This window comes from Vogesella amnigena, from assembly GCF_042648905.1.
Taxonomy (GTDB): domain Bacteria; phylum Pseudomonadota; class Gammaproteobacteria; order Burkholderiales; family Chromobacteriaceae; genus Vogesella; species Vogesella amnigena.
In genome coordinates this window covers 112029-208089 of sequence record NZ_JBHRYH010000018.1, presented here as the reverse complement: position 1 = coordinate 208089, position 96061 = coordinate 112029, and the positions used below count along the sequence as shown (strand labels likewise).

The following is a 96061-nucleotide window of genomic DNA, read 5'->3' as shown; positions in this document are numbered from 1 at the left end:
GGTGGTCCCACGCCTTCCCATTCCGAACAGGACCGTGAAACGCCTCAGCGCCGATGATAGTGCGGATACCCGTGTGAAAGTAGGACACCGCCAGACTCCCCCACAGTAAAGCCCAGCTCAGACGAGCTGGGCTTTGTGCTTTGGGGCGAATCAGCCACTCATGCACGCTCCCGGCCCTGCCTCCTATCCCTGCGGCCAACGTTGGCCGCATGACAGTCCAAGCAAAAGCCCGCTCGCGCGGGCTTGGTTGTTTGTGGCATTGCCCGTGGGGCGTTAGCGGATGGCTATGTCGCAGCCGATAGGGGCGCGGATCTTGGACAGCAGGCTATGCAGTTGCTGGTCGTCTTTCCAGTAGCCCAGCCGGGCCATGCAGTCGATGGCAACCAGGGCTGCATCGCTCATGAACTGGCCGTTGATAATATGTTGTTCGACTTCTGCCAGAGGCATCAGCAGATGTGCCTCGACTTCGCCGTCCTGGTTCTGTGGAATTTCCTGCGCGTTTAACCAGACATCGAACACGTGCAGCCATTCGCGATGCAGACCACGGGCGACCGGGCGCTCCGCCAGTAGCAGGGCTGCCTGCGGTAGTAGTTCCAATTTGCCGGCAGGGATGCCTGCCTCTTCCCAGCCTTCGCGTTCCAGCGCGATCTGCAGGGTTTCTCCTGCAGCGATGCCGCCCCCCATCAGGTTATCCAGGCGATCGGGGGCAACGTCCTTGAACGGGCTGCGCTTGCCGATCCACATGCGGATTTCGCCATCCGGCATGCGGCTGAGACCGTTGAGATGGACAGCGCGGCTGGTAAGGCCCAATGGGCGGAATGCGGCGCGCTCCATTTCAAAACAGGGGGTGCCATCCTGGAAATAGGCCATGAATTTTTCATTGCGCCAGCCGTTTAGCCAGCCGGCATCGCGCCAGGCCAGCGCAGCTGCAGCCAGTAACTGACTGCGGCTATTGAAGTCCGTCGCCGTTTCCAGGGCGACGAGTTGGCCGTGTTGCAACTGGAACAGATTGCCATGCTCGGATAGCAAGCGTTGCAGCCATTGCTGGTTTACACAGCCCAGGCATTCGCCTGCGATCAGCACTGGTACAAAGCCGCTGTTGTCGTACTCGATCATTTGCTGCAAAGCATTGGCGACTGCTCGCACTTGCATGTTGTTTCCACTCACGATTTGGCGAAGGCGACATCTTACGGATAAAAACAGCAGCCGTGGTGGGGATAAGGTGGGATGACAGGGTATTTATGTGATCAGGCGCTTGCAGGTGTTGCATCCCTGCCAGTACGACAGTGTGGTGTGCTTGCCGCAGCGGGATATGGCAGGGGAATGGGAATGACGGCTGTCTGGCGTGATATTGGTAAATTGTCGGACAGCGTGCTAGAAAACCTGAAGCCTTCTATCGAATCTGTCATCAAATGCCGGTATCGTTTATCAGAAAGTGTGAACTAACAACACGGCAGGTAAATGATGTTTCGCTTGAGGCTGGTTTCCAGTGCATTTGGTGTGGATGACGGTGGGCCGTTGCATCCAACGCTTGAGCATGCAATTCAGGCGGCGCGGGTGATGTTGCTGATTCACCGTCACCCGCTGCGTGCCGAAATACGGCAGTATCTGGATACCCAGATGCGGCGTAGCAGGGTGGTGGAAGTGCTTGAATCTACGGGATAAAAAATAAACGCCTTGCTCTGGGGAGACAAGGCGTGCGATGGTGGCGTACCCGACTGGAATCGAACCAGCGACCTTCAGCTTCGGAGGCTGACACTCTATCCAACTGAGCTACGGGTACAAGCCGAGGCGGCAATATAGCTTAAGCCCACCAATGCGTCCAGTGTCGATTGCGTTGGCGCAAACTTGTTTCAGCGGCGTTTTGCCTCGCAAATTGCCTTTGCGTATAATTTCCCCATTTGTAATGTCAATATTCATCAGGTGAGGCTGGAATGAGCAACGAAACCAAAGCTCCGGGGCAAATCGTCGGTATTCTGCTGGGGGTTGTCGTACTGGTAGTGGTGGCGATTTATCTGCTGGCCAAGTTGGCGACCAGCGGTTTTGACGTCAATGCGGAAGTGATGACCAAGGAGGCTGTTGCAGCCCGCCTGAAGCCGGCTGGCGAATCTGTTGCCAGCGATGCCCCGCCGGGGATGAAAACCGGCGAGCAGGTTTACAAGGCGATCTGTATCACCTGTCACGGCGCCGGTCTGGCTGGTTCGCCGAAGTTTGGTGATGCCGGTGCCTGGGGTGCTCGCGTGGCAAAAGGCTGGGATACGCTGGTGCTGCATGCGCTGCAGGGCTTCAATGCCATGCCGGCCAAGGGTGGCGCGGCTGATCTGACCGACGACGAAGTGAAGCGTGCAGTTGCGTTCATGGGTAACGCCGGTGGTGGCAAGTTCACCGAGCCGCCGGTAGGTGGTGCCGCTGCTGGTGCCGCACTGGATCCGGCTGTAGCGGGCAAGAAAGTGTACGAGAGCGTGTGTGTGGCCTGTCACGGCTCCGGTGCTGCCGGTGCGCCGAAGTTCGGCGACAAGACTGCCTGGGCGCCGCGCCTGAGCAAAGGGCTGGATGGTCTGCTGGCTTCGGCTACCAAGGGCCTGAATGCGATGCCGCCGAAGGGTGGTTTCTCTGGCTCCGATGCAGAGTTCAAGGCAGCTGTGGAGTACCTGACCAGCGCCGCCAAGTAATATTGGCCGTAATGCTAAACGCCGCGATTTATCGCGGCGTTTTCGTTTGTGCTTGGGTGGAGCTTGGCCGCGGCCGGCAGGACTAGCTGTCGCTGTTCTTCTGCACCTTGTTGTCCAGCGAGGCCATCAGCCCCGCTAGCCGGCTCTTGCCCTCGTTCTTGCTGACAATGGGTTCGGCGCCTTTCTTGCCGAAGTGGCGCAGGTCGTCGCCGCTGATTTCGGCGATGAAGCGCGACGGCTCCACGAACAGCCACTCGCCGCCGCGACGGCGCTTCACGCAGTAGGTCAGGGTGAGGCTGCGCTGGGCGCGGGTGATGCCGACGTACATCAGCCGCCGTTCTTCTTCCACCATGCCGTTATCGACCGATTCGCTGTGTGGCAGGATGCCTTCCTCGCAGCCCACCAGGAATACGTGCGGGTACTCCAGCCCCTTGGAGGCGTGCAGGGTGGACATGTGCACCGCGTCCACCTCACCTTCATCGCGGCCTTCCAGCATGGTGATCAGCGCGATGGTCTGGGTGAGCTCCAGCAGGTTCTTGCCGTCCTGCTCGCCCTTGCGTTGCAGCCAGGCCACCAGTTCGAACACGTTCTTCCACTTGCTCTCTGCTGCCTTGGGGCTGTCCTCGCTGTCGTACAGCCAGGCTTCGAAGCCGATGGACTTGAGCATCTCCATCGCCAGCTCACCCGGCGGCTCGCGCAGTGCGCGGTAGGTCAGCGCATTGATGAAGCGGCAGAAGTCGGCCAGCGGTGCCAGCTGGGCGGCATTGACCTGCAGCTGGAAGCCTTCCTCGTGCGCGGCGGCGAACAGGCTGCAGTTGCGCTGCCGGGCCCAGTTGCCCAGCTTCTCCAGCGTGCCGGCGCCGACGCCGCGCTTGGGAGTGGTAAGCGCGCGGATGAAGGCGGGATCGTCGTCCGGGTTGGCCAGCAGCCGCAGGTAGGACAGCACGTCCTTGATTTCCGGCTTGTCGTAGAAGCTCTGCCCGCCGGCCATCTGGTAGGGGATGCGCTGGTTGCGCAGCGCCTGCTCGAACACGCGGGACTGATAGTTGCCGCGGTAGAGGATGGCGTAGTCCTTGAATTCGGTGCGGTGCTCGAACTTGTGCGCCAGCAGGCGCTGCACCACCACCTCGGCCTCGTGTTCCTCGTCCTTGCACATCACGGCGTGGATCTGTTCGCCGAGCCCCAGTTCGCTCCACAGCTGCTTTTCGAACAGCTTGGGGTTATTCGAGATGACCGAGTTGGCCGCACGCAGGATGCGCGCGGTGGAGCGGTAGTTCTGCTCCAGCTTGATCACTTTCAGTCGCGGGAAGTCATGCTGCAGTAGGCGCAGGTTCTCCATATTGGCGCCGCGCCAGGCATAGATGGACTGGTCGTCATCGCCCACCGCGGTGAACATGCCTCGCTCGCCGGTGAGCAGCTTCACCAGCTGGTACTGGCAGGTATTGGTGTCCTGGTATTCGTCGATCAGCAGGTAGCGCAGCTTGTGCTGCCATTTCTGCAGCACCTCGGCATTGCTGCGCAGCAGCTCCACCGGCAGGCGGATCAGGTCGTCGAAGTCCAGCGCCTGGTAGGCGGTGAGTGTGTCCTGGTAGGCCACATAGGTGGTAGCGGCCACGCGGTCGAATTCATCCGCCGCCGCCAGCAGCGCGGCATCCGGGCCGAGCAGGTCGTTCTTCCACAGCGAGATGCGGCTTTGCACCTTGCGTACTTCATCCTTGTGGGTGGATTTCAGGATGTCGGCGATGATCTTGGCGGCGTCATAGCTGTCCAGAATGGAGAACTGCGTCTTGTAGCCCAAGTGTGGCGCTTCCTGGCGCAGAAAGTGCATGCCCAGCGAGTGGAAGGTGGAGACAGTGATGCCCTTCAGCTCGCGGCTGTCCATCAGCTTGCCGACGCGCTCCAGCATCTCGCGCGCCGCCTTGTTGGTGAAGGTGATGGCGGCGATGTTGCGGGCGTCGAAATTCGCCTCGCGGATCATGTAGGCGATCTTCTGGGTAATCACCCGCGTCTTGCCGGAGCCGGCACCGGCGAGCACCAGCAGCGGGCCGTCCAGCGACTGGATGGCGGCGCGCTGCTGCGGGTTGAGTAGGGCAAGGGACATGGGCTGTCGTCAATCTTTCATGGTTAGCGCGCATTGTAGTGCCTGCCGCCGGGGCCGGCCATGCGCGACGGCGGGACGGGCATCCATTATCATTCGCGATGCGGCTCGGCTCAGGCCAAGGTTGGCCGCAACGACTGACAGGAAAACAAAATGGCCACCTATGCGATTGGTGATTTGCAGGGCTGCTTCACCCCCTTCATGGCGCTGTTGCGCCAGATCGAATTCAACCCCGGCCGCGATACGTTGTGGCTGACCGGGGATCTCGTCAACCGTGGTCCGGAGTCGCTGCAGACGCTGCGCTGGGTGTTCGAGCACCAGGACTGCGTGCAAACGGTGCTGGGCAACCATGACCTGCATCTGCTGGCAGTGTCCGAGGGCTATGGCAAGGTGCATGCCGATGACACCATCCAGGCGGTGCTGAATGCCGGCGATGCCAAAGTGCTGCTGGAATGGCTGCGCTGCCAGCCGCTGATGATCTACGAGCAGGGTTTTGCCATGGTGCATGCCGGCCTGCTGCCGGAGTGGAGCATCAAGAAGGCGCTGCGTCTGGCGGAGGAGGTAGAGGACGAACTATCGGGCACGCATCACCGGACGTTCTTTTCCAAGCTGTACGGCAACAAGCCCACCCGCTGGCAGGATGATCTCAAGGGCATGGACCGGCTGCGCATGATCGTCAACGTGATGACGCGCATGCGCTTCATCACCCGCGACGGCGAACTGGATCTGGCCTACAAGGGCGAGCTGGAAGGGGCGCCGGACTACCTGGTACCGTGGTTCGAGGCCGCCGGGCGGCGCAGCGTGGATACCCCCATCGTATGCGGACACTGGTCGGCGCTGGGGCTGATGCTGAGCGAGGAGGTGCTGGCCATCGACAGCGGCTGCCTGTGGGGTGGCAGCCTCACCGCGGTGCGACTGGAGGATCGCGAGGTGTTCTCGCTGCCGTGCCAGGCGTATCGCGAAATCAGGAAATAAGCTTGGCCGCAAGGGTGTCGGAACAGCAAAAGCCCCTGTCGCAGGACAGGGGCTTTGTGTTGTCAGCTGCTGCTGCCTAGCGCAGCTCTTCTGCGACTTCCGGCACCAGGTGCGGGGTGCTTGCCGCTGCGCCGTGGGCGATCGGTGTCGGGTTGGCCAGTTCGCGCTGCATCTGCTCGCTGTCCAGCGAGTTCTCCCACTTGGCTACCACTACGGTAGCCACTGCGTTGCCGATCAGGTTGGTGATAGCGCGGGCTTCCGACATGAAGCGGTCGATACCCAGGATCAGCGCCAGGCCGGCTACCGGGATTTCCGGTACCACCGCCAGCGTGGCGGCCAGGGTGATGAAACCGGAGCCGGTCACGCCGGCGGCACCCTTGGAGGTGAGCAGCAGCACACCGAGAATGGTCAGCTCCTGGGTCAGGGTCAGGTCGATATTGCAGGCCTGGGCAATGAAGATCGCTGCCATGGTCAGGTAGATCGAGGTGCCATCCAGGTTGAAGGAGTAACCGGTGGGCACTACCAGGCCGACTACCGGTTTGGCACAGCCCAGCTGCTCCAGCTTGGTCATCAGGCGCGGCAGCGCGGATTCCGACGACGAGGTGCCCAGCACGATCAGCAGCTCTTCCTTGATGTACTTGATCAGCTTCCACACGCTGAAACCGTAGGCGCGGGCGATGGTGCCCAGTACCAGGCCGACGAACAGTACGCAGGTCAGGTAGAAGGTGGCCATCAGCGAGGCCAGCTGTACCAGGCTGCCCACCCCGTACTTGCCGATGGTGAACGCCATGGCGCCGAAGGCGCCGATTGGTGCCAGCTTCATGATGAAGCCGATCATGGCGAACAGCACCTGCGATACTTTTTCAAAGAAACCCAGTACCGGCTTGCCGGAGTCGCCCATCAGCGACAGGCCGGCGCCAAACAGCACCGAGAACAGCAGCACCTGCAGGATCTCGCCATCGGCAAAGGCGCCGATGGCGCTTTGCGGAATGATGTGCAGCAGGAAATCCACCGTGCTCTGGCCGGCGGCCTTTTCTGTGTACTTGGCGATGGCGCCGGTATCCAGCGTGCTCGGGTCGATGTTCATGCCGCTGCCAGGCTGCACGAAGTTCACCACCAGCAGGCCGATGGCCAGTGCCAGCGTGGTAACCACTTCAAAGTACAGCAGCGCCTTGCCGCCGACGCGGCCAACCTTCTTCATGTCTTCCATGCCGGCAATGCCGACCACGATGGTGCAGAAGATGATGGGCGCGATCATCATCTTCACCAGCTTGATGAAGCCATCGCCCAAGGGCTTGAGCTTGGCGCCGAGTTCCGGCATGAAGTGTCCCAGGGCAACGCCCAGGATGATGGCCACGATCACCTGGAAATACAGGCTGTGGTGCAGTTTCTTGGCTGACATTGTGCTCTCCGTGTGTCTGGCAGTGTGCTTGCCTTGTCCAGTACTTTCGCCGCGATCATGCGCGGCGACGGAGATGCGAAAAATTGGGTATTTCCCGATCAGGGAAAGCCGCATTGCGGAAAACCCGCATCCGGCGGCAGGCTCAGTCCGCCGGATCGATACCCAGCGCGGTGGCAATGGCAGAGCGGGAGGCTTCCGACAGCGCGAAGCGGGTGGTGTCGCTGGCCGGCAGTGCGGCGGTGTAATCCAGCTCCACCACCATGGCGCGGGTTGAGAGAATGGCCCACAGGCTCTGGCCGAAGCTGGTGTCGCCGGCATAGGCAGCGGAAGCGCAGTAGTGGCCGCCAGGCGAGACATAGCGGATCGCCACCGGCTGTACCGTAGCGCCGGCCAGCCGTGCGGCCTCGAACAGCGAGGACTTGAACGGCAGCAGGCCGATGCCGTCGGAGGTAGTGGCTTCCGGGAATACCGCCATGCAGTCGCCATTGTGCAGCGCTGCGGCCAGCTGTTTATTTACCAGGCTGGTGTCGCGGCGGTTGCTGCGGTCGATGAACAGCGTGCCGGCGCTCTTGACCAGAAAGCCGGCCAGCGGCCAGTCGCGCAGCTCTTTCTTGGCCACGAAGCGCGACACGGTGACGCTGTTGAGCGCAAAGATATCCAGCCACGACACATGGTTGGCCACCACCAAGGTGTGTGGCGGGTAGATGCCGGGGGTGGCACCGTTCACCTTCACCTTGATGGCCAGAATGTGCAGCAGCTGCTGCGACCAGCGCTGGGTGATGACGGCCTTCTCCGGTTGCGATAGTCGCGGATACAGCGTGGCAATGGTGATGATGCCGCGTAGCAGGTGCATGCCCAGGCGGGCAAGGCGGAGCAGGCGGACAGGCAGGGAAGTGGTCTGGTGCACGGTATGACGGTTCGCTGACGGTTAATGGCAGGGTAGTGCGCTTACGTGGCAACGGTTTTACAAGGGCTGGCAGTGCGGGCAGAAACAGGTGCTGCGCTGGCCCTGGCGGATTTCACTGATCAGCGTGCCGCAATCATGGCACGGCAGCTCGCGGCGGCCGTACACCTTGTAGCTTTGCTGGAAGTAACCCGGCTTGCCCTTGGCGTCGATGAAATCGCGCAGCGTGCTGCCACCGGCCTCGATGGCGCGCGCCAGTACCGACTTGATCTCGGCGGCCAGGCGTTCGCACTCCTCGCGGCGCAGCGAGTTGGCCGCACGCGCCGGGTGGATGCCAGCGTAGAACAGCGACTCGTTGGCGTAGATATTGCCCACGCCCACCACCACGTGGTTGTCCATGATCAGCAGCTTGATGGCGCTGCCCTTGCGGCGGCTGGCTTCGAACAGGCGCTGCCCGTCGAAGGCATCCGACAGCGGCTCCGGCCCCAGCTTAGCCAGCAACGGATGTGCCGCCACCGGCCCCTGCTGCCACAGCATGGCGCCAAAGCGGCGTGGATCGCGATAACGCAGAACCGTCTGCCCCAGCACGATGTCTACATGGTCATGCTTTTCCGGCGTGCTGCCTGGCGGCACAAAGCGCAGGCTGCCGGACATGCCCAGGTGCACGATCAGCGTGCCATGTTCGAAATCCACCAGCAGGTATTTGGCGCGGCGGCTGACGCTGCGCACCGTGCGCCCGGCCAGCAGCGCAGGCAGCTCTGGCGGAATCGGCCAGCGCAGACGGGCCTCGCGCACGATCACCGTCTGCACGGTGGCGCCTTCCAGCTGCGGGGCAATGCCACGGCGCGTGGTTTCGACTTCTGGCAATTCTGGCATGGTCGTGAGTCATGAATAATGTGAATGGCGTGGTATTCTACCCGCCTGTGATGAATACAGGTTCTGTGCATGAACGCCCTGCTCCGTCTGTTTGCCGTAATCGCCCCACTGGCACTGTCCGCCTGCGCCAGCCTGCAGCCTGCCGCGCCTGCGGCCAACGCCCAGGTTGGCAAGAGCGTTGTAGCGGAGGATGAAGACGAAGCTCCGGCGCCGCGCGAAGAAGACAACCCGGCCATTCCGCATCAGCAGCTGCGTGCCGAATGGCTGTATGGCCTGCTGGCTGGCGAGATGGCAGCGCGTGGCGGCGCCGCGGCACAGGCCGCCGAAACCTATATTGCGCTGGCGCGGGAAACCCGTGATCCGCGCATCGCCCGCCGTGGTGCCGAATTCGCCATGTTTGCCGGTCAGCTCAAGTCGGCCACTGCCGCGCTGACGCTGTGGCTGGAGCTGGACCCGGAAGCCGATGCCGCGCGCGAGCAACTGATCATCGCGCTGTTGCGTGGCGGCAAGCTGGCGGAAAGCCGGCCGCTGATCGAAACCACCTTGCAGCGCCAGCCACAACGTGCCGCCGGTGTGTTCGTGCAGCTGGCGCGCCTGGCTGCCCTGCAAAGCGACAAGCAGGGTGCCGAAGCGCTGATCAGCGAGTTGGCCGCACGCTATCCCGAGCTGCCGGAAGCACGTTTTGCGCTGATTGCGGTAGCTGCCGAGGCCGGCGATCAGCAAACCGTGGACGATGAGTTTGCCCGCCTGGCGCGCATTGCGCCGCAATGGGACTTGCCGGTGCTATGGCAGGTAGACCGCCTGCGCCGGCAATCGAGTACGCAGGCCACCGCCTTCCTGCAGCAGCAACTGCTAAGCCGGCCGCAGTCCAGCATCGAGCTGAATACCACCTATATCCGTCTGCTGGCTGGCGACAAGCGCTTCACGGAAGCCGAGGCACATGCCCGCAGCATCGGTAGCCGTTTTGCCGCGAATGGCGAACTGTTGTACCTGCACGGCCTGCTTGCCTACCAGACCGGCGACTTCACTCTCGCACGACAGCAGCTGCTGGCCGCCATGCGTGCCGGTTTCAACGATGTCAACACCCTGCGTTACACCCTGGGGCAGCTGGCCGATGAGCAGAAGCAATCGGCCGAGGCGCGGCGCTGGTATCTGGAAGTGAATGGTGGCGAGAACCTGTTGCCGGCGCGGGTGCGCGCGGCGCAGATCCAGGCTGCCGGCGGTCAGTGGCGCGAAGCCATCGATAGCCTCAATACGCTGCCACAGCAGGTGGATGAACCCGTGCGCATCACCTTGTCCCAGGCCATGTTGGCGCGCGAAGCGCGGCAATACGACGTGGCGCTGGAGATTCTGGGTGCTGCGCTGAAGCAGACCCCGGAGCAGGCCGAGCTGTTGTACGAACGCGGCTTGCTGCTGGACCAGATCGGTCGCTCTGCCGAGGCCGAGCAGGACCTGCGCGTGGTGGTGCGGCTGAAGCCGGATGATGTGCAGGCACTGAATGCGCTGGGCTATGTGATGACCAATCGCGGCGCATCGCTGCCGGAGGCGCAGGGCTATATCGAGCGTGCGCTGAAAGCCGACCCGGATAACGCCATGATTCTCGACAGCCTGGGCTGGGTGCTGTTCAAGCAGGGGCAGTCCGAGCAGGCGCTGCAACACCTGCAGGCATCCTATGCCAAGCTGCGCGATGCCGAAGTGGCCGCCCACCTGGGCGAAGTGCTGTGGTCGCTGGGGCGCAAGGATGAAGCGCGCCAGGTCTGGAACGATGCCGCCAAGAGCGCGCCGGAGCACCCGGTACTCAAGGAAACGCTGGACCGCCTCAAACCATGAAGTTCACTCACTGGCTGGTGTCGGCCGGCCTGGCACTGTTGCTGGCAGGCTGTGCTACCCCGGAAATCCGGCAGCCTCTGCAGCAGCCTGCGGCCAACGTGCCCGACATCGCCTTCAATACCTATGGCCGGCTGGCGGTGAATTACCAGGGCAAGGGCCACGTGGCGAGTTTCGACTGGCAGCACACCGCCGCCAGTGATCAGCTCAACGTCAAAACCCCGATCGGCACCACGGTTGCCAGCCTCAGTCGCGATGCCAACGGCGTGCGACTGCTGGCCGATGGCCAGGAGCGGCAGGCTGGCGATGTGGAAACCCTGACCGAGGAAACCCTTGGCTGGCCGCTGCCGTTGTCGAATCTGGCCTGGTGGGCGCGTGGCCTGGCGGCACCCGGTACCGGCGCGCAAACCGCTGCCGATGGCAGCCTGCAGCAGCAGGGCTGGCTGATCCGCCACAGCAAGGATGCCGAAACCCATCTGCCGCGCCGCCTGGAACTGGAGCGTGACGGCCTGAGCATCCGGCTGGTGTTCTCCGGCTGGAATACCCCCGATACCCCCGCAACTACCGCACCATGACCCTGCACTACCAACGATTCGCCGCTCCGGCCAAGCTCAACCTCACGCTGCTGATCACCGGCAAGCGCGAGGACGGTTACCACCTGCTGGATACGGACTTCCGCTTTATCGATTACTGCGACGATATCGATATCGCCGTGCGCGACGATGGTCGCATCGAACTGGAAACACCTACTCCGGGCGTGCCGCCGGATGCCGACCTTACCGTACGCGCGGCGCGCCTACTGCAGCAGGCCGCCGGCTGTACGCTGGGCGCCAGCCTGCGGGTGACCAAGCGCATCCCGATGGGCGGTGGTCTGGGTGGTGGCTCTTCCGATGCCGCCACCGTGCTGCTGGCGCTAAACAAGCTGTGGGGTTGTGGCCTGTCGCGGCAGCAGCTGATGACGCTGGGCGTGCAACTGGGTGCCGATGTGCCGGTATTCATTTTTGGCCGTAATGCGCGTGCACGCGGTATTGGCGAAGAGCTGGAAGCCATTGCACTGCCGGAAGCGTGGTATGTGGTATGCAAGCCACCGGTATCGGTGCCGACCGGCCCGGTATTCCAGCAATATTCACAAAAGCTGTTGACAGGGGAAATACGCTTCTCCATAATGCGAAGCCTGTTCGGCGCAGCGCAAAAACAAAACGATTTGCAGCGCGTTGTAAAAGCAATGTATCCAGCGGTAAATGAGGCATTGAACCGGCTAAGTGAATACGGTTCGCCGCTGATGACAGGTTCGGGAGCATGTGTGTTTCTGGAGCTGGCAACTGAAGTTCAAGCAAAAACAGTATTCCAGTCCTTGTCGAAAGATATGGTCGGATTTGTTGCCAAGGGGTTAGCGACGCATCCACTGTACGACGGGGAAGTGTAAAGAATACTGGGGAGTCGCCAAGTTGGTTAAGGCACCGGATTTTGATTCCGGCATTCGAAGGTTCGAATCCTTCCTCCTCAGCCAAATCTCTGCATGATTGAACGGATACTGGGGAGTCGCCAAGTTGGTTAAGGCACCGGATTTTGATTCCGGCATTCGAAGGTTCGAATCCTTCCTCCTCAGCCAAAACACAGCAGTGAACTAAGAAAAAAAGCGTGTAAGTTTCCCTTACACGCTTTTTCTTTATCTCCCGATCCAAGGCATTGAGTTATGGCGGCTTACGACAGTTTGATGGTTTTCACCGGTACCGCAAATCCGGAACTTGCACAGAACGTGGTCAAGCACCTCGATATTTCCCTCGGCCGTGCCGATGTGGGCAAGTTCAGCGATGGTGAAGTGGCGGTGGAATTGCTGGAAAACGTGCGCGGTCGCGACGTGTTCATCCTGCAGCCGACCTGTGCACCGACCAACGACAACCTGATGGAAATCCTGACCATGGCCGACGCACTCAAGCGCGCTTCCGCCGGCCGGATTACCGCGGCGATTCCGTACTTCGGTTACGCCCGTCAGGATCGTCGTCCGCGTTCCGCCCGTGTACCGATCACCGCCAAGCTGGTAGCCAATATGCTGACCAGCGCCGGCATCGATCGCGTGCTGACCGTCGACCTGCACGCCGACCAGATCCAGGGCTTCTTCGACATGCCGGTGGACAACGTGTACGCCACCCCGGTGCTGCTGAAGGACATCCGCTCGCAGCGTATCGAAGACCTGATCGTGGTAAGCCCGGACGTGGGCGGCGTGGTACGTGCCCGTGCAGTGGCCAAGGCGCTGAATACCGACCTCGCCATCATCGACAAGCGTCGCCCGAAGGCCAACGTGGCCGAGGTGATGAACATCATCGGTGATATCGAAGGCCGTACCTGTCTGATCATCGACGACATGATCGACACCGCCAACACCCTGTGCAAGGCGGCTTCCGCGCTGAAAGAGCGCGGCGCCCAGCGCGTGCTGGCCTATGCATCGCATGCCGTGTTCTCCGGCCAGGCCGTGGACCGCATCAATAATTCGGACATCGACCAGGTAGTGATTACCGATACCATCCCGCTGGTAGCCGCCGCCAAGCAGAGCAGCCGCATCCGCGTGGTATCCATCGCCGGCCTGATCGCAGAGACCCTGCGTCGCATCAACAACGAAGAGTCGGTGTCCTACCTCTTCAACGAAGAGCTGGTTTCGGCGGGCGCTGTCCTGCCGTAAACGTCGGCCCCACTGGTCGCGGTGGGGCGGGCGACTTTCAATGAAACTGGAGTAATACTCAATGGCAATCGAACTGATCGCTGCCAAGCGCGAACTGGAAGGTACTGGTGCGAGCCGCCGCCTGCGTCGCGCTGGCCAAACCCCGGCTGTTGTTTACGGTGCAGGCAAAGAAGCCGTATCCATCACCCTGGACCACAACACCATTTACTACGCACTGAAGAACGAAGCTTTCCACAAGGAAACCATCGAGCTGGTGATCGACGGTCAGAAGGAGCTGGTAAAAGTTGCCGACTTCCAACTGCACCCGTACAAGCAGCTGGTTCTGCACCTGGACTTCGCTCGCGCGTAATGCATGCGTGCCGCCCGGCTAGCCGGGCGCAGACAGCCCGCTGACCGGTTATCTGGCAGCGGGCTTTTCATTGGAATCAAACATGGCGATCCGACTGGTAGTCGGGCTGGGGAACCCCGGCCCCGAATACGAAAAGACCCGTCACAATGCCGGCTTCTGGCTGGTGGACGAACTGGCCTGGCAGCATAAGGCTGGCCTGCGTGCCGAAAGCAAATTCTTTGGCGAGGCGGCACGTGCCGCCGTGCCATCCGGCGAGCTGTGGCTGCTCAAGCCGATGACCTACATGAACCTGTCCGGCCAGGCGGTGGCAGCGCTGGCGCGCTTCTACAAGATCGCACCGGAAGACATCCTGGTGGTGCATGACGAGCTGGACCTGCAGCCGGGCACCGCGCGGCTGAAGCAGGGCGGCGGCCACGGTGGCCATAACGGCCTGAAAGACATCATCGCCCGGCTGGGCAGCCCCAACTTCTGGCGCCTGCGCCTGGGCATCGGCCACCCGGGCGATCGCAACGAAGTGGCCAACTTCGTGCTGAAAAAGGCCCGTGCCGAAGAGCAGCAGGCCATCGATGACGCCGTGGCCAAGTCGTTGCAGGTGATGCCGGAAGTGCTGGCCGGCAATATGGCGGGTGCCATGAAAACCCTGCACACGGCTGCCAAGTAAGCCTTGCGGCCAACCTTGGCCGCAACATTGCCCAAAATACAGGCAGCCGAAGTGTTAAAATCGCTGCCTTTGTTGCCCCGCCGCGCAGGCGGGCCGAACACAACGAGGAATTACCATGAGTCTGAAGTGCGGTATCGTCGGCCTGCCCAACGTCGGCAAGTCCACCCTGTTCAATGCGCTGACCAAGGCCGGTATCGAAGCGGCCAACTATCCGTTCTGCACCATCGAGCCTAACGTCGGCATCGTGGAAGTGCCGGATCACCGGCTGGCCGAGCTGGCCAAGATCATCAACCCGCAGAAAATCCAGCCTGCCATCGTCGAATTCGTCGACATCGCTGGCCTGGTGGCGGGCGCCTCCAAGGGCGAAGGTCTGGGCAACCAGTTCCTGGCCAACATCCGCGAGACCGACGCCATCGTCAACGTGGTGCGCTGCTTCGATGACCCGAACATCGTGCACGTGGCTGGCAAGGTAGATCCGATTGCCGACATCGAGACCATCCTCACCGAACTGGCACTGGCCGACCTGTCCTCCGTGGAAAAGGCCGTGGCCCGTGAAGGCAAGAAAGCCAAGGCCGGTGACAAGGATGCGCGCGCGCTGGTAGCCGTGCTGGAAAAACTGGTGCCGCACCTGAACGAAGGCCAGCCGGCGCGTTCGCTGGGCCTGAGCGACGAAGAAAAAGTGCTGCTCAAGCCGTTGTGCCTGCTCACCATCAAGCCGGCGATGTACGTGGCCAACGTGGCCGAGGACGGCTTCAGCAACAATCCGCTGCTGCAGCGCGTGGAAGAGTACGCGGCCAAGGAAGGCGCACCGGTAGTGGCGCTGTGTGCGGCTATCGAATCCGAAATCGCCGAGCTGGACGATGCCGACAAGGCCGAATTCCTGGAAACCCTGGGCCTGGAAGAGCCGGGTCTGGATCGCCTGATCCGCGCCGGCTACAAGCTGCTGGGTCTGCAGACCTACTTCACCGCCGGGGTGAAGGAAGTGCGCGCCTGGACCATTCACATCGGCGACACCGCTCCGCAGGCTGCCGGCGTGATCCACACCGACTTCGAACGCGGCTTCATCCGTGCGCAGACCATCTCCTACGCCGACTTCATCGCCCTGGGCGGCGAAGCCAAGGCCAAGGAAGCCGGCAAGATGCGCGCCGAAGGCAAGGACTACGTGGTGCAGGACGGCGACGTGTTGAACTTCCTGTTCAACGTCTGATCCGGCGGCCGGGGCAGCCCGGCCAGCATGGCAATGACAAACCGCCGGGCTTGCCCGGCGGTTTTGTTTTTTTTGGTGGAGCAGCCTCAAAACCCGGCCGGGGTGATCACCCAGATCACCACCGCTTCTGTCTTGCCGGGGTTGCGGTAGCGGTGCGGCTCCTGGCTGGAAAAGCAGAAGCTGTCGCCTTCTTCCAGCTGGAAATGGCGCTCGCCCACCCACAGCTCCAGCGAGCCTTTCAAGAGCAGCCCGGCCTCGACCCCCTGATGGCTGTAGCCTTGGTCGCTGCTGGCGCCGGGGGCGATGCGACAGTGCAGCATTTCCAGCTGCCGGTTGCTGCGCGGGGTCAGCAGCTGGTCGCTGAAGCCGCCGGCGTATTCCAGGCTGGTGCGCTGTTGCTTGCGCACGATCACATCCGCTTCTGCGGCCAACTGCTGTGCATCGGGGCCGAAAAACCACTGCACGGTCACATCCAGGCTCTGGGCCAGGGCCACCAGCGCATTGATGGAAGGCTGCGCCAGGTTGCGCTCGATCAGGCTGATATGGGCAATGGACAGGCCGCAGCGCTCTGCCAGCGCAACCAGGGTCAGGCCCTGGCGTTTGCGCAGCTGGCGCAGTTTTTCGCCAATCCTGGCCTGTGGCTTGTGGTCGGCGTTGTCTGGCGGCATGTGGTGCTGGTCGTGATGGGCGGCAGTCATGGCGGGATTATAACGACACTGTTGTCGCGACAGCTGGCAGGACGGCACTAAATTCTTGTGTGATTAAAATTTTAGTCGTAATTTTAATTTCGCAAAAAAATGACGCGCCGTAATGAGCACCAGCCATCACACCGGGAGTTCGCATGCCTACCGCCTTTCCCCACCTGTTCCAGCCGCTGCGCATTGGCGGCGTTACCCTGCGCAATCGCATCATGTCCACCGGGCACGACACCGTGCTGCCCACCGACAGCAAGGTGAACGCCGCGCTGATTGCCTACCACCGGGAGCGCGCGCGTGGCGGTGCCGGGCTGATCGTGCTGCAGGTGTCCGGCGTGCATGAAACCGCGCGCTATACCTCGCACGCGCTGATGGCCACCGACGACGATTGCATCGATGGCTACCGTCAGCTGGCCACCGCGCTGCATGCCGAAGGCTGTGCGGTATTCGGCCAGCTGTTCCACCCGGGGCGCGAGATCATGGAGACCGCCGACGGGCTGCTGGCGGTGGCGTACGCACCATCGGCAGTACCGAACGAGCGCTTTCATGTGCAGCCGCGCGCGCTGACTGCCGCGCTGATCGCCGATATCGTGGCCGGCTACGCCGCCGCGGCGCGGCGCATGGCGGCGGCGGGTATGGATGGCGTGGAGGTGGTGGCCAGCCACGGCTACCTGCCGTCGCAGTTTCTCAACCCGCGCGTCAACCTGCGCCAGGACGACTACGGTGGCGATGCGGCCAGGCGGCTGCGTTTCCTGCAGGAGGTGTTGGCCGCAATCCGCGCCGCCACGCCGGTGGGCTTTGTGATTGGTCTGCGCATTTCCGGCGGCGAGATGGACGCCGAGGGGCTAAGCGAGGACGAGGCGATTGCTGCCAGCGTGATGCTGCAGTCGCAGCTGGACTACGTGAACGTGATCGCCGGCACCTCTGCCTCGCTCGGTGGTGCGGTACATATCGTGCCGCCAATGGCGATTGCCAACGGCTATCTGGCGCCAGTGGCGGCGCGCTTCAAGGCGCGGCTGCAGATACCGGTGCTGGTGGCCGGGCGCATCAACCAGCCGCAGGAAGCCGAGCAGATCATTGCCAGCGGTCAGGCCGATGTGTGCGGCATGACGCGGGCGCTGATCTGCGACCCGGAGATGCCGCGCAAGGCGGGCGAGGGGCGGGTGGATGACATCCGCGCCTGCATCGCCTGCAACCAGGCCTGCATCGGCCGCTTCCATCGCGGCCTGCCCATTTCCTGCATCCAGCATCCGCAGAGCGGGCGCGAGCTGCGCTTCGGGCAATTGCCGCCGGCTGGCCAGCGCAAGCGGGTGCTGGTGGTGGGTGGTGGCCCGGCCGGCATGAAGGCGGCGGTGATTGCCGCGCAGCGTGGCCACCAGGTGGCGCTGCATGAAGCCGGCAGCCAGCTGGGCGGCCAGGCGCTGCTGGCGCAGCTGCTGCCGGGGCGGGCCGAGTTTGGCGGGCTGGTGACCAATCTGCAGCGCGAGCTGCAGCAGGCCGGGGTGGAGGTGCACAAGAACAGCCGGCTGGATGCGGCGCAGGTGCTGGCATTGCAGCCGGATGCGGTGATCGTGGCCACCGGCGCCACGCCACGGCTGCCGCCACTGGAAAGCGATGGCTCGGTCACGCTGTTCGACCCGTGGCAGGTGCTGCGTGCGCCGCAGCAAGTTGGCCGCAGCGTGGTGGTGGTGGACTGGCGCAGCGACTGGATCGGCCCCGGTATCGCCCTGCTGCTGGCACAACAGGGCTGCCAGGTGCGGCTGGCGGTGAACAGCACCCACGTGGGCGAGCAGCTGCCGCTGTACGTGCGTGACGAGCTGGTGGCGCGGCTGCACAAGGCCGGCATCGAAGTGCTGAACTATATGCGCCCCTACGGTGCCGACAGCGGCAGCGTCTACCTGCAGCACACCGCCAGCGAGGAAGCGGTGATCATCGACGCGGTAGACAGCCTGGTGCTGTGCAGCGGCCACACGGCCGACGATGCGCTGTTCACTCAGCTGGCGGCCAGCGGCATCGCGCTGCACGCCATCGGCGACTGCCTGGCGCCGCGCACGGCGGAAGAGGCCATCTACGAAGGCCTGTGCGTGGCCTGGCAGCTGTAGTCTGCGGGCCTTTTGGGGGAGTCTGCGGCTAGGTGCCATCATCTACTGCGGGAAAGGCGGGCACCGCCACTGGCAGTGCCTGATGTCACCAAAGGGGCGTCAGCGCGCAGCCCGGGCGTTGAAGCGTTGCCCCAGGTCTTCACCGTGCTCCATCCATAAGTTCACGTCCAGTGCCAGCGCGTTCTTCAGCTTGGCCGGTCAGGTAGGCAGGTTGGCCGCAGTCTTGGCATCCACCTTTTGCACCGCTTTCAGATTGGTGGGGGCCATAGGCGATGCGGTTGGAGTACACCACCTGGTTTTCCGGCTTGCCGGCATTCTTGATGAAGGCCACGGCTTCCTTCTTACTGCACCGCATCGATGCGGCCGTTGTAGGCCGAACTCATCACCATGTCCCGGGAGGCCAGGAGCTGCGGCGGCTGGGCGCCGGCTTCCCACTACTGGATCTTCGGCTTCAGTTGATCCAGCTTCTTGAGGGCGCGATCCACGCCCGCCTTGGTTCCCAGCACCTTGTACACGTCGGCCGGCTTTACACCGTCGGCCAGTAGCGCAAATTCCAGCGTGTACTTGGCACCCTGCGCAGGTCACGCTTGCCGGGAAACTTCTTCACGTTCCAGAAATCGCCCCAGTTCTGCGGTGCGGTTTTCAGGATATCGGTGTTGTAGGCCAAGGTGGTGGACCGCACGAAGACGCCGGCGCCGCATTCGGCCACGGCCGGTTTCCAGTAGCAGCAGTACCTGCTCGCGGCGTTCGGCAGCGCGGTAGCGCTTGGGCTGATTGATTCAGTGCAGGCGGGCGCTGGCACCGTCGATGGTGGCGATGTTGCGAGCACCCCGGCACGGCTGGCAGGAAGTTGTGCTCGGCCAGTGCATAGCATACGGTTGGGGGGCGGGGGAGCAAACTGTGCCCAGTGCGCCGATCTGGCTCATCCCGCTTGCTGTTGCAGAACGTGCCCCATGCCGTGCGCCAGCGCTGACGGGGTGCTGGCTGCAATGGAAGGGGCCGCCCACGGGCGGCCCATCAACCTTAGGGAATAGGCGCCGGGTTTACTGCTCCAGCCGCTCGATGCCCAGCGCCTTCAGCACGTATTTCTCATAAACCGGTTCCGACGAGCCGGTTTTCATCTTGTGCAGGAAGTATTTCTCAAATGCCACCTTGGCCAGGTGTACCCATTTTCCCTTTTTGAACCAGTTCACATTGCGCGGCGGCAGCTGCGGCAATGCCACGAAGGCGGCCCCGGTATCGCCCATGTCAGCCAGACAGATAGCATTCCAGCTGCCCTTGGCGGTGGCTGGTTCATCGTGCAGATCGGCATGGATGTTATGCACGATAGCGGTAACCATGGTCTCGATCATGTAGCCGGTCTTGGGGGCGCCAGTCGCGACCGGGGTGACTTCTACCGGGGGAATGGCCACGCACACGCCGGCAGCAAAGATATTGCGGTACTGCTTGCTGCGCTGGAATTCGTCGATCAACACAAAACCGCGCGGGTTGCACAGGCCAGGCACCGCAGCTACGGCATCCACGCCCTTGAACGCAGGCAGCATCATGCAGAAGGCAAACGGCAGCACGTGTTCCTTGCGCACCGAACCGTCATCGTTGATTTCCGTCACCAGCAGCTTGCCGTCTTCCACCTGGGTGGTGCGGGCATTGGTGACCCACTTGATGTCGTTGTTGCGGAACTCGCTTTCCAGTAGTGACTTGGAATCGCCAACGCCGCCCAGGCCAAGGTGGCCAATATAGGGCTCGCTGCTGACATAGGTCATCGGCACCTTGTGACGCAGCTTGCGGCGCCGCAGGTCGGTATTGAGGATGAAGGCGAATTCGTAGGCCGGGCCAAAACAAGAGGCGCCGGGCATGGCGCCAATGATCACCGGGCCAGGGTTTTCCAGAAATCGCTGGTAGGCCTCGTTGGCGTGCAGTGCGTGCTGCAGCGTGCAAATGGACTGGGTATAACCGCTTTGCGGGCCGCTACCCGGGACTTCTTCGAAAGCCAGCCGTGGGCCGGTGGTGATCACCAGATAGTCATAATCCAGCTGCTGGCCATCGGCCAGGGTCAGGTGGTTGTTGTCAGCGTCGATGGTGCTGACCGGCTGGGCGATGAAACCGATGCCTTTTTTATCCAGGTAGGGCCGGATGGGGAAAGAGATTGCATCCGCCTCGCGCCAGCCCACAGCCACCCACGGGTTGGAAGGGACGAACTGGAACTGTTCGCTGCTATTGATGACAGTGATGCGGCATGTTTTACCCAGTTTTTCCTGTAGCTCGTAGGCAGCCGGCATGCCGCCGGTTCCCGCGCCAATGACGACGATGTGCTTCATGTGTCTCCTCCGGTCTGTTGCCGCGTTGTGCTGGTCATACTGTTATTAAAATATAAAAAAATATAATGTAAACCGGAATTTCCAGAAAGGCAGCAAACGGAGACGTTGGCCGCACGGCGGCAGAATGGCAGACCGGCCACGCAAGTGGCCGGCAAGGGGCAGAACGGTAGGTCGCCCGGAATGGTGGCGCGGTGCATGATGCGCTGCGCGAGTTGCACCTGCTCAACCACGTGGGCCGCCACGGTGGGGCTACCGGACTGGTATCGATCTGGATCCGAGTCTCTGCCGGGACTGCAGCAGGTGGTGCAGGAGCCGGGTGAGCTGGCGCTGGCGCTCAGCTTCAGGCGTCTGGCGGTGGTGTGCCCCACGGTGCGTCGGCAACTGCTGCCGGATCTCGTGCCGTAGTCGCCTGTGCCTGCAGCCGCAGCAGGATGGCGTGGCCGCCGCTGACGATATCGTCGCCGATGGCGCGGGCGGCGGCGGCACCGTCGCCCTGCTGCAGCGCGGCGATCAGCGGCGGGTGGTAGTCGATCATGTCCTGGCCGCCGGCAGCATAGGAGGCGGCGATCAGCGGCCCCATCTGCAGCCAGATGCGATACAGGATGCCGCCCAGGAACGGCATGCCGGCGATGTCCACCAGCGCAAAGTGGAACTGCTGGTTCAGGTCGCAGCCGCTGGCGTGGTCGCCGCGTGTCATGGCTTCTGCGTTGCGCGCCACGATGTCCAGCAGCCGGGCGATGTCCGCTGCCGTGGCGCGGCTGGCGGCGGTTTCCGCGGCCAACCCTTCCAGCTTCACGCGAATGGCGCGGATCTCCAGATAGCGCGCCAGCGTCATGTACGGCACGCGGATATCGCGTGCCGATTTCATTTCCAGCGCCTGTTCCTGCACCAGCCGCAGGATGGCATCGCGCACCGGGGTGACGCTGGTGCCAAGCTTGGCCGCCAGCTCGCGGATCTTCAGCCGCTCGCCAGGCTGCATGCGGCCCTGGATCAGGGCTTCGCTGATCAGGCGGTAGACGGTGCTACCAAGATTGTCGTGCTCGAGTTCCGGCAGATCGTAGGGCATGGCTGGTTGTCACTGAGTGATTTAAGAAATATGATGCATCATATACAAAAATAAGATCACCTACCAGACAGGCCCGCAGCTAACCAGACCAGGAGCGATATCTTGTCCCAGCACAGCGACTCAACTTCGCCGCCGCAGCGCTACATGCTGCTTACCGGCGCCAGCCGCGGCATTGGCCATGCCACGGTGAAACTGTTTCAGGAACAGGGCTGGCGCATCCTCACCGTGTCGCGGCAGCCGTTTTCGGAAACCTGCCGCTGGCCAATGGCGCGCGACAGCCATCTGCAGGCCGATCTGGCCGACCTTGACGCGCTGCCGCAGCTGGTAGAGGAGGTGCGCCGCCGCCTGCCGGATGGCGCGCTGCATGCGCTGGTGAACAACGCCGGCATCTCGCCCAAGGGGCCGCAGGGCGAGCGGCTGGGGGTGCTGGGTAGCGACAGCGACACCTGGCAGCGGGTGCTGAATGTCAACCTGGTGTCCACCGCGCTGCTGGCACGGGCGCTGTTCCCGGAGCTCAAGCAGGGCCGGGGCAGCATCGTCAACGTTACCTCCATTGCCGGCTCGAAGGTGCACCCGTTTGCCGGCGTGGCCTACGCTGCCTCCAAGGCCGGCTTGGCCGCACTCACCCGCGAGCTGGCCCATGAGCTGGCACCGCACGGCATCCGTGCCAATGCCATCGCCCCGGGCGAGATCGACACCGCCATCCTGTCGCCGGACACCGCCCGCATCGTCGAGCGCGATGTGCCGATGCGCCGGCTGGGCACGCCGCAGGAGGTGGCCGAGGCGATCCACTTTCTGTGCAGCCCGCAGTCCGCCTACATCAACGGCGCGGAAATCCACATCAACGGGGGCCAGCATGTCTGAAGCCTGCGATAACCAGCTATTCACTACCATGGCCGCCGCCACCGCGGCAGACGAAGTGGCCGCGCTGCTGTGGACGCACTACCGGCTGCGCGGCAACAGCAGCAAGCTCAACAGCGAGCGCGACGAGAACTTCCACATCCGCGCCGACGACGGCCGCCACTACGTACTCAAGCTCACCCACCCGGCGGAAGACCGCGCGGTAACCGACTTTCAGACCCGCGCGCTGCTGCACGCCATCGCCCACGACCCGACGCTGCCGATACCGCAGGTAATCGCGCAGCAGGACGGCGCCCCCTACGGCGTGGTGGCGATGCGCGACGGCAGCCAGCGCGTGCTGCGCTTGCTGAGTTACCTGCACGGCCAGCCCTTGCATCAGGTGGGCCGCAGCAGTGCGCAGCGCCGCCACCTGGGGCAGACACTGGCACGGCTGAACGTCGCGCTGCGCGACTTCCAGCACCCGGCAGCCGAGCACCGCCTGCTGTGGGACATCCAGCACAGCCAGGACCTGGCGCCGCTGCTGCAGCAGACGCCGCCCGGCGCCAAGCGCGACGTGCTGGCCAGCTGGCTGGTGCACTTCGACAGTACCCTGCGGCCAACCCTGGCCGGCCTGCGCCGCCAGGTGATCCACAACGACATGAACCCGTACAACGTGCTGGTGGGCGACGACCAGATCACTACCGTCGGCATCATCGACTTCGGCGACATGGTGGCCGCGCCGCTGGTGGACGAGCTGGCGGTGGCCTGCTCCTACCAGCTGTCCGCCAATGCCAACCCGCTGGACACTGCCGGCGAGGTGATTGCCGGCTACCACGCCATCAACCCGCTTACCGAACAGGAAGTGGCGCTGTTGTACGACCTCATCCTCACCCGGCTGTGCATGACGGTCACCATCACCGGCTGGCGCGCGGCGCGCTACCCGGAAAACAGCACCTATATTTTGCGCAACCACGGCCTGAGCTGGGATGGCATGCAGCGCCTGCTTGGCATCAGCCGCCAGCAGGCGGTGGCCTACCTGCGCAGCGTGTGCGGCATGAAAGGACAAGCATGAGCAAGGATCAACGCATGGTGAACGCCTTCGACCCGGCCACCGCCAGCCAGCTGCCAGCGCGCGAGCAGGTGCTGATCGAGCGGCGGCGGCAATCGCTGGGCAGCGCCTACCGACTGTTCTACGAGCAGCCGCTGCACGTGGTGCGTGCCGAGGACGTGTGGCTGTACGACCCGGATGGCAATGCTTATCTGGACGTGTACAACAACGTGGCCTCGGTGGGGCACAGCCACCCGCGGGTGGTGGCGGCCATCGCGCAGCAGGCAGCCACCCTCAACACCCACACCCGCTACCTGGGCGATGGCATCGTCGATTACGCCGAGCGCCTGCTGGCCACCTTTCCGGCCGAAACCAGCCAGGTGATGTTCACCTGCACCGGCAGCGAGGCCAACGACCTGGCGCTGCGCCTGGCGTGGAACGCTACCGGCGGCAAGGGGCTGATCGTCAGCAGCCACGCCTACCACGGCGTGACCAGCAGCGTGGCCGAGTGCTCTCCGGCCTTTGGCGACGGCGTGCCGCTGGGCGTGCACGTGCGCACCGTGCCGCCGCCGGACAGCTACCGGCAGGGGCCGGATGCCGGCAAACGCTTCGTGGAAGGGGTGCAGGCGGCGATAGCCGATCTGCAGCGCCACGGCATCCAGCCAGCGGCACTGCTGGTGGATACGCTGTTCACCAGCGATGGCGTGTACCCCGAGCCGGTGGGCTGCCTGGCGCGCGCCGCCGAGGTAATCCGAGCTGCCGGCGGGCTGTTCATCGCCGACGAAGTGCAGGCCGGCTTCGCCCGCAGCGGCAGCCATTTCTGGGGCTTCCAGCGCCATGGCGTGGTGCCGGACATCGTCACCATGGGCAAGCCGATGGGCAACGGCCACCCCATCGCCGGGGTGGTGGCACGGCCGCAGATCATCGATGCCTTCGGCAGCCGCGTGCGCTACTTCAACACCTTTGGCGGCAATGCGGTGTCCTGCGCCGCCGGCATGGCGGTGCTGGATGTGATCCGCGATGAACAGCTGCAGCAAAACGCGCTGGAAACCGGCGCCTATCTCAAGGCAGGCTTCGAGGCGTTGGCCGCAAGGCATGAGCTGATCGGCGACGTGCGCGGCGCCGGCTTCTTCCTCGGTGTGGAAATGGTGCGAGACCGCGCCAGCAAGGCGCCGGCCAGCGTCGAGACTGCGCGCATCGTCAACGCGCTGCGCCAGCGTCGCATCCTGATCAGCGCCACTGGCCCGGCCGGCAACATCCTCAAGGTACGCCCGCAGCTGGTGTTCGCCCGTGAACACGCCGACATGCTGCTGGGGGCATTGGATGAGGTGCTGGCAGCCGGCTGAACTGGGGGGATGATGTGATCCTGTAGTGCGTTCAAGCCCGGCTTGACCTCACTACAGGCCAGCACGGATAATCTCGCGTTTTTTCAAACGCTTAGCGCTGCTCGCCATACATGACCGCTGCACCCACCGCCTTGCCCTCGCGTCGCCTGTCCGTAGCCCCCATGCTGGACTGGACCGACCGCCACTACCGCTACTTCGCGCGCCTGATCACCCGCCATACCTGGCTGTACACCGAGATGGTGACCACCGGTGCGCTGCTGCATGGCGATGTTGGCCGCCACCTGCGCTACCACGAAGCGGAGCATCCGATCGCGCTGCAGCTGGGCGGCAGCGAGCCGGCCGAGCTGGCGCAGTGCGCGCGGCTGGCGCAGCAGTGGGGCTATGACGAGGTGAACCTGAACGTGGGTTGCCCGTCGGAGCGGGTGCAGAAGGGCGCGTTTGGCGCCTGCCTGATGGCCGAGCCGCAGCTGGTAGCCGATTGCGTGAAGGCGATGCGCGACGTGGTGGACATCGACGTGACGGTGAAGCACCGCATCGGTATCGACCAGATCGACAGCTACGATTACATGCGCGAGTTCGTGGATACCGTGGCCGAGGCCGGCTGCCGTACCTTCATCGTGCATGCGCGCAACGCCATCCTGAAGGGCCTGAGCCCGAAGGAAAACCGCGAGATTCCGCCGCTGAAGTACGACTACGTGTACCGATTGAAGCAGGAGCGCCCGGAGCTGGAGATCATCATCAATGGCGGCATCAAGACCAATGCCGAGATCGCCGGCCATCTGCAGCATGTGGATGGCGTGATGGTTGGCCGCGAGGCGTACCACAACCCCTATCTGATGGCGAGCTGGGATGCCGACTTCTACGGCGATGCCAGCCCGGTGCTCTCGCGCGGCAAGGTGGTGGAGGCGCTGCTGCCCTATGTGGCCGAGCGCCTGCAGGACGGCAGCAGCGTGCGCCACATCGCGCGCCACGTGCTGGGGCTGTTCCACGGCGAGCCTGGTGGCCGCCAGTGGCGGCGCCTGCTGTCCGATGCCAAGGCGCTGAAGGATGCGGACGAGCGCCTGTTTATCGAAGCCATGCTGGCCACCCAGGGCCAGCCGGTCTGATGATTTGGTAACATGGCGCCTTTCCCGCCCGGCCAGTCCGGGCGTTTTCACTGCCGGGGCCGTAAGGCGACCGGCGGGCTTGGAGCAAGCATGATTGAAAAACTGGTGCTGGCCAGCAATAACGCCGGCAAGTTGAAGGAATTCTCCGCGCTGCTGGCGCCGCTGGGTGTGGAAGTGATTCCGCAGGGGCAGCTGAACGTGCCGGAAAGCCCGGAGCCGCATGGCACTTTCCTGGAAAACGCGCTGGAAAAGGCGCGCCACGCCTGCCGCGTGACCGGCCTGCCGGCGCTGGCCGATGATTCCGGCATCTGTGTGGACGCGTTGGGCGGCAAGCCCGGTGTGCTGTCGGCACGCTATGCCGGCGAGCCGAAATCGGACGCGCGCAACAACGCGCAGCTGATCGCCGATCTGCAGGGCCAGGGCAACCGCCGCGCCTACTACTACTGCGTGCTGGTGCTGCTGCGCCATGCCGACGACCCGCAGCCGCTGGTGGCGGACGGCGCCTGGTATGGCGAGGTGGTGGACAGCGCGTCCGGTAATGGCGGCTTCGGCTACGACCCGCACTTCTGGCTGCCGGCGCATGGCTGCACCGTGGCCGATCTGCCTGCCGGCGTGAAGAACGGCATCAGCCATCGCGGCCAGGCCATGCAGGCGTTGCTGGCCAAGCTGCAGGTGCAGCTGGCATGAGCGTGATCGATCTGTCGGCGTTGAAGGGCGGGCTGAGAGAGCTGCCGCCACTGTCGCTGTACATCCATTTCCCGTGGTGCGTGAAGAAGTGCCCGTACTGCGACTTCAACTCGCATGAATTCCGCGCCGGCAGTATCCCCATTGCCAATGCGGCCAACACTGGTCGCAGCCGGGTGGGCGAGGGCTTCGACGAGATGGCCTATGTCGAAGCGCTGCTGCGCGACTTCGAATACAGCCTGCCGTCGATCTGGGGCCGGCCGATCAGCACCATCTTCATGGGCGGTGGCACGCCCAGCCTGTTCAGCCCGCAGGCGATGGATGCGCTGCTGGCCGGCATCCGCGCCCGTGTGCGGCTGCAGCCGGATGCCGAGATCACCATGGAGGCCAACCCCGGTACTTTCGAGCGTGAGCGCTTCCAGGGTTACCGCGATGCCGGCATCAACCGGCTGTCCATCGGTATCCAGAGCTTTCACCCGCGCCACCTGCAGGCTTTGGGCCGCATCCACGACGACGCCGAGGCGCGCCGCGCGGTGGAAACCGCGCTGACCTACTTCGATAACGTCAACCTCGACCTGATGTACGCACTGCCGCAGCAGACGCTGGCCGAGGCGCTGGCGGATCTCGACACCGCGCTGTCGTATGGTGTCAGCCATGTTTCCGCCTACCACCTCACCATCGAGCCGAACACGCTGTTCGCGGTGCAGCTGCCGCAGAACCTGCCGGACGACGAGCTCTCCGCCGATATGCAGGAGGCGATCGAGGCACGGCTGGAAGGCGCCGGTTTCGTGCATTACGAGACTTCCGCCTTTGCGCAGCCGGGGCGCTTCGCCCGTCACAACGTCAATTACTGGCAGTTTGGCGACTACGTCGGCATCGGTGCCGGCGCGCATGGCAAGATCAGCTCGCATGCAGGTATCGTGCGCGAGATGCGCTACAAGCAGCCAGCTGCCTATCTGCAGGCAGTGGCGGAAGGCAAGCCGGTGCAGAGCAGCCACAAGGTTGGCCGCAAGGACCTGCCGTTCGAATTCATGATGAACTTGCTGCGCCTTACCGGCGGTTTCGAGCTGCGACTGTTCAGCGAGCGCACCGGTTTGCCGGTATCCTGTATCCAATCGCAATTGCAGCAAGCGCGGGCGGAAGGGCTGATCGAACACGATCTCACCCATCTGCGGCCAACCCTGAAGGGCCAGCGCTTCCTGAATGACCTGTTAACCCTGTTCCTGCACGAAGACGGAGAAAACTGAAAATGGCTAAAGAGATCATCCACACCGACAAGGCCCCGGCAGCAATTGGCGCGTACTCCCAGGCTGTCAAAGCCGGCGATACCGTGTACCTGTCCGGCCAGATCCCGCTCGACCCGGTGACCATGACCGTGGTGGAAGGTGGCTTTGCCGCCGAGGCGCATCAGGTGTTCAAGAACCTGAAAGCCGTATGTGAGGCCGCTGGTGGCAGCCTGGACCAGATCGTGAAGCTGAATGCCTTTCTGACCGACCTGTCCAACTTCGCCACTTTCAACGAAGTGATGAGCCAGTACATGAGCCAGCCGTTCCCGGCCCGCGCCGCCATCGGCGTGGCCAGCCTGCCGAAGGGCGTGCAGGTGGAAGCCGACGCGGTAATGGTGCTGGGCAACTGATCACGCGATCATCCTGGTAATGAAAAGCGGCCATCTGGCCGCTTTTTTCATGCCAGCCGGAAACAGAGTGTTCGATAGCCCGGCAGTCTGGCCTGTCGTCAGGCAGTTACACTGGCAGGCATTACCTGGGAGCCCGTCATGATTGCCGAATCCACGTTGCTGTTGTTCCTGATGACCGTGCTGATGCTGTTCCTGTCGCCGGGGCCGAACATGGCGTTTCTGCTGTCGCATAGCGCCGCCATGGGGCCGAGCGGCGGTTATGCGGTGGCGCTGGGTATCGCGCTGGCCGATGCGGTGCTGACCGTGCTCACCGCCAGCGGCGTTACCGCCATGTTGGCCGCATGGCCGCCGATGTTCGACCTGCTGCGGCTGGCCGGTGCGGTGTACCTGGGGTGGCTGGCATGGCAAGCCTGGCGCAGCGGCGGCATGGCAGCACTGACCCAGGCGCCGCAGCGCAGCCATCGCCAGGTGGTGCGCATGGCCATGCTTAACAGCCTGCTCAACCCCAAGGCGTTGCTGTTCTTCATGGTGTTCCTGCCGCAGTTTGTGGAAGCTTCGCGTGGCGATGTGGCGCAGCAGGTGCTGTTGCTGGGCGTGATCCTGTCCGTAGTGGGGCTGTTGTTCAATATGGTGCTGGCGCACGGCAGCGGGGTGCTCGGGCGCAAGCTGGCGACGGCCCCGCAGTTTGCCCGCTGCCAGGGACGGGTGTTGGCGCTGGTGATGCTGGGACTGGCGCTGCGGCTGCTGCTGTTGCAGCGTCCCAGCGCGCCGTAATACAAAAGGCCACGCTATGCGTGGCCTTTTGCGTTGCGGCAAGACTGCGGGCGCGGATTTATTCTACGTTCTGGATCTGCTCGCGCATCTGTTCGATCAGTACTTTCAGCTCCACCGAGGCCTGGGTGGTGTCGGTGGATACCGACTTGGAGCCCAGGGTGTTGGCTTCGCGGTTCAGTTCCTGCATCAGGAAATCCAGGCGCTTGCCGACCTGGCCACCGGTTTTCAGGATGCGGCGCACTTCTGCCAGGTGGGTGGTGAGGCGTTCCATTTCCTCATCCACATCGATTTTCTGGGCGAATAGTGCAAATTCCTGCTTCAGGCGATCGTCATCGACATTGCCCAGCGCTTCTTGCAGGCGGATGGACAGCTTGCTGCGGTATGCTTCCAGGATCTGCGGCAGCTTGGGCTTGACGTTGCTGACGATGGTTTCCATGGCGCTGATGCGGTCCAGCAGGATATTGGCCAGTTTGTGGCCTTCGCGGCCACGGGTGGCGCGGAAGTCTTCAAGCACGGCGCCAAGGCCGTCGATACACAGTTGCTGCAGGGCTTCCGGCGGCAGCGAGTTGGACTTCAGCACGCCGGGCCAGCGCAGCAGCTCGCCCATGCCCAGGTCGCGGATGCCTGGGGCGATGCCGCGGACTTCCTCGCATACCGCCAGCAGGCGGCTGACGGTGTCGCGGTTCAGCTCCAGTTGCGGGGTGTCGTCGGCGGTCTGGTTCAGGCCGACGCGGCATTCCACCTTGCCACGGGTGACGCGGCCGGCGATCAGTTCGCGCAATTGCGGTTCGATGCTGCGCAGCTCTTCCGGCAGGCGCATCTGCACGTCAAGATAGCGGTGGTTGACCGCGCGCAGTTCGATGGAGATGAGGCCGCCCGGAAATTCGCGGGAGGTGGAGGCAAAGCCTGTCATGCTGAGAATCATGGGGGGCTCCATAATGGACAATTGGAAAGGATGGGCCCCGAATCGCAACCGTGATCCCGGGGCGGGCACACTATAACAATGGACAGAACACAATCCAAGTCACGCTCCCTGTCGGCCGGCAGCCGGCTGGAAGGCTATACCATCGTGCGGGTGCTCAGCTCCGGTGGCTTCAGCGAGGTCTATCTGGCGCTGGACGACCACGACCGCAAATATGCGATCAAGGAGTACCTGCCGCGCGACATGGTTGGCCGCAGCGATATCGGCGATGTCACCGTGCTGAACGAGCTGGACCGCGAGGTATTCAAGCTCGGGCTGAAGTGCTTCTTTGACGAAGCGCGCGTGCTGGCCACCATCCGTCACCCGAATGTGGTGCGGGTGAGTAATTTCTTCCGCGCCAACCAGACGGTGTACATGGTGATGGACTATGCCGATGGCCGCTCGCTGGCGCGCGAACTGGAGCTGGCCGGCGGGCGCATGCCCGAGGCACGGCTGCGCAAGCTGTTTGCCGAGCTGATCGCCGGGCTGGCGGAGGTGCACAAGCAGCAGCTGCTGCACCTGGATATCAAGCCCGGCAACATCTACCTGTGCCGTAACGGCGCGCCCATCCTGCTGGATTTCGGCACTGCCCGTCAGGCTGCCGGGCATGGGCACTCCGCTGCCATGATCACTCCAGGCTATGCGGCTCCCGAGCAATACCAGGCCAAGGGGCCGCTGGGGCCGTGGACCGACATCTATGGCCTGGGCGCCAGCATGTACCTGGCCATGGGCGGCGGGCGCCTGCCTGCGGCCAACGAGCGCCTGCGCCAGGATACCCTGCCGCCGGCCGCCACGGCGTTGGCCGGTCAGTATTCCCCGGCGCTGCTGCAACTGGTGGACCAGTGCCTGATGCTGGATCACACGGCCCGCCCGGCAAGCCTGGGTGAGGTGCGCGAGCGACTGCTGGCCAGTTACCCGGCAACGCCGCTTGCCCCCGCTGGCGGCCGTTTGCAGCGCTGGTTGTCGTGTCTGCTGGGGAGGCGCGCATCATGAAATTCGCCCTTGCTGCCGAATCGCGTGTTGGCGCACGCAGCTACAACGAAGACCGCATGGGGGTGATCTGGTCCGAGCATGCCCTGCTGTTGCTGGTGGCCGATGGCATGGGCGGCTGTGAATACGGCGAGGTGGCGGCGCAGATTGCCGTCGACGTGTTCATGGAAAACTTCCGCCGCTCCGCCCACCCGCGGCTGTTGCGGCCGATGGCCTTCCTGCAGCGCGTGGTGCAGGAGGCGCATGAGGCCATCCGCGCCCAGGCGCAGCAGAACCGGCTGCACGAGGTACCCAGCACCACGCTGGTGGCGGCGCTGGTGCAGGATGGCAAGCTGTATTCGCTGCATGCCGGCGATTCACGGCTGTATCTGCTGCAGGACAACCAGCTGCGGCTGCGCACGCATGATCACAGCCAGGTGCAGCGGCTGGTGGATCGTGGTCAGATCAGCGAAAAGGAAGCGCAGAGCTATCCGGGGCGCAACCATATCTACAGCTGCCTTGGCGGGGTGCTGAATCCGGAGCTGGACCTGATGGACGGGGTGGTGCTGCAGGGTAACGAAACACTGTTGCTGTGTTCAGATGGCCTGTGGGGGCCGATGCTGAACGAGGAAATCACCCGCATCTTTCATGGTCGCGAGCCGCAGCTGGTGTTGCCGGCGCTGATGAACGTGGCGGAGCGGCGCGCCGGCGAGAGCTGTGACAATCTCACCGGCATCGCGGTGACACTGCTGGCGGAGCAGGATTTCATCGCCGGCCGTGCCGGCTATATCGATAGCAGCCGGGTATCGCTGGCCGGCTTCGAGCAGATACCGGCGCCGCATCTGGAGCGCTAGCAGGCTAGAATGGCAGTCTTTTGATCCGGAGATACCCCATGCGAGCTGACAACCGCCCCGCCGACGCCCTGCGCCAGGTCCGCCTTACCCGCAACTACACCAAGCATGCCGAAGGCTCGGTACTGGTGGAGTTCGGCGATACCAAGGTGATCTGTACCGCTTCGGTGGAAGAGTCGGTGCCGCCGTTCCTGAAAGGCAAGGGCCAGGGCTGGGTGACGGCGGAATACGGCATGCTGCCACGCTCCACCGGCAGCCGCATGCGCCGCGAGGCTGCCAGCGGCAAGCAATCCGGCCGTACCCAGGAAATCCAGCGCCTGATCGGCCGCAGCCTGCGCGCGGTGATCGACCTGGAGAAACTCGGCGAGCGTCAGATCCAGATCGATTGCGACGTGATCCAGGCCGATGGCGGCACCCGTACCGCCAGCATTACCGGTGCCTACGTGGCGCTGGCCGATGCCATCGACAAGCTGCTGGCTGCCGGCAAACTGGCGGCCAACCCGCTGCGCGACCAGGTGGCGGCGGTGTCGGTGGGCATCGTGGATGGCGTGCCGCTGCTGGATCTGGATTACGTGGAGGATTCCGGCTGCGAGACCGATATGAACGTGGTGATGACCGGTGTCGGCCACTTCGTGGAAGTGCAGGGTACCGCCGAAGGTGTGGCGTTCAGCCGCGCGGAAATGAACCAGCTGCTGGATCTGGCGGAAAAGGGCATTGCCGAGCTGCAGCAGCTGCAGCGCGCGGCACGCGACAACTGAGGCTGGGTTTACCTGCTGTAATGAAAAATGGGCGCCGAGGCGCCCATTTGTGTTTCGCGGCAGTCAGTGATTACTTGGCTGCGGAAGCGGCTTTCTTGTCGGCTTTCTTGGCCTTGATCACTTTCTTGGCAGCTTTCTTTTCTACTTTCTTGGCCGGAGCAGCGGCAGCAGCAGCAGAAGCAGCCGGCTTGGTAGCGGCAAAGCCGGAGGAAGCAGCAACGGCAAAGGCCAGGCCAGCGGCGATCAGAGTCAGCTTTTTCATGGTGAAATCCCGAGTAAGTTTTGGAGAGCAGGCGTCATCAGGTGACGACTGGGTGCCATCATAGGCAGCCTGAATGGCGCCGTCTGTTAGGGTTTGTTGGCGGATGTAACCGCTTGTTGCGCTGGCCAGCACAGGCTGATGGCGGCGCCGCCCAGCGGGCTGTCGGCAATCTCCACCCGTCCCTGGTGGGCAAGCATGATCTGCTGCACGATGGCCAGGCCCAGCCCGTGGCCACCCTCGGCGCGGTCGCGGCTGGGGTCCAGCCGTACAAACGGTTCCAGCACCCGCTGCCGGTCCGCCACCGGAATGCCGGGGCCATCGTCTTCCACGCAGAATACCTGCAGGCCATCCTTGAGCTGCAGCGTGATGCGCAGCTGCTGGCGTGCGTAGCGGCTGGCATTGCCGATCAGGTTGTCCATCGCCCGGGCCAGCAGCACGCTGTCACCATGCACCGCGCTGGTTGCCAGCTGCAGGCTGCAGCGCAGCTGCGGCTGCAAGGTGCCAAGGTCGTCGATGCGCTGTTCCAGCCAGGCATCGGCTTCCAGGCGCTGCCATTGCAGCGGCAGGTCCGGTCGCGACAGGCGGGCATGCAGCAGCAGTTCGTCGATCAGCGCACCGACGCTGTCCAGGTCCCGCTCGATGCCGGCATGGGTGGGGTCGTCGGCATCCAGTTCCAGCATGGCCAGCCGGTAGCGCAGCCGCGCCAGCGGGGTACGCAGCTCGTGGGCCACGGCATTGATCAGCGTCTGCTTGCTCTCCAGCAGCCGCTCCACATTGCTGGCCATCCGGTTGAAGCCGCGTGCCAGCGGCTGCAGGCCGGAGCGTGCCGGCAGCTGCACCCGCGCCGAGAACTTGCCCTCGCTCAGGGCCTTGGCGCCTCGCTCCAGCTGCACCAGCTGGTTCCAGTGCGGGCGCATCCACAGCAGCACCGGTATCGCCAGCGACAGGCCGATCAGCGTCAGGAGCGCATAGTCGAACCACTTCAGTTCATGCAGGAACACCAGGTAGCTCATCGGGCCGGCTACCAGCGCATAGGGCGAATCCGCCACCCGCAGCAGGAACACGTAATCGTCTTCCAGCATCACGATATCGCCGCCCTGCAGGGCGCGCAGGGTTGCCTGATCGATGGGCAGCTCGTTCAGGCGCTGCATGGAGACATTGAAACCCAGGTCGTGATCCAGCTTGCTCAGCGCCTGTGGCCATTGCGCTTCCGGGGTGTCGCGCAGCTTCAGCTCGATCAGGTTGAGCGAGGTTTTCAGCAGGTCGGCCAGCGCGCGGTCGCCGGTTTTCTCCGCCACCTCCTTGTACACCAGACCGGCCAGCGTTACCGCCAGCAGAAAGCTGAAGATCAGCAGCAGGTAGAACTGGATGAACAGCTTGCGCATGGTTACCAGTCTACCGGCGAGAACAGGTAGCCCTTGTTGCGCACGGTCTTGATGCGCGCCGGCGCTGCCGGGTCATCCCCCAGCTTCTTGCGCAGCCGGGAGACGGCAATATCGATGCTGCGGTCCAGGCCGTCGTAGCTCAGGCCGCGCATCACGCGCAGCAGGGTGTCGCGGTCCTGTACTTCGCCGGCATGGCTGGCCAGCTGCCACAGCAGGTCGAAATCGGTGGTGGACAGCGCGATGCGCTGGCCGTCCAGCTGCACGTCACGGCTGCGGCCGTCGATGCGCAGCATGCCGAATACCAGTTGCTGTGGGCTGTCCGGTTCCTGGCTGCCGTTCTGGCGCTGCTCGTGCTGGCGCAACTGGGCGCGCAGCCGTGCGGCCAACACTGCCGGCGGGGTGGTTTTCAGCACGTAGTCGTTGGCGCCCAGCTCCAGGCCCAGGATCTGGTTGATGTCGCTGTCCAGCGAGGTAAGCATCACGATGGGGCCGGCAAAGTTCGGGCGCAGCTCGCGACACAGGGTCAGGCCGTCCTTGCCGGGCAGCATGATGTCCAGCAGCAGCAGGTCCGGCTGCTCGCGCACCAGGGCGGCGGCGGCGGTATCGCCACGCGGCTCGATCACCACTTCCAGATCATGGCGGGCCAGAAACCCCTGCATCAGCCCCGCCAGCTCGGCATCGTCTTCGACAAACAGGATCTTGTGTGTCATGGGCGGACTCCCGGTAAAAACGGCAGTATTACCCTGCCGCTATCCGGCGGGCAAGGCGCGTTCTGTTACAAAATGAAATGCCCCTGTGCCGGGGCACAAGGGCATTGCGGGCGGTGATGAACGTGGTGCCGCTCAGTCGTGTGCCGGGTGACCGTGGCGGTCGGCGTAGGCGTTGAGCGATACCACGCGGGTCTTGCCGATGCGGTGACGATAGATTTCGCGCAGGTAGCAGATCGCCTTGAACACATGCTGGCGGCCCAGGCGGATATCGTTGATCGACACGAACTTCTTCGGATCGCGGATCAGCTCGCGGTATTTCTTTTCGTACATCGGCTTGATGGCGAACCAGTTGGTATCCAGGATCTTGGCCGGGTTCTCGTATTCATCCAGCAGCTCTTCCAGCATGGATTCATCGAAATGTTCGGCTGTGATCATGTCCAGGATCGCGTTGTCCAGCGCGTCGTCGTAGCGGTAGTTGCCACGGGCGAAGCAGCGCTTGATGAAGGCCACGATCAGGGTCAGGAAGTCGTCGCTCAGGCATGGGCTCTTGGCTACCAGCGTGGTCAGCGACAGGTTGGCCGAAGCACCGATCACCAGCGCGTAGCGCTTGAGCGTGGTGCCGGGGAACAGGCCGTTCAGGTGCTGCTTCAGGCGGTTCAGGTCCATGTAGGACAGCTTGTAGCCCTTGGGCAGCGACAGGATGGCCACTACCGACGAACAATTGCGGAAGAAGAACAGCTCGTTCAGCTTGGCAGGGTTGTAGCCGGATTCCTTGTACTCGGCCAGCGCGGCGCGGTAGCGGTCGGACTCGATCGGCAGCAGGCTGATGCCCTCGATCGCCTGGGTCACCTGGTTGAAGTGCGGCAGGTCGATGGAGCGGAAGAACAGGTCGTCGATATCGAACTTGTTGCTGCTGTTCACATCCAGCGGGTCGCCCACTACCGATTCGGCGTAGGCCACTGCTACCGGGCCGGCCAGGCTCATGAACAGATCGTTGGCATCCAGGCGGATGGTCTCGCCGATGTCGATGCCGGCACGGTGGAAGTAGTTTTCGTCGTAGTCGGTGGTGACCGCCTGCGCGGTGAGAATGTTGAAGATCTGCTGCGAGATGTACTGGTTGGCGTGGCGCTCCATGGCGTTCACGTCCAGATCGTCGATGCTGCCCTTATCGGTTTCCTCGGCGTAACGCATGATGTCGTTGGAGATCAGCATCATGGCGTTCCACGGGCGGATGCGGCGCATCACGCTTTCGGCGCCGGCTTCCTCGTTGTCGAAGTTGTAGGAGAAGTCCCACTCTTCCGACAGGTATTTGCACAGCAGGCGGCCGGCGTTGATGTGCAGCGCTTCCGAGCCTTCCACATGGTGGCCGGAGATGTTCGGCAGGATGCAGATGCCGCTGGTGAAGATCGGCTCGAACACGAAGCCCTGCTCGTCCACGCTGGCGCCCTCGGCCTCGTTGCGGGTCTCGAAGGTCTTGCTCATGTAGGCGTATTGCTGCGCCAGGCCGAATTCGCTGGCCATGCCAGAGCCGGTACCGCCGCCGGCACTGAAGATGTAGAAATACAGCCGCGACTGGTTGGCGCGAATGCCGCAGGAGTCGATCAGGTAGGCGTGGATCAGCTTCCAGTCTTCGTCGGAGAAGCTCTGGGTGTCCTTGTTGAGGATGATCTTGGCCAGGTACTGGCCCAGGATCGGCGCGTTACCGGCACCGCCGGCATGCACCTCGGCCAGATCCATGATGCGCATCTTGCTGTAATCGTTGAGGAAGCTGCCGCCCTGGTCGCCACGGCGCGAGTAGCGGATGCGGCCCTTGATGTCCTTGTCCAGGTCGCCCAGCATCACCATCGGCTCGATCAGGAATGCCGGCTTCTGCTCCTTCTGCGGCGACAGCAGCGTGCGCTTGATCCAGCGGCGCGGGCGGAAATCCTGCTCCACGCTGGGCTTTTCGTCATTGCCGAATTCGTTCAGGTAGAACTTGCGCGCGTTGTACACCAGGGTGGCCACGTCCAGCGCGATATTGGAACCGCAACGCCCCAGACCGATCAGGCATACCGACGGAAACGGGCGGTCATAACTGTCCAGCCCCTCGTCCTGGCCGGCGGCGAAGGCTTCGCGACGCAGGGTGTCCAGGTGGGTGAGGATGCGGGTCATGTCGCGCTCGGTGTAGTACTGGTAGCGCTGGTTGGGCTGCCGGTCCGGCACCGGGTGCAACAGGCGCGGGGTAGGCGCCTGAGCTTGCGGTTGCGGGTCGTTGTCGATCGAATTGTCTGGCGCGTTGTCTGGCGTGGTCTGCATGGAATCCCCTTCACGGTGTTATGCAACCGTCAGGTTTTAATACAGCAATATTTAAAGTGATCTTTATACCATCAGTTGCCGCCGCTGCCGCCTGGCCACAGGTAACAATTTTTGACAAACCTTGCCCTGCATGTGGTTTTTTCATACACAGCAAGGCCGGCAGCACCGTGCCGGGGCTGCTGCCATTGCCACGCGGCTACCTCGTGGCCACTCGGCCACCATGCCGTCAACGCTGAAAAATGTCTTCGGCATGCGCTGGGCTTAGTGGCCCAGCGTGGCAGCCAGCGGGCCATACTCGGCCAGGATGGTGTCGATTTGCTGGCTGTCCTGCGGTTCCAGCCCGTCGCGCAGCGCGTTCAGCTGGTCGCGGGCGTGGCGTGCGCTGCGCAGCACGTCCGGATTGGGCTGCGGCTGGCCCAGCTCATGGCTGATGATGGCGGTGTAGTGGCTGATCAGGACGCCCAGGATGTCGCTGGCCTGGCGGTAGCGGTGATTGCCCAGTGGAGCGGAGGTGGACATGGTACGGCTTCCACGATGACTGCTGATACCTTCACCATGGCAGCAGGCAGGGTGTGGCGCCAGCTGACATTTGCCCACGGTGCTGCCCGGGCCCGGAGGTTGGCCGCAGCCTGTCGCTGGTGTGTAAACTGCAGGCATCCCTTTTACTCGCCGCCTGCCTGGCCCCATGGAAAAGAAGTTCACCCTAGACCGCATCGATCTGAAAATCCTCGCCGTGCTGCAGCAGGACGGGCGCATTTCCTGCCAGAAGCTGTCGGAGCAGGTCAACCTGACGCCACGGCCGTGCCTAGAACGGGTACGCCGGCTGGAGAAGGCCGGCATCATCAAGGGCTATACCGCCATCGTGGACATGCCGCAGCCGCAGCATGCGATCGTGATCCTGGCCGAGGTGGCGCTGGCGGATCACGTGATGTCGCAACAGGCGTTCACCCGCGAGCTGCAGAATACGCCGGAGGTGCTGGACAGCTGGCTGGTGAGCGGCAATTTCGATTTCCTGGTGCGTATCGGCTGCCGCGACATGAACCAGTACCGCGAGCTGGCGGAGCGCTGGCTGAGCAGCAGCAGTTTCAAGATCAACCGCATTCTCACCACCACCGAACTGCAGGTCATCAAACGGCAGCGGCCAGCCCTGCCGGAGGCAGATGGCTGACTGCTGGTGTGCGTGGCTTGCCTAGTGCTGGCGCGGGCGCAGAAACGCCAGCCAGCGGCGCTCCGCACCCATGAACAGGTACAGCAGCGCAAAGGTGCAGCACAGGTACAGTGCCGCCGCCATCAGGAAGGGAAAGAACGGCGAATAAGTGTTGGCATACAGCGCCCGTGCCACGCCGGTCATGTCCAGCAGCGTCACGGTGGACGACAGCGCGGTGGCATGCAGCAGGAACACCATTTCATTGCTGAATACCGGAATCACCCGCCGCAGCGCGCCGGGCAGCACGATGCGGCGCACCAGCTGCCAGCGCGACATGCCATAGGCCTCGGCGGCGATGATCTCCTCGCGCGGGTAGGTTTCCAGCGCGCCGGACAGAATCTCCAGCCCGTAGGCGGCGGTATTCAGCACATAGGCCAGCACCGCGCAGAAGCTGGCATCGCGGAACAGCAGCCAGAAGCCGTTTTCGTTCTGCCAGCCCTCCTGCACCAGCTGGAACTGCGACAGCCCGTAGTAGAGCAGCATCAGCTGCAGGAACAGCGGCGTGCCGCGGAAAAAGTAGCTGAAGGCGCGAACCGGCCAGGCCAGCAGCGGGTGGCCGTACACCTTCAGCAGCGCCAGCGCGATGGCCAGCGCCACGCCGAATACCGCCGACAGCAGGAACAGCTTGGCAGTGACCACCAGGCCGGTGAGCTGGCTGCCATCCGACCACAGGAAGGCCGGCAGTGCATTGAGAATCTCTTCCATACAGGCTCCCGGATCAGTAGCTGGCACGGCGCGCCAGCCAGCGCACCACGCCGCCGGAGCTGGCCGTGATCAGCAGGTAGATCACGCAGATCACGAAATAGAACAGGAACGGCTTTTCGGTGGCACGCCCGGCCTGTTCCGCCAGCCACACCATGTCCTCCAGCCCGATCAGCGATACCAGCGCCGCCGATTTCATCAGCGCCAGCCAGTTGTTGTTGATGCCGGGCAGCGCGTAACGCAGCATCTGCGGGAACAGAATGGCGCGGAACACCCGCCACGGCCCCATGCCATAGGCCACCCCGGCCTCCAGCTGCCCCTTGGGCACCGCCATGAAGGCGCCGCGGAAGGTTTCGGTGTAGTAGGCGCCGTAGATGAAGGCGATGGTCAGCACACCGGCAAGAAACTTGTTGAACTCCACATGCGGCAGGCCGACGCTTTGCAGCAGCTGGTTGAAGCACCACTCGCCGCCAAAGAACAGCAGCAGCATCAGCACCAGTTCCGGAATGCCGCGAATCACCGTGGTGTAGGTAGTGGATACCAGCCGCAGCCATGGCGGGCCGAACAGCTTCATCGACGCATTGGCCAGGCCAATCAGCAGCGCCAGCAGCAGCGACAGCAGGGCCACCTGCAGGCTCAGCAGCGCGCCTTTCAGCAGCAGGGGCAGGTACTCGGAGAGCATGGCTGGCTCCTCAGGCAACAAGCGGCCGCCGGCGCGCAGGGTTGGCCGCGCGCGCCGGCTGGCGGCATCAGTTGTAGATATCGAACGCGAAGTACTGCTTGCGGATGCGCTCGTAGCTGCCGTTGCCACGGATGGCGGTCAGCGCGCGGTTGATGGCCGCCTTCAGCTCGGCATCGTTCTTGCGCACTGCAATGGCGATCGGCGTGCTCTCGCCCAGCTTGTTGCCGGCAAAGGCAAAGTTCTTGCCACGCTCGGTGTTCAGAAAGCTGGCCGCCGCCTGGATATTGTCCTGCAGCGCGGCGTCGATGCGGCCGGAAGCCAGATCCAGGTACACATTGTCCTGGTTGCCGTAGGTGGTGATCTTCACGCCCTTGCCGGCCCACAGTTTCTTGGCCAGTGCCTCGTGGATGGAGCCGGACTGCACACCCACCGTCTTGCCGGCCAGGCTTTGCACCGTTGGCTGCAGCTTGCTGTTCTTGCGTGCCACCAGCTGCGGCGCCGATGCGTAGTACTTGTCGGTGAACGCCACTTCCTTCAGCCGCTCCGGGGTGATGTTGAGCGAGGCGATGATGGCGTCGTACTTGTTGGCGTTCAGCGCGGCAATCATGCTGTCGAACGGCTGCTTCACGAATACGCAGCGCGCCTTCAGCTCGGCGCACACCGCCTTGGCGATGTCCGGGTCGAAGCCGGTGATCTCGCCGCTGGGCGACAGCACGTCGAACGGCGGGTAGCCGCCATCCACGCCCCAGCGGATTTCCTTGATGCCGGCGGCGCAGGCCTGGCTGGCGGCCAGGCCCACTACGCTTGCCAGTGCCAATGTCTTGATGGTCTTGTTCATGATGTGTCTCCTCCGTTTGGCCCGGCTCAGAAGCGCAGCGACATGCAGGTCAGGCCGCCGTCCATCTTGCGGATCTCGCTGGTGTCGGTCTCGATAATGGGCAGGCCCAGGGTCTTCAGCTTCTTCAGCGTGTCCGGGTAGCCGCTGGGGGTGATCAGCGTGTCGTTGATCCACAGCGTGTTGCCGGCGTATTCCTCTTCCTTGGCCAGCACGATCTGGTTGAAGCCGCGGAAGGCCGGGTGGTCCACGCTGTCTTCCGACAGGATCACGGTGTTGCGGCCAACGTAGTTGACGATGGATTTCAGGTGCAGGCCGGCGCCGACTTCGATGGCGGTAACGCTGTAGCCGAACTTCTCCACCGCGGCGGCAAATTCGCGGATGCCGGCTTCGTCGGTGCGGCTGGTCAGGCCAATGAAGAACTGCTTGTCGATCATCAGCACATCACCGCCATCCATGTGGGCGTTGCTGCTCATGCGCACGGTGTGGCGGAAGCGCGATACCACCGGCGCGATGGTTTCCACCTCGCCACGGCGCGACGGCGCGCCCGGATGGGTGATGATGGCCAGCTCCGGCATCATTACCGCGGTGTCTTCCACGAAGTGGGAATCGGGGTAGTCCGGTTCTGCCGGCAGGGTGGTCACGGTCAGGCCCAGGCCCAGCAGGATGTCCACATAGTTGCGGAACTGCTGGCGGGTGAGTTCCGCATCCGGCGCGCCGATGTTGGAGGTGGTCAGGCCGCTGGCCACGGAGTCGGCCGGCAGGCGGGTAATGGCATGGGTGAAGTACATGTGATCTTGGCTCCCAGGTTGGCTGCGGCTGGCGCAGCGGCGGTCCGGCTCGCTGAGTTTGTCTGCCGGTGTGAAGGTCATTCTAGGGAGCGCTCCGCCGGCGCTTGGGTCGTATCCGGCTGTGCCCGCAGCCGGTTGCGGCTGATTTGCGCCCCGGTGGCAGCCGGAATCGGCGCCGCATTGCAGCAATATGCCGCTGGCTTGATGTGGCGGCGGGTGCTTGCGCCGCGGCGGCAACAGGAGGATGATTTATCCGAGTAATTTAGTCGGATATTTGCCATGCCGGACATCACTACCGCGCCTGCCCTGGCGCAAAATGACAAGTTCACCATCGAGCGCATCAACTGGCTGCGGCATTGGAACGACAAGCTGCTGAGCTTCCGCCTGACGCGGCCGGAAGGATTCCGTTTTACTCCCGGGCAGTTCGTGCGGCTGGGGCATGCTTTGCCGGATGGCGGCCAGGTATGGCGTGCCTACTCCATGGTGTCGGCACCGTGGGACGACTACCTGGAGTTCTATTCCATCGTGGTGCCTGGCGGGCAGTTCACCAGCCGGCTGGCGCAGCTGGGCGAGGGCGATTCGGTACTGCTGGAGCGCAAGGCCATCGGCTTCTTTACCGCCGACCGCCTGCCGGATGGCGAGCAGCTGTGGTTGCTGGCCACCGGTACCGGCCTGGCGCCGTATCTGTCCATCCTGCAGCAGGAAGACGTGTGGCAGCGCTTCGAACACATCGTGCTGGTGCACTGCGTGCGCGAAACCGGTGAACTGGCCTACCGCGACGAGATTGCCGCGCTGCGCGACCATCCGCTGCATGGCGATGCCTATGCCCACAAGCTGCAGTACCTGCCGGTGGTGACGCGCGAGCAGCTGCCAGGCTGCCTGCATGCACGCATCCCGGCGCTACTGGCCAGCGGCGAGCTGGCCGCTGCTGCCGGCCTGGCCATCAGCCCGGAGGCTTCGCGCTTCATGATCTGCGGCAACCCGCGCATGGTGAAGGACACCTACGCCCAGTTGCAGCAGCTGGGCTGCCGGCTGGCCAGGTTGGCCGCACCGGGGCAGGTGGTGCTGGAAAACGGCTGGTAGGCGCTACTCACTGGTGAAGGGCACCTCGAAAAGCCCGGATTTCTAAGCGAGACAAGGCGCGAATAAAAAATTCCGACGCGGCATATGGGGGATATGTAAGGAGGAATTTTTTGTGAGCAACGCAGTAGCGCGACGAAAGCTGGCGCTTTTCGTGGTGTCCGGAATTTGTATAGATAAATATGTTCGAAGCCGGTGCTGGAGTGGCGCCGGCGATTTTGTTAAAGTGCCATTCGTTTTATTGATTAACCAATCAATAGCTTTAAGGAATAAACAAGATGAAGAAAACCCTGCTCGCGCTGTCGCTGCTTGGCCTCACCGCTCACACCTTCGCCGCCGATCTGCTGGAAACCGTACAGCAGCGCGGTACCCTGAAGATCGCCCTGGAAGGCACCTACCCGCCGTTCAACTTCAAGGATAAGGACCAGAAGCTGACCGGTTTCGAAGTGGAACTGGGCACGGCGCTGGCCAAGAAGCTGAAGCTGAAGCCGGAATTCATCACCGGCGAATGGAGCGGCCTGCTGGCCGGCCTGCAGGGCGGCAAGTTCGACGTGGTGCTGAACCAGGTTTCCATTACCGACAAGCGCAAGGAAGTGTTCGACTTCTCCGTGCCGTACACCATCTCCAGCGCGCAGCTGATCGTGCGCAAGGATGAGAAGCGCAACTTCAAGAGCCTGGCCGACCTCGCCGGCAAGAAAATGGGTGTGACCCAGGGCAGCAACTACGCCGAGATGGTGAAGGCACAGGGTGGCATCGAGTCCAAGTTCTACCCGTCCGCGCCGGAAATCCTGCAAGACCTGTCGCTGGGCCGCATCGATGCCGCCGTCAACGACAGCCTGCTGATTCCGTTCGCACTGAAAGAAGCCAAGCTGCCGCTGAAGGCCGGCGCACCGGTAGGTGGTACCACCTCGATGGGTATCCCGTTCGCCAAGGGCAACCCCAAGTTCAAGACCGCTATCGACGGCGCGCTGACCTCGCTGTACAAGGATGGCAGCTTCAAGAAGATTTCCGTGAAGTGGTTCGGCATCGACGTGTCCAAGGCACCGGCTGCACGTTAAAATCGGCAGCCTGACGGCTGACCAGGTGCTTCGCCCTGATGCTGCCGGACCCGGCACCGCCGGGCCGCTCCAGCCTGGTGCGAGCATCGGCAGCCTGCCTGATTGATAAAACAAAGCCCTCTCGCGCTGCGAAAGGGCTTTGTCTACACTGTCACGCCTCCGCATGGCGCGGAGGCGTTTTCATTTGCAGACCCGACGAGAGACGGGCAAGGAGACCACATGGACTGGCTACAACTGGCCAAAGATGCAATGCCGGTGCTGATCCAGGGCGCCGGCCTGACCCTGTTCTTTGCCATCATTGCCATGGTTCTGGGCCTGGTGCTGGGCTTTGTGGTGGCATTGGCACGGGTGGCGCGCATTCCGCTGCTGTCGCAACTGATGGCGTTCTACGTCAGCGCCATGCGCGGCACGCCGCTGCTGGTGCAAATCTTCGTGATCTACTACGGCCTGCCGTCGGTAGGGATTGAATTCGAGCCGGTAACCGCCGGCGTGCTGGCGCTGACACTGAACGTGGCCGCCTACCTGTCGGAAAGCCTGCGCGGCGCCATTGCCGGCGTGGATCGCGGCCAGTGGGATGCCGCGCTGTCGCTTGGCCTGTCCTGGTGGCAGGGCATGCGCTTCGTGGTGGCGCCGCAGGCGCTGCGCCTGGCGGTACCCAGCCTGGCCAACAGCCTGATTTCGCTGATCAAGGACACCTCGCTGGTGTCGGTGATTACCGTGTCCGAGCTGATGATGACCACCAAGGACCTGATCGCGCAGACCTTCCAGCCGCTGCCCTTGTACCTGATGGCCGCTGCCATCTACTGGGTGCTGAGCGCGCTGTTCGAGCAGGTGCAGAAGCGGGTAGAGGTCAAACTGCAGCGCGCGTACCAGCGTTGATTTGCGCTTGCGGCCAACGTTGGCCGCAGGCCGTAGGGTGGGCAAAGCATAGCGTGCCCACCAGAAATACCTTGCCGGTGGGCACGGCTGCGCCTTTGCCCACCCTACAAATGGTTGTGGCCTCGTATCGGCCGCAAGCCACCGACTACGGAGTTGCCGATGAAATTCGCCACCAAGGCCGTCCATGCCGGCTACGACTACCACGGCCACCAGCGCGCGCTGATGCCGCCGATCTACCAGACCTCCGCCTTCGCGCACGACGAAGTGGGCGAGCAGCTGGATTTCGCCTACTCGCGCACCGGCACGCCGACGCGTGCGGTGCTGGAAGCCAATCTGGCGGCACTGGAAGACGCCGCGCACGGCATGGCGTTTGCCAGCGGCATGGCGGCGGTGGACGCGGTGCTGCGCGCCACGCTGCAGCCGGGTGACGAAGTCATCGCCGTGGCCGACCTGTACGGCGGTGCCTACCGCATCCTCACCAGGGTGATGGCGGCGCAGGGTATCAAGATCACTTTTGCCGACCTGACCGATGCGGCCAACCTTGCCCCGCTGATCGGCAGCAATACCAAACTGCTGTGGCTGGAATCGCCTACCAACCCGCTGCTGAACCTGGTGGATATTGCCGCGCTGTCGGCCATCGCCCATCAGCACGGCGTGAAAGTGGCGGTGGACAGCACCTTCGCCACCCCCTACCTGCAGAACCCGCTGCAACTGGGCGCCGACATCGTGGTGCATTCCGCCACCAAGTACCTGGGCGGCCATTCCGACGTGCTGCTGGGGCTGGTGGCGGTGAGCGATGCCGAGCTGTACAAGGCGATCAAGTTCATCCAGAACGCCGCCGGTGCGGTGCCGGGGCCGCAGGACTGTTTCCTGACCCTGCGCGGCATCAAGACCCTGGCGCTGCGCATGGAGCGTCACTGTGATAACGCCGAGAAGGTGGCTGCCTTCCTGCAGAACCATCCGGCGATCGAAAAGGTGTTCTACCCCGGCCTGCCGGAACACCCGGGGCACGAACTGGCCAAGCGGCAGATGCGCCGTTTCGGCGGCATCGTCACCGTGTACCTGAAAGACAATAGCCGCGCTGCCGCCAGCCGCATTGCCGGCAAGCTGCAGCTGTTCATGCTGGCCGAGTCGCTGGGCGGGGTGGAGTCGCTGGTCAACCACAGCTACACCATGTCGCACGGCGGCATGCCGCCGGAGCAGAAAGCGGCGCTGGGCATCCGCGACGGCCAGCTGCGGCTGTCCATCGGCGTGGAAGACATCGACGATATCCTGGCCGACCTGGCGCAGGCGCTGACGGACTGAGCGGCTTCCCCGGATGCGCTGCGCTTATCCGGGCTACCTTGTCTGAGCCGACTTGCAACTTGTAGCCCGGATAAGCCGCAGGCGCATCCGGGAATGTCTTGCCGGTCGGTGACTTCCCTAGTGCGTTGTGCTGATCCGGGAGCTGTTGGCAGGGCTTGCGCCTTCCCCGGATGCGCTGTGCTTATCCGGGCTACGGTGGCGCCACGCAAAGCAGAAGGCCACGCCCAATGGGCGTGGCCTTCTGCTTTGTGGTTGCGGCCAACCTTGGCCGCACGCTGCTTACTTGAACATCGCCGCGTTGGCGTCGATGGCTGCCAGCGCGCACTGTTCGTCCAGGTTGCCGCCCGGTGCACCGCCGATGCCGATGGCACCGATCACTTCATTACCAACTTTCAGCGGTACGCCGCCGCCCAGCAGCAGGAAGCCCGGAATATCGGTAAGGTTGGCCGCCCCCGGATTCTTCTGCGCGTTTTCCATCATCGCCAGGGTAGGGGCCTTGGCGGAGGCGGAGGTAAAAGCCTTGGCCTGGCTGGCGGCAATGGTGTGCGGGCCGGCATTGTCGGCGCGGGCGAAGGCTTTCAGGTTGCCGGCGCGATCCACCACGCTCACCCCCACATTCCAGCCCTTGGCCTGGCATTGCGCCACGGCATCGGTGGCCAGCTTTTGGGCATCGGCCAGCGAGATATTGCGTTCGGTCAGCGGGGCGGCCTGGGCCAGGGTGGCGGTGGCGAGCAGCAGGGCGGTGCAGGTGGTGCGGATCATGGTGAAGCTCCTGTTCGTTGTGGTGCGAGGGATGACTGCATGTTAGGCAATCCTCTGCCGCGGCAACATTCGGTTGATTACGCCGCTGCCTCCGTAGTGCTACGGAGGGGGCTGGCTGCATGGCCGGGCGGTAGGGCGGAAACCCCGCTCACGGGGTGTTCCGCCGCTAGCTGGCGGGATGGGCGAATGGGGTGGAGTGGCGGAACAACCGGTGGGATCGGGTTTCCGCCCTGCCAACGTAGCTTGGTGACTAGCGTAGCGAGGCCCAACGCTCACTGTGTTGTTTTGGTGGAGCGGGTATGGAATCCGCTGCGCGGATGATGATCTTGATGCCGGTTTCGCCCGGCGGACGAGGAAGGGGCCGACCGCCGGCCCCTTTCCAATCCCCGGCTCCCCGGGGCTGCTCGAAACCCCGGGCAAAATGGCACGCCCCAGGCGACGCCGAACTCGCCCCTCGCTAACGGCTCGGGACTCAGACAGATCGGCGTCTTAACACCTGGGGCGCCCCCTTTTGCCCGGCTCGCGCCAACGGGTTTGGGGCGCGTCGTTACCGTTTTAGTCTAATGTTGGCCGCAGGCTTGTTTGCAGCGGTATCTGGACGCCCTTGGCCTGTCAGATGCCCTCCGCCAGCAGCACCAGGTAGTGGCGGATCAGCTGCGCCAGGGTGTCCACCTCCAGCTTGGCGAACACATTGGCGCGGTAGGTTTCCACCGTGCGTGGCGACAGCGCCAGCTCGCGGGCGATTTCCTTGTTGCTCAGACCGTCGGCGATGCGCTGCAGCACGTCCAGCTCGCGGCCGGACAGCCGTGCCAGTTTCTGCCGTGCGGCCAACGTTGCCGCCTGGCGCTCGCGGCTGGCGATGTGCTGGCGTACCGCCTTCTGCACCGCGTCCAGCAGCACGTCGTCGTCCACCGGCTTTTGCAGGAATTCCACCGCACCGCTCTTGAACGCGCGCCGGCACAGGTCCACGTTGCCGTGGCCGGTGAGCATGATCACCGGCAGGTCGCTGGCAGCCAGCTGGTCCAGTACGTCCAGCCCGCTCATGCCGGGCATGCGGATGTCCAGCAGCAGGCAGCCGATGGCGCCGCGGTCATGCTCGGCGAGAAAGGCCTGCGGGTCGGCAAAGCCCTGGCTGCGCAGGCCGACGCTGCGCAGTAGCAGCGCCAGCGCGTCGCGCACCGCGTCGTCGTCGTCCAGCAGGTAGATCAGCGGCGATTGCCGGTCGGTGCTCATGTTTGCTCCTCTGCCAGTGGCAGGCTCAGGGTGAAGCAGGCGCCGCCGGCCGGCAGGTTGGCCGCGGTGAGCTGGCCGTGCATGCCGTGCGCCAGGGTTTCGCTCAGGCTCAGCCCCAGCCCCATGCCGCCTTCGCGGGTGGTGAAAAAGGGCTGGAACAGCCGTGGCAGTACCTCGGGCGGAATGCCGGGGCCATCGTCGCTTACCGTCAGCCAGTAACGGTTGCCCAGCGCCTCGCCACGCAGGCGGATGTGGCCGCCACGGCTGCCCAGCGCCTCGGCGGCGTTCTGTACCAGGTTGTGCAGAATCTGCTCCAGTGCCACCGGCTCGGCCTGCAGCCGTGCTGCCGGGCTGGCGTTGTCCCAACTGAGCGCGATCCTGCGGCTGGCCAGCTCGTCGTGGCGCAGCACCAGCAGCGATTCCAGCAAGGGTTGCGGGTCCAGCGCCGTGCAGCCGCCGCCGGGCTGGGTCACCATGGCGCGCAGGCGGCCAACGATGTCGGCGGCACGGCGGGCCTGGGCGGCACTGGTCTGCAGTGCCTGGCGTACCGTGTCGCGTTCATCTTCGTCGTCCAGCATGCGTTCGGCGGCGCGTACATTGGCGAGGATGGCGGTGAGCGGCTGGTTCAATTCGTGGGCGATGCCGGCGGCCATTTCGCCCAGTGTGCCCAGCCGGTTGAGGTTGGCCAGCCGCGCCTGCTCCTGCGCCTGATGCCGTTGTGCGCGTACCTGCAGCCGGGCGCGGGTCAGGCCCAGCAGCAGTGCCAGCAGCGCGGACAGCGCCAGCCACTGCCCCCATGGCCACTCGGCCGGGGTCAGCACCCGGCGGCTGTGAAAGGCGAACGGCTGGCTGGCGGCCGGCAGCCGTTTGTCTACCGCCAGCAGCCAGCCCCAGGGTGCCGGCTGCGGCTGGCGCGCCAGCAGTGCCAGTTCGCCGCCAGGCAGGTCCAGGCTGATGCGCGCCAGCGCCGGTGGCCAGTCGCTGCCGGCCAGCAGGCGGTGGGCGTCGATCAGCAGGCTCCAGCCGGAGGCATCCACCAGCCAGTAGCTGCCGCCACCTGCCGGCAGGGTCTGGGCACTGCGTAGTTGCGCGGCGTGGTGGAGGGCGGCGGAGAGACCGGCTGGCTCCGGCGCGCTGCCTTGCCAGCGGCCGGCCTGCCAGCGACCGATGGCCAGCAGTTGTGGCAGGGCCGGTTGCAGACCGGCCAGCAGGCGCTCGGCGGCGGGGGGCGTTTCCAGCTGGGCCAGCGTGGCCAGCACCGCATCGTGTTGCACGGTTTTCTGGCTCAGCAGGCGGTGGGCAATGCTGCTGTCCTGCAGGAAGCGCTCCTGCTGCTCGCGCAGTGCGCGGTAGCCCAGCAAGGCGCTGCCCAGCAGGCTGGCCAGCAGCCAGTAGCACACGGTCTGTCGCAGGGTGGGTATCTTCATTGCGGCATTATCGCAGCCCGGTGTTGCTGCCGGTCTCCGTAGCGCTACGGAGTCTGCCGCTGCAGGTAGCGCTGGGTGATGCGCTCGTCTTCTCCATTGGCGCGCAGCTGGGTGATGGCCTTGTCCAGCCGCGTCACTTGCTCCATGGGTACCGCCAGGTTGCACGCCAGCCAGATATCCGCCCGGCCCAGCCCCATGGTGCGGCGAATGGGTACTGCCAGTTGCACCGCATAGTAGCGGGCAACGATGTCATGTACCGCCCACAGGTCCACGGCACGGTGCCGCAGCATGCGCAGGCTGTCTGCCGGCGTGATGGTGGTGGTATAGGGCAGGCCCTGGTCGCGCAAGCGGCCTTCGGCGGTGGTGCCCAGCATTACCACGGTACGCAGCTTGGCGACATCGCCGATCTGTTGAGGCCGGGGCCCGTCCGGCAAGGCATACAGGCCATGCTCGCTCGGTATCACCAGGCTTACCCAGCGAAACTGGTGTTCCCGCACCTCGGCACGGGTAAACGGATACAGGCAGACGTTGCGGGTCTGTTTTGCGCTTTGTTGTGCCCGCTTCCAAGCCAGATCACCGCGGATGTCGAGGGTGATGCCGCTTTTCTGCGCCGCCTGGCGCAGCAGTTCGATGCCGATGCCGCTGATATTCCCACTCTGACCCACCATGCTCAGTGGCGGGTAGTCGGTGGTGTAGACGGTCAACTGCTGTGCCGCTAGCGGCAGGGCGCTACACAGCAGCATGCAGCCGAAGGCAGGCAACCTCATGGCGGCTCCAGTGAGTCGGATTTGACAATGTTTCATTATGGCTGCTGTGTTGCCGGCTGCAAACAAAGCGGCCAACCCCGCGTGGGGTTGGCCGCATGGGTTTACTGCTGGCTGGCTCAGGCTTTGACGCAATCCACGCAGTAGGTCTTCTTGCCGTCGATCTCGGTAGCCACCAGGCCATGCACGTCGGTTTCGAAGCCCGGCAGCTGGCGGTTGAAGGCCTGCACGAAGCGCAGGTAATCAACGATGGTCTGGTTGAACACCTCGCCCGGAATCAGCAGCGGGATGCCCGGCGGGTACGGGGTGAGCAGCACGGCGGTGACGCGGCCTTCCAGCTGGTCCACCGGCACGCGTTCGATGTCGCGGTGCGCCATCTTGGCAAACGCTTCGCCCGGGCGCATCGCCGGCGCCATTTCCGACAGGTAGATCTCGGTGGTCAGACGGGCAATGTCGTGCTCGCCGTACAGGCGGTGAATCTTCAGGCACAGGTCCTTCAGGCCCACGCGCTCGTACTGCGGGTACTTGGCCACGAATTCCGGCATCACGCGCCACAGCGGCTGGTTCTTGTCGAAATCGTCCTTGAACTGCTGCAGCAGCGAGATCATGGTATTCCAGCGGCCCTTGGTGATGCCGATGGTGAACATGATGAAGAAGCTGTACAGGCCGGTTTTTTCCACCACCACGCCATGTTCGGTGAGGTACTTGGTAACGATGGCGGCCGGGATGCCCAGCTCCTCGAAGCTGCCGTCCAGCGCCAGGCCCGGGGTGAGGATGGTGGCCTTGATCGGGTCCAGCATGTTGAAGCCGTCTTCGATGCCGGCAAAGCCGTGCCAGCTGTCTTCCGGCTTCAGCGTCCAGTCGGCCGGGTCGCAGATGCCGTCATCGGACAGCGCATCCGGGCCCCACACGCGGAACCACCAGTCGTCGCCGTATTCTTCGTCCACCTTGCGCATGGCGCGGCGGAAATCCAGCGCTTCCACCAGCGATTCTTCCACCAGCGCCTGGCCGCCCGGCTGCTCCATCATGGCCGCGGCCACATCGCAGCTGGCGATGATGGCGTACTGCGGGCTGGTGGAGGTGTGCATCAGGTAGGCTTCGTTGAAGCTCATGGTGTCCAGCTGGCGGTTCTCCGGGTCCTGCACCAGGATCTGCGAGGCCTGCGAGATGCCGGCCAGCAGCTTGTGGGTGGACTGGGTGGAGAAAATCATCGATTCCTTGCAGCGCGGGCGGCCCTCGCCGATGGCGTGGAAGTCGCCATAGAAATCGTGGAAGCTGGCGTGCGGCAGCCAGGCTTCGTCGAAGTGCAGGGTATCCACCTCGCCATCCAGCATGCCCTTGATCTCCTCGACGTTGTACAGGATGCCGTCGTAGGTGGACTGGGTGAGGGTGAGGATGCGCGGCTTGGCGTTCGGGTTCTTGGCCAGCGCTTCGCGGGCGAAGGGGTTGGCCGCAATCTTGGCGCGGATCGCTTCCAGCGAGAACTCGCTCTTCGGAATCGGGCCGATGATGCCGTAGTGGTTGCGCGTCGGCATCAGGAACACCGGGATCGCCCCGGTCATGATGATGGCGTGCAGGTTGGATTTATGGCAGTTGCGGTCTACCAGCACGATGTCGCCGGCGGCCACGGTGCTGTGCCACACGATCTTGTTGCTGGTGGAGGTGCCGTTGGTGACGAAGAACAGGTGGTCGCAGCTGAAAATGCGTGCCGCGTTGCGCTCCGATGCCGCTACCGGGCCGGTGTGGTCCAGCAGCTGGCCCAGCTCGTCCACTGCGTTGCACACGTCGGCGCGCAGCATGTTCTCGCCGAAGAACTGGTGGAACATCTGACCTACCGGCGACTTCAGGAACGCCACGCCACCGGAGTGACCCGGGCAGTGCCAGCTGTAGGAGCCGTCGTAGGCGTAGTTCACCAGCGCGCGGAAGAACGGCGGTGCCAGGCTATCCAGGTAGCTCTTGGCCTCGCGGATGATGTGGCGTGCCACGAACTCCGGGGTGTCCTCGTGCATGTGGATGAAGCCGTGCAGCTCGCGCAGGATGTCGTTGGGGATGTGGCGCGCGGTGCGGGTTTCGCCGTACAGGTACACCGGGATGTCCGGGTTGCGGCGGCGGATCTCGGCCACAAAGCCGTACAGGCCGCCCAGGGCTGCCTCGGCATCCTCGTCGGTCTGGAATTCCTCGTCGTCGATGGACAGGATGAAGCCGGCGGCGCGGCTTTGCTGCTGCGCGAACGAGGTCAGGTCGCCATAGCTGGTGTAGCCGATGACGTCCATGCCTTCGGCCTTGATGGCGTCGGCCAGCTCACGAATGCCGGAACCGCTGGTGTTCTCGGAACGGAAGTCCTCGTCGATGATGACGATGGGGAAGTGAAAACGCATACCTGAGTCCTTGATTGCTGTAACTCGGACACATCAGGCACTGCATAAAGACCGCATGGGCAGAGCGTGAACCAGGCAGGGTGCAGCTGCATGGTTCGTGGCACCTGTAACGGCCTTCACGGCAGGGCCGGAAGTGTCACTCGGTGCGCGTTGGGGCACAGTTCTGTACGTACGACGTGATGCCGCCGCCCTGGATGGCTGGCCTTGAGGCGCGTTGTTTTAACCGGCTGCAGTCAGAAATCGGGGGGCGACTGCAACCGGAACAAAAGGGGCGCTTTGCACCGCGGTCCGCACTGGGAGGAGAGCCTCCTTCACGTCTGCCGGCTTAGGGTGTTGTCTACCGTTGCGGGGTTGGCCGCAGCGGAAAACACCTTCGAATAACCCAAGAAAGCGCGCATTGTAGCGGCATTGTCGGTCTTCATGTTGCACAGCAGTATTACAGCGCCGATTTTTTTTGCTGCCATTACGCCGCTATCGGACGGCCCGCGCCACCAGCCGGCGAATGTTCGCTGTCAGCCCGCGCCAGCCAGCTTCCTGCTGCGGCGTCGAGGCTGTGTCATGGCGGCAGAATATCGTTTTTCATCATCGGTTTAGGTTGTGGGCAGGGCGATGTCCAGTAGCGAGCGGCTAGTGTCCGTCATCGCTGCCGCCGCGTGGCGAGGTCGGGTGTTGTTTTTTGTGCCGCCGCCGCCGGTACAGCTGCCAGGCGCGTAGCAGCACGCTGACGGCGGCCAGCAGCAGGATCAGGGTCAGCGGCAGCGCCGCCAGGTAGGGGAATGCCGCGATGGCGATGGCCAGCAGCAGCAGCACCAGGCCGATGCTCAGGAAGGCGCTGGCCTCGCTGTCGTCCACGTCGCGGGTGCCGCGCACCGCGCTGTCCAGTACCGCGCCGATGCGCGCTGCCTGTCGTGCCGCCGCAGCCGCCCCAACTGCTGCCTGTTGCCGCAGTGACAGCCGGCCATGGCTGTGGCGCAGTGCCGGTTGCGATGGCACCGGTCGGCGGCGGTGGCCGCCCAGTACGATTTCGGTGGCGTTTTCCAGGTCCAGCAGGAAGCGATCGGCCATGATGCCGGCCACGCCTTCATCTTCGATGGCGAGGTCGATCTCGCGGTTGGCCAGCCAGCTGGACAGGTTCAGGTTGGTGGAGCCGATGCGCGCCCAGCGCTGGTCGGCCACCGCGGTCTTGGCATGCACCATAGTGCCGTTCCATTCGAACACCCGCACGCCGGCTTCCAGTAGCGGGCGGTACTGGGTACGCGAGATGGTGGCAATCCAGCCGATGTCGCTGGCGCGCGGCACCAGCAGGCGCACATCCACGCCATCCCGCGCTGCGTGCTGCAGGGCGGTGAGGTAGGCGCTGGTGCCCATGAAGTAGGCATCGGTCAGCCACAGCCGTTCGCGGGCAAAACCGGCAATCAGCAGATCCAGCCGCATCAGGTTGGCGGTGGCCGGGGTGGTGGCGATCAGCCGGGCAGCAATGTCGCCGCCGGGTTCGCTTGCGGCCAAGGTGGGTAGCTGCAGCGGGCTGCCGCATTGCGCCCAGCTGTCGGCAAAGGCGGCGATGGCATCGGCCAGCAGCGGGCCTTGCAGCCGCAGGCCGGTATCTCGCCAGTCCTGCCAGCGTGAGCTGGCGCACAGCCCGCCAATGAACGCGCTGTGGCCATCCACCACGATCAGCTTGCGGTGGTCGCGCCCCAGCAGGCGCAGGCCACGGGACAGGCCTGGGGCCTGCCATACCCGCACCTGGGCGCCTGCCTGCAGCAGCGGTTTGAAGAAACCGCTGTAATGCTCGCGCCAGCACCCCAGCCAGTCGTACAGCAGGTACACCCGCACGCCGGCCAGTGCCTTGCGGCACAGCAGGTCGCGCAATTCACGGCCGAAGTCGTCGTTGGCAAACAGGTACATCTCTACCAGTACCACACTTTGTGCTTGCTGGATGGCATGCAGCCAGGCCGAGAAATTGGCTTCGGCATCAAACAGCACTTCCACGCTGTTGCCCGCCACCAGCGGGGCGCCGGCCGATCGTGCCAGTGCCTGCTCTGCCAGCTGGCGGAATAGTGGCGAGGATGCCGAATTGGGGTGCAGGAATGTCATTTGTTTATTGTCTGACAGTATTTGGAATCCAATATTTTGTAGGGGTGAAACTACGGTTTTTGGTTGTCGTTTTTTTGAAGCTTGATGTCCCGTAAACATAAACATTTGCCGGCTTTACGTTTGCGGAAAGTGGCAAAAAATCGATTCAAGTTATTGATTTTGTTCATGTAATGCGCCGCACAAAAAGCGGTTGCAGGTCAGCTATCTTGACCTTAGAATCGAAGGCATTCGCTTCACATTATAAGCAGGGACAAACGATGGACAGACAGCGTTGGCTGGAGGGCACACTCTATAGCCCGGACTTCGAACAGGACAGCTGTGGCTTCGGCTTGATTGCGCAGCTGGATGACAAACCTTCCCACTGGCTGGTGCAAACCGCCATTTCCTCGCTGGCCAAGCTTACCCACCGCGGCGCGGTGGCGGCTGACGGCAAGTCGGGCGATGGCTGTGGCCTGCTGTTCCGCAAGCCGGACGGCTTCCTGCGCGAAGTGGCGGCCGAGGCCGGCATTACGCTGAAGGCAACCTATGCCGCCGGCCTGGTGTTCAGCCACCCGCAGGATGGCGAGCGCAGCCGTTCGCGCCTGCAGGAATACCTGGAAAACCAGGGCCTGGAAGTGGCCGGTTTCCGTGCGGTGCCTATCGACATCGCCGCTTGTGGCGAGCAGGCCATGGCCTCGCTGCCGAGCTTCCACCAGGTGTTCGTGAACTGCCCGTTCGGCATGGACGAGCTGGCCTTCCAGCGCCGCCTGTACATGGGCCGCCGCCAGGCCGAGAAGGCCAACAAGGCGGACGATCCGTACTTCTACATTCCCACGCTGTCGCCACATACGCTGTCGTACAAGGGCCTGGTAACCCCGGAGAACCTGCACAAGTTCTACCTGGACCTGTCCGACCCGCGTTTCGAGTCCAGCCTGGCGGTGTTCCACCAGCGCTTCTCCACCAATACCTGGCCGCAGTGGAAGCTGGCGCAGCCGTTCCGCTTCCTGGCGCACAACGGTGAAATCAACACCGTGCAGGGCAACCGCAACTGGGCGCGCGCCCGCGAACGCATCATGACCTCGCCGCACATCGATATGGACGCGATCCGCCCGATCGTGCAGACCGATGGCTCCGACTCCATGTCGCTGGACAATATGCTGGAAGGCCTGCTGATGGGCGGCATTCCGCTGTTCCGCGCGCTGCGCCTCTTGGTGCCGCCGGCATGGCAGAACGTGGACAGCACCGACAAGGACCTGCGCGCGTTCTATGAATTCAACTCCATGCACATGGAGCCGTGGGATGGCCCGGCCGGCATCGTGCTGACCGATGGCCGCTACGCCGGCTGTATGCTGGACCGTAACGGCCTGCGCCCGGCGCGCTGGGTACTGACCAAGGACAATATCCTCACCATCGCCTCCGAAGTGGGCGTATGGGACTACAAGCCGGAAGACGTGGTGAAGAAAGGCCGCGTGAAGCCGGGCCAGCTGTTTGCGGCCGACCTGCAAACCGGCGAGATCCTGTACCCGGAAGACATCGATGCACAGCTGAAATCTGCCAAGCCGTACCGCCAGTGGATCAAGGACGCCGGTTCGCGCCTGGAGCTATCCATCGAGGACGACGCCGGCCTGGAAGCCTGGCCGAAGGAGCAACTGCTCAACTACCAGAAGCTGTTCAACATCAGCTTTGAAGAGCGCGACCAGATCCTGCGCGTGCTGGCCGAAGACGGCCAGGAAGCCGTGGGCTCCATGGGCGATGACACCCCGATGGCGGTGCTCAGCCAGAAGGTGCGCTCGCCGTTTGACTACCTGCGTCAGCAGTTTGCCCAGGTGACCAACCCGCCGATCGACCCGATCCGCGAAGCCATCGTGATGTCGCTGAACACCGTGTTCGGCCCAGAGCGCAATATGTTCGAGGAGACCGCCGAGCACGCCAAGCGCCTGGAAGTGCGCAGCCCGGTGCTGTCGCGCGAGAAGTTCCTGCGCATCACCACCCGCACCGAATCCTACCTGAAGGCTACCACCTTCGACCTGTGCTACGACCCGGCGGAAATCGGCCTGGAAGACGCCATCCGCAAGCTGTGCGCCCACGTGGTGGAAGCGGTGCAGGAAGGCAGCGTGATCGTGGTGCTGTCCGACCGCACCATTGCGGCCAACCGTCTGCCTATCCACGCGCTGTTCGCCACCGGCGCCGTGCACCACGCGCTGATCGACTGCGGCCTACGCTGCAAGGCCAACATCCTGGTGGAAACCGGCACTGTGCGTGACCCGCACCAGATGGCAGCGCTGATCGGCTACGGCGCTACCGCGGTGTACCCGTACCTGGCGTACCAGACCATTGTTGACCTGGTGCAGACCGGCGACGTGAGCCTGCGCGTGAACGAAGCGCTGCAGCATTACCGCAAGGGCATCAACAAGGGCCTGATGAAGGTGCTGTCCAAGATGGGTATTTCCACCATCGCCAGCTACCGCGGTGCCCAGCTGTTCGAAGGCATCGGCCTGCACGAGAGCGTGGTGGAGCTGTGCCTGAAGGGTACTGTTTCGCGTATTTCCGGCGCCAGCTTCGAGGACTTCGAGGACGACCAGAAAAAGCTGTCCAAGCTGGCGTTCAACCCGATGCGCGCCATCACCCAGGGCGGTCTGCTCAAGTACGTGCACGGCGAGGAATACCACGCCTACAACCCGGACGTGGTGCAGGTGCTGCAGAAGGCCGTACAGAACACCGACTACGACGCCTACAAGCAGTACGCCGAGCTAGTGAACACCCGCCCGGTGGCGATGTTTCGCGACCTGATGGAAGTGAACCTCGACGGCATCACCCCGATCTCCATTGACGAAGTGGAGCCGGTGGAAAGCATCCTCAAGCGTTTCGACTCCGCCGGTATGTCGCTGGGCGCACTGTCGCCGGAAGCACACGAGGCAATGGCTACCGCCATGAACCGCCTTGGCGGTCGCTCCAACTCCGGTGAAGGCGGCGAAGACCCGGTGCGCTACGGCACCGAGAAGATGTCCAAGATCAAGCAGGTGGCCTCCGGCCGCTTTGGTGTCACCCCGCATTACCTGGTGAATGCCGAAGTGCTGCAGATCAAAGTGGCCCAGGGTGCCAAGCCGGGCGAGGGCGGCCAACTGCCGGGCGACAAGGTATCGCCGCTGATCGCCAAGCTGCGCTGCTCCAAGCCGGGTATCAGCCTGATCTCGCCGCCGCCGCACCACGATATCTACTCGATCGAAGACTTGGCTCAGTTGATCTTCGACCTGAAGCAGGTAAACCCCAAGGCGCTGGTGTCGGTGAAACTGGTAGCCGAGCCGGGCGTGGGCACCATTGCCGCCGGTGTGGCCAAGGCCTATGCCGACCTGATCACCATCTCCGGCTACGACGGCGGTACCGGCGCCAGCCCGCTGACTAGCGTGAAATACGCAGGCAGTCCGTGGGAACTGGGCCTCACCGAAGCACAGCAGGTGCTGCGTGCCAACGGTCTGCGTGGCCGCGTGCGCATGCAAACGGACGGTGGTCTGAAAACCGGCCTCGACGTGATCAAGGCCGCGCTGATGGGCGCCGAGAGCTTCGGCTTCGGTACCGGCCCGATGATCGCGCTGGGCTGCAAGTTCCTGCGTATCTGCCACCTGAACAACTGCGCCACCGGCGTGGCCACCCAGGAAGTGAAGCTGCGCTCCAAGTACTTCATCGGCTTGCCGGAAATGGTGATGAACTACTTCCTGTTCATTGCCCAGGAAACCCGCGAGTGGATGGCCAAACTTGGCGTGCGCAATATGGAAGAGCTGATCGGTCGCATGGATCTGCTCACCCTGCGTGAAGGCGCCACCGGCAAGCAACAGAAGCTGAACCTGGCTCCGCTGCTGTCGCAGGGCACCGTGCCGGACAGCGTGCCGCGCTTCTGCGTGAGCGACTCCAACCCGTCGTTTGACAAGGGCGAGTTTGCCGAGCAAGTGCTGCAGGATGCACTGCCAGCCATCAACAACAAGCAGATGCTGGAGTTGTCCTACCACATCGAGAACACCCACCGCTCGATCGGTGCCCGCCTGTCTGGCGAAATCGCCCGCGTGCACGGTGCGGCCGGCCTGCCGTTCGGCTGCCTGAAGGTGAAGTTCCAGGGTTCCGCCGGCCAGAGTTTCGGCGTGTGGAACGCCCCGGGCCTGCATCTGGAGCTGGAAGGCGATGCCAACGACTACGTGGGCAAGGGTATGGCCGGTGGCCGCGTAGTGATCTACCCGCCGAAAAACGCGGCCTACAAATCGGACGAGTCCATCATCGTCGGCAACACCTGCTTGTACGGTGCCACCGGCGGTCAGCTGTTCGCAGCCGGTGTGGCTGGCGAGCGTTTCGCGGTGCGTAACTCCGGTGCGCTGGCAGTCATCGAGGGCGCGGGTGACCACTGCTGCGAATACATGACCGGCGGCAGCGTGATCGTGCTGGGTGAAACCGGCTACAACTTCGGTGCCGGCATGACGGGCGGCTTTGCCTTCGTCTACGACCCGGAAGAGCGTTTTGCCTACCGCTACAACAACGAGCTGATCGACATTCACCTGATCAACGGCGAGGCGATGGGCATGTACCGCGCCTACCTGCTGGAGAAGATCGCCAAGCACGTGGAGCTGACCGGTTCGGAAACCGGCCGCGCCATGCTGGAGAACTTCGACGATTACGTGGATTACTTCTGGCTGGTGAAGCCGAAGGCCGCCAAGCTCGACAGCCTGCTGAAGGACTAAAGGGACGGGCGGGATGTCCGCCCCTTATGCGTCCGCTCGACCCTGTTGCTGCGCTGCGGCAGCAAGGCTGAACGGTCGGGCGCTCGACTAAAAAGGAAACGGTTTGCGGCCAACCTTGGCCGCATGCCGGAGGAACGGAATCATGGGTGACGTTTTCCAGTTCATGAAGCTCTCGCGCAACCCCGGCGACAAGGTAGAAGTCGCTGTGCGCAAGATCGAATTCAAAGAAATCTACACACCGCTGCACGCGGTGGATGCCGGCGACCAGGCTGGCCGCTGCCTGTCCTGTGGTAACCCCTACTGCGAGTGGGAGTGCCCGGTACACAACTACATCCCCAACTGGCTGAAGCTGGTGAAGGAAGGCAAGTTGTTCGAAGCGGCGGAAATGTCGCACAAGACCAATAGCCTGCCGGAGATCTGCGGCCGTGTCTGCCCGCAGGATCGCCTGTGCGAAGGTGCCTGCACCCTGGAGCAGGGCGGTTTTGGTGCGGTAACGATCGGCAGCATCGAGAAATTCATTACCGACGAAGCCTACAAGGCCGGCTGGCGTCCGGACATGTCCAAGGTGGTGTGGAGCAGCAAGAAGGTTGCCGTCATCGGCGCCGGCCCGGCCGGCCTCGCCTGTGCCGACGTGCTGGTACGCAACGGTGTGCGCCCGGTGGTGTTCGACCGTTACGAGGAAATCGGCGGCCTGCTCACCTTTGGCATCCCGGAGTTCAAGCTGGAAAAGGCCGTGGTGAAGCGCCGCCGGGAGATCATGGAAGGCATGGGGGTGGAATTCCGCCTCAATACCGAGATTGGCCGCGACATCCAGATCGAAGAACTGCTCAGCCAGTACGACGCGGTATTCATGGGCATGGGCGCCTACAAGTACATGAAGGGCGGCTTTGAAGGTGAAAGCCTGCCGGGCGTGCTGGAAGCGCTGCCGTTCCTGATCAACAACGTACGCCAGTGCCTGGATACCCTGCCGGCTGGCGAAGTGCCGGTATCGATGGAAGGCAAGCGCGTGGTGGTACTGGGTGGTGGCGACACCGCCATGGACTGCAACCGCACCTCCATCCGCCAGGGTGCCAAGAAGGTCATCTGTGCCTACCGCCGCGACGAGGCCAACATGCCGGGCTCCAAGCGCGAAGTGAACAACGCACGCGAAGAGGGCGTGGAGTTCCTGTGGAATCGTCAGCCGATGGGCATCGAACAGGCCGCCGACGGCAGCCTGCGCCTGAAACTGGCGGAAACCCGCCTGGGCGCACCGGACGCCAAGGGGCGCCGCAATGCCGAGATTGTGCCGGGTAGCGAAGAAGTGATCGAATGCGACCACGTCATCATCGCCTTCGGCTTCCAGGCCGAGGCGGCTGACTGGTTCGAGCGTCAGGGCATCGCCACTGCGGCCAACGGACGTACCCTTGCTAGCAGTCACGGCGAGATCAAGTACCAGACCAGCAACCCGAAAATCTTCGCTGGTGGCGACCAGGTACGCGGCGCCGACCTGGTGGTGCGGGCCGTGTTCGAAGGTCGCCAGGCGGCAGAGGGGATGCTTAGCTACCTGCATGTGTGGTAAAAAGTCGTGCACCTAAAGCCGCTTTTGCAGAATGCTACTGCAGAAGCGGCTTTGCCTATGCAATGTCGAGCAGTAATCAGTAGATCGCCCACGTAAACCGCTTGGCGCCGCAGGTACGGCTGAGCGTCATGCTGGCAAACTGTCACCCGCGAGTCGCCTGCTCCTGAGACGCACCCTTTATGTCCTGAGGCTGAACAAACAAAAGTCAGTTTTGATGTCTCGTGCGGTTCCTGCAGCAGAGTCTGGCAGAACGGGAAGTTCCGGCTCCACTAGCTACGGCAATAACTTGTTGGTTGTTGTCACTTATATGCAAAAATAATAAAATATAGTCGAATTTGCTTCAAATCTTTATAAGTCATAATTTTTGGAACAATCAGAATGCTACTTGCAGTTCTGTTTTCATCACTGCTGGCATCCCTGCTGGCCGGTATGCTGTTGATCCGCACCCAGCACCTGCATGCAAAACTGTCGATGGATCATGATTTAGACGGCGTGCAGAAGTTCCACGCCAAACCGACGCCACGCATTGGTGGCGTGCCGATACTGGCTGGATTGCTGGCGGGATGTATGGTGATGATGTTGGCGCCGCTTGCTGACCGTGCAGTGCTCTGGGGGGTGCAATTGGCTACTGCACCGGTTTTCATTGCGGGACTCATTGAGGACTTGACCAAAAAGGTGAGTCCGCTGATTCGTCTATTGGCAGCATTTGTGTCAGCTGTGATCGCATTGTTCAGTGTGAATGCAGTGCTACCGGGGGTGGGTATCGCGGGCCTTGATTATCTGCTTACCGCAATGCCCATGTTGGCGATGGTCCTGACTGTTTTTGCTGTCGGCGGCGTCTGCCACTCGATTAACATCATTGACGGCTATAACGGGTTAATGGGGGGCGTGGTGGTGTTTGCGTCGCTGGCTATTGCCTATGTCTCATTGGCGGTTGGAGACATTCCGCTGCTGTCAGTATGCTTGGCACTGGTAGGCAGCGTAATAGGGTTTATGGTGTGGAACTTTCCGCTTGGAATGATCTTCGCTGGCGATGCTGGCGCATATCTGGTCGGTTTTGTGCTGGCTGAGTTGGCCGTATTGCTGGTGGCCCGCCATCCCGGCGTGGTGTCGCCTTGGTTCCCGTTGCTGGTGCTGATTTACCCAGTGTTCGAGACACTGTTCTCGATCTGGCGTAAGAAGTTTCTGCGAAAGATGTCGCCCGGCCTGCCGGACGGCTTACATTTTCACATGCTTGTGTACAAGCGGTTAGTGCGATGGATGGTTGGTAGCAAGGAAGCTAAGCACTTGACTCGCCGAAATAGCCTGACCGCACCCTACTTGTGGGGTGTCGCGCTGTTTTCCATGATGCCGGCACTGCTGTTCTGGAAGGTGGAATGGGCACTGCAACTGTGCACGCTGCTGTTTGTGGCAGCTTATATGTGGATTTATCGCCGGTTAGTTACCTTCCACGCACCACGTCTACTGGTGTTGCGCAAGGCCAGTTCTCACGCCAAGCCAGCTTTTGTCAAGCATAAAAAACCGGTTTGAGGTCAATAGAGTTGGCAGGCGATCAGGAGACCTTGCTCGTTGCCTGTATACTTAATTGCGGCTAAGGGGGCGTCTTGGCGTCTTGGTGTTTTGTTGCATCCGAAACAATGGGGGACGTGACTGCCCCGCGTTGTGAAAAAGATGCCGCATGTTGCTTGACAGTACAACTGCCTCGCCTTTGAGTGAGCGGCACTAGCCACTACGGATCGGTTTTTGCAACGGAAGATGGAAGGGTACGAAGTACTGAAGGCTGAGGTTGAAGCCCTCAAATTCAAAGTAAAAACCATGATCCGGAAGGAAGGCAAAGGCATGAGTAACAAACTAGAATCTGTTTTGGTGACCGGAGCTGATGGCTTTATAGGCTCGCACCTTACTGAGCTTCTTATAAAGCAGGGCTACAAAGTAAAGGCGTTGTCACAATACAACTCCTTTAACTATTGGGGTTGGCTGGAGGATGTCGAGTGCATAGATGAGGTAGAGGTTCTTAATGGCGATGTGCGTGATCCTCATTACTGCAAGCATATTACGAAAGATGTTGATATCATTTTCCACTTGGCAGCATTGATCGCTATTCCCTATTCCTATGTAGCCCCCGACAGCTATGTAGACACCAACGTTAAAGGTACTCTCAATATCTGCCAAGCAGCGCTTGAGAATGGTGTGAAGCGCGTAATTCACACTTCAACCAGCGAGGTCTACGGCACCGCACAATATGTGCCTATAGACGAAAAGCACCCTTTGCAGCCGCAGTCGCCATACAGTGCTTCAAAAATAGGTGCGGATGCTATGGCAATGAGCTTCTTCAATGCATTCGAGTTGCCGCTAACTATCGCACGCCCATTCAACACGTATGGCCCTCGTCAATCTGCTCGAGCTGTCATCCCAACCATCATCAGCCAGATTGCCAGCGGCAAGACACAAATCAAACTTGGAGATGTGAGTCCGACTCGTGACTTTAACTATGTGACAGATACATGCCGTGGCTTTCTTGAATTAGCGCGCTGCGACAAAGCAATCGGCGAGACGGTGAATATTGGGTCTAATTTTGAAATTTCGATTGGAGATACGTTAAGTCTGATTCGTGAGCTGATGAACAGCGATGTAGAGTTCCTTGTTGATAAGCAACGGCTGCGCCCAGAAAAGTCTGAGGTGTTTCGCTTATGGTGTGACAACACAAAGATTCGGGATCTAACAGGGTTTGTGCCATCCTACGACATTCGGGCGGGCCTCAAGGAAACTGTGGCATGGTTTACGCGAGCAGAAAACCTCGCCAAATACAAGGCTAGCATATATAACGTCTGAGGTAGGAATGTTGGACTCTCTCATCCGTTTCGTCCGTAATCAGTATCGGACCAATGAATTCATCCCTCTTCATGCGCCTGTATTCAACGGTCGAGAGCGGGAATTGGTTCTGGATACGATTAATTCGACCTTCGTTTCCAGTGTCGGCACTTACGTCGACCGGTTCGAAAGAGATATGGCTGCGTTTACATGTAGTCAACGTGCAGTTGCTGTGATGAATGGTACTGCCGCACTCCATATTGCATTGAAACTGGCTGATGTCCTGCCGGGCGATTTAGTGGTGACGCAGTCCCTGACCTTCGTGGCCACTTGTAATGCAATCGCCTACTGCAGCGCTGAGCCACTGTTCGTTGATGTGGATCGGTCCACACTCGGCCTTTCCCCTGCAGCATTGGATGCTTGGTTAGCTGAGTATGCGTTGATTGACGATAACGGCGATTGCCGAACTCGCGTCGGGCACCGCCGTATCCGAGCCTGCCTTCCGATGCACACCTTCGGCCATCCTGTAGAGCTTGACTCTCTGATCACCGTTTGTGAACGCTGGCACCTAATCCTGATCGAAGATGCTGCCGAGTCGTTAGGTAGCTACTACAAGGGCCGCCATACCGGTAACTTTGGTAGGATTGGCGTACTCAGCTTTAATGGCAACAAAATTATGACCACTGGCGGTGGGGGGATGTTGCTTACTGATGAGATCACTGGTAAGCGTGCTAAGCACCTGACAACCACTGCCAAAATCCAGCACCCCTATGAGTTCGTGCATGACGAGATTGGCTACAACTATCGTTTGCCCAATCTAAATGCGGCGCTCGGCTGCGCACAGTTGGAACAGCTTCCCGCTTTTCTCGAGTCTAAGCGCATCTTGGCTGCTCGCTACATCGAGTTTTTCAAAGGCAGCGAGTTCCAGCCAATTGTTGAGCCTGAGGGTTGTCGCTCCAACTATTGGTTGAACGGTATCATTTGTCAAGATAGCAAGCAGCGCGACGAACTGCTTCAGACAACCAATAATGCAGGCGTGATGACGCGACCTATCTGGGCGCTGATGACGCGGTTGCCGATTTACACACATGCTCTACGTGGTCCGTTGGATAACGCTGAGTGGCTTGGGGCCCGCGTTGTGAATCTGCCAAGCAGCGTGTTGCCGGAAAGCATCGCTTCTTGAAAACATCAATGCCCCAATCCCCCTCGGAAGCAGTGTTTGAGTGGGCCCAGCCGCAAACCTTGCCTGGCGATGCCCCGATTTACATGAGCGAACGCTATCAGTCTCTTTTCGCGGCACAGGATGCAAGCGAGGCGCGACTGTTGTTGTGCCGAACTGGTAACCAAGTCGCTTGGTTGCCCCTGTTGGTTCGTAAAGTGGGTGACGGCATACATGAGGCTTACTCTGCCTACGGCTATGGCGGACTATTCGGTGGATTGACCCTGACCGATGAGTGCGTGCATGGGCTGAGAGCATTTCTATACGATGCTGGCATTGTTGCCCTGTTTCTTCGGCACTCTCCATTCCTTGTAAATCAGTTGCTCGTGCCCAGTCATTTGACGCGGCTCAATCGCATCACATATGCGGCGACTTTGCAGGGAAAGTCCACATTCACAGACTACCTTGCTGGTATGCCGCAAAAGTTACGATGGTCAGCTAACTATGCCATGCGTGCGGGCCTGACGGTCGCATTTCATCCGCTCACGGAATTTAAACATGACAAAATCCTTGCCTTCTATCGACAGTACACAGCCTTGATGGCGGCAAAGGGCACCTCTGACTACTACCGATTCTCCGAATCATTCTTCCTTGAACACGCTAGACGATTGGGCAACGATTGCGAACTGGCTGAGGTGACCGATAGCGAGGGGCAATTCCTCGCCGGCGCATTCTTCCTTCTGGACAGATCTGGTTGGGTGCATTACCACCTGAGTGCTGCGTCTAAAAAGTCGATGAAGCTCCAAGGTATGGAGTTACTCATGCTCTCCGCGCTTCACCGGTATGGTCAACGTGGTTTTACCTCGTTACACCTAGGTGGTGGACACGCACTTGACGAGAGCGATGGACTCAGTCGCTTCAAATCAAAATTCGCAGATCGCAAGTTGGAGTTCCACTGTTCGGCCGTGGTATGCGATTTAGACGCATATGAGCGGGAACGCAATCGTCTGCCGTTGGCTCACTCTTCTTTTTTCCTGATCTCGGATGCTCGCGGGATACCGCCGACCTCTAAATACGTCAGCTTCGCGAGGCCTGCATGATTGGAGGTGATCATTTTCTAACCGCTCCCGTTCCAATCGATAACAGCCTGGGCGAATTGCTGGAGGGTGATCTGGGATACATTAGCTTTTTCGCTTCCGGTCGGGATGCCCTCGCCACCTTGTTGGCGGCTCTGCCGCAAGCGGCAGTGAACCTGCCTGACCTGATTTGTAAATCCGTCCATGACGCCTGCCGGGCTGCTCGAAAGAAATGCATTATCTACCGTATCGGCGCAGACTTCCTGCACAATGACGCTGCAATTGCGAGGACGGGGCCGTCCATCATCTATGTCATGCATTACTTCGGAGTCCGCAATGACGCTCTGATTCGACAAGCGCGGAATGCAGGATCTACGGTTATTTCAGACGTGACACACTTGCTGTTTGATCGTGTCGGTTTGTTGGAGATCGCCCGCCACTCTGATTTTCTCGTTGCAAGCCTGCGCAAGTCCGGCCCATTTCCGGACGGAGGATTCGTGTCTAGTCTACAGCACCGCCCGCCAACGCCGGAGCGCGGATTACGCGAGGAGTTTCTCGCTTTGCGCGCTGCAGGTCTCTGGTCCCGAGGATTTTCAGCTGCACAGGGTTTTGTCGACGACGAGAATTATCACCTACTCAAGCGTGCAGAAACGGCGCTTGACACTTCGGAGCCTGCCGATTTCGCTTGTAGTTATCTTTCACGTCGATTGGCCCACTCCGTAGTTGTAGATGCTTCCGCAGCAGTAATACGCCGCAACATTGATGTACTAGTAACTGGACTACGCGGGCGTGTAATTCTTGCAGATGCAGCATCGCAGATTTCACCCTACTTTCCTTGCCTCTTCGACAGTGACGGATTGCGCGACCATGTCAGGGGGGCTTTAGCTGCCCGTCGTTTCTTCTGTCCGGTCCACTGGCCCTGCGCTGGTTTGCCGGTCCCTAGCCTCTTGGCGACTCGGAGTCTGAGCATCCCGTGCGACGCTCGCTATGACGAAACCGTAATGCAATCCATCGTGAAGGTCATCAAGTTATGTCTGCCATGCTGAGTATTGAAATACTGACGACAGCACGCTCCGATTTTGGCCAGCTCAAGCGAGTCATTCGACGCGCCTCTGAGCGCTTTCATGGCGACTTGTTGATTGCGGGGTCTCCCGACGTCCCCCGGGTATTGATTAGCACGTGACTTTAGAGTCCAATCCACCATGGCACGGAGATTGGACATGAAGAAGCGTTTCACCGAAAAACAGATCATCGGTTTCCTGCGCGATGCTGACACTGCAACGTGTCTTTAGATACTCGGGTAGGATATTCCGATCATACAGCTGGAAGCGAAGTTCCTCTGGCCGCTGTAGCTATGGGTGTGGAAGAGATCGAGAGACACATCATGCTCAACAAGAGCATGGAAGGTCCTGGCCATCGAGTTTCGTTGGATCCCATCGAGCTTCGGGGTATTTCAGAAACCTCCGGCTCTGGCATGATCTGAGCATGTACTAACTGAGACGCACCGACATGAAGAGCTTGTTCGCGGCCGAAGAACGTGAAAGTAAACGGTCCAAGCTGGGTGACCCGCTGGAGTCGCGCGGTCGTCATGTTGACTTTGCCGCACTGGTGGCCAGCGTCGACCGCGCATTGCCGAGGCAGCGCCGCTACTTTGCCGGCAGGCCACCGTACCCGACCGAGCTGATGATCCACCCGCTCTTCAACCTATCCGATGCCCAGTCCGAATTCCCGGTGCTCGACCGCGCCAGCTTCCAGCGTTTCATCGGCATCCGCGACAGCGGCAAGTTGCCCGACCGCAACACGGTGTGGGCATTCCGTGAGCGCCTGGTGCTGGCAGGTCACGGTGCAAGCTTGTTCGATGAAGTGAACCGCCAGCTGCAAGTCGGAGGCTATCTGGCTCGTTAATTGCATGGACGATAGAGCCTGCAATCCTGATTGGATTGTTTAGTGAAGTATTAGTTTCAACAGACGATCATGCAATAGCAGACGTAGCAAAGCAATATGGGGCACATGTGCCTTGGCTGCGCCCACCGAGCTGGCAACCGACACGGCACAATCGTTGGATGTGGTCTTGTACGCACTGGATTGGTACGGAAAAACACATGGTATGTGGATGGATTGATACCGCTTCAGCCGACTTCGTCATTTCGCAAGTTTGAAACTATCAATGCTACAGTAAGGGAGTTCATATCCAGCAAACTACAGCCTCTGGTGACCGTAAGCCCAGCATCTCACCATCCAGCCTGGTGCCAATATCAAGAGAATAGTTCGGTCGTACCTTTGCTTGGATGGGAGGAACTGAGTCGCCTTGAGCAAGTGATGAAACCAGCCTATGCCCTGAACGGTGTAACCTACATTTCAACACCAGAATCTTTCCGAGTTGGCAAATCCTTCCTAACGAAGGATACTAAACCGCTACCGATAGAAGATCAACTCTAGGCCATTGATATCGATATGCATTTTTATTGGGTGGCGGCCGAATTATTTCTTCAGCATATGTTGGAAAACAAGGGTGGTAAGACTCCATGAGTACTACAGTCTTCGTTGCACTCAACGAATACCAATATTGGGTTTCGAACGCAGTAGCGCGAAAGCAACAGATCCGTAATCCTGTTTTCATTCTAATGGGTGACTGGACACCGATAAAATGCGTAAGTGAATGCCACCGAATGCCTTACACGGATATGAGAAAAGGGAAATTACTGAAGTTGCTTCAGTTATTGATGTGCAAGTATAGCTCGGTCGACGCAGCCACGATCTATATTCCGTCAAATCTCGATCCGTATATTAACAAGCTAGTGCGGAAACTCCGCCCGCAGAACGTTCACGTTTTCGACGAAGGCGGTGGGGCTGTGTATTCCTATATGCCGCTTAAAAAGTGGTACACTCCGCTGGTTCTTTTGGGGTTAACGGACAGGAGATGGGGCGAGGGAAAGAGGGTGGGTAGTATATTCACGCCCAATCCTGAAATATACTCATCCAATTTCACAAAAGAACTGATCGACATTGCTCCGGAAATGCGTATTGTCGCCATGGAGTTATATATGAGTACTTTTGAGCAGGTTCGGCGAGATTCCATCTGTGGGGTGGTCGTCCTTACCCAGCCATACCCAGCAGATTATCTTGGTCCACAAGAAGATGGAAACGCCGCCTTGTTAAAATTTGCGGTGGAGGGTTGGGAGTGCATTTTCGTCAAAGCCCATCCTCGAGAATTGCCCGCCCTGGAAGATCAAGGGAAATTCAAAACCTTACCGGCAGCCCTTCAGTGCATACCAATACAAGCTATTGCGATGGAGTTTCCAATTGATTCAATTGTGTCTAACTGTTCTAGTGCCCTATTGAACACGTCAAAGATATCCGGCAGAAGTGTAAAATCATACTCTCTGATTGGCAGGGTGTCGCACACTAAATTAACCATTCCTTTTATATCTGCAGCCGGCAAGATAAAAGATTTGGTTTTGGTCTGATAGACAATGCGTTTTACACTTATTGCAAATCTGATATCAGCGGCCAGTGCCTTCGGCTTGACGATTATTTTCTCACGTTTTCTACATAACGAGGATTTTGCTACCATTGCGGTTTGGAGTAGCCTGTTCAGTTGGGGGCAGTTTATTGTTTCTTTATCGTCAGCCGGCTTCGTCGTGCGTGCAACGGTTTCTGGTGGTCGCAATGAAGGAATAATTTCGATTGTGACCATCGTGCATTATGTTTCCTTTACGGTGATTCTGAGCTTCTTGACATGGTGCATTGTTGGTTTGCTTGCTAGAGGAAGCTTGGCTAATTACAGTGCTTTGTTTTTATTTAGTTGTATTCTCGCCAGTTTGACCGCCATTCAAAGTGCAATATCCGGATTTTACAGGTTTGTTGAGTTGCACAAGGAAGCAAATATAATTCAACTGTGTTTTTCATTGGGCACGTTGGTCTTGTCCTGTATATTGGCTGCTATTGGTGTGTTGGATGTGGTTGATCGAGTGCGCATTCCTGTTGTGGTGCTGTCTGCTATATTTCTACTGTATAAACCGGGTTTTGGTGTAATATTACGCAGATTAGAGTTAAGGCCGCTAAAAGAAATTTTTGTTTTTGTAAGGTACTCATTGGGCTTTGTTGGTCATTCGGCGGCACATACCATAGTGGGAGGTTTGGATCGTCTTATTCTGAGTGGTCATGTAGGCGCGGCAGAATTAGGAAACTACCATGTTATAAAACAAGGCGCGGAGTCATTAAGGATCATCGGGCAAGCCATTCAATCCCAAATGGCACCGAAGTTCTTAAAGTTACTTCACGAAGGCAAGTTTGAGCAATCAAAAGCGTTGACTGACCGCTTTGTTATGTATATTTCTGCCGGTGTACTTTTTTCCTTTTTTGCATCCATCATATTGATTTTCCTGAGTGGCAGGGGATTGACAGTCAGTATTGTTGGTATGTCTTTTATTCTTGTGGTTTCGAATGCAATCTATAGCATATACGACTTCAGAAGCTTATCGTGGTCACTCGGTCGAGGGTATGGTCTCTCAGTCAGAAGTATGGCGGTTTGCACGATATATGCAATTGCCCTCTATCTGCTGCAATCTCGAATCGATCTAACAAATATGTCAATAACATATCTACTGTTCACTATCAGCTTACTGGTCTCCGCTCGATTAGCACCGGTATCACGAGATAGCAATGACTTCAAAATCAAGTAATCCCCCCAGTTCGGGTGATGTCTCGGCTGCAAAGACGTTCATCATCGCTGCACTTGTGGATTTATTGTTTTACGCGATCTATCGCTTGTGGGTCAATTCCAGCGGGCTCCTTGAGAGTGATGATTTGTTTTATTTTGAACTGGCGGAAGCTTCCATTAGAGGTGGCTATTCGCCTGTACTTCATCTGGCCGACCTGAATCGTGCGATCGTTTTTATCATTCAGATAATTTTTGAACTATTTGAATGGAATGATCCGTCTTTGTTTGTGTGCCCTGGCATTGTTTTGTATTGGTTTTCAACGTACAATCTATTCGGGAGGCGCTTTTCCTACGGTTTTGTTATTCCGGGGTTGTTGATAATATATCCTGACCTACTATACGTTAGGTATCATATGTTCAAGGATATTATTATTGTCTCGTTGGTTGCTTTATTTGTTCATTTCTATGATCAGCGCAGATTTCTTCTTGCAATTACTGTCGCGTTATTGTGTGCGCCATTTAGATTCTATCTGTTTCCATTGATTGCTATTTGTGTGGCGCTACTGAACGTTCGTAGGTTTAGTCTCTGGAGCATGGTTGTTTTTGGGTTTGCAGTGCTTGGATTTTATTTAAAAATAGATGTCGTATCAATTGTGTTGTCTACACTGAGTAAGGAAACCTTCGGTAGTGGGGGGGACTATACCGTAAAACGAGTGGCTGAATCGCTTGGTATTTCCAATCCTTTTTTGTTGATGCCGCTGGTAGCTTTGTCATTTTTTTTTCAGCCATCTCCTGGTTCTGTTATCCAAAGTAATTTTGATCAGATTGTTCCTTATTCATTTCTGTCGACCTACTTTCTGTTGATTCCGATAATTATCTATTTGATAGGGAAAAGAAAAATATTGAGTATTGTAGATTTTGGTTCGGTGAGGTTTGTGTTGATTTTCTCTGTGCTGTATGTGGCGACGTTTGCATTCGATCCCGTTTTGGCTGATATGCGACATCGCGTGATATTAGTCCTGCCAGTAATAATGGTCTATTTTAGAGTTGTGTCGATGAGAGGGCGGGCAAGGTAGTGTCCTAATCCGTTGAGAGTCTGGGTGGGAAATGTGTGGTTAGAAGTGGACTTGCATCTAACGGTGTATTAGATACTGATGTAAATTTTTAAAAGTATATAAGCGCATGATTATCACCTTTTTTGTTTCCAATGTTTATCAGCTCGCAGTTAGTCGTGCGGTAATAAGTTTGTTTCGTCCCCGGAGCGCATCGGTTGTCTATTGTTCGGAATTTATCAACAAAAATAACCCATTTCTTCGGTATATGGGTGGGTTGGAGGTGGTTGATCTTTTGTCGGTGAGTGAGATGGATTACAAGCGCAGAACAGGCATTTTGATGGGAGGGGACGGGGGTGCTTTTAATCCGGAAGTGAAAAGTAGGGTTATGGAAAGTGATTTGGTCTTGTTTGGTGATCCTTATCTTCTTTCTCAACGAAGTTACGTCGCAATTTCTAAATCCAAAGCCATGATCGAGGATTCGCCAACTCTTTTTTCATATTTTCGCTACCGGTCGAATATTCCGGTAGTCAAGCGCTGGTTGGCCGAACAGTTTGGGCTCCATCCACTGTTCGATGCCGAAACGCCATGTTACGGTTTCTCTACATTCAATAATTGTTATGGGAAGCGCTACATAAACACATCGCGAGTGCTTGAGGCTGATGATATCGATAAGATCAAGGGGGAAATTCGGGGGGCGTTCAAAACAGAATTTGATTCTTTAGAGAAAGTTAAAAGTTTAAACCAAGAAGACACGATTTTGCTTTTGACTCAGCCTCTTGCCAGCGACGGCATTGTGACATCTGTGAACCAGCAAATTGAGTTCTACATGACTAACATGAATCAACTGCGTGCAGCTGGTTTTAGGGTTCTCTGTAAGTTGCATCCGAGGGATATTGCAAACGGTGTGAGTTACCCGATTGGGCCAAATGAAGTATTTAATTTTTCAGCACCTATGGAACTTTTTGAAGATGAGATTCGAAACTGTTTTGTTGGAATTGCAGCTTACAGTTCTTACTCTTTTGTTGAGTCCACAAAGTTTGTACGAATTAAGCTGTCGCTATGATTAATTTTGTTATTCCTGCCTTTAGAAAAACATCGGTTCGAGTTTTTCAAGAGTTGCTCAAAGTTCTTGCAACCAATGAGCATTATTCTTTGCTGGTTCTCATAGATAATCCAAGAGATATTGAAGTTGAGGATTTTCCCATTCCTGTGGCGCTAAAGCATCGGATAAGGGTGATTAGGTATAACGGGAACATCGGACTTTCTCCAAATCTACTTAACAGTATATCTTTGGCTGATCGAGAATGGCTGTGGATTTGTGGCGATGATGACGACTACACGGAATTCCCAAGTAAGGTCATTGATCACGAGGTTAGAAAAAGCACAGCTGATATAATTAAATTCTCCTATAAAACACTTTATGGTGAGCGAACAGGTTATAAAAATTTCATTTGCGCAAAAAAAACTCTAAACGAAGTTATGGTGGATCAAAAGTATATGGATTTTGATGTGGGGGAATTGATATTCACATCAAACATGATACTTAAGGTTCGAGTGTTTTCTGACTCTCTTAATGCAGGTTTTAAATGGTGTGATACGCTAATTGCGCACCTGGCTGTTATGCTTCACAGCAATAAAATGAAAGAAGTAACGGTTGAGTTCAGTCCAATTGTTGCCATAGGAAATAACCGTTATAGTGATATAAGTTGGGGAAGACTCGATTTGTATCGTGATCTCATAGAATTGTCGGGGGCTCCAGCTTTTTCAGGGAGTCGACAGCATTCAGCAATAAAGAGGTATTGTAGATATTATATCACGACAACGAAACTCAGTGTTCAGCTTGTTCCGCTGTTAAGTGAGAATAGTACCTATCGAGAGCAAATAAGTGTACTTGCTAAAATCGCTATGCTGTCTGCTCGTTTGGGAAAGTTTCATGTTACCTTCTTTTCTTTATGTTTGACTCTAGTGCCATTACGGCACAGTAAATCAATTGCTGTTTCATTTTTGCAGATATTGAGTAGAGTTGATCCAAGATTTGGCCGGTATGCAAAAGTAATTCGAGGAAAAAATGATGATAAATTTTAATGTCCCATTTCTCACCGGCAAAGAGCAAGCCTGTGTCGAGGATGCCATTAAAAGAAGAACATTATCTGGTGATGGGCATTACACACATTTATGCCATGAATGGTTGAAGACAAACCTGGGTTCTCAGGCTGCATTGCTGACTCATTCCTGCACGGCCGCGCTTGAAATGGCCGCGATGCTGCTCGACTTTCAACCGGGGGATGAGGTGATCATTCCTTCATTCACCTTCGTATCTTCTGCCAATGCCTTTGTTCTTAGAGGGGCAGTACCAGTATTCGTAGACATCCGATCCGATACATTCAATATCGATGAGGCATTGATTGAGGCTGCGATTACGCCTCGTACCCGAGCTATTCTCGTGGTGCATTATGCGGGCGTCCCTTGCGAAATGGATTATATTGTCGATATCGCTCGTCGCCATAATCTGTATGTGATCGAAGACGCAGCTCAAGCCCTACTCTCGAAGTATAAGGGAAGGTACTTGGGTACCATCGGTGATATCGGTTGCTTGAGTTTCCACGCTACCAAAAATGTGATTGCCGGCGAAGGTGGGGCCATTCTTCTGAATAACCGAGATTTAATTTCCCGAGCAGAAATCATTCGCGAAAAGGGCACCAACCGAAAGCAGTTTTTCCGCGGTGAAACTGATAAGTACACTTGGGTTGATATTGGGTCTAGTTATCTTCCTGGCGAGGTAATTGCTGCATTTCTTTATCCCCAGTTGCTGCACGCCGAAGAAATTACTGCACGCCGCCGTCAGGCTTGGGGGCGTTACTATCAGGTCTTGAGCGACTCTGCGCTCGCCCATGAATATCTGTCCTTACCGAGGGCGGCCAATGATACCGCTCACAATGCGCACATTTTTGGGGTCACAGTTTTGGACACAGGGGTTAGGGACTCACTTCTTGCCAATCTGAAGCAAAAGGGAATCGGGGCGACTTTCCATTATGTGCCGTTACACAGCTCAGCTGCTGGTCTTCGCTTTGGCCGTGTCGCGAGTTCGATGGCGGTGACCGATCAGGTCTCGAACTCTTTGGTTCGTCTGCCAATGTGGGTGGGTGTCGATGAACATGTTGATTACATCATCGCAGCCATTGATGAGTTCTTGCGGCAAGTACCGTGATGGGGGCAAAATTTAAACCAAGGAGCCAGCATGATGTTTAATAAAGCTCCAGACTTTACAGTCTTAATGGCCGTGTACGGCGGAGATAGCCCCGGCCTATTTGAAAAGGCTGTACAAAGCGTTTTTTCCAATACGATACAGCCCAAGGACTTCATTCTCGTCGTAGATGGACCCGTGGGTTGCGAATTGGCGCAGCTGATCTTGTCCTTGCAGCGTAAGTTTCCAATGCGTATCGTTTGGCTTTCCATGAATGGTGGTTTGGCGAATGCTTTAAATGTTGGCTTGCACCTTGTTCATACAGAATGGGTGCTGCGCGCCGATGCTGATGACTATAACTTGCCCTATAGATTTGAGAGGCAACTCTCGTTTATGAGGGAGGGGATTGATCTTTTTGGTTCTGCTATCGTGGAGGTCGACAAAGGTGGTCAGCGCTTAGGCTATCGAGTTCCACCTTGCGAGACGGGAGAAATATCCAGATTCGCTAAGTTACGAAATCCATTTAACCACATGACGGTTGGCTTTAGGGTTGATCTAGCTAGGTGTTGTGGTGGGTATCCGAATATTCATCTCAAGGAAGATTACGCCTTATGGGCTTCCATGCTGATGCACGGGGCCCAGGTGGCAAATTCGGCAGAGGTGCTCGTGGAGGCTACCGCTGGTCGAGACATGTACATGCGACGTGGCGGCTGGAGGTATGCTAAGGCTGAAATCGATCTACAGATTCATTTGGTGCGATGTCGGGTCAAGGGGGCATTTTCAGCATGCCTTCATGGAGGGGCCCGGGCAATGATTTTTCTTGCGCCTGGAATCGTTAGGTCGTTTATATATGAAAAAATGCTCCGCCATAAGCGGGACTAGACATAAATACTACTTCTGAGTTGTCAGTGTAAACAGATCATTCAATAAATTACTCTTCTTAAGAGGCGATCATGTATCGAGTTGCAGTTATTGGTGCAGGCCAACTTGGGTCAAGGCATTTGCAAGGGCTTTCGCAAGTGTCGCCTGCTTGTGAAATCTTCGTCGTGGATCCATCGACCACATCTCTGGACGTAGCTCGGAAGCGTTTTGCTGAGGTAGCGACAGTCAGGTCGGAAAACAAGATGATCTCCTACCATACGTCGATGGAGGAACTTCCTACCACGTTAGACTATGTTGTGGTTGCAACTAACGCGGACATTCGGCTCAATGTCATGCGGGCACTGTTAGCAAAGCGGAGGGTCGGCTCCCTACTGTTAGAGAAAGTATTGTTTCAGTATATCGAAGATTATCAAGCCGCTGAAAAAATGCTATTCGAAAAAAATGTCCAAGTATGGGTCAATTGTCCGCGTCGTATTTGGGCTATTTATCGGATGATCCATGATTTCTTTGCTGGAGATACCCTACGGTATTTTCAGGTAAGAGGTGGGGCTTGGGGCCTAGGATGTAACTCTGTTCATTATCTTGATTTACTAGCTTGGCTAACGAAGAGTGCGCCAAGTAATTTTACGGCGGCAGGACTAGATAAAAAAATTATAAATAGTAAACGGTTAGGTTTCTTTGAATTCACTGGAACTCTTCAAGGGGACTGTGGTGATGCTTTATTCGAAATCACATCTTTAGTGAATAGCAATTTGCCTTCTTTGTTGACCATACGATCTGACTTTAAGACATGCATCATCGATGAGGGTAGTAAGCGAGCGTACTTTCTGGAGCATAGCAATGGCAGAAGTTATTCAATCGAGAACTTTGACATTCCACCAATAAGCAGTCTTTCAACAGAAATTGCAGAACAAATTTTGCTGCAGAACAAATCAGGACTGCCATCATATCAAGAGTCGAAAGCTTATCATCTACCTTTTATTGCATCGCTGGGAGAGTTTGCTGCTAAATCTGTAGGTACGCCTCCTAATTTTTGTAAAATTACCTAATTATTTTGTGCGTCATGGAAAAATCGAAAATTGTTTGGCTAGTTGGCGCCGGAGAAATGGCATCCGACTATTTTAGAGTGCTGAAGTCATTCGATGTAAAAATCATTATAATTGGCCGTGGAGATTTGTCCGCTAGTCGCTTTTTCGAAACTCACGGTATAAAACCAAACGTGGGTGGAATAGATACATTTTTAGCAACGCGTCCAGCTTTCCCCGATGCTGTTATCGTGGCAGTGGGAGTGGAAGCCCTTGCCAAAACAACCAAATCTATTATTCAGTATGGAGTTCGCCGGATTTTACTCGAAAAGCCAGGTGCCTTATATTATCAAGACATTTGTGAACTATCAGTCCTCGCAAAAAAAGCTTCCGCTGACGTCTTTATCGCCTACAACCGGCGTATGTATGCGTCAACGCTTCATGCTCAGCGTTTAATTGCTGAAGATGGAGGTGTGATATCAATCAACTTTGAATTCACCGAATGGAGCCATGTGATCAGCCCCTTGCATAAAGCACCTGGGGTAAAGGAGTCTTGGCTGTTGGGTAACTCAACTCATGTTATTGACTTGGCTTTTTATTTAGGGGGGAAGCCTGTCGAAATGCATTCTTTGATCAGCGGTAGTCTGGACTGGCACCCGACTTCAGCTGTTTTCGCCGGCGCTGGTCGAACCGATTCTGGCGTACTTTTCTCGTACAACGCTAATTGGATGTCACCGGGGCGCTGGGGTGTTGAAATCTTGACCGCGAATTACCGCTTGATACTACGCCCTCTAGAGCAATTGCAAATCGTACGTAAGGGATCTGTTGTTGTAGAGAGCGTGGAAATAGACGATCACCTCGACAAGGTTTTCAAGCCGGGCCTCTATGAGCAGACTTTCCGTTTCCTTTCTGAGGCCGTTGATGGATTGTGTACTCTGGATTCTCACATGGAACATTGGTCATATTACGCTAGAATTGCAAATTACGAAATCTAATCATGCCTAGAAATTTGGAAAATGTCTAATTCAAAAACGCGGCGCATATTGATTGTAACAGATTCTCTTGGCTTTCCAAGAAAGGAACCTGAGTTTGTAAATTACGAACATACATATGTTGCGCGGTTAAAAGAGCGCTTCCCTCACTTTGATTTTATCCATCTGGGGCGTGGAGGGGCGACGATTGCCGAGCTCTTCGACATGACTTGGTATTATCAGGAAACTTTGTGCCCGGATATTGTTTTTATACAGTCTGGAATAGTGGACTGTGCCCCACGTGCGCTTACCTTGGGTGAAAATCGGCTTTTATCGTTACTGCCATTGGCTAGAAAGCCGGTATTTTATGTTGTCAGGAAACTTAGCCGGTTTTTGAGGTTTGTGCGGAAGATCACTTATACATCGCCTGAATCTTTTTCTAAGTACGTGCAACGGTTCAATGATGCCTTTGATAATATTTATTGGATTGGCATATTGCCAGCCTCGGATGGATACGAAGCTAAATTGAGTGGGGTGAGTGAAAATATTTTTAAGTTTAATCAGATTTTAAGTTGCCATAAATTCATTTCTACATCAAAAATTGAAGTGGCAGATGTCATGTCTGATTTTCATCATCCAAATATTGCAGGACATGAGAAAATTTTTGATTTGCTCTCTGAAGTAGTGATCAGAGAATTGGGTTCGGCAGGGAAGGGGGGCGCCGAATTGTTTTCGGTGCTTAATTAAAGCGTTGAAATTTGACTGTATTTTGATGCACATTCGGAACTCTTAGTGTTGTTAAGTTCTCATGACAAACATTTTATTCAGTGAAGTTAAAAAAATCCTGCTCGGTGAGCCGGTAGCTAATGTCTCTGCGCGTGCTCTGAGGTATATATTAATTTTTATATTAAATTTTTTTCCGCAGTCTGTAGTTAATGCTATATCAAATCGGATTTGGCAGGATAAATCGGCCCAAACCTGGCTAGCATCCAAGATCAGCTCGATGTCTCCGAACGATGTTCCCATACGGCATGGTTTTATTCGAGAGTTTATGGAGACGGCTGATTATAGGAGAGGTGCTCACGTTATTGAATTCGGGGCGGGGACCCCTGATATAGCTCGATTGGTAAGAGACTGTGACCAGAAAGCCCGTATATCGGGGGTCAATCTAACACCTTGTAAATTGTATGCGTCCTATGGAGATCATATAATTGGATCCGTTGGTGATACTCTGCGACTGATTACAGAATGTGATGTGAGCTTGTTTATTTCTTTGGGGGCACTCATGTATGTAACTGGTCACGAACTTAACGAGGTGTTTCTGTGTTTAAAAAAGGAGGGGGCATCTATTTTGTTACTGGAGCCGCACGTCACAACACGTTTTGGATTACGCCCCAATCCGTTCTGCTTTAATCATAACTATATCTCGCTCTTGCGTGGCGCAGGTTTTTCCATTCGGAGGTCGGAAATTGTGGACAGTGACGCAAGGACCAAGCTAATTTGCTTAGTTGCAACCCCAGCAACCCCTTGAGGTAACTTCCAGGAGCTGGGCGGCCCTGGCACTTGTAGACAATTTTGCCATATGATTTGGTATGGTGTGTTACCCATGCGCTCAAAGCGTTTTGCCCTGAATGCAAAGAAGAAGCCGTCAAGCAGCTCACTGAACGCGGCTACTCTGTCGCCGAGGTTTCCGCTCGGCTACGTGTTTCCAGCCATAGCCTGTTCAAATGGCCGAAAGCAGTCAGCCCGGATAACTCGTAGCATCAGGCTGCTGAGCTGATCGAGGCCAAGAGCTAAGCCCTTCGCCTGAAGGAGTAACTGTATCGCACACAGAAGAAGAGCGAGATATATCTAAGTAAAGCCGTGCGGTACTTTGCCTGGGAGTTCGAGTAAGGTTCCGTTTCATGAATGAGCATCGACTACTTGGCTGCTGACAAGCATGTGCCGTTTGTTGCAAGTTGCCCTTGCCGGCTTCTATCAATGGCCCATTACAGGGGGATGTCAGACTCAGCTCAATAGTTGCAGCAGATATTGGCCATAAGCGGTTTTTTGGAGTGGGGTGGCCAGCTTTTCTACCTGCGCCTCATTAATCCAGCCACTAAGAAAGGCAATTTCTTCTGGGCAGGCGACTTTCAGTCCTTGACGACTTTCGATGGTGGAGATGAACTGGCTGGCTTCAAGCATGGATTCGTGGGTGCCAGTATCTAGCCAGGCGTAACCACGTCCCATGGTCTGCACGTCTAGTCTTCCTTGTTGCAGGTAGACGTTGTTAACGTCTGTGATTTCCAGCTCGCCCCGGTGCGAGGGCTCTATTGTTTTTGCGATGTCGACTACCTGTTTGTCGTAGAAGTATAGGCCGGTGACGGCGTAGCTGCTCTTGGGTTGCTCGGGTTTTTCTTCGATGGATAGGGCTTTGCCATTGGAGTCGAATTCGACAACTCCATAGCGTTCCGGATCGTTCACGTGGTATGCGAAAACACTGGCTCCAACTTGTTTGGCGCTGGCGTTGCGCAGTAGTGAGGCAAAACTGTGGCCGTAAAAGATGTTGTCGCCGAGTACTAGTGCGGAGGGCGCACCATCAAGGAAGGTTTCGCCGATCAGGAAGGCTTGAGCTATGCCATCCGGGCTGGGTTGTATTGCGTAGCTTAGAGATAAGCCCCACTTGTTGCCATCGCCCAGCAGTTGCTCGAAGCGAGGTGTGTCCTGGGGAGTGGAGATGATCAGGATGTCGCGGATGCCGGCGAGCATCAAGGTGCTCAGCGGATAGTAGATCATCGGCTTGTCGTAGATCGGCAGCAGTTGTTTGCTGACGGCGAGTGTGGCCGGGTAGAGGCGGGTCCCGGAGCCACCGGCAAGGATGATGCCTTTGCGTGGTTTATTCATGTTGGAGTTTGACGAGATGAGGGTATTGTCCGGATGATGCTCACGAAATCCAATGTTTAGCAGGTGTTTTATCCTATCGCCCAGAATCATGCATCACTTTTTTATTTCCATAATTTTTATTTCATCAAGCAGCAATGCAGTTCTTCTACTGAGCGAGACATCTTCTTCCCGTTTGCGTTGCTAAATGGTCTTGGCACGCGCGGCATTTGGGAAGGCGCTGTTCGAGTTGGCTCTGGGGGGGCAGCCCATTGCATGCCGTAGCCAATCCACGTAACCCAGCTCCATCCCTTTCGCTACTGCCCAGCCAGATAAACAGATAGTGTGGGACGAGCGGTTCGCGGGCACGCAAAATCTTGCTACGGGGCAATTTTCGATGTTGATCAGCGACATATTGCAAATGTAGCCCTGCTGTTCAAAATTAAGTAATACTTTGGCCTCGTGGCTGGGTTTGGTGTGCATCAGATGCCCAGAGAGTCGTGTGAAGGAGTATGGCGCTGATTTACATGCAACTGGGCAGTGAGTCGGCCGCCGCTATATGTTGCGCGTGCCAGCATGGCTTGCAAGTTCAGCCATATTGCTTCTCCACCCACTCCCGGTACGCGCCGCTGCTGATGTTTTCCACCCAGTCTTGATTGGCGAGGTACCACTCAACTGTCTTACGTATGCCGGTCTCGAAGGTTTCGGCCGGCGTCCAACTTAGTTCCTGCTCCAGTTTTCGTGCGTCGATTGCGTAGCGGCGGTCGTGGCCCGGGCGGTCGGTAACAAAGCTGATTTGCTGCGCGTAAGGGGCGCCGTCCGCACGTGGAGCGAGTTGGTCGAGGATCGCGCATATTGTGCGCACCACCTCTATGTTCGGCTTCTCGTTCCTGCCGCCGATGTTGTAGGTCTCGCCTGGGCGACCATTCGCCAATACGTGTCGGATTGCGCTGCAGTGGTCTTTCACGTACAACCAGTCGCGCACCTGCATGCCGTCGCCATAGATGGGTAGTTCTTTGCCGGCAAGCGCATTGAGGATGACCAGCGGGATCAACTTTTCCGGGAAGTGGTAAGGCCCGTAGTTGTTGCTGCAGTTGGTGGTCAGCACCGGCAGGCCATAGGTGTGATGCCATGCGCGCACCATGTGGTCGGACGCAGCTTTACTGGCCGAATAAGGGCTGTTCGGCTTATAGCGGTGGCTCTCACTGAACGGTGCCTCATCCGGCGCGAGCGAGCCGTAAACCTCATCAGTCGACACGTGCAAGAAGCGGAACGCGGCCTTTTCTTCGGAGGGAAGTTTGTTCCAGTAGCCGCGCACGCTTTCGAGCAGGTTGAAGGTGCCGACCACGTTGGTGTGGATGAAGTCGCCCGGGCCGTGGATGCTGCGGTCGACATGACTTTCGGCTGCAAAGTTGATCAAAGCGCGAGGACGGTATTCGAAGAGCAGGCGCGAGACTAACGCACGATCACCAATGTCGCCGCGCACAAAGATATGACGAGCGTCGTCCTCCAGTGATGCGAGAGTCTGCAGATTGCCGGCGTAAGTGAGCTTGTCGAGGTTGATGATGGCTTCGCCGCCTTGTGCGAGCCAGTCGAGGATGAAGTTGGCACCGATAAAGCCTGCGCCGCCGGTGACGAGAATCATGTCATGCTTCCTGAATCGGGTTAATCGTGTGGGCCCTAGTTGTCGGCGCATAGGGTGAAGCGGGTAAGCCGCCAGTCGCAAGGGCGCCTTGTCTTCCGTACCACTCGCAGCTTTAGGGCGCCGCCGGCCGATGTGGTCTCATCTATGAGCTTGGGGGGCACTTTACTGGTGGCAGCGGGCGTGGGTACCCGTAGAACTACGTACTGGTGTCTGTTTTTTGGGTTTAGACGTAACCATCCGGGTTGGAGTGCTGCCAGCGCCAGCTGTCCGCACACATCTCGTCTATCCCTTTTTCGGCTTGCCAGCCCAATTGCTCTCGCGCGGCAGTAGGGTCGGCCCAGCATGCGGCAACGTCGCCGGAGCGGCGTGGCACGATGTGATAGGGCAGGGTCTTGCCGCAGGCCGCTTCGAATGCTTTCAATACTTCGAGTACGGAGTAGCCGCGACCGGTACCGAGATTCGTGGTAATCAGTCCTCCAGTGTGTCTGAGTGCGTCGAGGGCGGCCAAGTGCCCGCGTGCAAGATCATCGACGTGGATGTAGTCGCGTACGCCGGTGCCGTCTACGGTTGGGTAGTCATTTCCGAAGATATTCAGTGCATCGCGCTTGCCTACGGCAACCTGGCTGATGAAGGGCATAAGGTTGTTAGGCGGGCCTTTCGGGTCTTCGCCGATCAGTCCGGACGGATGTGCACCTACCGGATTGAAGTAGCGCAGGATGGCGATATTCCAGTCAGGCTCTGCATGAGCAAGATCTCGCAACATATCCTCGATCATCTGCTTGCTGCGGCCGTACGGGTTGGTCGCAGACAGCGGAAAGTCCTCGCGGATTGGCACGCAGGCTGGGGCGCCGTACACGGTGGCACTGGATGAAAACACCAAGTCTTTCACGCCATGATGCTGCATTGCCTGTAGCAGTGTCAGCGTGCCAGTGACGTTGTTATGGTAGTAGGCGAGCGGTTGTGCCACCGATTCGCCGACTGCCTTCAGGCCGGCGAAGTGGATCACTGCCTTGATCGGATAGTGCAGCACCAAGTCGAGTTTATCCCGGTCGAGGATGTCACCGTCGACTAGCAATGGTATGCGACCGGTGATTTTTCCGACGCGGCACAGTGCCTCGGGTTTGCTGTTACTGAAATTGTCGAGTACAACCACTTCGTACCCGGCCTCAAGCAATTGCACACATGTGTGGCTGCCTATATAACCAGCACCTCCAGTGACCAGGATCATGTCTGGTTCCTCAATCTTTCAGTTTGTCGCGTAGTTCGGCGAGCACGTCGTGGCCGAGTATCCACAGGCTGCCTAGTAGCAGACCGACAATTGCGGCAAGCGCGATAATCAGCGAGCGCTTTGGCTTGTCGCGGTGCGATGGCAAAGATGGTTCGGAAATAAGCTGAAAGCCGGCGAGGTTGCCTATCCCCACCTTTGGTAGTTTTTGTATTTCTTTGAGTGCGTCATTGATCTCGTAATAGCGCTCTGGATAGTCCAGTGGGGCATGTTCGAGGGTAGTCAGTCTTGCCTGCAATAGTTTGCTGCCAAGCAGATAATGTGTCTGCGCCGCCTCAAGGCCTGCATAGCTATTGCCATTGAAGTTTATCAAGCCTGCACGTTTTGCGGTGTCAAGTGCCAATCGCGTTTGAGCTAGCTCTTTGGTACGTATGGCCTTGGCTTGGCTGACAAGCTCTTCCTGTTCTTGGCGCAGCGAGGCTTGCAATAGATTTCGCTGGCTACGTAATTCTTGTGCTTTTTGTGTGGCTAGTTGCCGATTAATCAGCTTGAATGCCTGATTGAGTTGTTGTTGAGCCGCCGCTGGGGTCTGGGCGCTACTTTGCACCTGGAAAAGTTGCTGCTTGCGACCATCCGGGCGCAGGAGCATTACACCCGGTGTGGTGTCGAGCAGTAGTTTTGTTACTTCGAATAGTTGTCCTGCTTGTTCTGCCTCTGCAGATGTCGGTGTCGGTGTCGGTGTCGGTGTGCTTTGTACACTGACCGACACTCTGCCGTCAGGTTTGGAAAACAATGGAGCAGCGTCCAGTTGACGTTTTGCAAGATAGTATTCTCCCATTTGTTCGATAGAGGGGGGCGCAATCGTTGCCATGGACGTCCAGACCTGCGGAGAGTTGAACGCGTACACGCAGGCAAGCATCACTGTACTGCCAGTGATGCTTGCTATTGTCCAACGCCCACGCCATAGTTTGGCGATCAGTTCGGTGAGACCGATCTCTTCGTCTTCTTGGGGCTTGACGGCGTGTAGGTTCATTAGCATTTGATCAATTTGTATGTCGAGTCCCTGGATTATACCAAGCAGATGGATCCCTGTGCGCGGACGTCAAAAGTGTGTAGCTGCCCCCTTGAAAACCCTTTCTCCCGCCCCTACCATTAGCACTCACAAGCAGTGAGTGCTAATGCCGTATGGTGCGTTACGCCCACACTGCAACGTAAATCTACGTTCCTGTGTACTACCGCTAGTAAAGCTAGGAGAAAAGAATGGCAATCCGTCCTCTGCACGACCGTGTTGTTATCAAGCGCCTTGAAGCTGAAGAGAAGACTGCTTCCGGCATCGTTCTGCCGGGCGCAGCTGCCGAGAAGCCGGACATGGGCGAAGTTGTTGCCGTGGGCCACGGCAAGATTCTGGAAAACGGCGAACGCCGTGCCCTGGAGCTGAAGGTTGGCGACAAGGTTATCTTCGGCAAGTACTCCGGCCAGACCGTGAAGGTTGACGGCGAAGAGCTGCTGGTTATGCGCGAAGAAGATGTGATGGGCATCGTCGAGTAATCCGACCCGTCATACTTGTTTGATACAGATTCTGGAGATTGATGAAAATGGCTGCAAAAGACGTACGCTTTGGTGATTCCGCCCGCGCCAAGATGGTGGTGGGTGTCAACATTCTGGCTGATGCCGTTAAAGTGACCCTGGGCCCGAAAGGCCGCAACGTAGTACTGGATCGCTCCTTCGGCGCACCGACCATCACCAAGGATGGTGTTTCCGTTGCCAAGGAAATCGAACTGAAGGACAAGTTCGAAAACATGGGCGCCCAGATGGTGAAGGAAGTGGCTTCCAAGACTTCCGACGTAGCCGGTGACGGTACCACCACCGCTACCGTGCTGGCCCAGGCCATCGTGCACGAAGGCATGAAGTTCGTAACCGCCGGCATGAACCCGATGGATCTGAAGCGCGGTATCGACAAGGCTGTGGTTGCGCTGGTCAGCGAGATCGCCAACATTGCCAAACCGTGTGCCACTACCAAGGAAATCGCTCAGGTTGGCTCCATCTCCGCCAACTCCGATTCCGATATCGGTGAAATCATCGCCAACGCGATGGAAAAAGTGGGCAAGGAAGGCGTGATTACCGTTGAAGACGGCAAGAGCCTGAACAATGAACTGGACGTGGTTGAAGGTATGCAGTTTGACCGCGGCTACCTGTCCCCGTACTTCATCAACAACCCGGAAAAGCAGATTGCCGCACTGGACAATCCGTTCATCCTGCTGTTCGACAAAAAGATCTCCAACATCCGTGACCTGCTGCCGGTACTGGAGCAAGTGGCCAAGTCCGGCCGTCCGCTGCTGATCATCGCAGAAGACGTAGAGGGCGAAGCACTGGCTACTCTGGTGGTGAACACCATCCGCGGCATTCTGAAAGTGGTTGCTGTCAAGGCTCCGGGCTTTGGCGATCGTCGCAAGGCCATGCTGCAGGACATCGCTGTGCTGACCGGCGGTACCGTTATCGCTGAAGAAGTTGGCCTGACCCTGGAAAAAGTTACCCTGGACATGCTGGGCCAAGCCAAGCGCGTTGAAGTAGGCAAGGAAAACTCTACCATTATCGACGGCGCTGGCGACGTAGCTGCCATCCAGGCTCGCGTGACCGAAGTGCGTCAGCAGATCGAAGCTGCGACTTCCGACTACGATCGTGAAAAGCTGCAAGAGCGCGTGGCCAAGCTGGCTGGCGGTGTTGCCGTGATCAAGGTTGGCGCTGCCACTGAAGTGGAGATGAAAGAGAAGAAGGCTCGCGTGGAAGACGCGCTGCACGCTACCCGCGCTGCTGTTGAGGAAGGCGTGGTACCGGGCGGTGGTGTTGCCCTGCTGCGTGCCCGCGCTGCTGTCGAGTCCGTTGAAACCATCAACGCCGATCAGGCTGCTGGCGTGAAGATCGTACTGAAGGCGATCGAAGCGCCGCTGCGTCAGATCGTGCAGAACGCTGGCGACGAGCCGTCCGTGGTGGTGAACAAGGTGCTGGAAGGCAAGGGTAACTTTGGTTACAACGCTGCCAGCGGTGAATACGGCGATATGATCGAAATGGGCGTGCTGGATCCGGCCAAGGTAACCCGCTCCGCGCTGCAGCATGCTGCATCCGTAGCTGGCCTGATGCTGACCACCGACTGCATGATCGCCGAGCTGCCGGAAGACAAGCCGGCTGCGGCTATGCCGGACATGGGCGGTATGGGTGGCATGGGCGGCATGATGTAATCTGCCTGCTCTCTCACCGAGCTAGAACCCCGCAGCTTGCTGCGGGGTTTTTTTTGGCTATGTCCCAATTACGAGTTGGTAGCTAAGCTGAAGCAAGCACCTCACCAGGAGCGCGATGATGGATACCCAATCCTTTCAACGCCTGCTTGCCCAGCTCGACTCGCTTAGCCCCAAGCAGAAAGCCACTCTCCAGCTCACTCTGCAAACGCAGCCACGCCATGACGTGCTGGCCGAGTCTCTCCCTGACCTGCTCGCTTGTCCGCACTGTGCCGCGCCGGCACAACAGCTAAGGAAGCGCTGAACAAATCCGCCTCATGCGAGAATGCGGCATCCACCTTCGCGGGCCGATGCCATGCAGCAGCAGACCTCTTTTGCCGAACTGGAGTACCGCAACAAGAAGCGCCAGACCCGGCGTGAACTGTTCCTGGCGGAAATGGAAACCGTTGTACCGTGGGCGAATCTGCTCTCCTGCATCGAGCCGCACTACCCCAAGGCCGGGCGGCGTGGGCGCCAGCCCATGCCACTGGCCAGCATGTTTCGCATCTATTGCCTGCAGCAGTGGTTCAACTTCTCCGACCGGCAGATGGAGGACGCGCTGTACGAAATCGACAGCGTGCGCCGCTTTGCCGGCTTTGCCTGTGTCACTGATGCACTGCCGGATGAAACCACCATCCTCAACTTCCGCCACCTGCTGGAGAAACACGATCTGCCGGCGCAGTTGCTGGCCCGGATCAATGCTCACTTGCAGGCCAAAGGCATTACTGTCTCGCGCGGCAGCATGGTGGATGCCAGCATCATTCACGCCCCCAGCTCCACCAAGAATGCGGCCAAGGCACGCGACCCGGAGATGCATCAAACCATGAAGAACCGGCAGTGGTACTTCGGCATGAAATTACATGTGGGGGTGGATGTGAACTCCGGCGCGGTGCATAGCGTCGTGGCGACTGCCGCCAACCGATCGGATATTGAGCAGTTACCCAAGCTATTACGGGCGAGCGATGAGGTGGTGTTCGGCGACACTGGCTATGCCAGTCAGGACTACAAACGCGGCGCCCGCGCGTTGGGGCTGCGCTGGTGCGTGCAGGAAAAAGGCTCGCGTTCGCATCCGCTGTCATCCAGCCAGCGCAAGAAGAACCGCAAGCAGTCCAGCATTCGGGCGCGGGTGGAACATGTGTTCCGGGTGATCAAACGGCAATTTGCTTACACCAAAGTGCGTTACCGCGGTCTGGCGAAGAATGCGGCGCAGGTGAACATGCTGGAATCTGTACATGCTGCGCGGGCGGCTGCTGGCCGCCTGAGGGGGAAGGTCCGCCTACCGAGTGCGGTAGGCGAGTGAGAGACAGGTAAACGAACAAAATAAGGCGGTAGTCGTCTCCAAGATCAGGACTGGGGCGACTTGAGATCAGGGCGTTGATTTGATCAGCGCTTCCCTAATTGGCTGGGGTTGGCCGCGCGGCTTGCGGCGCTATCGTTGCAAAGCCTGTCTGCGCACCTGCAATGCCTTGTCCGGCACGCCTCTGGCCCGTCTGCGCAAAGCCGAGCACTGGCTCGATTACGGCACAGCGCTGATTCAAGGGCGTACTGTTCGCGATGCTGCCGAGCAGTGCGGGGTCAGCAAGAACACTGCCTTTCTGTGGCGTCATCGCTTCCTGCGCAAGGTGGCTCAGCATCAGGCGACACACGAAAGTGGCGTGGTGGAGGCCGACGAGACCTTCTTTCTGGAGTCCTTCAAGGGACAGCGCCAGCTGCCGCGCCCCTCCCGCCAGCGTGGTGGCGTCGGCGCCACCCGGGGTACCGGCAAAGACCAGATCCCGGTGATGGTGGTGCGCGATCGGGAAGGACATGCCGCAGACTTCCAGTTGGCCAAGCTGGATGCGCGGCATGTGTGTGAGGCGCTGCAGCCGTTACTGGATAGGGAGGCAGTGCNTCCATATTCAGAACGTGAATGCCTACCACCGTCGTTTGAAGCAGTGGATGGATCGCTTTCACGGCGTGGCGACCAAGTATCTGGTCAATTATCTAGGCTGGCGGCGCATGCTGGAGCGTTACCGTCGACAGATTCAGCCGGTGCATTGTTTGCAGGAGGCTCTCGGGAGAGGCTACCAACTCGTAATTGGGACATAGCCTTTTTCTTTGCGGCCAACCCTGTGCAAGGGTTGGCCGCATTGTTTTGCCGGCTCTGGCACAATGTGCGGCTAATGAATTTATGCAAGGAACGGGCGATGCAGCTACAACAACTGGTGTCGGTACTTGATCAGCAGTTGGAGCCTTGGCGTTTCAAGGACTACGCCCCCAATGGCCTGCAGGTGGAGGGCAGGGGCGAGGTACGGCGGATCATCACTGGCGTTACCGCCTCGCAGGCGCTGCTGGACGAGGCGGTGCGGCGGCAGGCGGATGCGGTACTGGTGCATCATGGCTATTTCTGGAAGAGCGAGCCGGCAGCATTGACTGGTATCAAGCGCCGGCGTATTGCCACGTTGCTGCAAAACGACATCAGTTTGCTGGCCTATCACCTGCCGCTGGATGCGCATCCGCTGCTGGGCAATAACGCGCAATTGGGGCAGCTGCTGGGGATGGTCGATGCGCAACCATGTGCGGACGAGCCGCTGCTGTGGCAGGGGGAGCTGGCCGTAGCGCTGTCGGCGCAGGCGCTGGCCGCAACCATGGCGCAGAGGTTGGGGCGACAGCCCTTGCTGCTGGGGCCGGCGCAACGCGAGATTCGCCGCCTGGCCTGGTGTACTGGTGGGGCGCAGGGCTATTTCGAGCAGGCGATTGCGTTGGGGGTGGATGCCTTCATCACCGGGGAGGCATCGGAGCAGAACCATCACCTGGCGGAAGAGTATGGCGTCACGTTTTTTGCGGCAGGTCATCACGCCACGGAACGCTATGGTGTAAAAGCTCTGGGTGAATGGCTGGCCTCCACACATGGTCTGGAGGTTGACTTCGTCGATCTGTTCAACCCGGTTTGACGACAAATCCATACTGCAATTAAGGCAATTTGACGCATATGCGCTTCAAGTTCCATCTTGGATTCGGGTAGAATTGTAAAGTTTTAAGTTTAGAGCTCGGTTTCCACGTTTGAGGATGACTGTAATGAGTGAACAACACGTTGATGCGGGGCGCCGTCGCTTTCTGACGGTGGCCACCAGCGCGGTTGGTGGTGTGGCGGCGGCCGGTGTGGCTGTGCCGTTTTTGATGAGCTTTGCGCCGTCTGAGCGTGCCAAGGCTGCTGGTGCGCCGGTTGAAGTGGATATCAGCAAGCTGGAGCCGGGCCAGAAGATCAACGTCGAATGGCGCGGCAAGCCGGTATGGGTACTGTCCCGTACCCCGGAGCAGCTCAAGAACCTCGCAACCATCGAAGGTGATTTGCTGGACCCGTCCTCCGAGGCGTCCGACCAGCCCGCGTACTGCAAGAACAAGCATCGCTCCATCAAGCCGGAAGTGCTGGTGGCGGTGGGTATCTGTACCCACCTGGGCTGTTCTCCGACCCACCGTCCGGACATCGCGCCGGCCGACCTGGGTCCGAAGTGGGTGGGTGGCTTCTACTGTCCGTGTCACGGCTCCAAGTTTGACCTGGCCGCTCGCGTGTACAGTGGTGTGCCGGCGCCGGCCAACCTGGTCATCCCGCCGCACAAGTACCTGGCCGATACTCGCCTGCTGATCGGCGAAGACAAATAAGCGAGGAGCGAACATGAGCAAAGGACAGAAAATCCTGAACTGGGTAGACGACCGCTTCCCGCTGTCTTCGATGATGAAGGAGCACGTCACCGAGTATTACGCACCAAAGAACTTCAACTTCTGGTACTTCTTCGGTTCTCTGGCACTGCTGGTGCTGGTGATCCAGATCGTTACCGGTATTTTCCTCACCATGAACTACAAGCCGGATGCCACGCTGAATGGCGCAGGTATCCCGGTGGCGTTCGCTTCGGTCGAATACATCATGCGTGATGTGGCGGGCGGCTGGATCATCCGTTACATGCACTCTACCGGCGCCTCCATGTTCTTCGTGGTGGTATACCTGCACATGTTCCGTGGCCTGATCTACGGTTCCTACAAGCAGCCGCGTGAACTGGTGTGGATTTTCGGCACGCTGATCTTCCTGCTGCTGATGGCGGAAGCCTTCATGGGCTACCTGCTGCCGTGGGGCCAGATGTCGTTCTGGGGCGCGCAGGTGATCGTGAACCTGTTTGCTTCCATCCCGGTGATCGGCCCGGACCTGTCGGTATTCATCCGTGGTGACTTCGTGGTGGGCGACGCTACCCTGAACCGCTTCTTCGCGCTGCATGTGATCGCCATTCCGCTGATCCTGCTGGCTCTGGTCGTGGCTCACCTGATCGCGCTGCACGAAGTGGGCTCCAACAACCCGGATGGCGTCGAGATCAAGAAGCTGAAGGGCGAAGATGGCAAGCCGCTGGACGGCATTCCGTTCCACCCGTACTACACCGTTAAGGATGTGCTGGGTGTGGCGGTATTCCTGATCGTGTTCTCTGGCATCGTGTTCTTTGCCCCGGAGATGGGGGGCTACTTCCTGGAGCACCCGAACTTCGACCAGGCTGACCCGCTGAAGACTCCGCCGCACATTGCTCCGGTATGGTACTTCACCCCGTTCTACGCGATCCTGCGTGCGGTACCGTCTTTTGCCGGTACCCAGGTATGGGGCGTGCTGGCCATGGGTGCTGCCGTGGTGCTGATTGCCTTCCTGCCGTGGCTGGACAAGTCGCCGGTGAAGTCGATCCGTTACCGTGGTCCCAAGTTCAAGTTCATGCTGGTGCTGTTCATCATTGCCTTCATCGGTCTGGGTATTCTGGGCGCGCTGCCGTCCACCAACCTGCGTACCGTGGTGGCACAGCTGTTCTCCGTCATCTACTTCGCATTCTTCCTGGGCATGCCGTTCTACACCAAGAACGACATTGGCAGCACGCCGGTTCCGACCCGTGTAACCATGAGCACCCCGGCGCGTCAGGTACGTTTCCTGGTGCTGGTGGCGGTGACCGTGGTGGCTGCTACCCTGTTTGCGAAATTCATCTGATAGAGGGGGCAATATGAACAAGACCATTCGTCAACTGATTGCCGCGGTTGCCCTCCTGGTACCGGCTGCCGGTGCGTTGGCCGCATCGGAAGGTCCGGCGCTGGAAAAGGCTCCGATCAACATTCAGGACACCGAGAGCCTGCAGCGTGGTGCGCAGATCTTCGTCAATTACTGCCTGTCCTGCCATTCGGCCAGCGCGATGCGCTACAACCGTCTGACTGACATCGGCCTGTCGGAAGAGCAGATCAAGAGCAATCTGATGCTGAACACCGACAAGATTGGCGAGCCGATGAACATCGCCATGGACAAGAAGGATGCCAAGGGCTGGTTTGGTGCTACGCCGCCAGATCTGTCGGTGATTGCCCGTTCGCGCGGTGCCGACTACCTGTATGGCTACCTGCGTGGTTTCTACCGTGACGACACGCGTCCGACCGGCTGGAACAACCTGGTGTTCGACAAGGTGGGCATGCCGCACATCCTGTGGCAATGGCAAGGCGAGCAGGTGCTGAAGACCGAGAAGAATGCCGAAGGTCATGAAGAGCACAAGCTGGAACTGGTGAAGGCCGGTAGCCTGACCAAGCTGGAGAACGGCAAGGCCAATACCGCCGAGTTCGACAAGCGCATGGCCGACCTGACCAATTTCCTGGTGTATGTCGGCGAGCCGGCACAGGTGAAGCGTCACCAGATCGGTTACGTGGTACTGATGTACCTGTTCCTGCTGCTGCTGCCGTTTGCTTACTTCCTGAAGAAGGCCTACTGGAAAGACCTGCATTGATCATTCAGGTTAGCAAGTAGAAAAGCGGGGTGAAAACCCCGCTTTTTCTTTTTGTAATCATTGACTTATGTAATTTTATTGGCTATTGGACTGGCGAAAGTGCTAAAATTGCCTGTTATTTCATCAATTGTCGCCGACAAGAAGGAAATCCGTTCACCATGATGACACTCTATTCCGGAACCACCTGCCCGTTCAGCCAGCGCTGCCGTATCGTGTTGTACGAAAAAGGCATGGATTTCGAGATTATTGATGTGGACGTGCTGAACAAGCCGGAAGACCTCGCCGTAATGAACCCGTACAACGAGGTTCCGGTGCTGGTAGAGCGCGACCTGATCCTGCACGAATCCAACATCATCAATGAATACATCGACGAGCGCTTCCCGCACCCGCAGCTGATGCCGGCTGATCCGGTGATGCGTGCTCGTGCCCGCCTGTTCCTGTTCCGTTTCGAGCAGGAACTGTTCGTGAATGTGAAGACCATGGAAGCCGGCGCTACCGGTAAGGAAGCGACCAGGGCGCGCGAAGCGATTCGTGATGGTCTGGTGACCATTGCCCCGATCTTTGCCAAGCAGAAGTTCATGCTGGGTGACGACTTCTCCATGATCGATGTGGCGATTGCCCCGCTGATGTGGCGCCTGGAGCATTACGGTATCGACCTGGGCAAGAATGCCGCGCCGATTCTCAAGTACGCGGAGCGTCTGTTCCAGCGTCAGTCGTTCATCGATTCGCTGACTCCGGCCGAAAAGGCCATGCGCAAGTAAGGAATCGCCATGACAGTCAGCACCAGGCCCTATCTCATCCGTGCCATTCACCAGTGGTGTACCGACCAGGGGCAAACCCCGTATCTCGTGGTATGGGTGGATGAGAACGTGCAGGTACCGATGGAGTTTGTGAAGAATAACGAAATCGTGCTGAACGTTGCCTACTCCGCCACCCAGGGGCTGCAGATCGATAACGAGTGGTTGTCGTTTGCTGCCCGTTTTGGCGGTGTGTCGCGTGAAATCTGGATTCCGGTGGGCAATGTGCTGTCCATCTTTGCCCGCGAATCCGGCGAGGGCATGGGCTTCGAGCTGGAAGCGCTGAGCAGCCGTGCGGAACCGCCGGCCCGCCCGGCGGAAGTCGAGCCCACTGCCGACCCGGCAGCGGAGGGCAAGGGTGCCAAGGTCATTACCTTTCCCGGCCGACGCTGAACATTGCGCCAATGACAAAGCCCCCGCAATTGCGGGGGCTTTGTCATGTACTGCGGCCAACCGGGGTTGGCCGCAGGCTGTATTACTCCACACGTTCGCCGTGCAGTACCACATCCAGGCCTTCGCGCTCTTCTTCCTCGTTGACGCGCAGACCCATGATGGCATCCACGATCTTCAGCAGGATGAAGGTGATGATGCCGCAGTAGGCCGCGGTGGCAACCACGCCAATTGCCTGTACCACGATATCGCCTTCCACGCCGCCAATCTCTTTTACCGCGAATACGCCGGTGAGCAGGGCGCCGATGATGCCGCCAACACCGTGCACGCCGAAAGCATCCAGCGAATCATCGTACTTAAGCAGATGTTTCAGGCTGGTGGCGCTCCAGTAGCACACCACGCCGGCTACCAGGCCGATTACCAGCGCGCCCTTGGCGTCGACAAAACCGGCTGCCGGGGTGATGGCCACCAGGCCTGCCACCGCGCCGGACACAATGCCCAGTACCGACGGTTTGCCCTTGACGATCCATTCCGCGGCCATCCAGCCCAGTGCCGCGATACCGGTGGCGACCTGCGTGGCAACCATGGCCATGGCGGCACGGCCATCGGCGGCAACAGCGGAGCCGGCATTGAAGCCGAACCAGCCCACCCACAGCATGGAGGCACCCACCAGGGTCAGCACCAGATTGTGCGGCGGCATGGCTTCACGGCCAAAGCCGACACGTTTGCCCAGTACCAGGGCTGCGACCAGGCCGGCGATACCGGCGTTGATGTGCACCACGGTGCCGCCGGCGAAGTCCAGTACGCCATGATCAAACATCCAGCCGCCCGGCGCCCATACCCAGTGAGCTACCGGTACGTAGACGATCAGCGACCACAGCACCATGAAGACCAGCATGGAGGAGAACTTCATGCGTTCGGCAAATGCGCCGGTGATCAGGGCCGGGGTGATGATGGCAAAGGTCATCTGGAACATCATGAATACTGCTTCCGGGATGGTGGCAGCCAGCGGGTGCACGGTGAGTTTGCCGGCATCCTTCAGGTACAGCATGCCATCCAGGAACAGTCGGTCCAGGCCGCCGATCAGGCTGTTGCCCGGGGAGAAGGCCAGACTGTAGCCGACGATGGTCCACAGCACGGTCATGACTGCACAGATGGCAAAGCTCTGCATCAGGGTGGCCAGTACGTTCTTCTTGCGCACCATGCCGGCATAGAACAATGCCAGACCCGGAATGGTCATGAACAGTACCAGGGCCGTGGAGGTCATCATCCAGGCGGTATCACCAGCACTGATGGTGCTGGTGGCCACCAGGGTGGGGGCGCCGTCGGCCAGGGCGGGGAGAGCAGTCGCCAGCGCGATGGCGCCGGCCGCAGCAAACAGTTTCTTGTTCATACTCAGGTTCCCTCTATCGCTCTTGATCTTTGCTGTTAGACGGCGTCGGCACCGGTTTCGCCGGTACGAATGCGTACAACCTGCTCCAGATCGAAAACGAAGACCTTGCCATCGCCGATCTTGCCGGTACGGGCTGCGTTTTCGATAGCTTCCACCACCTGGTCGAGTAGCTCGTTGGCAATGGCGATTTCCAGTTTGACCTTGGGCAGGAAGTCCACGACGTATTCTGCTCCGCGATAGAGCTCGGTGTGGCCCTTCTGGCGGCCGAAACCTTTCACTTCAGTGACGGTGATCCCTTGAACTCCGATTGCGGAGAGCGCTTCCCGCACTTCGTCAAGCTTGAACGGCTTGATAATGGCACTGACCAGTTTCATGGCGATTCCTCATGTAAAGATGCCTGATGGCGCGTGGTTGGAGAGACATGCCTGCCTATGCATGAAGTGTGCCAGCTATAGTTTTCTTTATTTTTCAATTGGATAACTGTTTATGGTGCATGCTCTCGGCTTTTGCCTGCACCATGCACCACGCTGGCCGCAAGTCTTGCGTCGCATTGGTGCAAGGAGTGTTTGTGCAGTGCCAGAGGGTTTTTGCTAAACTCAAAGCCCCCTTCATGACATAGTCAAGGTCACGCCATGTTCAGCCAGAAACTGTTCGACGAAATCAGCAACAAGATCAGCGAAACCATCGCCGCCAGCCCGGCAAAGGATCTGGAGAAAAACATCAAGGCCATGATGGCGGCTACCTTCAGCCGCATGGACCTGGTGACGCGCGAAGAATTTGATATTCAGCAGGAAGTGCTGGCACAGACACGTGCCCAGCTGACGGCCATGGAAAGCCGGCTTGCACAGCTGGAAGCCCAGTTCAACCCGCCTGCAGCCGCAGCGGCGCCCGAAGCGGGCGATACCGAGCCGCAAAGCTGACGCCGATGAGCTTCGCCGTCTGCCTCAGTCGCGCACTGGCCGGCGTGGCTG

General features: G+C 59.4%; 91 protein-coding genes, 3 tRNA genes, 1 rRNA gene and 1 pseudogene (1 of these 96 running past the window's edge). 63 read left to right on the top strand and 33 right to left on the bottom strand.

Annotated features, from left to right (window positions below; translation table 11 throughout):
• Nucleotides 1-96 (top strand): 5S ribosomal RNA (gene rrf, locus ACFOKJ_RS17035); the annotation flags it as partial.
• A 177-nt stretch (nucleotides 97-273) separates the two neighbouring features.
• Here the strand turns inward: rrf and ACFOKJ_RS09515 are convergent.
• Together ACFOKJ_RS09515 and ACFOKJ_RS09510 are read right to left on the bottom strand one after the other, a co-directional pair.
• The gene (locus tag ACFOKJ_RS09515; RefSeq protein ID WP_390278980.1) at nucleotides 274-1152 is read right to left on the bottom strand and encodes an NUDIX hydrolase; all 879 of its coding nucleotides are present in this window, start codon (nucleotides 1150-1152) and stop codon (nucleotides 274-276) included.
• Between the two features lie 554 nt (nucleotides 1153-1706).
• A tRNA-Arg gene (locus ACFOKJ_RS09510) sits at nucleotides 1707-1783 on the bottom strand.
• A 151-nt stretch (nucleotides 1784-1934) separates the two neighbouring features.
• Between ACFOKJ_RS09510 and ACFOKJ_RS09505 the strand changes: the two genes are divergently transcribed.
• Nucleotides 1935-2672: a c-type cytochrome gene (locus ACFOKJ_RS09505; protein ID WP_390278978.1), complete on the top strand. Its 738-nt coding sequence runs from the start codon at nucleotides 1935-1937 to the stop codon at nucleotides 2670-2672.
• Between the two features lie 82 nt (nucleotides 2673-2754).
• On the opposite strand, the gene ACFOKJ_RS09500 is transcribed toward ACFOKJ_RS09505, so the two are convergent.
• Nucleotides 2755-4773, bottom strand: a complete 2019-nt coding sequence (locus ACFOKJ_RS09500) for a UvrD-helicase domain-containing protein (RefSeq protein ID WP_390278977.1) — start codon at nucleotides 4771-4773, stop codon at nucleotides 2755-2757.
• Nucleotides 4774-4923: 150 nt separating this feature from the next.
• Here ACFOKJ_RS09500 and ACFOKJ_RS09495 point away from each other — a divergent pair, with 150 nt between their 5' ends.
• Nucleotides 4924-5745, top strand: a complete 822-nt coding sequence (locus tag ACFOKJ_RS09495; RefSeq protein ID WP_390278975.1) for a symmetrical bis(5'-nucleosyl)-tetraphosphatase — start codon at nucleotides 4924-4926, stop codon at nucleotides 5743-5745.
• A gap of 76 nt (nucleotides 5746-5821) precedes the next feature.
• Here ACFOKJ_RS09495 and ACFOKJ_RS09490 read toward each other — a convergent pair whose 3' ends face one another.
• The 3 genes from ACFOKJ_RS09490 to mutM all read right to left on the bottom strand — a co-directional run bounded on the left by ACFOKJ_RS09490 (nucleotide 5822) and on the right by mutM (nucleotide 8927).
• Entirely contained in the window at nucleotides 5822-7147 is a 1326-nt protein-coding gene (locus ACFOKJ_RS09490; RefSeq protein WP_390278973.1) for a dicarboxylate/amino acid:cation symporter, read from the bottom strand.
• Between the two features lie 142 nt (nucleotides 7148-7289).
• Nucleotides 7290-8054, bottom strand: a complete 765-nt coding sequence (locus ACFOKJ_RS09485; protein WP_390278971.1) for a lysophospholipid acyltransferase family protein — start codon at nucleotides 8052-8054, stop codon at nucleotides 7290-7292.
• A gap of 57 nt (nucleotides 8055-8111) precedes the next feature.
• Nucleotides 8112-8927: a bifunctional DNA-formamidopyrimidine glycosylase/DNA-(apurinic or apyrimidinic site) lyase gene (mutM, locus tag ACFOKJ_RS09480; RefSeq protein WP_390278969.1), complete on the bottom strand. Its 816-nt coding sequence runs from the start codon at nucleotides 8925-8927 to the stop codon at nucleotides 8112-8114.
• A gap of 69 nt (nucleotides 8928-8996) precedes the next feature.
• On the opposite strand from mutM, the gene ACFOKJ_RS09475 reads away from it, so the two are divergent.
• The 9 genes from ACFOKJ_RS09475 (at nucleotide 8997) to ychF (ending at nucleotide 15651) form a co-directional block, all read left to right on the top strand.
• On the top strand, nucleotides 8997-10757 hold the full coding sequence (locus ACFOKJ_RS09475; RefSeq protein ID WP_390278967.1) for a tetratricopeptide repeat protein: 1761 nt from the start codon (nucleotides 8997-8999) through the stop codon (nucleotides 10755-10757).
• Entirely contained in the window at nucleotides 10754-11329 is a 576-nt protein-coding gene (gene lolB / locus ACFOKJ_RS09470) for a lipoprotein insertase outer membrane protein LolB (RefSeq protein WP_390278965.1), read from the top strand. The genes ACFOKJ_RS09475 and lolB overlap by 4 nt, the downstream gene beginning before the upstream one ends.
• On the top strand, nucleotides 11326-12180 hold the full coding sequence (gene ispE, locus ACFOKJ_RS09465; RefSeq protein ID WP_390278963.1) for a 4-(cytidine 5'-diphospho)-2-C-methyl-D-erythritol kinase: 855 nt from the start codon (nucleotides 11326-11328) through the stop codon (nucleotides 12178-12180). Before lolB ends, ispE begins: the two co-directional genes overlap by 4 nt.
• A 7-nt stretch (nucleotides 12181-12187) precedes the next feature.
• A tRNA-Gln gene (locus tag ACFOKJ_RS09460) sits at nucleotides 12188-12264 on the top strand.
• 25 nt (nucleotides 12265-12289) lie between these two features.
• A tRNA-Gln gene (locus tag ACFOKJ_RS09455) sits at nucleotides 12290-12366 on the top strand.
• 84 nt (nucleotides 12367-12450) lie between these two features.
• Complete coding sequence (locus ACFOKJ_RS09450) at nucleotides 12451-13434, top strand: ribose-phosphate pyrophosphokinase (RefSeq protein ID WP_088965485.1); 984 nt, start codon at nucleotides 12451-12453, stop codon at nucleotides 13432-13434.
• 61 nt (nucleotides 13435-13495) lie between these two features.
• Nucleotides 13496-13783 (top strand): 50S ribosomal protein L25, encoded by a 288-nt coding sequence (gene rplY / locus ACFOKJ_RS09445; protein ID WP_390278962.1) that lies wholly within the window; start codon nucleotides 13496-13498, stop codon nucleotides 13781-13783.
• Between the two features lie 82 nt (nucleotides 13784-13865).
• Nucleotides 13866-14444 carry an aminoacyl-tRNA hydrolase gene (pth, locus tag ACFOKJ_RS09440; RefSeq protein WP_390278960.1) on the top strand — a complete coding sequence of 193 codons (579 nt, stop codon included), beginning with the start codon at nucleotides 13866-13868 and terminating at the stop codon, nucleotides 14442-14444.
• Nucleotides 14445-14559: 115 nt separating this feature from the next.
• Nucleotides 14560-15651, top strand: a complete 1092-nt coding sequence (gene ychF / locus ACFOKJ_RS09435) for a redox-regulated ATPase YchF (RefSeq protein WP_390278958.1) — start codon at nucleotides 14560-14562, stop codon at nucleotides 15649-15651.
• 86 nt (nucleotides 15652-15737) lie between these two features.
• Here ychF and ACFOKJ_RS09430 read toward each other — a convergent pair whose 3' ends face one another.
• Complete coding sequence (locus tag ACFOKJ_RS09430; RefSeq protein WP_390278956.1) at nucleotides 15738-16349, bottom strand: helix-turn-helix domain-containing protein; 612 nt, start codon at nucleotides 16347-16349, stop codon at nucleotides 15738-15740.
• A gap of 143 nt (nucleotides 16350-16492) precedes the next feature.
• Here ACFOKJ_RS09430 and ACFOKJ_RS09425 point away from each other — a divergent pair, with 143 nt between their 5' ends.
• Nucleotides 16493-18448 carry an oxidoreductase gene (locus tag ACFOKJ_RS09425; RefSeq protein ID WP_390278955.1) on the top strand — a complete coding sequence of 652 codons (1956 nt, stop codon included), beginning with the start codon at nucleotides 16493-16495 and terminating at the stop codon, nucleotides 18446-18448.
• A gap of 139 nt (nucleotides 18449-18587) precedes the next feature.
• Here the strand turns inward: ACFOKJ_RS09425 and ACFOKJ_RS09420 are convergent, their stop codons facing one another.
• From ACFOKJ_RS09420 to ACFOKJ_RS09405, 4 genes are all read right to left on the bottom strand, one after another.
• Entirely contained in the window at nucleotides 18588-18779 is a 192-nt protein-coding gene (locus ACFOKJ_RS09420) for a hypothetical protein (protein ID WP_390278953.1), read from the bottom strand.
• A 195-nt stretch (nucleotides 18780-18974) separates the two neighbouring features.
• Entirely contained in the window at nucleotides 18975-19130 is a 156-nt protein-coding gene (locus tag ACFOKJ_RS09415; protein WP_390278951.1) for a hypothetical protein, read from the bottom strand.
• A 361-nt stretch (nucleotides 19131-19491) separates the two neighbouring features.
• Nucleotides 19492-20766 carry an NAD(P)/FAD-dependent oxidoreductase gene (locus ACFOKJ_RS09410; protein WP_390278949.1) on the bottom strand — a complete coding sequence of 425 codons (1275 nt, stop codon included), beginning with the start codon at nucleotides 20764-20766 and terminating at the stop codon, nucleotides 19492-19494.
• 340 nt (nucleotides 20767-21106) lie between these two features.
• A complete protein-coding gene (locus ACFOKJ_RS09405; RefSeq protein ID WP_390278947.1) occupies nucleotides 21107-21832 on the bottom strand; it encodes a GntR family transcriptional regulator in 726 nt (241 codons plus the stop codon).
• Nucleotides 21833-21934: 102 nt separating this feature from the next.
• Here ACFOKJ_RS09405 and ACFOKJ_RS09400 point away from each other — a divergent pair, with 102 nt between their 5' ends.
• From ACFOKJ_RS09400 to ACFOKJ_RS09365, 8 genes are all read left to right on the top strand, one after another.
• Nucleotides 21935-22696 carry an SDR family NAD(P)-dependent oxidoreductase gene (locus tag ACFOKJ_RS09400; protein ID WP_390278946.1) on the top strand — a complete coding sequence of 254 codons (762 nt, stop codon included), beginning with the start codon at nucleotides 21935-21937 and terminating at the stop codon, nucleotides 22694-22696.
• A complete protein-coding gene (locus ACFOKJ_RS09395) occupies nucleotides 22689-23744 on the top strand; it encodes a phosphotransferase (protein ID WP_390278944.1) in 1056 nt (351 codons plus the stop codon). The genes ACFOKJ_RS09400 and ACFOKJ_RS09395 overlap by 8 nt, the downstream gene beginning before the upstream one ends.
• Nucleotides 23741-25066 carry an aspartate aminotransferase family protein gene (locus ACFOKJ_RS09390; protein ID WP_390278942.1) on the top strand — a complete coding sequence of 442 codons (1326 nt, stop codon included), beginning with the start codon at nucleotides 23741-23743 and terminating at the stop codon, nucleotides 25064-25066. Before ACFOKJ_RS09395 ends, ACFOKJ_RS09390 begins: the two co-directional genes overlap by 4 nt.
• A 110-nt stretch (nucleotides 25067-25176) precedes the next feature.
• Nucleotides 25177-26172: a tRNA dihydrouridine(20/20a) synthase DusA gene (gene dusA, locus ACFOKJ_RS09385; RefSeq protein WP_390278940.1), complete on the top strand. Its 996-nt coding sequence runs from the start codon at nucleotides 25177-25179 to the stop codon at nucleotides 26170-26172.
• A 90-nt stretch (nucleotides 26173-26262) separates the two neighbouring features.
• Nucleotides 26263-26859 (top strand): RdgB/HAM1 family non-canonical purine NTP pyrophosphatase, encoded by a 597-nt coding sequence (gene rdgB / locus ACFOKJ_RS09380; RefSeq protein ID WP_390278939.1) that lies wholly within the window; start codon nucleotides 26263-26265, stop codon nucleotides 26857-26859.
• Nucleotides 26856-28103, top strand: coding sequence for a radical SAM family heme chaperone HemW (gene hemW / locus ACFOKJ_RS09375; RefSeq protein ID WP_390278937.1), 1248 nt, complete (start codon nucleotides 26856-26858; stop codon nucleotides 28101-28103). The genes rdgB and hemW overlap by 4 nt, the downstream gene beginning before the upstream one ends.
• Before the next feature lie 2 nt (nucleotides 28104-28105).
• Nucleotides 28106-28492, top strand: coding sequence for a RidA family protein (locus ACFOKJ_RS09370; RefSeq protein ID WP_174875914.1), 387 nt, complete (start codon nucleotides 28106-28108; stop codon nucleotides 28490-28492).
• 138 nt (nucleotides 28493-28630) lie between these two features.
• On the top strand, nucleotides 28631-29266 hold the full coding sequence (locus tag ACFOKJ_RS09365; RefSeq protein ID WP_390278935.1) for a LysE family translocator: 636 nt from the start codon (nucleotides 28631-28633) through the stop codon (nucleotides 29264-29266).
• Nucleotides 29267-29324: 58 nt separating this feature from the next.
• Here ACFOKJ_RS09365 and ACFOKJ_RS09360 read toward each other — a convergent pair whose 3' ends face one another.
• The gene (locus tag ACFOKJ_RS09360) at nucleotides 29325-30191 is read right to left on the bottom strand and encodes a YicC/YloC family endoribonuclease (protein WP_390278933.1); all 867 of its coding nucleotides are present in this window, start codon (nucleotides 30189-30191) and stop codon (nucleotides 29325-29327) included.
• Between the two features lie 78 nt (nucleotides 30192-30269).
• Here ACFOKJ_RS09360 and ACFOKJ_RS09355 point away from each other — a divergent pair, with 78 nt between their 5' ends.
• The 3 genes from ACFOKJ_RS09355 to rph are packed head-to-tail and all read left to right on the top strand — an operon-like array spanning nucleotide 30270 to nucleotide 32805.
• Nucleotides 30270-31220 (top strand): serine/threonine-protein kinase, encoded by a 951-nt coding sequence (locus ACFOKJ_RS09355; protein ID WP_390278931.1) that lies wholly within the window; start codon nucleotides 30270-30272, stop codon nucleotides 31218-31220.
• Nucleotides 31217-32050, top strand: coding sequence for a PP2C family protein-serine/threonine phosphatase (locus tag ACFOKJ_RS09350; RefSeq protein WP_390278929.1), 834 nt, complete (start codon nucleotides 31217-31219; stop codon nucleotides 32048-32050). Before ACFOKJ_RS09355 ends, ACFOKJ_RS09350 begins: the two co-directional genes overlap by 4 nt.
• A 38-nt stretch (nucleotides 32051-32088) precedes the next feature.
• Nucleotides 32089-32805, top strand: a complete 717-nt coding sequence (gene rph / locus ACFOKJ_RS09345; RefSeq protein ID WP_390278927.1) for a ribonuclease PH — start codon at nucleotides 32089-32091, stop codon at nucleotides 32803-32805.
• 70 nt (nucleotides 32806-32875) lie between these two features.
• Here rph and ACFOKJ_RS09340 read toward each other — a convergent pair whose 3' ends face one another.
• From ACFOKJ_RS09340 to ACFOKJ_RS09320, 5 genes are all read right to left on the bottom strand, one after another.
• Nucleotides 32876-33067, bottom strand: coding sequence for a hypothetical protein (locus ACFOKJ_RS09340; RefSeq protein WP_390278925.1), 192 nt, complete (start codon nucleotides 33065-33067; stop codon nucleotides 32876-32878).
• An 86-nt stretch (nucleotides 33068-33153) separates the two neighbouring features.
• A complete protein-coding gene (gene rstB, locus ACFOKJ_RS09335) occupies nucleotides 33154-34452 on the bottom strand; it encodes a two-component system sensor histidine kinase RstB (RefSeq protein WP_390278923.1) in 1299 nt (432 codons plus the stop codon).
• A 2-nt stretch (nucleotides 34453-34454) separates the two neighbouring features.
• Nucleotides 34455-35162: a two-component system response regulator RstA gene (gene rstA, locus ACFOKJ_RS09330; protein WP_390278921.1), complete on the bottom strand. Its 708-nt coding sequence runs from the start codon at nucleotides 35160-35162 to the stop codon at nucleotides 34455-34457.
• 132 nt (nucleotides 35163-35294) lie between these two features.
• Nucleotides 35295-37457 carry a hypothetical protein gene (locus ACFOKJ_RS09325; RefSeq protein ID WP_390278919.1) on the bottom strand — a complete coding sequence of 721 codons (2163 nt, stop codon included), beginning with the start codon at nucleotides 37455-37457 and terminating at the stop codon, nucleotides 35295-35297.
• A 261-nt stretch (nucleotides 37458-37718) separates the two neighbouring features.
• Entirely contained in the window at nucleotides 37719-37976 is a 258-nt protein-coding gene (locus ACFOKJ_RS09320) for a hypothetical protein (protein WP_390278917.1), read from the bottom strand.
• A gap of 166 nt (nucleotides 37977-38142) precedes the next feature.
• Here ACFOKJ_RS09320 and ACFOKJ_RS09315 point away from each other — a divergent pair, with 166 nt between their 5' ends.
• Nucleotides 38143-38625, top strand: coding sequence for an Lrp/AsnC family transcriptional regulator (locus tag ACFOKJ_RS09315; protein WP_390278915.1), 483 nt, complete (start codon nucleotides 38143-38145; stop codon nucleotides 38623-38625).
• A gap of 21 nt (nucleotides 38626-38646) precedes the next feature.
• Here the strand turns inward: ACFOKJ_RS09315 and ACFOKJ_RS09310 are convergent, their stop codons facing one another.
• The 4 genes from ACFOKJ_RS09310 to ACFOKJ_RS09295 all read right to left on the bottom strand — a co-directional run bounded on the left by ACFOKJ_RS09310 (nucleotide 38647) and on the right by ACFOKJ_RS09295 (nucleotide 41674).
• Complete coding sequence (locus ACFOKJ_RS09310) at nucleotides 38647-39369, bottom strand: ABC transporter permease (RefSeq protein ID WP_390278913.1); 723 nt, start codon at nucleotides 39367-39369, stop codon at nucleotides 38647-38649.
• A 13-nt stretch (nucleotides 39370-39382) separates the two neighbouring features.
• Complete coding sequence (locus ACFOKJ_RS09305; protein ID WP_390278911.1) at nucleotides 39383-40048, bottom strand: ABC transporter permease; 666 nt, start codon at nucleotides 40046-40048, stop codon at nucleotides 39383-39385.
• A 67-nt stretch (nucleotides 40049-40115) separates the two neighbouring features.
• Nucleotides 40116-40886: a transporter substrate-binding domain-containing protein gene (locus ACFOKJ_RS09300; RefSeq protein ID WP_390278909.1), complete on the bottom strand. Its 771-nt coding sequence runs from the start codon at nucleotides 40884-40886 to the stop codon at nucleotides 40116-40118.
• Nucleotides 40887-40912: 26 nt separating this feature from the next.
• Complete coding sequence (locus tag ACFOKJ_RS09295) at nucleotides 40913-41674, bottom strand: dimethylarginine dimethylaminohydrolase family protein (protein WP_390278908.1); 762 nt, start codon at nucleotides 41672-41674, stop codon at nucleotides 40913-40915.
• A gap of 279 nt (nucleotides 41675-41953) precedes the next feature.
• On the opposite strand from ACFOKJ_RS09295, the gene ACFOKJ_RS09290 reads away from it, so the two are divergent.
• The 4 genes from ACFOKJ_RS09290 (at nucleotide 41954) to ACFOKJ_RS09275 (ending at nucleotide 45996) form a co-directional block, all read left to right on the top strand.
• Nucleotides 41954-42757: a ferredoxin--NADP reductase gene (locus tag ACFOKJ_RS09290; RefSeq protein ID WP_390278906.1), complete on the top strand. Its 804-nt coding sequence runs from the start codon at nucleotides 41954-41956 to the stop codon at nucleotides 42755-42757.
• Between the two features lie 275 nt (nucleotides 42758-43032).
• Nucleotides 43033-43812: a transporter substrate-binding domain-containing protein gene (locus ACFOKJ_RS09285; RefSeq protein WP_390278904.1), complete on the top strand. Its 780-nt coding sequence runs from the start codon at nucleotides 43033-43035 to the stop codon at nucleotides 43810-43812.
• 219 nt (nucleotides 43813-44031) lie between these two features.
• Complete coding sequence (locus tag ACFOKJ_RS09280) at nucleotides 44032-44691, top strand: amino acid ABC transporter permease (RefSeq protein ID WP_390278903.1); 660 nt, start codon at nucleotides 44032-44034, stop codon at nucleotides 44689-44691.
• 159 nt (nucleotides 44692-44850) lie between these two features.
• The gene (locus tag ACFOKJ_RS09275; protein WP_390278901.1) at nucleotides 44851-45996 is read left to right on the top strand and encodes a trans-sulfuration enzyme family protein; all 1146 of its coding nucleotides are present in this window, start codon (nucleotides 44851-44853) and stop codon (nucleotides 45994-45996) included.
• 279 nt (nucleotides 45997-46275) lie between these two features.
• Here ACFOKJ_RS09275 and ACFOKJ_RS09270 read toward each other — a convergent pair whose 3' ends face one another.
• The 6 genes from ACFOKJ_RS09270 to ACFOKJ_RS09245 all read right to left on the bottom strand — a co-directional run bounded on the left by ACFOKJ_RS09270 (nucleotide 46276) and on the right by ACFOKJ_RS09245 (nucleotide 54654).
• The gene (locus tag ACFOKJ_RS09270) at nucleotides 46276-46758 is read right to left on the bottom strand and encodes a GlcG/HbpS family heme-binding protein (protein WP_390278900.1); all 483 of its coding nucleotides are present in this window, start codon (nucleotides 46756-46758) and stop codon (nucleotides 46276-46278) included.
• Nucleotides 46759-47370: 612 nt separating this feature from the next.
• Complete coding sequence (locus ACFOKJ_RS09265) at nucleotides 47371-47991, bottom strand: response regulator transcription factor (RefSeq protein ID WP_390278898.1); 621 nt, start codon at nucleotides 47989-47991, stop codon at nucleotides 47371-47373.
• Complete coding sequence (locus ACFOKJ_RS09260; protein ID WP_390278896.1) at nucleotides 47988-49418, bottom strand: sensor histidine kinase; 1431 nt, start codon at nucleotides 49416-49418, stop codon at nucleotides 47988-47990. Before ACFOKJ_RS09260 ends, ACFOKJ_RS09265 begins: the two co-directional genes overlap by 4 nt.
• Before the next feature lie 44 nt (nucleotides 49419-49462).
• Nucleotides 49463-50185, bottom strand: coding sequence for a substrate-binding periplasmic protein (locus tag ACFOKJ_RS09255; RefSeq protein ID WP_390278894.1), 723 nt, complete (start codon nucleotides 50183-50185; stop codon nucleotides 49463-49465).
• 116 nt (nucleotides 50186-50301) lie between these two features.
• A complete protein-coding gene (locus ACFOKJ_RS09250) occupies nucleotides 50302-52560 on the bottom strand; it encodes an Orn/Lys/Arg family decarboxylase (RefSeq protein WP_390278892.1) in 2259 nt (752 codons plus the stop codon).
• Nucleotides 52561-53187: 627 nt separating this feature from the next.
• Complete coding sequence (locus ACFOKJ_RS09245) at nucleotides 53188-54654, bottom strand: phospholipase D-like domain-containing protein (RefSeq protein WP_390278890.1); 1467 nt, start codon at nucleotides 54652-54654, stop codon at nucleotides 53188-53190.
• A gap of 257 nt (nucleotides 54655-54911) precedes the next feature.
• Here ACFOKJ_RS09245 and gltB point away from each other — a divergent pair, with 257 nt between their 5' ends.
• The 21 genes from gltB to ACFOKJ_RS09140 all read left to right on the top strand — a co-directional run bounded on the left by gltB (nucleotide 54912) and on the right by ACFOKJ_RS09140 (nucleotide 79502).
• A complete protein-coding gene (gltB, locus tag ACFOKJ_RS09240) occupies nucleotides 54912-59357 on the top strand; it encodes a glutamate synthase large subunit (protein WP_390278888.1) in 4446 nt (1481 codons plus the stop codon).
• A 142-nt stretch (nucleotides 59358-59499) separates the two neighbouring features.
• Entirely contained in the window at nucleotides 59500-60915 is a 1416-nt protein-coding gene (locus ACFOKJ_RS09235) for an FAD-dependent oxidoreductase (RefSeq protein ID WP_390278886.1), read from the top strand.
• Nucleotides 60916-61293: 378 nt separating this feature from the next.
• Complete coding sequence (locus tag ACFOKJ_RS09230; RefSeq protein ID WP_390278884.1) at nucleotides 61294-62445, top strand: MraY family glycosyltransferase; 1152 nt, start codon at nucleotides 61294-61296, stop codon at nucleotides 62443-62445.
• 225 nt (nucleotides 62446-62670) lie between these two features.
• Nucleotides 62671-63747 carry an NAD-dependent 4,6-dehydratase LegB gene (locus tag ACFOKJ_RS09225; RefSeq protein WP_390278882.1) on the top strand — a complete coding sequence of 359 codons (1077 nt, stop codon included), beginning with the start codon at nucleotides 62671-62673 and terminating at the stop codon, nucleotides 63745-63747.
• A 7-nt stretch (nucleotides 63748-63754) separates the two neighbouring features.
• Entirely contained in the window at nucleotides 63755-64909 is a 1155-nt protein-coding gene (locus tag ACFOKJ_RS09220) for a LegC family aminotransferase (RefSeq protein ID WP_390278880.1), read from the top strand.
• A gap of 8 nt (nucleotides 64910-64917) precedes the next feature.
• Nucleotides 64918-65985 (top strand): GNAT family N-acetyltransferase, encoded by a 1068-nt coding sequence (locus tag ACFOKJ_RS09215; RefSeq protein ID WP_390278878.1) that lies wholly within the window; start codon nucleotides 64918-64920, stop codon nucleotides 65983-65985.
• Entirely contained in the window at nucleotides 65982-67007 is a 1026-nt protein-coding gene (locus tag ACFOKJ_RS09210) for a hypothetical protein (protein WP_390278876.1), read from the top strand. Before ACFOKJ_RS09215 ends, ACFOKJ_RS09210 begins: the two co-directional genes overlap by 4 nt.
• 236 nt (nucleotides 67008-67243) lie before the next feature.
• Complete coding sequence (locus tag ACFOKJ_RS09205) at nucleotides 67244-67444, top strand: N-acetylneuraminate synthase family protein (RefSeq protein ID WP_390278875.1); 201 nt, start codon at nucleotides 67244-67246, stop codon at nucleotides 67442-67444.
• Nucleotides 67445-67470: 26 nt separating this feature from the next.
• Nucleotides 67471-67866 carry a transposase gene (locus ACFOKJ_RS09200; protein ID WP_390278873.1) on the top strand — a complete coding sequence of 132 codons (396 nt, stop codon included), beginning with the start codon at nucleotides 67471-67473 and terminating at the stop codon, nucleotides 67864-67866.
• A 35-nt stretch (nucleotides 67867-67901) separates the two neighbouring features.
• A complete protein-coding gene (locus tag ACFOKJ_RS09195) occupies nucleotides 67902-68120 on the top strand; it encodes a hypothetical protein (RefSeq protein WP_390278872.1) in 219 nt (72 codons plus the stop codon).
• A gap of 366 nt (nucleotides 68121-68486) precedes the next feature.
• Nucleotides 68487-69428 (top strand): polysialyltransferase family glycosyltransferase, encoded by a 942-nt coding sequence (locus ACFOKJ_RS09190; RefSeq protein ID WP_390278870.1) that lies wholly within the window; start codon nucleotides 68487-68489, stop codon nucleotides 69426-69428.
• A 6-nt stretch (nucleotides 69429-69434) separates the two neighbouring features.
• Nucleotides 69435-70646: a lipopolysaccharide biosynthesis protein gene (locus ACFOKJ_RS09185; protein WP_390278868.1), complete on the top strand. Its 1212-nt coding sequence runs from the start codon at nucleotides 69435-69437 to the stop codon at nucleotides 70644-70646.
• The gene (locus ACFOKJ_RS09180; protein ID WP_390278866.1) at nucleotides 70627-71700 is read left to right on the top strand and encodes a hypothetical protein; all 1074 of its coding nucleotides are present in this window, start codon (nucleotides 70627-70629) and stop codon (nucleotides 71698-71700) included. The genes ACFOKJ_RS09185 and ACFOKJ_RS09180 overlap by 20 nt, the downstream gene beginning before the upstream one ends.
• Before the next feature lie 106 nt (nucleotides 71701-71806).
• Nucleotides 71807-72742, top strand: a complete 936-nt coding sequence (locus ACFOKJ_RS09175) for a polysialyltransferase family glycosyltransferase (RefSeq protein WP_390278864.1) — start codon at nucleotides 71807-71809, stop codon at nucleotides 72740-72742.
• Complete coding sequence (locus tag ACFOKJ_RS09170) at nucleotides 72739-73764, top strand: hypothetical protein (RefSeq protein ID WP_390278862.1); 1026 nt, start codon at nucleotides 72739-72741, stop codon at nucleotides 73762-73764. The genes ACFOKJ_RS09175 and ACFOKJ_RS09170 overlap by 4 nt, the downstream gene beginning before the upstream one ends.
• The gene (rffA, locus tag ACFOKJ_RS09165; RefSeq protein ID WP_390278860.1) at nucleotides 73748-74887 is read left to right on the top strand and encodes a dTDP-4-amino-4,6-dideoxygalactose transaminase; all 1140 of its coding nucleotides are present in this window, start codon (nucleotides 73748-73750) and stop codon (nucleotides 74885-74887) included. The genes ACFOKJ_RS09170 and rffA overlap by 17 nt, the downstream gene beginning before the upstream one ends.
• A gap of 30 nt (nucleotides 74888-74917) precedes the next feature.
• Nucleotides 74918-75745, top strand: coding sequence for a glycosyltransferase (locus tag ACFOKJ_RS09160; RefSeq protein WP_390278858.1), 828 nt, complete (start codon nucleotides 74918-74920; stop codon nucleotides 75743-75745).
• Nucleotides 75746-75816: 71 nt separating this feature from the next.
• Complete coding sequence (locus ACFOKJ_RS09155; RefSeq protein WP_390278856.1) at nucleotides 75817-76794, top strand: Gfo/Idh/MocA family oxidoreductase; 978 nt, start codon at nucleotides 75817-75819, stop codon at nucleotides 76792-76794.
• A gap of 14 nt (nucleotides 76795-76808) precedes the next feature.
• Nucleotides 76809-77765: a Gfo/Idh/MocA family oxidoreductase gene (locus ACFOKJ_RS09150; RefSeq protein ID WP_390278854.1), complete on the top strand. Its 957-nt coding sequence runs from the start codon at nucleotides 76809-76811 to the stop codon at nucleotides 77763-77765.
• A gap of 21 nt (nucleotides 77766-77786) precedes the next feature.
• Complete coding sequence (locus ACFOKJ_RS09145; RefSeq protein WP_390278852.1) at nucleotides 77787-78488, top strand: hypothetical protein; 702 nt, start codon at nucleotides 77787-77789, stop codon at nucleotides 78486-78488.
• Nucleotides 78489-79316: 828 nt separating this feature from the next.
• Complete coding sequence (locus ACFOKJ_RS09140; protein ID WP_390278850.1) at nucleotides 79317-79502, top strand: transposase; 186 nt, start codon at nucleotides 79317-79319, stop codon at nucleotides 79500-79502.
• Between the two features lie 246 nt (nucleotides 79503-79748).
• Here ACFOKJ_RS09140 and rfbA read toward each other — a convergent pair whose 3' ends face one another.
• The 4 genes from rfbA to ACFOKJ_RS09120 all read right to left on the bottom strand — a co-directional run bounded on the left by rfbA (nucleotide 79749) and on the right by ACFOKJ_RS09120 (nucleotide 84503).
• Nucleotides 79749-80624 carry a glucose-1-phosphate thymidylyltransferase RfbA gene (gene rfbA, locus ACFOKJ_RS09135; protein WP_390278984.1) on the bottom strand — a complete coding sequence of 292 codons (876 nt, stop codon included), beginning with the start codon at nucleotides 80622-80624 and terminating at the stop codon, nucleotides 79749-79751.
• 565 nt (nucleotides 80625-81189) lie between these two features.
• Entirely contained in the window at nucleotides 81190-82245 is a 1056-nt protein-coding gene (rfbB, locus tag ACFOKJ_RS09130) for a dTDP-glucose 4,6-dehydratase (protein ID WP_390278847.1), read from the bottom strand.
• A 223-nt stretch (nucleotides 82246-82468) separates the two neighbouring features.
• Nucleotides 82469-83473 (bottom strand): UDP-glucose 4-epimerase GalE, encoded by a 1005-nt coding sequence (galE, locus tag ACFOKJ_RS09125; protein WP_390278845.1) that lies wholly within the window; start codon nucleotides 83471-83473, stop codon nucleotides 82469-82471.
• Between the two features lie 10 nt (nucleotides 83474-83483).
• On the bottom strand, nucleotides 83484-84503 hold the full coding sequence (locus ACFOKJ_RS09120) for a Wzz/FepE/Etk N-terminal domain-containing protein (protein WP_390278843.1): 1020 nt from the start codon (nucleotides 84501-84503) through the stop codon (nucleotides 83484-83486).
• A 227-nt stretch (nucleotides 84504-84730) separates the two neighbouring features.
• Between ACFOKJ_RS09120 and groES the strand changes: the two genes are divergently transcribed.
• From groES to ACFOKJ_RS09065, 11 genes and pseudogenes are all read left to right on the top strand, one after another.
• Complete coding sequence (gene groES / locus ACFOKJ_RS09115) at nucleotides 84731-85018, top strand: co-chaperone GroES (protein ID WP_390278841.1); 288 nt, start codon at nucleotides 84731-84733, stop codon at nucleotides 85016-85018.
• 47 nt (nucleotides 85019-85065) lie between these two features.
• Nucleotides 85066-86706 carry a chaperonin GroEL gene (gene groL / locus ACFOKJ_RS09110; RefSeq protein ID WP_390278839.1) on the top strand — a complete coding sequence of 547 codons (1641 nt, stop codon included), beginning with the start codon at nucleotides 85066-85068 and terminating at the stop codon, nucleotides 86704-86706.
• A 115-nt stretch (nucleotides 86707-86821) separates the two neighbouring features.
• Entirely contained in the window at nucleotides 86822-87007 is a 186-nt protein-coding gene (locus ACFOKJ_RS09105; RefSeq protein ID WP_390278837.1) for a hypothetical protein, read from the top strand.
• A gap of 51 nt (nucleotides 87008-87058) precedes the next feature.
• Nucleotides 87059-88042: an IS5 family transposase gene (locus ACFOKJ_RS09100; RefSeq protein ID WP_390278835.1), complete on the top strand. Its 984-nt coding sequence runs from the start codon at nucleotides 87059-87061 to the stop codon at nucleotides 88040-88042.
• Nucleotides 88043-88127: 85 nt separating this feature from the next.
• Nucleotides 88128-88830, top strand: a pseudogene (locus ACFOKJ_RS09095) (IS1595 family transposase); the annotation flags it as partial.
• Between the two features lie 74 nt (nucleotides 88831-88904).
• The gene (locus ACFOKJ_RS09090) at nucleotides 88905-89675 is read left to right on the top strand and encodes a Nif3-like dinuclear metal center hexameric protein (protein WP_390278833.1); all 771 of its coding nucleotides are present in this window, start codon (nucleotides 88905-88907) and stop codon (nucleotides 89673-89675) included.
• Between the two features lie 124 nt (nucleotides 89676-89799).
• Entirely contained in the window at nucleotides 89800-90384 is a 585-nt protein-coding gene (petA, locus tag ACFOKJ_RS09085) for a ubiquinol-cytochrome c reductase iron-sulfur subunit (protein WP_390278831.1), read from the top strand.
• A 13-nt stretch (nucleotides 90385-90397) separates the two neighbouring features.
• A complete protein-coding gene (locus ACFOKJ_RS09080) occupies nucleotides 90398-91735 on the top strand; it encodes a cytochrome b (RefSeq protein ID WP_390278828.1) in 1338 nt (445 codons plus the stop codon).
• 13 nt (nucleotides 91736-91748) lie between these two features.
• Nucleotides 91749-92510, top strand: coding sequence for a cytochrome c1 (locus ACFOKJ_RS09075; RefSeq protein WP_390278825.1), 762 nt, complete (start codon nucleotides 91749-91751; stop codon nucleotides 92508-92510).
• A gap of 158 nt (nucleotides 92511-92668) precedes the next feature.
• Entirely contained in the window at nucleotides 92669-93271 is a 603-nt protein-coding gene (locus ACFOKJ_RS09070; RefSeq protein ID WP_390278823.1) for a glutathione S-transferase N-terminal domain-containing protein, read from the top strand.
• A 9-nt stretch (nucleotides 93272-93280) separates the two neighbouring features.
• The gene (locus ACFOKJ_RS09065) at nucleotides 93281-93700 is read left to right on the top strand and encodes a ClpXP protease specificity-enhancing factor (protein WP_390278821.1); all 420 of its coding nucleotides are present in this window, start codon (nucleotides 93281-93283) and stop codon (nucleotides 93698-93700) included.
• Between the two features lie 82 nt (nucleotides 93701-93782).
• Here the strand turns inward: ACFOKJ_RS09065 and ACFOKJ_RS09060 are convergent, their stop codons facing one another.
• Both ACFOKJ_RS09060 and glnK read right to left on the bottom strand, forming a co-directional pair.
• The gene (locus ACFOKJ_RS09060) at nucleotides 93783-95090 is read right to left on the bottom strand and encodes an ammonium transporter (RefSeq protein WP_390278820.1); all 1308 of its coding nucleotides are present in this window, start codon (nucleotides 95088-95090) and stop codon (nucleotides 93783-93785) included.
• Nucleotides 95091-95125: 35 nt separating this feature from the next.
• Nucleotides 95126-95464 carry a P-II family nitrogen regulator gene (glnK, locus tag ACFOKJ_RS09055; RefSeq protein WP_174874891.1) on the bottom strand — a complete coding sequence of 113 codons (339 nt, stop codon included), beginning with the start codon at nucleotides 95462-95464 and terminating at the stop codon, nucleotides 95126-95128.
• A 258-nt stretch (nucleotides 95465-95722) separates the two neighbouring features.
• Here glnK and ACFOKJ_RS09050 point away from each other — a divergent pair, with 258 nt between their 5' ends.
• Both ACFOKJ_RS09050 and ACFOKJ_RS09045 read left to right on the top strand, forming a co-directional pair.
• Nucleotides 95723-96010 (top strand): accessory factor UbiK family protein, encoded by a 288-nt coding sequence (locus ACFOKJ_RS09050; protein WP_390278816.1) that lies wholly within the window; start codon nucleotides 95723-95725, stop codon nucleotides 96008-96010.
• A 5-nt stretch (nucleotides 96011-96015) separates the two neighbouring features.
• On the top strand, nucleotides 96016-96061 hold the start of the coding sequence (locus ACFOKJ_RS09045; protein WP_390278815.1) for a YifB family Mg chelatase-like AAA ATPase. Its footprint extends 1472 nt past the window's final position; only the first 46 of its 1518 coding nucleotides appear in the window; its start codon is at nucleotides 96016-96018; its stop codon lies beyond the right edge, outside the window.

What these genes read in the sequence shown, in the direction of transcription:
- ACFOKJ_RS09515 (WP_390278980.1), bottom strand. Translation starts at nt 1,152, where the DNA reads ATGCAAGTGCGAGCAGTCGCCAATGCTTTGCAGCAAATGATCGAGTAC.
- ACFOKJ_RS09505 (WP_390278978.1), top strand. Translation starts at nt 1,935, where the DNA reads ATGAGCAACGAAACCAAAGCTCCGGGGCAAATCGTCGGTATTCTGCTG.
- ACFOKJ_RS09500 (WP_390278977.1), bottom strand. Translation starts at nt 4,773, where the DNA reads ATGTCCCTTGCCCTACTCAACCCGCAGCAGCGCGCCGCCATCCAGTCG.
- ACFOKJ_RS09495 (WP_390278975.1), top strand. Translation starts at nt 4,924, where the DNA reads ATGGCCACCTATGCGATTGGTGATTTGCAGGGCTGCTTCACCCCCTTC.
- ACFOKJ_RS09490 (WP_390278973.1), bottom strand. Translation starts at nt 7,147, where the DNA reads ATGTCAGCCAAGAAACTGCACCACAGCCTGTATTTCCAGGTGATCGTG.
- mutM (WP_390278969.1), bottom strand. Translation starts at nt 8,927, where the DNA reads ATGCCAGAATTGCCAGAAGTCGAAACCACGCGCCGTGGCATTGCCCCG.
- ACFOKJ_RS09475 (WP_390278967.1), top strand. Translation starts at nt 8,997, where the DNA reads ATGAACGCCCTGCTCCGTCTGTTTGCCGTAATCGCCCCACTGGCACTG.
- lolB (WP_390278965.1), top strand. Translation starts at nt 10,754, where the DNA reads ATGAAGTTCACTCACTGGCTGGTGTCGGCCGGCCTGGCACTGTTGCTG.
- ispE (WP_390278963.1), top strand. Translation starts at nt 11,326, where the DNA reads ATGACCCTGCACTACCAACGATTCGCCGCTCCGGCCAAGCTCAACCTC.
- ACFOKJ_RS09450 (WP_088965485.1), top strand. Translation starts at nt 12,451, where the DNA reads ATGGCGGCTTACGACAGTTTGATGGTTTTCACCGGTACCGCAAATCCG.
- rplY (WP_390278962.1), top strand. Translation starts at nt 13,496, where the DNA reads ATGGCAATCGAACTGATCGCTGCCAAGCGCGAACTGGAAGGTACTGGT.
- pth (WP_390278960.1), top strand. Translation starts at nt 13,866, where the DNA reads ATGGCGATCCGACTGGTAGTCGGGCTGGGGAACCCCGGCCCCGAATAC.
- ychF (WP_390278958.1), top strand. Translation starts at nt 14,560, where the DNA reads ATGAGTCTGAAGTGCGGTATCGTCGGCCTGCCCAACGTCGGCAAGTCC.
- ACFOKJ_RS09430 (WP_390278956.1), bottom strand. Translation starts at nt 16,349, where the DNA reads ATGACTGCCGCCCATCACGACCAGCACCACATGCCGCCAGACAACGCC.
- ACFOKJ_RS09425 (WP_390278955.1), top strand. Translation starts at nt 16,493, where the DNA reads ATGCCTACCGCCTTTCCCCACCTGTTCCAGCCGCTGCGCATTGGCGGC.
- ACFOKJ_RS09410 (WP_390278949.1), bottom strand. Translation starts at nt 20,766, where the DNA reads ATGAAGCACATCGTCGTCATTGGCGCGGGAACCGGCGGCATGCCGGCT.
- ACFOKJ_RS09405 (WP_390278947.1), bottom strand. Translation starts at nt 21,832, where the DNA reads ATGCCCTACGATCTGCCGGAACTCGAGCACGACAATCTTGGTAGCACC.
- ACFOKJ_RS09395 (WP_390278944.1), top strand. Translation starts at nt 22,689, where the DNA reads ATGTCTGAAGCCTGCGATAACCAGCTATTCACTACCATGGCCGCCGCC.
- ACFOKJ_RS09390 (WP_390278942.1), top strand. Translation starts at nt 23,741, where the DNA reads ATGAGCAAGGATCAACGCATGGTGAACGCCTTCGACCCGGCCACCGCC.
- dusA (WP_390278940.1), top strand. Translation starts at nt 25,177, where the DNA reads ATGACCGCTGCACCCACCGCCTTGCCCTCGCGTCGCCTGTCCGTAGCC.
- rdgB (WP_390278939.1), top strand. Translation starts at nt 26,263, where the DNA reads ATGATTGAAAAACTGGTGCTGGCCAGCAATAACGCCGGCAAGTTGAAG.
- hemW (WP_390278937.1), top strand. Translation starts at nt 26,856, where the DNA reads ATGAGCGTGATCGATCTGTCGGCGTTGAAGGGCGGGCTGAGAGAGCTG.
- ACFOKJ_RS09370 (WP_174875914.1), top strand. Translation starts at nt 28,106, where the DNA reads ATGGCTAAAGAGATCATCCACACCGACAAGGCCCCGGCAGCAATTGGC.
- ACFOKJ_RS09365 (WP_390278935.1), top strand. Translation starts at nt 28,631, where the DNA reads ATGATTGCCGAATCCACGTTGCTGTTGTTCCTGATGACCGTGCTGATG.
- ACFOKJ_RS09360 (WP_390278933.1), bottom strand. Translation starts at nt 30,191, where the DNA reads ATGATTCTCAGCATGACAGGCTTTGCCTCCACCTCCCGCGAATTTCCG.
- ACFOKJ_RS09355 (WP_390278931.1), top strand. Translation starts at nt 30,270, where the DNA reads ATGGACAGAACACAATCCAAGTCACGCTCCCTGTCGGCCGGCAGCCGG.
- ACFOKJ_RS09350 (WP_390278929.1), top strand. Translation starts at nt 31,217, where the DNA reads ATGAAATTCGCCCTTGCTGCCGAATCGCGTGTTGGCGCACGCAGCTAC.
- rph (WP_390278927.1), top strand. Translation starts at nt 32,089, where the DNA reads ATGCGAGCTGACAACCGCCCCGCCGACGCCCTGCGCCAGGTCCGCCTT.
- ACFOKJ_RS09340 (WP_390278925.1), bottom strand. Translation starts at nt 33,067, where the DNA reads ATGAAAAAGCTGACTCTGATCGCCGCTGGCCTGGCCTTTGCCGTTGCT.
- rstB (WP_390278923.1), bottom strand. Translation starts at nt 34,452, where the DNA reads ATGCGCAAGCTGTTCATCCAGTTCTACCTGCTGCTGATCTTCAGCTTT.
- rstA (WP_390278921.1), bottom strand. Translation starts at nt 35,162, where the DNA reads ATGACACACAAGATCCTGTTTGTCGAAGACGATGCCGAGCTGGCGGGG.
- ACFOKJ_RS09325 (WP_390278919.1), bottom strand. Translation starts at nt 37,457, where the DNA reads ATGCAGACCACGCCAGACAACGCGCCAGACAATTCGATCGACAACGAC.
- ACFOKJ_RS09320 (WP_390278917.1), bottom strand. Translation starts at nt 37,976, where the DNA reads ATGTCCACCTCCGCTCCACTGGGCAATCACCGCTACCGCCAGGCCAGC.
- ACFOKJ_RS09315 (WP_390278915.1), top strand. Translation starts at nt 38,143, where the DNA reads ATGGAAAAGAAGTTCACCCTAGACCGCATCGATCTGAAAATCCTCGCC.
- ACFOKJ_RS09310 (WP_390278913.1), bottom strand. Translation starts at nt 39,369, where the DNA reads ATGGAAGAGATTCTCAATGCACTGCCGGCCTTCCTGTGGTCGGATGGC.
- ACFOKJ_RS09305 (WP_390278911.1), bottom strand. Translation starts at nt 40,048, where the DNA reads ATGCTCTCCGAGTACCTGCCCCTGCTGCTGAAAGGCGCGCTGCTGAGC.
- ACFOKJ_RS09300 (WP_390278909.1), bottom strand. Translation starts at nt 40,886, where the DNA reads ATGAACAAGACCATCAAGACATTGGCACTGGCAAGCGTAGTGGGCCTG.
- ACFOKJ_RS09295 (WP_390278908.1), bottom strand. Translation starts at nt 41,674, where the DNA reads ATGTACTTCACCCATGCCATTACCCGCCTGCCGGCCGACTCCGTGGCC.
- ACFOKJ_RS09290 (WP_390278906.1), top strand. Translation starts at nt 41,954, where the DNA reads ATGCCGGACATCACTACCGCGCCTGCCCTGGCGCAAAATGACAAGTTC.
- ACFOKJ_RS09285 (WP_390278904.1), top strand. Translation starts at nt 43,033, where the DNA reads ATGAAGAAAACCCTGCTCGCGCTGTCGCTGCTTGGCCTCACCGCTCAC.
- ACFOKJ_RS09280 (WP_390278903.1), top strand. Translation starts at nt 44,032, where the DNA reads ATGGACTGGCTACAACTGGCCAAAGATGCAATGCCGGTGCTGATCCAG.
- ACFOKJ_RS09275 (WP_390278901.1), top strand. Translation starts at nt 44,851, where the DNA reads ATGAAATTCGCCACCAAGGCCGTCCATGCCGGCTACGACTACCACGGC.
- ACFOKJ_RS09270 (WP_390278900.1), bottom strand. Translation starts at nt 46,758, where the DNA reads ATGATCCGCACCACCTGCACCGCCCTGCTGCTCGCCACCGCCACCCTG.
- ACFOKJ_RS09265 (WP_390278898.1), bottom strand. Translation starts at nt 47,991, where the DNA reads ATGAGCACCGACCGGCAATCGCCGCTGATCTACCTGCTGGACGACGAC.
- ACFOKJ_RS09260 (WP_390278896.1), bottom strand. Translation starts at nt 49,418, where the DNA reads ATGAAGATACCCACCCTGCGACAGACCGTGTGCTACTGGCTGCTGGCC.
- ACFOKJ_RS09255 (WP_390278894.1), bottom strand. Translation starts at nt 50,185, where the DNA reads ATGAGGTTGCCTGCCTTCGGCTGCATGCTGCTGTGTAGCGCCCTGCCG.
- ACFOKJ_RS09250 (WP_390278892.1), bottom strand. Translation starts at nt 52,560, where the DNA reads ATGCGTTTTCACTTCCCCATCGTCATCATCGACGAGGACTTCCGTTCC.
- ACFOKJ_RS09245 (WP_390278890.1), bottom strand. Translation starts at nt 54,654, where the DNA reads ATGACATTCCTGCACCCCAATTCGGCATCCTCGCCACTATTCCGCCAG.
- gltB (WP_390278888.1), top strand. Translation starts at nt 54,912, where the DNA reads ATGGACAGACAGCGTTGGCTGGAGGGCACACTCTATAGCCCGGACTTC.
- ACFOKJ_RS09235 (WP_390278886.1), top strand. Translation starts at nt 59,500, where the DNA reads ATGGGTGACGTTTTCCAGTTCATGAAGCTCTCGCGCAACCCCGGCGAC.
- ACFOKJ_RS09230 (WP_390278884.1), top strand. Translation starts at nt 61,294, where the DNA reads ATGCTACTTGCAGTTCTGTTTTCATCACTGCTGGCATCCCTGCTGGCC.
- ACFOKJ_RS09225 (WP_390278882.1), top strand. Translation starts at nt 62,671, where the DNA reads ATGGAAGGGTACGAAGTACTGAAGGCTGAGGTTGAAGCCCTCAAATTC.
- ACFOKJ_RS09220 (WP_390278880.1), top strand. Translation starts at nt 63,755, where the DNA reads ATGTTGGACTCTCTCATCCGTTTCGTCCGTAATCAGTATCGGACCAAT.
- ACFOKJ_RS09215 (WP_390278878.1), top strand. Translation starts at nt 64,918, where the DNA reads ATGCCCCAATCCCCCTCGGAAGCAGTGTTTGAGTGGGCCCAGCCGCAA.
- ACFOKJ_RS09210 (WP_390278876.1), top strand. Translation starts at nt 65,982, where the DNA reads ATGATTGGAGGTGATCATTTTCTAACCGCTCCCGTTCCAATCGATAAC.
- ACFOKJ_RS09200 (WP_390278873.1), top strand. Translation starts at nt 67,471, where the DNA reads ATGAAGAGCTTGTTCGCGGCCGAAGAACGTGAAAGTAAACGGTCCAAG.
- ACFOKJ_RS09190 (WP_390278870.1), top strand. Translation starts at nt 68,487, where the DNA reads ATGAGTACTACAGTCTTCGTTGCACTCAACGAATACCAATATTGGGTT.
- ACFOKJ_RS09185 (WP_390278868.1), top strand. Translation starts at nt 69,435, where the DNA reads ATGCGTTTTACACTTATTGCAAATCTGATATCAGCGGCCAGTGCCTTC.
- ACFOKJ_RS09180 (WP_390278866.1), top strand. Translation starts at nt 70,627, where the DNA reads ATGACTTCAAAATCAAGTAATCCCCCCAGTTCGGGTGATGTCTCGGCT.
- ACFOKJ_RS09175 (WP_390278864.1), top strand. Translation starts at nt 71,807, where the DNA reads ATGATTATCACCTTTTTTGTTTCCAATGTTTATCAGCTCGCAGTTAGT.
- ACFOKJ_RS09170 (WP_390278862.1), top strand. Translation starts at nt 72,739, where the DNA reads ATGATTAATTTTGTTATTCCTGCCTTTAGAAAAACATCGGTTCGAGTT.
- rffA (WP_390278860.1), top strand. Translation starts at nt 73,748, where the DNA reads ATGATGATAAATTTTAATGTCCCATTTCTCACCGGCAAAGAGCAAGCC.
- ACFOKJ_RS09160 (WP_390278858.1), top strand. Translation starts at nt 74,918, where the DNA reads ATGATGTTTAATAAAGCTCCAGACTTTACAGTCTTAATGGCCGTGTAC.
- ACFOKJ_RS09155 (WP_390278856.1), top strand. Translation starts at nt 75,817, where the DNA reads ATGTATCGAGTTGCAGTTATTGGTGCAGGCCAACTTGGGTCAAGGCAT.
- ACFOKJ_RS09150 (WP_390278854.1), top strand. Translation starts at nt 76,809, where the DNA reads ATGGAAAAATCGAAAATTGTTTGGCTAGTTGGCGCCGGAGAAATGGCA.
- ACFOKJ_RS09145 (WP_390278852.1), top strand. Translation starts at nt 77,787, where the DNA reads ATGTCTAATTCAAAAACGCGGCGCATATTGATTGTAACAGATTCTCTT.
- rfbA (WP_390278984.1), bottom strand. Translation starts at nt 80,624, where the DNA reads ATGAATAAACCACGCAAAGGCATCATCCTTGCCGGTGGCTCCGGGACC.
- rfbB (WP_390278847.1), bottom strand. Translation starts at nt 82,245, where the DNA reads ATGATTCTCGTCACCGGCGGCGCAGGCTTTATCGGTGCCAACTTCATC.
- galE (WP_390278845.1), bottom strand. Translation starts at nt 83,473, where the DNA reads ATGATCCTGGTCACTGGAGGTGCTGGTTATATAGGCAGCCACACATGT.
- ACFOKJ_RS09120 (WP_390278843.1), bottom strand. Translation starts at nt 84,503, where the DNA reads ATGAACCTACACGCCGTCAAGCCCCAAGAAGACGAAGAGATCGGTCTC.
- groES (WP_390278841.1), top strand. Translation starts at nt 84,731, where the DNA reads ATGGCAATCCGTCCTCTGCACGACCGTGTTGTTATCAAGCGCCTTGAA.
- groL (WP_390278839.1), top strand. Translation starts at nt 85,066, where the DNA reads ATGGCTGCAAAAGACGTACGCTTTGGTGATTCCGCCCGCGCCAAGATG.
- ACFOKJ_RS09105 (WP_390278837.1), top strand. Translation starts at nt 86,822, where the DNA reads ATGATGGATACCCAATCCTTTCAACGCCTGCTTGCCCAGCTCGACTCG.
- ACFOKJ_RS09100 (WP_390278835.1), top strand. Translation starts at nt 87,059, where the DNA reads ATGCAGCAGCAGACCTCTTTTGCCGAACTGGAGTACCGCAACAAGAAG.
- ACFOKJ_RS09090 (WP_390278833.1), top strand. Translation starts at nt 88,905, where the DNA reads ATGAATTTATGCAAGGAACGGGCGATGCAGCTACAACAACTGGTGTCG.
- petA (WP_390278831.1), top strand. Translation starts at nt 89,800, where the DNA reads ATGAGTGAACAACACGTTGATGCGGGGCGCCGTCGCTTTCTGACGGTG.
- ACFOKJ_RS09080 (WP_390278828.1), top strand. Translation starts at nt 90,398, where the DNA reads ATGAGCAAAGGACAGAAAATCCTGAACTGGGTAGACGACCGCTTCCCG.
- ACFOKJ_RS09075 (WP_390278825.1), top strand. Translation starts at nt 91,749, where the DNA reads ATGAACAAGACCATTCGTCAACTGATTGCCGCGGTTGCCCTCCTGGTA.
- ACFOKJ_RS09070 (WP_390278823.1), top strand. Translation starts at nt 92,669, where the DNA reads ATGATGACACTCTATTCCGGAACCACCTGCCCGTTCAGCCAGCGCTGC.
- ACFOKJ_RS09065 (WP_390278821.1), top strand. Translation starts at nt 93,281, where the DNA reads ATGACAGTCAGCACCAGGCCCTATCTCATCCGTGCCATTCACCAGTGG.
- ACFOKJ_RS09060 (WP_390278820.1), bottom strand. Translation starts at nt 95,090, where the DNA reads ATGAACAAGAAACTGTTTGCTGCGGCCGGCGCCATCGCGCTGGCGACT.
- glnK (WP_174874891.1), bottom strand. Translation starts at nt 95,464, where the DNA reads ATGAAACTGGTCAGTGCCATTATCAAGCCGTTCAAGCTTGACGAAGTG.
- ACFOKJ_RS09050 (WP_390278816.1), top strand. Translation starts at nt 95,723, where the DNA reads ATGTTCAGCCAGAAACTGTTCGACGAAATCAGCAACAAGATCAGCGAA.